Here is a 111,802-nt window from a genome sequence, read left to right as displayed (position 1 = left end):
CACGGTTCCCGTGCTTGTCCTGCCTGACGGGACGGTGATTGATGAGAGCCTTGACGTCATGCTCCACGCCCTGCGCACGAACGATCCTGAAAACTGGCTCAGTCCAGACTTGGGGACGCTCGAGGATATGCTCTCCCTGATTTCGGACAATGATTCTGGCTTCAAGCACCATCTCGACCGCTACAAATATGCAGCGCGCTATGAGGGGGCCGACTTCGAACACCACCGCGCGGAAGGCGGCGCCTTCCTTGAAGCGCTTGATACGCAGCTTGCCAGCCAGGCGCAGCTTTTTGGCGCCCGGATATCGCTCGCGGACGTTGCGATCATGCCCTTCGTGCGGCAGTTCGCGAATGCCGGCAGGGACTGGTTCGACGCCCAGCCGTGGCCACACCTGCAGCGCTGGCTCTCAGCGCACCTGGAGAGCCAACGCTTCAAGGCGATCATGCCAAAATTTCCTCAATGGAAACCGGGCGATGAGGAGCCTCTGTTCCCGAAAGCTGCCTGAATTCCGGCCTTAGCCTGCCAGCGCCTTGCGTACCGCATCCAGCGCGGCTTCGGCCTTGGCGCCGTCCGGGCCACCAGCCTGGGCCATGTCTGGCCGGCCGCCGCCGCCCTTGCCGCCGACTTCCGCAGCAGCCACGCGTACCAGGTCGACCGCCGACACCTTATCGGTCAGGTCTTCTGTCACGCCGACAGCCACAGCGGCCTTGCCGTCATTGACGCCGATAAACACGGCAATGCCGGACCCCATCTTTGCCTTGGCCTCATCGATGAGCCCGCGGAGGTCCTTGCCGCCAACGCCTTCAGCTACGCGCGCGATCAGTTTGTAGCCGCCGACCTCTTCAGGGCCAGCGGGCGCAGCTGATCCGCCGCCACCCATGGCGAGCTTGCGCTTGGCATCAGTCAGCTCCCGCTCCAGGGTGCGGCGCTCTTCGTTGAGCTGCGCGACCTTGCGGCCAACATCTTTCAGGGGAACCTTGAGCTGGTCGGCAAGGTCGAGCGCGACCTGCGCGCGTGCCTTCAGGAAGTCGAGCGCTTCGGCGCCCGTCGCCGCCTCTATCCGCCGGACACCAGCCGAGACACCGCCTTCGGAGGTGATCACGAAAGCGGCGATATCGCCGGTCCGGGCGACGTGCGTGCCGCCGCAGAGCTCGACCGAATATGGACGTGAACCATCTTCGAGCGGGCGTCCCATGGAAAGCACACGAACTTCGTCGCCATACTTCTCGCCGAACAGCGCCAGCGCCCCTGCCTCGATCGCCTCGTCCGGTGCCATCACCTCGATGCGCGCTTCGTCATTCTGACGGATTACGGCGTTGACCTGGTTTTCAATCGCCTCGAGTTCGGCCGGCGTGACCGGGCCGCCATGAGAGAAGTCGAAACGCAGCCGGTCCTCCTCGACGAGCGAGCCCTTCTGGGTAACGTGAGGACCGAGCACGCTACGCAGCGCGGCATGCAGCAGGTGCGTGGCCGAGTGGTTGGCGCGGATGCGCTGCCGGCGCTGTGCGGCGGCCTGCAAAGTTGCGCGGTCGCCGGGAGCAATCGAACCATCGGTCAGTTCGCCAACATGGACGTGCAGGTCGCCAGCGCGCTTCTGCACATCGCGGACAATGAAGCGGGCGCCGTTCTCAAAGTGGATTTCGCCATGGTCACCAGCCTGACCGCCACTTTCAGCATAGAAGGGGGTACGGTCGAAGACGAGTTCGCATTCGCCGCCGCTGCAGGAATCCTGCATGGCGCCAGCGCTGACGATGGCTTTCAGCGTACCCTGGCCTTCCGTGCCGGCATAGCCAAGGAATTCGGTCGGACCGGTCTTGTCACGCACGCGGAACCAGACGGCCTCGGAAGCTTTGTCGCCGGATCCGGACCAGGCTTCGCGCGCGGCCTTTTTCTGCTCGGCCATGGCGGCATCGAAGCCGGACTGGTCGACGCCCATGCCGCGGCCGCGCAGGATATCCTGCGTCAGGTCGAGCGGAAAACCGAACGTATCGTACAGCTTGAAGGCGGTTTCACCGGGCAGCTCGCTGCCTTCGCCGAGCCCCTCTGTCGCCTCTTCCAGCAGCGCCAGTCCGCGGCCGAGCGTGCGTTGAAAGCGGGCTTCTTCCTGTTCAAGAGCGGCTTCGATAGCCGGCTGGGCACGGTGCAGCTCAGGATAAGCATCGCCCATTTCGTCGGCCAGGGTCTGGACCAGCTTGTACATGGCCGGCTCGCGAGCGCCGAGAATGTGCCCGTGGCGCATGGCCCGGCGCATGATCCGGCGGAGCACATAGCCGCGGCCCTCATTCGATGGCGTCACGCCATCGGCGATCAGGAAGGCTGAGGTGCGAAGATGGTCGGCGATGACCCGGAAAGAGGCCAGGTGATCGCCTGCCGCCTTTGCCTTGTAGACATCCTCTTCCGCCGCAATCAGCTTCATGAAGAGGTCTGTCTCGTAATTGTTGTGCTTGCCCTGCAGGACGGCGGCCATCCGCTCCAGCCCCATACCAGTATCGATCGAGGGCTTGGGCAGGTCGACCCGCGAACCGCCTTGTTGCTGGTCGAACTGCATGAAGACCAGGTTCCATATCTCGATGAAACGGTCGCCATCCTCATCCGGCGATCCGGGCGGACCGCCGGGCACGCCGGGGCCGTGATCGAAAAAGATTTCCGAACATGGCCCGCAAGGACCGGTATCTCCCATCGACCAGAAATTATCCGAAGTGGGAATGCGGATGATGCGGTCGTCCGAGAGGCCGGCAACTTTCTTCCAGATCGCCGCAGCTTCATCGTCCTCAGCATAGACCGTGACGAGCAGCCGGTCTTTTGACAGGCCGAATTCCTTCGTCACCAGCTCCCAGGCGAAATCAATGGCGTCATCCTTGAAATAGTCACCGAAGGAGAAATTGCCGAGCATCTCGAAGAAAGTGTGATGGCGGGCGGTGTAACCGACATTGTCTAGATCGTTGTGCTTGCCGCCGGCTCGCACGCATTTCTGGGAACTGGTCGCACGCGGCGCGAACGGCGTTTCGGCGCCGGTGAAAATATTCTTGAACGGCACCATGCCGGCATTCACGAAAAGCAGGGTCGGATCATTGTCCGGCACGAGCGGCGCCGACGCCTTGCGCGTGTGGCCCTTGCTTTCGAAAAAGGAGAGGAAGGTTTCCCGAAGCTCGTTGACGCTTGTCATCCGTGTACCGTCTTTATCCGCCAGCGGGCCTGATTGCCCATGGGGCCTGCCATATCGTGGATGGCCAGCCCCCGCCTAAGGGCGATATAAAGGGTCACCTGCGGCGCGCCAAGCGTCTGGCCCGCCGCAAGGTCTGATCTACTGCAATTGATAAGAGAGCGGAAACGGGTTCTCAGCCTGTTTCGGCTTCGCCCGCATCGCCGTCGTCATCCTCATGTGCACCGTCCTCATTGAGAAGCACTTCGGACAACAGACCGGACTGCTTGCGGATCGCCGTTTCGATTTCGTCGGCAATATCGGGATTGTCTTTCAGGAACTGCCGTGTCTTCTCGCGACCCTGGCCGATCCGGTCATCCTTGTAGGAATACCAGGAACCGGATTTCTCTATGACCTCACACTTCACACCGAGATCGATGAGTTCGCCGGTCTTCGAAATGCCCTCACCGTAGATGATGTCGAACTCGACCTGCCGGAAAGGCGGAGCGACCTTGTTCTTGACCACCTTGACGCGCGTCTGGTTGCCGATCACTTCGTCACGATCCTTGATCGCGCCGATACGGCGGATATCCAGGCGGACCGAGGCATAGAATTTCAGCGCATTACCGCCGGTCGTGGTTTCCGGGCTGCCGAACATGACACCGATCTTCATGCGAATCTGGTTGATGAAGATCACCATGCATTTCGACTTTGAGATCGAGCCGGTCAGCTTGCGCAGCGCCTGGCTCATCAGGCGGGCCTGCAGACCAGGCAGAGAATCGCCCATCTCGCCTTCAATCTCGGCCCGCGGCGTCAGGGCCGCCACGGAGTCGATGACCAGCAGGTCGACAGCGCCCGAGCGCACCAGCGTGTCGGCGATCTCCAGCGCCTGCTCGCCAGTATCAGGCTGGGAAACGAGCAGATCGTCCAGGTCGACGCCAAGCTTGGCGGCATAGCTCGGATCAAGCGCGTGTTCCGCGTCAACGAAGGCGCAGACGCCGCCATCTTTCTGGGCTTCGGCAACCGCATGCAGCGACAGCGTCGTCTTGCCAGAGCTTTCAGGCCCGTAAATCTCGATGATGCGCCCGCGCGGCAGGCCGCCGATACCGAGCGCGATATCGAGCCCGAGCGATCCGGTCGACACCGACTCGATATCGGAGACTTTCTTGTCGCCGAGCCGCATGACCGATCCCTTGCCAAAGGAGCGTTCTATGTTCGACAGAGCGGTTTCGAGTGCTTTCTGCTTGTCCAAGCCGGACTCCTTGTCCACGAGTTGCAGTGCAGGTTTCGCCATGAGTCGTCTCCTTAGGTCCATATCTGACCCTGCAATGCAAGGCCGGCGTCACATCTGAGGAATGGTCTGTACCACAAATGTTCTCAAGAACAAAACAAAAACTTTTGCCCGTTCCTGCTGGCTTGCCCACAGCGTTGGCGAGGGCGTAGACTCCGGCTTCGAACCGCAGCAAGGAAACAAGATGATTGCGCCTGTCCGCTTCCCGTTTCTAGCAGCAGCAATGGCGATTGGCCAATTGCCAGCCCTTCCAGCCCTCGCGCAGGCAGCCCCGACCGACGAACAGGAAGCGCCGCCGACGACGCTCCCCTTCAGCCCGACAGTCCAGTCCGCACCACCCGAACGTCCGACCTATCCGCAAGTACGGCAACCCGCCCCGCCAGCAGACCCGCTATGCACAGAAATCGGGCAGATCATTCGCGCCGGCGTTGTTGCAAGCCGCTTTGCGTCGCTTTCGGCGGGCACCGCGCAAGGCAGCGTCATCGGCACTTATCCAGCCGGCAACGCGCTGCAATCGCTCGGCGCGGATTATTGCACCGTCGTGGTACCGGCGGCCGATCCCGCAACGGTCAGCTCCGCTTACAACCAGGTCACCTGCCAGCTCGGCATGGCCCATAGCGAAGTGCCTTATCTCAACGACTACCGTGACCAGCGGTCCGAAATCGCCGCTCGGCTCGGAGAATGCCCAGCCATGGCACAATGGACCGCGTCAGACCCTGGGGCGAGCCCTCTGGGCGCAGGCGCAGTCGATGAATCGCTGGTGTTCAGCCATCCGGACGTCGCTGTCGAGATCGTACTGCGTGCCACCCATCGCCAGCGTGTTGGCGAATGGCCGATGGACTACATGCGCAGCCTGTCACTGATTTTCCGCACGCCCAATCCCGACCGCCCGGCTGACGGCACGGCGCCAACCGCACCGGGGCCCCAGCCCTGAGTCTGGCCTCTTCCAAAAGCGGCGATTTGGACCCATTATGAGCCTCATGCTTACGCGTACCGGAAAAACCTCAGGCGAAGCCAAGATTCGCTATCTCGACGCCGATCTCGAAGTGATCAGCCCTGGCGATTACGTCACCTGTGCGGTCACGGGCCGAAAGATTCCGCTGCAGGCGCTGCGTTACTGGAGCGTGGATCACCAGGAAGCCTATGTCGACGCAGCGGCTGCCGCCAGCCGGATGATACCCGGCCAGAAATAGGCGGTGACCAGGCCGATGCGTTTTCCGCGCCTCTTGACCTTTCTTGCCCTGCTGCTGGCTACAGCTGCGCCTGCCGCCAATGGCGAGCCGATCACCACCGAAAGCCTGTCATGTTCGGGCATTGCCAAGCAGAGTGGCCTCATCCGCTGCAAGGGCCCTGCTGACCTGGAAATCGAGATTTCCGGACCGGACGGCGAACGCCTTCGCACCGTGCAGACCGACGAAGCCGGAGCTGTTCTGATCGGCCTGCGTCAGGATGAACCCTCGCCGCTGCGCCTAAAGCCGCTGGCGAGCGACATCCCCCCAATCAGCCTGACGATTGCCCCGCGCCAGGATGATTTCCGGCTGATCAATGGGTTCAATTGCGACAAGGTCGATGCACGTACAGACGCTCAGAAACAGCATGCCGCCGAAAGCTGGGTAAAGAAGCAGGCCGCCTTTGCAAGCTTCAACCCGGGCCCGCAATTGCGCGACGGCTTCGTCGAGCCGGTCGACGGTCCGGCCTCCTCGCCGTTCGGGCCGACGCGCAAATATATCGGCACCGGCGCCAATGGCGAGGCCTGTGAGAAGATCTCGGTGCATGAAGGGTACGACTTCGCCGTGCCAACCGGAACGCCGGTCTATGCACCAGCCGGCGGGCGCGTCGTGCTGGCCGATCCCGATCTCTATTATGAAGGCGGGACCGTCTTTCTGGACCATGGCGGCGGCCTTGTTTCGGTCTTCCTGCACCTCTCCGAAGTCACGGTGGAAGAAGGCCACGTGATCTCGCAGGGCGAACCGCTGGGGAAGACAGGCAATACCGGACGCACAACCGGGCCGCACCTCCACTGGGCCGTGAAGTGGCGCAATTCCGCCAGCGACAGCCGCGATGGAGACTTCTACATTGACCCGGCCCTGCTCCTGAACTGGGGACGGTAATCCGCCTCGCGGGCGACCGGCCCGGCAGATCCGATTCAGGTGACAGCTGGAACTTTCGGCCTAGTTCCCGGATTGAACGGGGTAATCCCTACCCCGCAAGACTGGAGGCAATTCATGTCCGCTGATACTTTCGCTGTAACCAAGATCGTCGGCACGTCGCCCACCTCGATCGAGGACGCCATTGACGGCGCGTTGACCACCGCCCGCAAGACGCTGCGCAATCTCGACTGGTTCGAAGTCGTCTCGACGCGCGGCTACATCAATGACGGCAAGGTGGCCTACTACCAGGTAACACTGGAGATCGGCTTTAAATACGAAGCGGCCAGCTAAGCGATCTCTTGCCCGCTGGGCCAGACGAGCGCAGTGTTCTGCCTCCTTGAGGAGGGAGAATACAATGAAAAACGTGATTGTCGGCCTGGGCGCCATCCTGGCGGCCGCCTGCGCTACAGCGCCCAGCCAGCAGGCTGAGACCACACCACCGCCCGGCTCTAACGAAATGCTCCGTGCGGGCATTTCAGGTCTGGACGGCTATGAGGTGATCATTTCCGACGTCGTCATCCCCGCTGGCGCTACGGTGCCACGCCACTACCACTCCGGCGAAGAGTTCGTGTATGTCATCTCGGGCTCGGCAATCCATGTCCAACAGGGCAAGCCGGACGTGGAGCTGAAGTCCGGTGATGCCTTCGTGATTGAACCCGAAGCCATTCACGCGCCGCGCGGCGGGCCAGACGGGGCGCGCGCCATCGTCTTTCGGCTCCATGTCGCTGACCAGCCAGAACGTATCCTTGTCGATGAAGCCGAGGCCCACCATCACGGCGAGGGTGCCGACCACCAGCACTGAACGAGGCTGATGACCCGCGCTGCAACCGGTAAGCAACAAGGCAAGCGCGTGGACGTTGGTTCAAATACGTAGCTTGCTAGGTGACTTCACCATGGGCGGTATCGATTTCAGTATAGACATGGCAGCGGCCGACATGCTGCTGCGCCTTGGGCTCGCGGCATTCTGTGGCCTGCTCATTGGCTTCGAGCGTGAGGCCCGAGACCGTCCGGCCGGGATGCGCACGCACATGCTGACCAGTCTGGCCGCTGCCCTTTTTGCCGTCATTGCGATTGAGATGATCGCGCGTTTCGGATCGGACTCCGCTGCAACGCAGCTTGATCCGGTCCGCGTGGTCGAAGCGGTGACGGCAGGCGTGGCCTTTCTCGCCGCCGGGACAATCATCCAGTCGCGCGGGTCCGTCAAAGGTCTGACGACGGGTGCCGGCATGTGGCTGGCGGGTGCCGTCGGACTTGCCAGCGGCGCGGGTTTCTACCTCGTCGCCGCGAGCGGGACTGTTCTCGCCCTGCTCATCCTGCTGCCCTTCAAATTCATGGAAGACCGGTTGTTTGATGAAGGGTCCGCAGACGACAGGCAACAGGACCGCCCTAAGGCTTGAGCAGCGTCGCGCCGACGGTCTTGCCACTTTCGATTGCCCGGTGCGCGTCGGCGGCACTCGCGAGATCGAAAGTCTGGCCGACCTGCGCCTTGATCGTTCCGGCGCGAAGGGCGCCAAACAAGGCCGCGGCCCCCTTTTTCAGACCTTCCTCGGTATTGACGAAATGGAACAGTCCGGGCCGGGTCATCACAAGAGACCCCCGCCTTGACAGTTCACCCGGCGCGATCGGATCGACGGCACCGGACGCGTTTCCGAAGGTCACGTACCAGCCGCGCGGCTTCAAACTGTCGAGAGACGCCTTGGCGGAGTCCTTGCCGACGCTGTCATAGCTGACATCAACGCCCTTGCCGCCGGTCAAGGCTCTCGCCCGGCCGGCAACATCCTCATGGGCGTATATAACATCCATCGCTCCGATTTCGCGGGCCTTTCCGGCCCTCTCTTCGGATGACGTCACGGCGATCACTCTCACCCCCAGAGACGTCGCCCAGGGTACCAGGATAGACCCCACGCCGCCGACGGGCGCCCAGACCAGCGCCGTTTCGCCCGGCTCAGGCCGGTAGACCTCGAACAGGAGCATCCACGCCGTGAGCCCCTTCAGGATCACCGCAGCGCCTTCTTCTTCGCTGACCCCGTCAGGCAGGACCAGCAGACGCGAGGCAGGACCGGTAAAGTGTGTCGCATAGGTGCCAGAACCAAGATAGGCGACCCTGTCGCCCGGCTTGACGTTTTCCACGCCCTCCCCGACGGCCTCGACCGTGCCGGCGGCTTCTGAACCGAGCGTGAATGGCATCTTCACCGGATAGAGGCCGGAGCGATGATACGTGTCGATGAAGTTGAGGCCGATCGCGCTCTGGCGTATCAGCGCCTCGCCCGGTCCGGGCTGGCGCGGCTCCATGGCAACCTTGGTCAAGACATCGGGGCCGCCGGTCTCGTTAATCTGAATGCAATATGCGTCGCTCATGGTTAATCACTCCCGGAATCATGATCTTGTAGCTGTGATGAGGAACATAGGGATGATCTGCGGAATAGACGAGGCCGGAAGAGGGCCGTGGGCCGGGCCGGTAACGGCCGCGGCGGTCATTCTTGATCCCGCGCAATCAGTTACAGGCCTTACAGATTCCAAGAAGCTGACCGAAGCGCGCCGCGAGGCACTCTATCCCGAAATAAAGGCCAAGGCCCTCGGCTATGGCATCGGCTGGGCAAGCCCTGACGAGATCGATGCCTTTAACATTCGCGAGGCGACTTTCCTCGCCATGCGCCGTGCCGTCGCCATTATGGGCCTGGTCCCTGAACTGATTCTTGTGGATGGAAACGCGCTGCCAGCGACACTGCCCTGCCCTGCCAAGGCCATCGTAAAGGGCGACCTCACGGAGCCGTCCATCTCTGCCGCCTCTATCCTGGCCAAGGTTGCGCGCGATCGCGCAATGGAAGAACTGGCAAACCGCTTTCCCGGCTACGGCCTTCGCCGCCACAAGGGATATGGCACCGCCGAGCATGCCGAAGCGCTGGAATCGCTCGGCCCCTGCAGCTGTCACCGCAAGAGCTTTGCGCCGGTCCAGAGAGTTCTGAAGGCCGCGTAGGCCTTGAATTGCCCCAGAAAATTCCGCGATTTCAACGAACGGCGTTAACGACTCATTAACCAAGTCAGCCGGACTCTCCGCCGATTGCCGGGAGGAGTTTGTCCGCAATGATCGTTTTCGGGGCCCACCCCTGGTTCGGAGAGACCGGACGCAAGTACAAGTTCAATGTGACGCTGACCGACAGAGGCATTCCGAACGGCGGCGGCATCTATATCTTTGTGCGCCGGCGTTTCGTCTTCTTCCTGGAGCCGCTCTATATTGGCAAGGCCACCAATCTGAAGAGCCGCATCATCGGACACGAACGCTGGGCCGAAGCCTGGTGGGACCGCGGCGCAACCGAGCGCCATATCCTAAAAATTTCCAATGCCCGTGAGCGGGCTCGTATAGAAGAAGACCTGATCCGCCACTACCAGCCGGTGATGAACGAAATGCTTGTCCCCCGAGGGCTCCATGACGCCCCGAATAACAAGCGCCTGGCAAAGGCGTGGCGGCGCAAGCGCTTCTGGAACAAATTCTGGTGGGGCAAGCCGCATATCGGCTAAATCAGGGGCGCCGGACGCCACGTAACCCCTCCACGGACGGTCTGTTTGTGCATACACTGCAAGAAACAGAACAATCCGGAGGAAGCTCAATATGGGCGACAGCATCTTCAATCTTGGAGACCTGCTCGATGCAGTCGGCGCAGTGCTCGGTCCAGACGATCCGGCGCTGATTCATGGTGACCGTGTGATCAGCTGGCCGCAGATGACGGCCCGCTCGAACAATGTCGCACGGAACCTGCGCGAACGCGGTGCCGAAACAGGCGACAAGGCCGGCTTCTACCTGCGCAACCAGCCCGAATACATGGAAGCGCTGGCCGCCTGCTTCAAAGGCCGTTTCACCCATGTGAACGTCAATTACCGCTATCTCGACGATGAGCTGCACTACATTTTCGACAATTCGGACGCAGCCATTGTCTTTTTCGACCGCGAGTTCCGCGAGAATGTCGAACGCGTGAAGGATCGCCTGCCGAAGGTAAAGTTCTGGGTCGAGATTGGCGGCGACGGGACCGACACACCAGACTTCGCGATCACCTACGAAACACTGGCGACAGAGGGCGATGGCGCGCCGCTTGAGATCGAGCGCTCCGATGACGACCTGATTTTCCTCTATACCGGCGGGACGACCGGCATGCCCAAGGGTGTCATGTGGTCCCACCGCATCTGGCGGGAATCTTCCCTTGAATCAATGCTCAAGATCTACGGATTCGCACCTGAATCCATGGAGCAGCACCTTGTTCTTGTCGACCAGATGGGCAAGCTGTCTCGCCAGCTTCCTGCCTGTCCGCTCATGCATGGGACCGGACTTTTCACGGCAATGGGCGCGATGATCGGCGGCGGCGCCATTGTGACCCTGGAAAACACAAAGCATTTCGACCCGGTCGAACTCTGGGAGACGGTTGACCGGCGCGGCGTCACCGCCATGGCGATTGTTGGCGATGCTTTCGCCAAGCCGATGTTACGCGTGCTCGACGAAGCCCCTGGAAAATATGATCTTTCTTCGGTCCAGACCATCACCAGCTCAGGCGTGATGTGGTCGATGGAAGTCAAGCGCGGCCTCATCCGACACATGCCACAGGTCGCCCTGATGGACAGTTTCGGCGCCTCCGAGGCTGTCGGATTCGGTATGTCGGTGACGACGGCGGACGGTGTCCAGCAGACCGCAAAGTTCGAGCTTGGCCAGAACTGCAAGGTTTTCACCGAAGACCGCAGAGAGGTGAAGCCCGGCTCCGGCGAGCCCGGTTTCATTGCACGAGGCGGGGCGGTACCGCTCGGCTACTACAAGGATCCGGAGAAGACCGCGAAGACTTTCTGGGAGGTCGATGGCGTGCGCTATGCGGTGCCCGGCGATTGGTGCACGGTCGAGGAAGACGGCACGATCACCCTACTTGGACGCGGCTCGAACTGTATCAATTCCGCCGGCGAGAAGATCTATCCGGAAGAGGTCGAGGAAGCGCTGAAGGGCCATGACGCGGTGCGCGACGCGCTTGTGGTGGGCCTGCCGGACGAGAAATGGGGCCAGGCGGTCACGGCGGTTGTGGAGCTGAATGACGGCGCCTCGGCCGATGAGGACACGCTGCGCGCCTTCGTGCAGACACAGCTTGCCCGTTACAAGGCGCCCAAGCGGATCCTGTTCAAGGACAGTCTCGGACGCGCGCCGAACGGCAAGGCGGACTACAAGGCGATCAAGGCCTATGCCGAAGAAAAGCTTGGTGTGTCCGCCTGAGCACGGGACGGATGTCTTTCCTCCGTCGGAAGTCTGCGCACCGATCGAGACGGATTCGGTATGATTTCCGTACAAAAACAGTACGAAAACAGTATGATTCCGGGCTGATTGCGGGCTGATTGCGGGCTGGCGCGCGTATGCTGGCCGAACCGCCTTGCAATCGCCCGGACGCTCGGCCAAAAAAAGCATCAGTTGCGAGGGGATGCAGAATGCGCCGTTTCCTTTTCTGGTTTCTGCTGCTTGTCCTGGTCGGCGGGACCGTCGGCAGCATCTTGTTCATGCTCCAGCCGCGGCCCTCGCTGCACCATCCGCAATTCGGCAATGACTGTCTCGACCTGCTGACCGACGAGACGGAATCGGCGGTCGATTGCGTGCGCGTCTTCTATGGCACTAATCGCGATGTCCGCTTCGATGGCGAAGGCCCGGCGCCGGATGGCGAGATCGATACGACCGACGTCATCGCCGCGGATTCACAGCAGCTGCATGTCGGGCGAGCCGATGTCTGGCTGCCCAAGCTGATCGAGGAAGGCGGCACGCGCGAGCGCGGCGAGACCCCGTTCCTGAAAGGCGAGCCGCCAGAGGAACAGGACGAGCTGGTCAAATATGTCTTCCTGACCCGGATCACCAAGGCCGGCGAGGAACGCTTCCTGATGGAGCTCGACGAGGCGCTGATCGACCAGAACTCCTATGCCGCCCTGCTCTTCGTTCACGGCTTCAACACGCCCTTCGAGGATGCGCTGATCCGCTCGGCGCAGCTCTCGGTCGACCTGTCCCAGCGCGGGCTGTTCGATGTCGGCGTGCCGCTGCTCTTCTCGTGGCCCTCGGCCGGCCAGGTCTCGCTCGGCCACTATAAGGGCGACCAGGACCGCTCGATCGCGGCGGCGCCCTACCTGGAACAGTTCCTCGACCTGATCATCGAGAACAGTGATATCGACCGCATCAACATCGTCGCGCATTCGATGGGCAACCGCATCCTGACCAAGGCGCTTGAGGACTATGCCGCCGACTATCTCGAGCGTCACGGCGAAGCCGAAATCGAGTTCCGCATCATCCTCGTGGCCGCCGATGTCGACCGCGAAATCTTCGACCAGGTCACCGGCGTGCTCGACAATCTGCAAGCCAATGTCACCATCTACACCTCCGATGCCGACCGCGCGCTGCACGTCTCCGAGATCGTCAACAAGGGCAAGCTGCGGCTTGGCGATACGGACGGCAACAAGCCCTATATCCGCCTCAACGAGTTTTACGAGACGGTCGACGCGACCGGCGTTGCAACCGAGCTGTTCGGCCTCGGCCACAACTATTATTCCGATAATCCCTTCATCCTGGGCGACATGCTGTGCGCCATGGCCGAGGCCAATCCCGAAGAGCGCGCCCTGGAGCGCCTGCGCTATGCCGACCTGGAAGATGGCGATGAGTATTACCGCGTCAACGCCGCCATCGAGCCTGGTTATGAGGAGTGCTCCCTGTTCCGGAATGCCTTCCCGCTCAACAATATCAGCCAGGCGCCGGAAGAACCGCGCTTCGAGCCCATGGCGCTGCCGCCGCCGCCTGAAATGGCACCGATGGAGCGCGAGATCGCCCCGGCCGCGATCCCGCCGCTGGACCTGACGCTCTACGTTGCCGACCGGGACAATTTCGACCCGCAGGCCCTCGCGCCGCAATTCATGCCGCAGCTGAACCGCGCGCCTGTCGCCTCGGTCCGGATCCAGGCGCATACCGACACGGTCGGCACGCCTGAAGAAAACCAGGCCCGGACCGAGCAATGGGCCGCAGCGATGCAGGCCTATATCGTCAACGCCACCGGCCTCGACCCTTCACAGGTCACTACCGAAGCCTATGGCGACACACGGCCTGCCGTGGCCACGGATGACGAAGTCGACGAGCCGCGCAACCGCCGCATCGAGCTGACGATCCAGTACCAGTAGGTTATGGCGCCGAAGAAGGAATCGTTGCCTGAAACGCCTAAGGCACGAGCCCTTAGGCTCACATTAAGCGGGCTGCTGGGAGCGACCTACCTAGCCGCATTTGCGTGTGTCTTCGGCATAGCCGATATCAGCACTCTTAGCGGGCGCAGCGAAGATCTGCCAATCTGGACGTTTGGTTTGGCAACCGCATATTGGGCCGGGAAGACCGCAATCGTGCTCGGCTGGGTAACACTCTTGCCAGCTTGGGCACTTGCACTCCGAGAGAAATCGCATCTGCGGCGAACCGCTATTCTGTTTGCCGGAATAGTCGCTTGCTTGATTCCAGTGTGGTCAGGCGCACTCGGATTATCATTCCAGCGACCGATGGAGCATGTCATTGCTGCTATGGGTCTTGCCGGTCTGCTCTCATGGATGATCGCGTTCCTGCCGTGGACGTCGAACCGTCAATGAACCGACAACCGCAAAGCACCACATGCCTTTCTCAACGTGAACCCCGCACTTCCCGCCGCTTGCCTGCCATGCCATACGGCCATCATGGCTGACGACATGATGACGGGCATGGTCCCGCCGCTCTTTGCCGATGTGCCGAAGAGCGTGACCTTCAAGAAACTGCGCAAGCGGATCGTGCGCAATGCGCTGCAGGCGATCGACCAGTTCGGCATGGTCGACCGCTCGCGCACCGGCCCGCCGCCGAAATGGCTGGTCTGCCTGTCGGGCGGCAAGGACAGCTATGGCCTGCTCGCCGCGCTCATTGACCTGAAATGGCAGGGCGCGCTGCCGGTCGATCTCATCGCCTGCAATCTCGACCAGGGCCAGCCGGGCTTTCCGAAACACGTCCTGCCGGAATGGCTGGACAGGGTGGGCGTCAAATACCGCATCGAGACCGAGGACACCTATTCCATCGTGACGGAGAAAGTGCCGGAGGGGCGGACCTTCTGTTCCATGTGTTCGCGCCTGCGCCGGGGCATTCTCTACCGCATCGCCCGCGAGGAAGGTTGCGAGGCCATCGTGCTCGGCCATCACCGCGACGACGCGCTCGAGACCTTCATGATGAACCTCGTGCATGGCGGACGGCTGGCGGCGATGCCGCCAAAGCTGCTCAATGATGCCGGCGACATGTTCGTGCTGCGCCCGCTGATCACCTGCGCCGAAGACGATCTCGCAAAGTTCGCGGACGCCATGGAGTTCCCGATCATTCCGTGCAATCTCTGCGGCAGCCAGGATGGCCTGCAGCGCCAGGCGATGAAGCAGATGCTCGACGAATGGGAAGCGAAGAAACCCGGCGTGCGGCAGGTCATGGCGCATGCGCTGGCCACGGTGCGGCCGAGCCATCTGCACGATCCGCGCGTGTTCGACTTTCTCGGCCTTGCCCTTGGCGGACAGGGCGAGAACGATCCGAACGTTCCGTTCTAAGCCTATTCCGGCGCAGCCTCTGACGGGTCTTCCTCAGCCTCGCTGATCACGCTGGCGACCCAGTCACCATAGGCACGGGTGCGGACGTAGACGCCGGGGCTCTCATTGCGCGCGCAGCCGAGCCCCCAGCTGATGATTCCGACCTGGACCGGGCCATCGTCGCCGCGATAGACCATCGGCCCGCCACTGTCGCCCTGACAGGCATCGACCTCGCCAATGCCCGCGCAGATCTGTGTCTCGTGATTGATCTCGAGGCCGGGATCCATGTCGATCTCCCATTCCTCGATCCGGGACTGGATGAAGTCAGTGCATTGCAGGGTATCGACGACTGGCACCAGGCCATCCTGCAAGATCATGCTCGGCGCGCTGACGAGGTGGCCGGTGCGCGAGATTTCCGCTTCGTCCTCAGCGGTCTCGCCCAGCTTGCCGAAGCCCGCCGCCCAGATGCGGTAGGCGCGGGCATCGCCCGGCCGCGCCGGCCAGAGATTGTCCGGGGACACATCGGCATTCAGCCCGTCCACCGGCATCACAGGCCCGAACCAGGGCCGGTCGAGCTTCAACAGGGCGATGTCATTCCCGTTCTCGGTGCGCCCGGATTCATAGCCTGGATGCACGATCACATCCTCGATGCCGTAGACCGCATCCGGCGGGACATCACCCAGGAACGGCTGGTTTACGGCCAGCTGCAACGGCCCGAAGCGGACCATGCTGCGCCCGGCTTCGTCGGGGAAGTATTGCACGGCCCGCGCCCCGTCCCCCTCCTCGATATAGACCCCTTCAGCGCAATGCGCCGCCGTCAGCGCCCATCGCGGCGAAATCATGGTCGCGCCGCAGGAATGGTAGACATTGCGGCCCTGATAGGCCTGCAGCGAGGACATGCCGGGCCAGTCCTCGATCCAGGCATCATTGCCCATCACCATCATCTGCGGCTGATTTTCTTCGAAGTCGTCCGGGTAGTGTGCTTCAGGCGCCTGTGCCCAGCCGCTTGCCGCTCCGAGCGCCAGCACGCAGGACGCTATGCTCAACAGTTTCATACTCAGTCCCCTCAGGCCGCGCCGTTGAGGCGTCGATTACATTCCCGGATACCGGAGCGCACATGGGCGGTTTCGTATAGCTCCAGCGCCTCGCGCCAGTATTCAACCGCTTCGGCATGTTCGTCGAGGACGTCGTAAAGGCGCGCCAGCGGGCGGATGGCATTGGCGAGGGTCGCCGGCGGCAGGTTCTCGATGTCGCGATAGAGGTCCAGCGCCTCTTCATAATGCGTCTTGGCGAGACCGAACCGGCCAAGCTCGGCGGTCACATCACCGAGATGCCGGATAACATGAGCGACGACGAGCGGATCGATCTCCTCGCGCCGGCAGAGATTGGCCGCTTCGACATAGAGCCGCTCAGCGTCTTCAAAGTCGCCTTCGTCGCGATGGCATTGTCCCTTGGCCATGAGGGCGCGCACCAGGAGTTCGGGATCGTGCGCACCGCGGGCAAGTTCGAGGGCGTCGGTGGCAAGCGCGTGGGCCTCGTCGGGGCTGTCGTCCCGGCGCGCTGCATAGACCCGGTCCACAAGCGCTCTGACATCCTGTTGCATGGCCTCCCGTGCATAGCAGATTTCCACCGGGCTGGCGACTGAAACCGGGTTAAGGACTGGTCGATTCCAGCTGCCAGCCCTGACAGGCTCGGAACGCATCGGCCCCCTTGGGCATTGCGTCTTCAGGCAACCAGGAGCGCGCACATTACCGTGAACGATTTTCTCAACACCTGGCACGAAGCCGCGATGACCACGGCCGGCCTGTTCTGGATGGCCCTCTGGGCGTTTGGTTTCGGCTATCTCATCTCGTCCATGATCCAGGTCTTTGTCACCCGCGAGCGGATGAAGCGGACGATGGGACAGGGCGGCCCCAAATCGGTCGGCCTCGGCACCTTTTTCGGTTTCATCTCAAGCTCCTGCTCCTTCGCCGCGCTCGCGACGACACGCTCGCTCTTTGCCAAGGGGGCGGGTTTTATGGCCTCGCTCGCCTTCCTGCTGGCCTCGACCAACCTCGTTATCGAGCTCGGCATCATCATCGCCGTCTTCCTCGGCTGGCAGTTTGTCGTGGGTGAATATGCCGGCGGCGTCCTGCTCATCCTGATCACCTGGGCGCTGGTGCGCCTGACCGGCGGCTTCGGCCTGATCGACAAGGCCCGCGCGCGCGCCCGCGAAGCCGAAGGGGCCGACGAGGACGGCGACGTGCCTGACTGGAAGGACCGCATGACCAGCCGCGAGGGCTGGCGCAAGGTCGCCCAGCGCTATGTCATGGAATGGGGCATGGTTTGGAAGGATGTGACGGTCGGTTTCACCGTCGCGGGCATCATCGCCGCCTTCGTGCCGCGTGCCTTTTTCGAGACGCTGTTCATTGGTGCAGGCGAGCAGGACCCGGCCTTCTGGCAGGTGCTGTTGCAGGCGATTGTCGGTCCCGTCGCGGCCTTCTTCACCTTCATCGGCTCGATGGGGAACATCCCGCTGGCGGCCGTGCTCTATTCGAACGGCGTCGCCTTTGCGGGCATCATGGCCTTCATCTTTTCCGACCTTGTCGTGCTGCCCGTGCTGCGCATCCAGGCGAAGTATTCTGGCTGGCCGATGGCCCTCTTCATTGCCGGGGTCTTCCTCGTCGCGCTCGTCGCGACGGCCCTGATCATGCACTACGCCTTTGCCGGGTTCGGCCTGTTGCCGGATGCCTCCGCCGTCCAGAGCGTGACCGACAGGGAGTTCTTCGCCGTTGATTACACGCTGTTCCTGAACCTTGCCTTCCTTGCGCTCTCAGCTGTCTTCCTGGTCTGGAAAGCGAAGACGGCAGGCTTTGGTGATCCGGTCGGCAAGGGCGCGACCGAGAAAGTGCTCTTCGGCCTTGCTTCCGCCGCCTATGCCTGGCTTGCAGGCGGGCTCATCATGGCACCGCTGCTGACCGGCTAGGCGTCAGCCGGTCACGGATTCGATCCAGTCGGCATAGGCTGAAATGCGCGTATAAACGCCCGGCATGTTTGGACGCGCGCAGCCAATGCCCCAGCTGACGATACCGACCTGCATGGGCGCAAGACTGGTCGAGAAAAGTCCGACCAGCGGCCCGCCACTATCCCCCTGACAGCTGTCGACAACGCCCCTCCCGGCGCAAATCTGCGTTTCCGCGTCTATGCTGAGATCTTCGGGCAGCCAGTCGATCTCCCATTGCCGGACCGCCCGGCGCAGCTGGCGCTGGCAATCGTCGGCATCCACCAGTGGCAAGTATCCCGATTGAAGCGTCATGCTCGGTGAAAACATGGTTTCGCCACTCCCCAGCAGCGCGCTGGCAAGGGCCCCTCTTTCCATCAATTGGCCGTACCCGGCCGTCATCACCAGACTCGCCTGTTCGGCATCCCAGCCGGCATTTTCAGCGTGCGCCAATCTCGTCGTCTCGCCGGCATAACGACCGTCTATTTTGACGAGCGCGATATCAGCGCCTCTTTCAGCAAAGCCCGGCTGATAGTCAGGATGCATCTCGATCCGCTCGATATGGACAGAGAGAGGCGTGTATAAATTCGACAGATCGGGACTGCCCGCAGCAAGGCGCAGCGCCCCGAATTGCTCGAGGTCGCCCGCGGCAGTCTCCTGGAAGTAAACGGCCTTGCCATCGATGATCTGAGAGGAATCCACGCAGTGTGCGGCGGTAATCGCCCAGCGGTCTGATATCAGCGTTGCACCGCAGACATGATGGTTCTCGCTGCCGCGGCTCACGAAAAGGGTCGCCATGCCCTTGAAGTACAATGAATTCGCATCCCGCCCGCCAACGATGCCGCGGGTCTCTTCATTGCCGATGACGGTCTCGGTGGTGCAGGCCGACAATGCAGAAACGCTCAACAGCGCCGCCATTGAAAAAGCTTTGTGCAATCGTTTCATTTGTCCCCATCCCGCCCCGTCCTTCCAAGCCTTCGCAAGGTTGCTCAGGATCGAGCCGGGTTGCAAGAAGGGATTTGGCGGACGGATCACGGCATCGCTGATGACGGGCTAGGTATCGGCGTCCTCCTCCCAGCCGAAGACATCCTCCACGCCGACGCCGAACAGGCGGGCGATGCGGAAGGCGCTCTCGAGCGAGGGCGAATAGCGCCCCTGCTCGATGGCGATGACGGTCTGGCGGGTCACCCCGATGGCCTTGCCGAGCGCGGCCTGGGACATGTTGCCATGCGCCTCGCGCAGCTCCTTCACGCGATTGGTAATGGGCGGGCGTTTGGCCATGGCTCAGACGCCCCGCCGGTACATCACGATGCGGGCGGCATACTCACCGAGCTGGGCCAGCATCAGCGCACCGAACGCCATGTGGAACAGGAGATTGCCGTCATAATAGAACAGGTAATGCCCGAGCGACGTGATGACGCCGATGCCCAGCAGGATACCGCTGAACGCGCCGGCGCGGCTGGAGATGATCCGGTCGCGCTCATCCATCGTGTCGTCCGCCTCTGACGGTTTCGAGACCGCGACGAGGATATGACCGAAGATGGACAGCAGGACGATCGCAACGACATAGACGATCACCACCGGCAGGACGGGCGGCGCGACGGCGCCAAGCTCGGCCGACATGGACGCAACCGTCCGGAAATAGAAGCCGGCCCCGGCCAGCAGCACGGTCGCCATCACCCAGGCGGATTTTTCATGGAAGGACATTGTTCTTGTTTCCTTGTGTCAAAGATATCTGACACACCAGATAGTCAAAGATTTTTGACTGTCAAGAATTTTGGACATTATGTATTTGACAAACCCAGCCTTTGAGGCTATGTTGAGGGCATAGGAGATTTCCCATGTCCATTCTGTCCAAGGCATATTTCCACGATGAAGCCGCAGCTTTCGAGCATGTCGAGAGCGCGCTTTGGCCTGATGGTCCGACCTGCCCGCACTGCGGCGTGATCGATAACGCCTACAAGCTCAAGGGCGTGCGCTCCAAGCCGTCCAAGAAGAACCCGGAAGGCAAGGAGCGGCACGGTCTATACAAGTGCGCCGACTGCCGCAAGCAGTTCACGGTTCGCATTGGCACGATCTTCGAGGAAAGCCACCTGCCGCTGACGAAGTGGCTTCAAGCCATCTACCTGATGTGCGCCAGCAAGAAGGGCATCAGTGCCCACCAGCTGCACCGCATTCTCGAAGTCCAGTACAAGACGGCGTGGTTCCTCACGCACCGTATCCGCGAAGCCATGAGCCAGGGCGCGCTCAACCCGTTCGGCGGTGGTGGCGGTGACGTTGAAGCAGACGAGACCTTTATCGGTACAGAGCCGGGCGTACCGAAGGGCCGCAACTTCCGTCACAAGATGAAGGTGCTGACGCTGGTAGACCGCGACTCCAAGCAAGCCCGCAGCTTTGTGCTGGACGATATGAAGCCGTCCTCCATCGCGGCGCTCGTGCAGGGTAACGTGTCCAAGGAAGCCCGCCTCCTGACGGACCAGGCTCGTCACTACATCTTCGCCCGCAGCGCCTTCGAGCGTGGTCATGGCGCTGTCCATCACGGCAAGGGCGAGTATGTCAGCTTCACCGATCCTGTGATCCACACGCAGACGGTTGAGAACTATTACAGCGTCTTCAAGCGGGGCATGAAAGGCACGTACCAGCACTGCGCCAAGCATCACCTGCACCGCTATCTCGCTGAGTTCGATTTCCGCTACAATCACCGTTCCGCGAACGGCATTGAAGATGGAGAACGAGCAGCCATTGCCCTGCGCGGCGTGACAGGCAAGAGGCTCACTTATCGGCGGACTCACTAAAATCGGGAGTCAGAACAAGGCACTAGCGCAGAGTCCTGATTCTAATGAAGATTCTTGATTTTAGCGAATCGTTGCAGTATGCTTTCAGAGGGTCGCCGGTGTCCGTGTTGAGGATCGCAACCTTGGCGCCTTATGGGACGCTCAGCGCTTTTTCCGAAAGCTGGGCTAGCAGCCTGTAGGGAACAACGGCCCGGGACCCGCCCTGCTTATTTCCTGTAACCGTAGTGGCGAAAGATTCGGAATTGATCTTCATCCAGATTGGCCTCAGCCACAGAGGGCATGAGCTTCACGCCATATCCCGCCGCGTTCACTGAACTCGATTTTGAGCTTTCCGGGTCGTCCCAGTCGCGCCATCGAGTGGCGATAAACCCAATCCGTGACCTTCTCCAAGAGGATGCGCGAAATCCAATAGTAGAACCATTGATAGCGCGGAAGATTGCCGATCAACGTAATCGCCACGGCCTCAGCAAAAGGATTCTTCCAACTTTTCATATTCTTCTTGTTGGAGCAGACGGCAAAAGCGCGAAGCGGCAGTTCTGCAAATCTGGCGCAAGTTGCGATCTGGGCGTTGTCATTGAGCTTGCGAAAATGGACCTGCTTAGTTTGCCTGCTTCCGCTCAGCTTCACAAAATCCCTACCCCACTGAACGACCTCGCGCTCACGCCTCGCATCGACTACCGTTGCGGCCAGAATTAGCCACTCGCTAGAGCCTTTCTCGTCGAGCGGTTTCACGCGCTTCAAGCCCGGATCGCCGGCCTCATCGATGTATGCTATGTAATCGTAATCCACATCAGCCATTGAGCAGAGTGTTATGAATCAATCACAATTAGACAAGTTCAAAGAAGCCGCCCGTGAAGCCGAGTGCGACATGGACGAAGCGAAGTTCGACCAGGCTTTGAAGAAGATCGCGAAGTCACCGCCAGATGGCGGTACACGCGAGATCAACGCGCCCGATGCTAAGAAGAAACCCGGCAAGTAGCCGGGTTTTTTAATGGAGGTCAGTCTTTTGTTCGCCAGTCTTTTAAATAGGCATCTGGATCAAATGGCTCTCCAAGCGCAAGGTATCGAGCGCGAAGAACGATCCGGATCAGGCTGTCCCGAAACTCCTGTGTCGCGAGATCGCTCAGTGCAGGATCAACGTCTGGAAACGTCGTCTTTTCAGCTAGAAGTTCGTATAAGTTTAGAAGGTCTCGGCTGTATGCATCCGCGCCTTTAGGAGAGCTTGCAAAAGCGCGCTCCAGTAAGTGCACAACCACAGTATGTAGCGCCATGGATTGTACATGGCTCAACATTCGATCTTTTTGATTATCGTCCATGATTCCCTCCTAAACCTAGGATGCATCATGACTCGGGTTTGTCAAATACACAATGTCCAGAATTTTTAACAACGCTTTTTCGCACGCCGTCATGTTGCCCCTCTCCCTGGGGAGAGGGGTTGGAGTGAGGGAGCGTGAGCGTTTGAATTGCGCAGCACCAGCGATTTCGCGCACTGGAAAAAATCTCTGACGGAGGATGGCGCGGTAAGCTGGTGTCCCCTCATCCCCGCCCCTTCTCCCCCAGGGAGAAGGGAGAAGTGGCTGCCCTACCCCTCAGCCTCCAACGGGCCGACCGTGTCCCTGATCCAGCCGGCATAGGCGCTGACGCGGGTATAGACGCCCGGGCTGCCGGCGCGCCCGCAGCCAAGCCCCCAGCTGACCACGCCGACCTGCATCGGCTCGCCCATGCCGCCGCCATAGGACACCAGCGGTCCGCCACTGTCGCCATAGCAGGAATCCTGTTCACCCGTACCCGCGCACAGCGTCCGGTCTCCGACCTGGAAGTCGCCATACTCGGCCTCGAAGCCATAATCCTCGATCAGGCCTTCCAGCATGGCCCGGCAGGCAGACGCCTCGACGATGGGAAGCTCGGCCTCCTGCAGGCGCAGGCTGGGCGCATAGACCGCGCGTCCCCGCGCATTCAGCGCGCCGCGCGCGGCATCGGTTTCGGTGGTGTTCCCATAGCCGGCCACGTAGACATACTGGGTCTCGTCCAGGAGCGGCACATCGCCCGCCAGCCCGGCCTGCGGCATGACCGGGCCGTCATAGCCGCCCTGGATGCGAACCAGCGCGATGTCGGCGCCACGGTCGAACTGGCCGAGACGATAGTCGGGATGAATCTGGATTTCGGTCACCGCATAGGTGCGGGTTTCCGCGTCGTCCGACAGGTGGGTGCGATTGGCCGCAACCCGCAGCGGGCCGAGCCGGCGCATGATGCCATCCTCGCCGCGCTGGAACTGCGCCGCCCGGCCGTCACGCTCTATCCGCGCCTCGTCGACACAGTGAGCCGCCGTCACCAGCCACTCCTTCGTGATCATTGTCCCGCCGCAGACATGCCAGGTATTGCGCCCCTGGCTGATCTGCAGCGACACGATGCCCGGCCAGTCCTCGGCATCGGCATCCTCGCCCGCGACCACGCATCCGCCGAGCGCGAGCGCCAATGCGGCCCCGGCCGCCATGGCAGATTGAAGCCTGGTGTATCTCATCTCCGTTTCCCTCCAACGAAGCCGTTCAATACCATGCCCAATAATTCTGGTGCTGGGAATCACCACTGAGAGGGAAATCGTCGCAGCTCTGCAGCTGAGCATTTGCCGTCACCGTGCCGATCATTGCAGGATAGCGCTATCTCACCGCCAACGGGCGTCGCGATGGGGAGGCAAGATAATGAGACAGTTCCTGACAGCAGGGCTTGGTGCAGTCATGCTGGCGGCGTGTGCCGCCAATCCACCGGCAGGCGAGCAGCTTGCCGAAACACAGCCGGACACCGAGCCGGCAGGCATCACAAAGAGCGAAACCCGCTACACGATCATGGTCAGCGGAACCGAGATCGGCGCGATGGACGTGCTGCGCTACGGCCCGGCCATCACCGTCGACTATGAGTACCGCAACAATGGCCGCGGGCCGACCCTGGAAGAAGCCATCGTCCTCGACGAGGACAATCTGCCAATCGCCTGGTCCATCTCGGGCAATACGACGTTCGGCAATGACGTGGACGAGGCGTTCGCCATCTCCGGCGACACAGCGACCTGGATGGACTCCACCGGCGAAGGCTCGGCAGATGTCAGCGAACCGGCCATGTACATCACCCAGTCCGGCACGCCCTATGACCTTGGCATCTATGCCCGCGCGCTGCTGGCCGACGAGGACCGGTCGCTGCCGGCCTTTCCGGCAGGCTCGCTGACGCTTCAGGACCTGGAGAGCTTCAAGATCCCCGGCCCGGAAAACCCGGAACTGGTGTCGACCTATGCCCTGATCGGGCCGGAACTCGACCCGACCTATTTCGTGCTCGACGCCGATGACGAATTCTTCGCGCTGATCTCGCCGGAATTCCTCGTCATCCGCGAAGGCTATGAAGATCTCGACGAGACGATGCGCGATCTTGCCGTGCGCTACTCGACCGAGCGCTTCGAACAGCTTCAGGCCGACACCGCGCATGAATTCGACGCGCCGGTCCGCATCACCAATGTCCGCATCTTCGATCCCGAGACCATGGCGCTGAGCGGCCTCTCATCGGTCCTTGTCGAAGGTGACACGATCACCGCCATCGAGCCGGGCGAGGCGGCCCGCGCAGAGGACGAATACGTCATTGACGGCGAAGGCGGCACGCTGGTGCCGGGCCTTGCCGACATGCACGGCCATATGGGCCAGGACGACGCCATGCTGAACATCGCGGCGGGGGTCACCTTCGTGCGCGACATGGGCAATGACAATGAGGTCCTCTCGGAGCTGATCTCGAAGATCGAAGCCGGCACGCTGGCCGGCCCGCGCATCGTCAAGTCCGGCTTCATCGAGGGCAAGAGCCCCTTCAATTCCAATAACGGGATCATCGTCACCAGCCAGGAAGAGGCCAATGAGGCCGTGCGCACCTATTGCGAGATGGGCGACTTCTTCCAGATCAAGATCTACAATTCGATGAAGGGCGAATGGGTGCCGGAAATGGTCGACCTGGCGCATGAATGCGGCCTGCGCGTTTCCGGACACGTGCCCGCCTTTTCGCGCGCCGACGCGATGATCGAGGCCGGCTATGACGAGATGACCCATATCAACCAGGTGATGCTGGGCTGGGTGCTCGACGCCGACGAGGATACGCGCACACTCCTGCGCCTGACCGCCCTGATGCGGCTGCCCCGGCTCGACCTGACGGCGGCGCCGGTGCAGCACACGCTGGACCTGATGGTCGAGAACGATGTCGCCATCGACCCGACCTATGCCATCCACGAAGCCCTGCTGCTCGGCCGCAATGGCGAATTCCGCCCCGGCGTGGAGGATTATATCGACCATATGCCCGTCGGCGTGCAGCGCTCGGCCAAGCAGGCCTGGTCGAAGGTCGAGACGCCCGAGGATGATGCGGCCTATCGCGGCGCCTTCAACCAGATCACGGACGTCCTCGCCATGATGCGCGAGCGTGGCATCCTGATCCTGTTCGGCACCGATATGGGCGGGTCCTTCAACCTTCACCGGGAGCTGGAACTCTACCAGAATATCGGCTTCACCCCCGGCGAGATCCTCAAACGGGCAACGCTCGACTCGGCGGAATACCTCGGCATGGGCGAGGAAATCGGCTCCATCGAGGAAGGCAACCTCGCCGACTTCTTCCTTGTGCCGGGCAATCCGGTCGAGGACCTGAAGGCGATCAAGACGATCCGCATGGTGATGAGCGACGGCGTCGCCTATTTCCCGAGCGAGATCTACCCCGCCTTCGGGATCGAGCCGTTCACCGACGCACCCGCCATCCTGCCGCCGGGAGAGTGAGCATGCCCATCCGCTCAAGCGTCGCCGCGCTTGCCCTGCTGGCGGTGACGCAGCACGCAGTCCCGCAGACGCTCGATTTCGAGGCCTCGCAATTCCAGCTCTTCGACCTGGAAGAACGCCTCAGCGCGGGTGTCGACCTCGCCGATGCCGATGGCGATGGCGATCTCGACGTCTTCCTCGCCAATGGCCGCCACTGGGCCCAGCCGGACTTCCTCTACCTCAATGTCGAGGATGGCTGGCTGCCGGTCTCGCGCCAGATCGGCAAGGATAACGGACCGAGCTACATCATTCGCGCGGGCGACCTCGATGGCGACGGCGATGCTGACGCGGTGGTGGTTCGCGATTCCGTACCCGCGCAGGTCTTCCTGAATGATGGCACGGCGCACTTCACCCTGGCTGGCAATATCGAGGGCAGTGACGGGCCGGCCCGCAACGCGTTGCTCACGGACCTGACCGGCGATGGCGTTCCCGATCTTGTTACCGTCCAGCGGCGCGGCGGGGTTCGCCTGTTTGCCGGGCTCGGCGATGGCAGCTTCGTCGCGCCCATCAGCCTGCCCGGAGACCTTAACGGATCGACCGGCATCGACATGGCGGATTTCAACCGCGATGGCCGGCCAGACCTTGCCATCGCCTGCCGCGATGGCGGGCCGAGCTATGTCCTGTTCAATATGGGGCCAGATGGCTGGGCCGCAGAACCCCTGCCGGAAAGCGCGGGCGACCACCGCCAGGCCGTCGCCGGAGACTTCAACCGCGACGGCAATGCCGACATCGTCCTGGGCTCCACCGGCGGTACGATGAAGATGAAGCTTGGCGATGGCGGTGGTAATTTCACGCCGGGCCGCACACTCGGGGAAGAAGGCCGGGCGATCCAGTCGCTCGCCGCGGACGATTTCGACGGCGATGGCGACCTCGACATTGTCGAGGGCACGCGCGAGCAGACCAACCGTGTCTATGTCAATGATGGCCATGCCCGCTTTGCGCCCATCGAACTCGATGACCTGGAAGCCGACACCTATGGCATAGCGACCGGCGACATGGACGGCGACGGCCTGCCGGACCTCGTCTTCGCCAATTCCGGTGCCCCAAACCTCGTCATGCTGTCGCGGGTCTCGCCCGCCACGGAAGGCTGAGCGTCCCGTGCCGGGCGAGTTGCACATCTATGTCGATGCCGATGCCTGCCCGGTAAAGGATGAGGTCTACAAGGTGGCGCTGCGCCATGAGGTGCCGGTCCATGTCGTGGCCAACAGCTTCATGCGCGTGCCCGCGCACCGCCTCCTCACCCGCATTACCGTCCCCGAAGGCCCGGATGTCGCCGATGACTGGATCGCGGAGCGGGCGGATGCGCAGTCCATCGTGATCACCTCGGACATCCTGCTCGCTCAGCGCTGTATCGAGAAAGGCGCGCGCGTCCTCTCGCCCAAGGGCAAGGCCTTTACCGAGAACTCGATCGGGCAGCAGGTCGCCACGCGCGCCATCATGGAAGACCTTCGCGGCATGGGCGAACAGACCAGCGGTCCGGCCGCCTTCAAGCCGGCCGACCGGTCGAATTTCCTCTCGGCGCTGGAGGTGGAGCTGCAGAAGCTGAAGCGCGGGCGCTAGGCTTCAGGCTTTCTTCGCCACGATGAATTCAGCCGAAAGCTTCTTCTCCGGCCTGAACCGTTCGACCACCTCGAAGCCCGCCGCCCCGATCATCCCGTCCAGGTCATCGCGCTTCAGGAATTTCACATGCGGCGCCCGGCCGGCAAGCTGCATGACCGGAATGATGAAAGGCGCGATCGGCATCGCATCCTTCAGGCAAACCGTGCTCTGGATGAAGTGCCCGTCCGGTTTCAGCAGCGCGTGGACCTTCTGCATCACGGCCAGCGGGTCGCGGCAGAGATGGATGATATTGAGGCCGAGCACCACGTCGAACTGGCGCCCTTGTGGCTCGAAATTCTCGACGTCGGTGCACTCGAAACTGACATTGGTGACGCCCGCTTCCGCCGCCCGTTCACGCCCGACGGCCAGCATTTTTTCGGCCACGTCGGTGGCCAGGATGTGCGCCGCATGAGGCGCGTGCAGGATGGCGGTCGAGCCGGTGCCGCAGCCGAACTCGAAGACCTCCGATTCAGGCGTCAGGTATTTGCGCGTGATGGCGAGCTTCTTCTCATACGTCTCCTCATCGGAAATCGGCTGCCGGGCATATTTGCTGGCAATCCGGTTCCAGAAACGCGTGTCTTTCGTGGTCGCCGTCATCGGCCCCTCCAAATGCTGTTGAAGGCAGCTCTTATTGAAATTCGATAAAAAGTAAAGCGATTTGTCCGGCCCTAGGTGTGCGGCGCCCGCACCAGGTCCGGGTCGAGTTCGGAGATCTTCGTTGCGCCGAGAAGCGCCATGGTGCGCACCAGCTCATCCTCCATGATCTGCAGCGCCCGGCGTACGCCCTGCTCACCGCCCGCGCCAAGACCGAAGAGCGAGGCCCGGCCCAGCGCGACACCCGTCGCCCCGCGCATCAGCAGCTTGGCGACATGACTGCCCCGGCGCACCCCGCCATCGGCGATGATCTCAGCGCGCCCGCGCACCGCCTCGGCGATCTCCGGCAGGAGATCGATGGTCGGAACGGAGGTGTCGAGCTGGCGTCCGCCATGGTTCGACACCCAGACCGCATCGGCGCCGAGTTCCACGGCCCGCTTTGCGTCCTCGGCGCGCGAGATACCCTTGATGGCAAAGCCGGGCCCCCAGAAATCACGCATCCATTCGACATCCTCCCAGGTCACCGCGCGGGAGAACTGGGCGTTCACGAAACCGATCAGCCCGCCCTGGTCGTTTTGTCCCTGCAGGTGGGTGAAATTGGCCGGCGCGATCTTCGGGCTCCGGATCAGGTCCCACAGCCAGCCCGGCCGCGCCAGCACCTGCGAGGCGACCTTGAGGTTCGGTGTTGGCGGGATGGCGAAATGGTTGCGCGGGTCGCGCTCGCGATTGCCCGCCACGGGCAGGTCGACCGTCAGGATGCAGCCGGTGAAGCCCGCCGCCTTCGCCCGCTCGAGGAAGCCCTTCACGACGTCCTTGTCGCGCCAGACATAGAGCTGCACCCATTTCGGGCCGGCGGTCGCCTTGGCGATATCCTCGACCGTCTGCGAGGCAAGCGTCGAGCAGGCATAGATCACCCCGGCCCTGTCGGCTGCCCGCGCCATGGCCAGCTCGCCCTCGGCCGGATGGAACAGCCGGGTCGTCGCCGTCGGAGAGATGAAGAAAGGCAGGCGTGTCTCCTGCCCCATGATGCGCGTCGAGGTGTCGATCTCGGTGACATCGCGCAGGGCGCGCCAGGTCAGCTCGTAATCATCGTAGCGGCTCACCGAGCGCGACAGCGTCACCTCATCATCGGCCCCGCCATCGATATAATCGAATATCATCCGCGGCAGCCTGCGCTTCGCCATACTGCGAAGGTCATCGATATTATGGGCCTGCATGAGCCTCATGACGCGCCCTCCTCCCGGCTCCGTCGTTTTCTCCTAGCCTTATCGGCTTGACTGACCGACCGTCAATTTGCGCGTCGTGGCCCAGGACCATGAGGAGGGAGACCATGGACATCAGCGGCATGGCACATGTCATCATCACGGCGGGCGATTTTGAAAAGTCTACCGCCTTCTATCGCGGCCTGCTACCGGCCATGGGGCTCAGCATCATCCAGGACGACGAGGACATCCTGTACTGCGTCGGTGCGCGCACCGCGCTCGGCATCCGCCGTCCTCCGCCGGACAAGGCCGGCGCGCGGGCCGACCAGTGGCGCTGCGGGCTGCACCATTACTGCTTCCGCGCAAAGAACCGCGAGACGGTCGATGAGGTTCATGCGCTGGTGAAGTCGCTTGGCGGGACGATTGTCCACGCCCCGGAGGATGGCCCCTGGGCGCCCGGCTATTATTCGGTCCTGTTCGAGGATCCGGACGGCATCCGCGGCGAGGTGAACCATGTACCCGGCAAGGGCGTGCTGGCCGAGGGCGCCGAATTCCGCAAGACGTGAGCCAGCCGGCGGCAGATTGCGCTGGCGCTGCAACCGTGTAGGCTTCGCTGCCCAGCCCGGAGACAGCCCCATGCGCCTTGCCATCCTTCCTGCCCTTGCCCTGTTCCTCGCCGCGTGCGGCGGCAGCGAGCCAGACCTGCCCGGCGAGGACACGGTTGCCCCCAACCCGCCGGCGGAAGACGCGCGCGTCGACTATGAGGCCGAGGGCGGCATGATCGTCGGCGGGCCGTGCAGCTATGAGACCGACATCATCGAGGTCACGGTCATCGAGTCCGATGAAGATGGCGCCATGGTCGAAGGACCCGGCGGCGAGGAGATGTACGTTCCCTCCGAATATGTCAGCCCGGTTCCAGCTACCGGCGAGACGCTGACGCTGAAGGTCGAACGGATCACCGAGGGCACCTGCACGCCGCTGATCTTCTCCCGGGTGGAATAAGGCGAAGGGCCCCACCCCGACCCTCCCCAGAGGGGAGGGGGCGCTCACATCACCGTTCCTAAGCCCGCCCATGGTTCGACTTCGCTCACCATGCGGGCTACGCGATGTTTCACCTGAATGCGACACAACTCCCTCCCCTCTGGGGAGGGTCGGGGTGGGGAGCCTAACGCCGCCCGAAGAGTTTTTCGATGTCGGCGAGTTTCAGCTCGACATAGGTCGGGCGGCCATGATTGCACTGGCCGGAATAGGGCGTGGCTTCCATCTGGCGCAGCAGGGCATTCATCTCGTCGGCATTGAGACGCCGGCCCGCGCGTACAGCGCCGCCGCGGCAGGCCATGTTGCCCATGACATCCTCGAACCGCTCCTTCAGGGCGAGGCCTTCCTCATATTCCGCAAAATCGTCGGCCAGGTCCTTGATGAGGCCGGCCGCATCCATGTTGCCGAACAGGGCCGGGGTCGCCCGCACGCAGACGGCCCCTGCCCCGAACGCCTCGATCTCGAGCCCCATTTCGGCGAGCTCGTCGGCGCGCTCCAGTACACGGGTTGCTTCATCCTCGGCCAGCTCGACCACTTCCGGGATCAGCAGTGCCTGGCGCTTCACGCCATCGGCGGCCATCTGCGCCTTCATCTGCTCATAGACGAGCCGCTCATGCGCGGCGTGCTGGTCGACAATGACGATGCCGTCCTTCGTCTGGGTGACGATATAGGTCGCGTGCAGCTGAGCGCGCGCCACGCCGAGCGGGAAATCGCCCTGCGGTGCCTCCGGCTCAGCCTCGATCCGCGCCGAGGGCGCATCGTAGCGCTCACCCTGTTCGGCAAAACCGGGCGCCGGCGGAGCAGGCTGCCAGTCGGCTGAGGGCTGCGGGCGCGGCGGCGCGGCACCATAGCTCTCCCGGAACAGGCTGGACCGGTCCCAGACCGATGGCTGGGGCAGCGGCTGATCCTTTGGGCGGGCCTCCTCGCCCTGCATCTTGCCGAGCGCGTAGCCTGCAACCGTCGTACTGGCGCGGTGTCCGGCCGCGGCCAGCGAATGGCGTAGCGCCCCGATGATGAGCCCGCGCACATTGCCGGCATCGCGAAAGCGCACCTCGGTCTTGGCCGGATGGACGTTCACATCGACAAGCTCCGGGTCGCAATCGACAAACAGCGCGGCCATCGGGTGGCGGTCACGCGCGAGGAAATCCTGGTAGGCGGCGCGGATCACACCCGTCAGCATACGATCTTTTACAGGCCGTCCGTTCACGAACAGAAACTGGTACTGCGCATTGCCGCGGTTGAGCGTCGGCAGGCCGGCAAACCCCGACAGGGTCACGCCATCGCGCTCGGCCTCGATGGCCAGCGCATTCTCACGGAACTCCCGGCCCATGATCGCCCCGAGACGTTCGAGATGACCCTCTGCTGTCGGCGCATGAGCGGCATAGCGGAAGACGGTGCGGCCATTGCTCTCAAGCGAGATGCTGACGCTCGCATTCGCCATGGCGAGGCGCTTGACGGCGTCGGTCACGGCCATGCTCTCGGCGCGCTCGGACTTCATGAATTTCAGCCGCGCGGGCGTGGCGTGGAAGAGGTCTCGCACTTCGATGCGCGTGCCGCTATCGCTGCGTCCGGTCCAGGCGGCCGGTTTCGGCCCTTCAATACGGCCCGCCTCGACGAAGACGTCAGAAGCATCCTCGCCATCCGCCTTCGAGGTCAGCGTCATGCGCGAGACGCTGGCGATGGAGGGCAGCGCCTCCCCGCGAAAGCCCATCGTGTGAATGTTGAGGAGGTCGATGCGGCCATCCTCGCCGGGCGCCAGCTTTGACGTGGCATGGCGTTCGAGCGCCATGAGCATGTCATCGGCGCTCATGCCGCAGCCATCATCCTCAACCAGGATACGCTTCAGGCCGCCATCCTCGATGGTGACCGCAATCCGGGTCGCCCCAGCGTCGAGCGCATTCTCGACCAGCTCCTTCACGGCGGCCGCCGGGCGCTCGACGACTTCGCCAGCCGCGATGCGGTTGACGGCGTCAGGCGGCAGCTGGCGGATCACAGGCCGGGAAGGAAGACGGGCAGAATCAGGCATAGGCGACCAGTCTATCAGGCTTGGCCGGGCATTGGCACTGCCTGGACCATCCGGCGCCTGCCCTTGCTGTGTATAGCTATAGGGTCCACGCTGGAGGACGCACCATTGGGAGGAGGTTGTCATGAAAACATTCCTTATCGTTGTCGTACTGCTGCTCGCGGCATTCCTTGGAGGCCACATGTTCGGAGACCGTGTCCTGTCCATGGCGGGGATGACCGCATCCGGGCCGGACTCCGGGGAGGCCGGGACCGACGGCCCTGTCGACCTGAGGCCGCCCGCAGAGGCAGATGAACCCGCCGACGCTGAGTCAGCCCCGCCGGAAGCCGATGAAGGCCCCTACACCGGCGATGTCATCGCTACCCTCTCCCGCTCACTCGGCGGATCCATGGGAAATGGCGAGTTCAAGGCGCAGGGCGGGCTGATCGCGACGCCCGCCAATGACGCCGAGGCGAGCTGTGACGTCGTGGGCTTCAACCTGGTCTACGTGCCAAGGCGCCAGGACCCGGTCGAAGTGCAGAACCCCGGCGCGCGCTATACCTCGCAAGCCAGCCAACTGGTCCAGCGGGCCAAGCCTGGCGACATCTATTACTTCGACAATGTGAGAGTGCGCTGCGAGGGCAATGATGTGAGCCGCCAGGCCAATACGCTGGTGTTCAAGATCAGGTAAGCCGGAACAAAAAAGGGCAGCCATATGGGGCTGCCCTTTTGAAGTTTCCGCCGTGAGCCGGTCAGCCGTGATCGGGGTCCGGGAAGGCTTCGGTCTCTTCGGAATTGTGCTCTTCCTGGTCACCCGCATCGTCGAGCGAGATTTCCTCGTCCTCCGGGTCCGGCAGGCTCGCCGTTTCCTCGATGCCTTCGGGCTGGCCGACCACAATGTAGGTGAAATTGTCCGGCTGCAGGTATTCCGCCGCAATCCGGTTCACATCCTCAAGCGTGACGGCCTCGACCAGCGCATTGCGGCGGTCGAGATAGTCGATGCCGAGGTCTTCCAGGCGCACGCTCATCAGATTGCCGGCGATCTTGGAGTTGCTGTCGAAGGAAAGCGGATAGGAGCCGGTGAGATAGGCCTTCGCGTCTTCAAGCTCCTGCTCGGTGACGCCGTTCTCGGCAATGTCGGTCATCTCGGTCCTCAGGCCCTCGATGAAGGCGCCGGCGCTCTCATTCTTGGTCGAGCCGCCGCCCTGCCAGAAATTGAGATGGTCGCCCGTGTCGAGCCCGGTATAGACGCCGTAGGTCAGGCCCTTTTCGACGCGCAGATCCTTCATCAGACGGCTTTCGAAACCGCCGCCGCCAAAGGTGTAGTTCAGCACATAAGCGGGGAAGAAGTCCGGATCGTCACGCGCAGGGCCCTTGCCGACGAAGATGACGAGGCTTTGCGGCTGCGGCAGGTCAACGACCAGCGGCGCCTCCAGCGGGTCGCGCAGGTCGACATCCTCGATCGGCGTTTCATCGGAAGTGGCCGGCAGGCCGGCGACGGCCTCGTCGATCAGCGGGGCGAGCTCCTGCGGAGACATCGCGCCGACCGCCGTGACGAACATGCCGTCCTTGACCATGACCTCATCCTTGCGGGCGAGCGCCAGCTCAGGGGTGAGGGCATTGATGCTCTCTTCGGAGGTCTCGCGGGCGAAGGGATGGTCCGGCATAAGCGCCTGTTCCAGCGCACGGCGGGCCAGGTATTGCTGGCTTGTCTCACGCGTCTTGAGCGAGATCAGCTGCTCACGGCGGAAGCGTTCGAACGGGCCTTCATCCATGCGCGGCTCATTCATGGCCAGCGCGACGAGGTCCATCGCCTCATCAGCATTGTCGGTGAGCATGCTGGCCGAGCAATAAACGGTCTCGCTGTCGGAGCCGCAGCCGAAGCTCATGTTCAGCTCTTCCATGCGGGTCGCGAAGGCGAGCGAATCGAGATCGCCGGCGCCTTCGTTCATCTGGTAGACGAGCGCCGACGTCAGCCCTTCCAGGCCTTCCGGATCGCTCGCCTCGCCCTGTTCCCAGGCCATGCGCAGCGACAGGATCGGGATGGACGGCTCCTCGACCAGCCATACCGACACACCGCCTGGCGTGACGAATTGCTGGATCGTGGCGAAGTCGCCTTCGTGAACCTCAACAACCATTTCGGCCGGCTCAGCAGGTGCGGCCTCGGCGGCGCCTGTGTCATCCAGGGCCGCATCGGTGGCCGGGACGGTCTCGCAGGCGGCCAGCAGCAGGGCCGCCGCAGCGGCTGCGCCGAAAAGCGGTTTCACAGTGATTCTCATTGATCACCCTCCTCTTCGGCCGGCAGCAAGTGGGCCTCGATATAGTTCCTGTCCTCGCCGAGCACGGTGCGCAGCGCGGCAATCGCGTCTTCGGCTGTCACCGCGCGAATGTCGTCCGGATAGGACAGGACATCCTCGACCGTGCCGCCAATCGCGAGCGTGCTGCCATAGGTGTTGGCCATGCTCTGCTGGCTGTCACGCTGGTAGATGGAGCTGGCCGCGAGCGAGTTGCGCGAACGCTCGACCTCTTCCTCGGTGAAGCCATTTTCCAGCACATCGGCGACGACCGCCATATAGGCGGTTTCCAGATCGTCCAGGCTGACGCCATCGGACGGCGACGCCGACAGGATGGCCGGGGCGGTGTCATGCAGCGACAGCCAGGCCCCGGCGGAGGCGCTGACAGCGATCTTCTGGTCCTCGACCAGCGCCTGGTAGAGTCGGCTGGTGCGCCCGCCGCCCAGCACGTCGAGTGCGACGTCCAGCGCGTAGGCCATCTCCTTGTCCTCCTGATAGGAGGTGGAGAGATACCAGCGCTGCCAGTTCGGCTGGCGGACCTTCGGGTCGCTATGGGTCAGAAGCTGCGTTTCGGCGAGCGGCTCGACCGGCCGCCAGCCGCGCGTTGGCGGCTCCGTTTCGGTGACCTCGATCTGGCCATAGGTGTTCTCGGCCATGATGCGCACGTCTTCCGGCGTCACATCGCCAGCGACGACCAGCACGGCTTCGGACGGGGTGTACCATTTGCGATAGAAGTTGAGGCCGTCTTCAGGGGTCAGCGCGCTGACCTCCTCCATCTTGCCGATCACGGTGATGTTGTAGGGGTGGTCCTGATAGAGCGCGCTCATCACCTGCTCCTGCAGGATCACGCCGGGATTGTTGTCGATGCGCTGGCGGCGCTCTTCCTTGACCACGTCGCGCTCGGAGATGAACGGGCCTTCCGGATCATCATTGATGATCAGGTCGGTCATCCGTTCGGCCTCAAGCTCCATCATCTTCTCGAGATGCTGCTTGGCGACCCGCTCGTAATAGGCGGTGTAGTCCCAGGAGGTGAAGGCGTTGTTCTGACCGCCAAGGCGCGAGACGATATTGTCGAACTCGCCAGGGCCGAGATCGTCGGTTTCCTTGAACATGATGTGTTCGAAAAGGTGCGCGATGCCGGACTTGCCCGGATCTTCATCGACGGCGCCGACCTTGTACCAGACCATGTGCGTGACAACCGGCGCGCGATGATCCGGCAGGACCACGACTTCCATCCCGTTGTCGAGTTCAAACGTGGCAGGCGCCCATTCGGCTTCAGCCGTGTCCGCAAAGGCGGGGCTGGCCGTGAAGGCGACCGCCGCCAGACCCCCCGCAAGATATGCTCTCATCATCATTCTCCGGTTTTCAGTCTGGTCAATGTCAGTGCGTGGTGCCTCGGCCTCAGGTCCCTGGCAGTTTCACCCGGTCCGGATTGCCGCTGCTGATCGAGACCTCGCCATCGCCTGTGGCACTGTCTGCCACGGGGCCGTCGCCGCTATAGGAAAGGATCTGGTCGGCATCCTCACGCGACTTGCGAACGGTACCGGCCTCCTCATAGTCGACCATCGCGCGGATGGTCGGGCTGACGGCATTGGCACCGGCCGCCGAAACAAGGGCGCGCTCGGCGGCGCTGGCATTCTGGCCGATGCTCGTCCCGAAGGCTGCGGCAACGGGTGCGCGGCTCGGATCGGCCTCGGCGGGAACGGACGTCCCGGCTGCTGGCGGACGCAGGCTGTATTCAGGCGGAATCGAAAGCGGGGCCTTGGTGACCACGCGGAACTCGTCAGGGCCAGTCGTGCCGCCACCGACACAACCGACCGCTGCAAGGATCGCCCCCATCGCCGACATCGTCACAAAAGCTCGTCTCATTGGCGTCCTCACTTAAAACCAGGCACTCAGGCCCCTTCTTTACCATCGGGGCTATGGCGCGACATTAAAAACTGATCGAGAAACAGCAAGACCGCGCCGACAGTTATTGCCGCATCCGCGATATTGAAAACCCATGGAAATCCGACCGGCCAGCTGGCGACATGCGCCCCGAACCACGGGCCGGAGAAATCCAGGAAATCGACCACGGCACCGAAGCGCACGCGGTCGATCAGATTGCCGATCGCCCCGCCGACGACCAGGGCCAGAGACAGCGCCGTCAGCCAGCGCTCGGCCCGCAGCAGCCAGTAAATGAAGGCGCTGGCAATGCCGCTCGTCGCGAGGACGAGCACCCAGCGCATCAGGCCGTCAGACTGGAACGTGCCGAAACTGATGCCCCGGTTCCAGAGCATGGTCAGGTCGAACACCGATGACAGTTCGATCTGCCCGCACGGCACCGTGACATCGAGGCAGTCGATCGCATTGAAGACAGGCGTCGAGAGGATCGCCAGCTTGGTCAGCTGGTCGGCGACGATCACGAAGACGATCAGCGCCAGCCAGAGCTTCCGGTCACCCGGCCCCGCCATCAGGCAGCCCCTCTCAGTTCGCGCACGGCGGCTGCATCCCGCGGTGTGATGTCCGGGAACTCAGGATCGGCGGTGGCCGGGTCGAAATACTTCCAGCTGCGCGCACATTTCACGCCGCTGGCCTTGGCCGGGACCACAGCAACACCGGGCGTATCCTCGAGCCGGTAGGCATCCGCCGGGCCTTCGCCATGGACCAGCTTCGCGCCTGACGTGATGAAGAGGTCAGCCGGGCTCTCGCCCTCGAAGGCGTCGATCAGCGTCTTGTCCTCGATATAGACCTCCGGGGAGGCCTCCAGCGAGGCGCCGATCCGCTTCTCGCGGCGCTCGACTTCCAGCGCGCCGGTGACGACACGGCGAACCTTGAAGATCTTCTCCCAACGCGCGGCGTGGGCCGCATCAAGCCAGCTCTTTGGCGTGTCCGGAAAGGTCAGCAGGTGGACGCTGTCGGCCCGGCCGGCAAACTGGCTCATCAGGAAGGCTTCCTCCGTGGTGAACGGCATGATCGGCGCGAGCCATGTGACCAGCCGCTCGAGCACGAGGCTCATCACCGTGCGGGCCGCCTTGCGGCGATTGTCCGACGGCGCGTCGCAATAGAGGCTGTCCTTGCGGATGTCGAAATAGATCGCCGACAGGTCCACGCCGCAGAAGTTGAGCATGGCGGACATGATGCGCTTGTAGTCGAACGTTTCATACGACTTGCGCACCAGCGCGTCGCTTTCTGCCAGCCGGTGCAGCACCCAGCGCTCAAGGCCCGGCATGTCCGCCGGATCAACCGCTTCGGCCTCGCTATAGCCATCCAGCGCGCCAAGCAGATAGCGCAGCGTGTTGCGCAGGCGGCGATAGGACTCCGCATTGGTCTTCAGGATATCGTCGGAGATACGCAGGTCTTCGGTGAAGTCCGAGCTGGCGGTCCACAGGCGCAGGATCTCGATGCCGAACTGGTTGGCGACCTGTTCGGGCTCGACCGTATTGCCGAGCGACTTCGACATCTTCTTGCCCTCGGAATCGACGATGAAGCCGTGGGTAACGACCTGCTTGTAGGGCGCCATGCCGCGCGTCGCGCAGCATTCGAGCAGCGAGGACTGGAACCAGCCGCGATGCTGGTCGGAGCCTTCAAGATAGACATCGGCCTGGCCGGAATTCTCATCGATGATGCCGCGGTCGCGCAGGGTGAAGGCATGCGTCGTACCGGAGTCGAACCAGACGTCGAGTACATCGGTCACCTTCTCCCAGCCGGCCGGGTCGGCGATGCCATCAAGGAATGTCGCGGCATCGGCAGAGAACCACGCCTCAACGCCTTCGGCGGCGATGGCGTCGAGGATGCGTTTGTTGACCTCATTGGCCTTGTCCTCGGGGAGCGCATAGGTGTGCGGCTGGCCGTCCGGGCTGACGAGCAGCGTGATCGGCACGCCCCAGTTGCGCTGGCGCGAGATCAGCCAGTCGGGCCGGTCGGCAACCATGGAGGTGATCCGGTTGCGCCCGGATGGCGGCGTGAAGCCCGTGTCCTCAAGCGCCTTCAGGGCAAGCTCGCGCAGCGGCGCGGCGCCATTGGCGCCCGGCTTGTCCATGCTGATGAACCATTGCGGCGTCGCCCGGCGGATGACCGGGGCTTTCGAGCGCCAGGAGTGCGCGTCGCGGATCGTCGTCACACCGCGCGAGAGGAGGTTTCCGGCCTCGGTCAGCAGGCGCATCACTTCCGGGTTCGCCTTGCCCTGCTCACCGCGCTTCTTGCCCGAGGTGCGGATGATGTCGAGGCCCTGCAGGGCGTCCGGCAGGTCCGGATGCTCATAGACGCCGTCCTCATTGACGATGTCGCGGATATCAGAGGCTTTATGGCCGCTGGCGATCCAGACGAGGAAGTCGTCCTCGCCATGGGCGGGCGCGGTGTGGACGAAACCGGTACCCGCATCGTCGGTGACATGGTCGCCGGCGAGCATGGGGATTGGGTGTTTGTAAAAGTCCGAGAGCGTGTGGAGCGGATGGGTTAGCGTCCAGCCTTCCGGATTCACATCTTGAAGCCGCTTGAAGCCGGACACCTTCGCACTGTCCATGACGCTCTGCGCCAGCGCATCAGCCAGCACATACTTGTCGCCTGGTTTCGCGAAGGGCGCGAAGCCAAGCTCTTCCTCATTCATCACGCTCTCGACCTCATAGAGGCCGTAGCTGATCGACGGGTTGAAGCTGACGGCTTGGTTGGCCGGGATCGTCCATGGGGTGGTCGTCCAGATGACGACCGAGAAATCCTCACCCTGAACAGGAAACTTCACCCAGATCACCGGCACCTTGCGGTCGTGATATTCGACTTCGGCTTCGGCGAGGGCCGTGCGCTCCACCGGCGACCACATGATCGGCTTGGAGCCGCGCACGAGCCGGCCGGACATCGCCACGCGAAGGAATTCGCGCACGGTCGCGGCCTCGGACTCGTAATTCATCGTCAGGTAGGGATGGTCCCAGTCGCCCTCGACGCCGCAGCGGCGGAAGCCCTGTTTCTGGACCTCGATCCACTTCTCGGCATAGGCGCGGCAGGCGCGGCGGAACTCGTCGCCGGGCACATCGTCCTTGGTGCGGCCCTTGGCGCGGAATTCCTCTTCAACTTTCCACTCGATGGGCAGGCCGTGGCAGTCCCAGCCGGGGATATAGGAGGCGTCATAGCCCAGCATCTGGTGGCCGCGCACGACAAGGTCCTTGAGGATTTTGTTCATCGCGGTGCCAAGGTGGATCGGGCCGTTCGCATAGGGCGGGCCATCATGCAGGATGAAGGGCTTGGCGCCGCGCTTCTTGGCATCCTCGCGCATGCGATCATACAGGCGCATCTCGTCCCAGCGGGCGATCCATTTCGGCTCCGCCTTGGGCAGGCCGCCGCGCATGGGAAATTCGGTTTTCGGCAGGAACAGCGTATCGCGATAGTCGTTGCCCGTGGCCGTCTTGGTGTCGTCGTTCATGGTGTGATCAGTCTCGAACCAGCAATGTCATCTAAAGGTGCAATGGGGTTTATCCCGGCTCCGCGTGACGGCTCGTGACCCGAGACCGCTCACCGCCAAGCCGGGCGGCTAATTCGAATGATGCAGATGCTTGCCTGATTCATCATGGCGTGAGGCTCTAGCAGAGGGCTTTGCGCCTGTCATCCTTCCGGCGCAAGCTGTCGCAGGCGCGAGGCTCAACCCGCGAGCAGGCGCTTTGCGTCCGCGCTATCCTTCTTCATCTGTTCGACCATCTCTTCAAGCGAAGGGAAATGCAGCTCCGGGCGCAGGAAATGGTGCAGCTCGACTTCCATGAAGTGGCCGTAAATATCGCGCTCGAAATCGAAGATGAACGTCTCCAGCAGCGGATCGCGAATGCCGGTGGTCGGCGTGCGGCCGAAATTGGCGACCCCGGGCAGCCAGTCGCCCGTCCGGTCGATCCGCGCGCGCACCGCATAGACGCCATGGCGCGGATGGATCAGCTCACCGAGATGCAGATTGGCTGTCGGAAAGCCGATGGTGCGTCCGCGCTGTTCGCCGCGCTCGACCGTGCCGTCCGCGATCCAGGCATGGCCCAGCATGGCCGCGGCCTTTTGCGGATCGCCGGCAATCAGCGCTTCTCGGATGCCGGTCGACGACGCCTTCGCGGCATCCGGGCCTTCGACCTTCTCGACAATGGTGACGTCGAAGCCCAGCGACCGGCCGAGCGATGACAGGCGCGCTGCATCGCCCATGCGCCCGCGGCCGAAACGGAAATCGAAGCCGACCGCGACATGCGCCACGCCTAGCCCCTCATGCAGGACACGGCGGCAGAATTCCTCATCCGTCATGCCCGCCATGTCGCTATTGAAGGGCAGCTCGAACACCGCATCGGCGCCGAGCTCGATCAGGCGCGCATTGCGCCGGGCCGGGCGATAAATCCGGAAAGGCGGGTCGTTCGGGCGGAAATAGGCGCGGGGCGGCGGTTCGAAGGTCGCCACACCCAGCGGATGCGCATCGATCCGGGCGGCATCGATGACGGCGCGGTGGCCCGGATGCACCCCATCGAAATTGCCGAGCGCGACCGAATAGCCGCGCGCGCTCTCAGGCATGTCCGAATAACCGGCGTGAACCGCCATCAGCGCTCCTAATCTTCCCGGCTCGGCACCATGACCTTGGCCTCGCCGCCGACGACGACCTTGTCATCCACCGAGCAGGTGATCTTCAGCGTCACGCGATTGCCCCGCTCGATCATTTCGGTGATCTCGGCGCGCGCGATGACCGTGCTGCCGATGAAGACCGGCCGGCGAAAGCGCATTTCCAGATGGGTGAAGATCGAGCCCGGGCCCGGCAGGTCATTGCCAAGAATGCCCGAAATGTAGGACGCGGTCAGCGCGCCATGCGCAATACGCTGGCCGAAGGGCGTCTTCTTTGCGAACTCTTCGTCCATGTGGATCGGATTGTGGTCGCCCGAGACCTTCGCGAAGAGGACGACGTCCTCCTCTGTGATCGTATGGGTCGTCTCATGCGCCATCCCGACGCTCAGATCCTCGAATTTGTAGCCGTCCTTGGCACTCATCTGCCCGTCTCCGAATCAAAAAGCCGCTGTCTGTTACAATGCCACAGCCGCTGCGTCACCACCTCAAGGCGGGCAATGCGTATCGCGCACTGGTTTCATATTGGTCAAGCAGGGTGGCGAGTTCTTCCTCGAAATCATCACCATGTTCGGCCAGCCCCGTCCCGACATAGAGCGCATCATAGCCTTGCCGGGCGGCGCCTCTCATGTCTGTGCCAGGACTGTCGCCGATGCACAGGACCCGTGCCGGTTTCTCGCCGCGTATCTCCGACGCGCGCTCGATGGCGAGGTTGTAGATCGTCGGATGCGGCTTGCCCGGATAGATGACGCGCCCGCCCTCTTCCTCATAGATGGCCGCGAGCGCGCCGGCGCACCAGACAAGCTGGTCCCCGATGCGCACCTTGATGTCGGGATTGGCGCAGATCATCGGCAGGTCCCGGTCGACACCCTGCTTTAGCAGCGCGCGATAGTCTTCCGGATCGTCATTCACCTGGTCGCGCAGGCCGATACAGAGCAGCGTGTCGGCTTCGTCCGGCTCGACGAAATCGAGGTCTAGGCCCTTGTAGAGAAACTGGTCGCGTTCCCAGCCGGCATCGACGCCGAGGCGCCAGATCTTTTCGTGGCGGCGCCGCGAGAGCTCCGCCCGCGTCGCATCGCCGGAGGAGACGCAATCGTCGAAGCAGTCGTCCGGCACACCGATGGGTTTGAAGTAGGAGACGACCTGCGCCTTGGGCACCGGCGCGTTGGTGATCAGAACGACCGTGCCGCCCCCCGCCCGGAATTTCGCCAGGGCCTCGCAGGCGTCGTCAAAGGCGCGCCGGCCATTGTGGATCACACCCCAGACATCACAGAGGATCGTGTCGTAATCATGCGCGATAGCGGCGAGGCCGGCGGGATGCTCAGGTCGTGTCATGGCCGCTCAGTACTGGGGCGCACCGGTGCGGTCAAACACCGCCTGCATCAGCCGAAAGCCCCCAGCTTGGCGATGAACTCGGCCGGCGGGGCTGTGGCTTCCATCAGGGAGGACTTGATCGGCTTCGGCGCGCCGAAGACATGTCCCTGACCATAGGGGATATCGAATTCAAGGATTTCGACGACGCTGACCTCTTCTTCCAGCTTCTCGGCGATGAGCGTTACGCCAAAGCGCGAGCACACAGCGGAGACCTCCTCGCCATCGACCGAGCGCTGCACGTTGGAGATCGGGCGCGGGCCGGACGGGTTACGCAGCTGGTCGATCAGCTCGCCGCCATTCATCTTGACGAAGCGGACCCCGGCATCCTGCAGCCGTGGCAGATCGAGACCGAGATCGGTGGCATGATCGATCGAGAAGCGGAAGCCGAGCGCGGTCAGCTTTTCCATGCCCTCGCGCATTTCCCGCGAGCGATTCTCGAAGCGGTCCGCCGGGATTTCGAAGATCAGCGCCCCGGCCAGGTCGCGGTTTTCCCGCATGAATTCGAGGAATTGCGGGAAGAAATGCGGGTCGGTCAGCGAGTTCGCCGAAATGTTGCAGAACACACCGACGCGGCGGTCCCGCTCCGACAGGCGGCGCACGATCTGCACGCAGCGGAAGAGGAGCATGTTGTCGATGACGCCCATCAGGCGGGCCCGGCGGGCCGCATCGAGGAATTCGGCTGGCAGGATCAGTGAGCCGTCCGGGCGGCGCAGGCGCGTGAAGCCTTCATAGAAGGCAACCCGGCGCTGGGGCAGCGACACGATGGGCTGCAGGTGCAGGTCGACGCGGCCATCCTGGAGGGCGGCTTTCACCGTGCGCAGCACCGCATCTTCCTGCGGGCGCATCTCGCTCTTGTCGACGGTTTCGTCGAGCTTCGATTCGAAACTCTTCGACAGGCGGTCGATCAGCCCTTCCAGCTGGCGCATCTCGCTGACCAGCGCATCGCGGCGCTCGGTCAGTTCATGCTTCAGGGTCGATTCGACGCTTTCGGTGCGCGCCTCGACCATGTCCATGCGCTCACGCGTGGCGGCATTGGCGCGCTCGATCCGTTCCAGCTTCTCATCAGTTTCCGCAGTCTTGGAGACGTGCGCGATCAGCAGGTGCAGCTGGCCGAGGACGACGGTCAGGACGGCGCCAAGGCCGACAGCCAGAGGGATCCCGACACCCAGATAGGTGTACAGGCCCAGGCCGAGCGCCGTACCAAGCGCCATATAGAAGATGAACAGTACGCCAATCATAATTCAGTCAGCCCCGTCATTCGCTGAACCTTAACAAATGCCTGCCAAGAGTTAACGAATTCGTAGCATTAGGCCTGATTTGGGCTCGTTGCCAATGTTGCAGGCAGTTGCATCCACAGCGTGACTTACATGACACACTTTCGCGAACGGGCGCAGATTGCCGGTACAACCCGTTTGACTTGGGCCCGATCACCGATAGAAATGGCGCAAGACCCGCCGCCTGGAAGTCCGCGGCCTACTTGGCCGGACGGGGGCGTCTCGGGGGAGACCGGGGTTCCGCTTCATTGCGGGACCCCGTTGCTTTTTTCAGCGGTCTGATCTTGTCGCAAAGATAACGCGATCCAGCGGCCAGGCATGGTCTGGCGCGCCGGCGTCTTCGTCTGTACAGCCAATCACGAGGCTATCCTGAACGCGTGCCCCACTCGCATCCTCGCCAGCCGGGCCACCGCCGCACGGGCGCAGCACGACATCGTGCCAGGCCTCATCCAGGTCGCGATAGCGGATACGGTAAGTGACCTGTCCGGTACCACTGGCGGTGGCGCGCACCTTCAGGTCTCCGCTGTCATAGATGAGCGCGTCCTGCGTGACGTCACCGCCATGCGACAGCAGCGCGGCGTCGAAACCGCCAGCCGGTGCACCATCCTCGATGAAGCTGATGGCATCGGGCTGCTCATAGGCTGCGTTGAGGCCATCAACCAGCGCGCCGGCACCCTCCGGCCCGGCGACGGCGAGCGCGTCTGCCCGCCCGGCCCGCCAGCCCCGATTACGGATCTCGTCGACGCCTTCAATATCGAGCGGGTGGACGGAAAACAGGAACAGCGCGTCGAGGCCAGCAAGATCATCCGGTTCAGCCTGGCTGCCTGCGCCGGCCGGCGCGCCAAACATCAGGCGCTTGCCACCCGCAAGGACCAGCGCGCAGGGGCGCCCACTCCCTGTACCGCAGGGTACCAGCGCAAAATCTGCCGGCGATATGGCCGGGCGCGGCGGCGGTTCGGACTCCAGCGGGTCCGGCCCAGTGCTGCCGGAGCAGGCCGCCAGCCAAAGCGCTACGGCCAGACCGGCCACGCCCCTAACCAAGACGCGCGGTCTCCGGTTCATCGACTACGGTGTTCTCAAGTATGCCGACATTTTCGATATCCACGCGCAGTCGGTCCCCGGCCTTCAGCCATTTTGGCGGTGTGTGCCCGGCGCCGACGCCCGCCGGCGTCCCGGTGAAGATCACATCGCCTGGCTCCAGTGTGAACGCCGTGGTCAGGTGGGCGATCTGCTCAGGCACCGAGGCGATCATGTCGCCGAGAACACCCTCCTGGCGAAGCTCGTCATTGACGTAGCCGCGAATGGCGAGCCCGGCGAGGTCACCAACTTCATCGGGAGTGACAAGACACGGGCCGAACGGGGCATGCGTGTCGAACCCCTTGCCCATCATCATGGTCTGGCTGGCGCGCTGCCAGTCCCGCACCGAGATATCGTTGCCGCAGGCGAACCCGGCGACGATCTCCATGGCCCGCTCCGCCGGGACATGCCGGCCGGTCTTGCCGATGATGACGACGAGTTCAGCCTCGTAATCGAGCTGTTCCGAAACGCGCGGCAGGTGGATCGCCCCGCCCGGCCCGTTCGCCGCCGTCGACTGCTTGTTGAACCAGATCTGGGCTTTCTGTTGGTCGCGGCGGATGATGCTGACGCTCTCGGCGGCATGCGCGGCGTAGTTGAGACCGATCCCGAGAATCTTGCCGGGCCGGATGACCGGCTGGCGAAGCGTCACATCCGAAATGGCAACGGCGTCTTCCGTGCGGACTGATGTTTTTTTGCTGTCCAGGTCCGGTAGAACCTGGCTCAGGCAGCCCTGCTGCAGAGGTGCAACCTGCCCGTTTTCCAACGCACCACAATGCAATACGCCGTCAATTTCAAAGTTCAGCCACTTCATGTTTGCGTTGCCCTCCTGACACACCTGCCTGAAATCATCCGAACAAAGAGTGTATTCGGCCGGTCAGCAGGTCTAGTGAATGGCGCATACGTCTAGAAAGTCCAACGAGGAATTCAATGGGATCGGAAACGCCAAGGTCGGACTCGGGTATCCGGGCGCGAGAATGCGCCCTGTCCGACATTCTCTCGCCCGGCAGCCAGCTGAAGATGCCGCCTTACCAGCGCAGCTATTCCTGGGAAGAGAATGAAGTCCGCGAACTGCTGGACGATCTTCTCAACGCGACCGAGAATGGCCGCTATCACTTCATCGGCGCGATCGTGCTCGTGCGCATGGAAGACAACACCTACCAGGTCGTCGACGGCCAGCAGCGCCTCACCACGCTGACCATGATCCTGGCCATGATGCGCGACCTGGAAACCGATCCCGTCCGCAAGGCCGAAATCCACGCCCTGATCGGCGATTCCGACCGCTCCATGCTGGGCGAAGGCGCCGCCTGGCGCCTGACGTTGAATGATGTCGACAACCCCTTCTTCCGTGAAGCCATTCAGGCCGAGGGCGCGACGCTGCGCCGCGACCTCATCGCCTCCGACGAGTCCAACCATGAGGTGATGCAGAAGAACCTCGCCTTCCTTCACGAGGAGCTGGAGGAGTTGGGCGAGGCCACCCGGCGGACGCTGTTCGAGACCATCCGCGACCGGGTCGTGCTGGTCCGCGTCGGCGTGCCGGACTGGGATGGCGGCTATGAGGTGTTCCGCGTGCTCAATACGCGCGGCAAGGCCCCCAACAGCCATGACATCGTGAAGACGGAAATCCTGCAGCACGCCAATTTCGACCAGGCCGAAGCGAGCCGCTATGCGCGCGAATGGCTGGAGCATGAAGCCAAGCTCGGCGGCGGCGGCCTGGACGACCTGCTCAACATCATCCGCCAGCTCTATGGCCGCAACACCAAAGGCAAGACGGCCAATGTCTTCGCCAAGGTCGTGCTGTCGAAGGTCGACTCACGAACTTTTGTCGATGACGAGCTGCCGCGCTATGTCGAGGCGTATCGCATCGTCCTGAAAGGCGATCCGGATTTCGGACCGCTCACTGAAGCCATCCGGGCGCCGCTCAACCATTTGCGGCTGCTCGACCACCGCCTGTGGCAGGTCCCGGCGGTTGCCTATCTCTACAAGCATCCCGACGATGGCGAGCAGGCGCTTAAATTCTTCCAGATGCTGGAGCGGCTGGCCTATGCGATGATGCTGCACTTCACCACCGCCAGTGCGCGCCAGAAGCGCTACCAGAAGCTCACCCAGCTGATCCAGGGTGACAAGCCACTCTTCGACCGGAGCAGCCCGCTGCGCTTTGCCAAGGATGAGCAGAAAAAGGTCCGCGAGCGCATGACCGGCCGCTTCGCCACTTTCGGGCAGCGCCGCGCCATGGCGCTCAGGACAAACGCCGCCCTTGAGAATGGCGAGATGATCACGCTGGAGGACGATGCCACCGTCGAGCATGTGCTCCCGCGCTCGGTGCCGGAAGAGTCCTACTGGCATGCCACCTGGCCTCGCACCCAGGTCCAGCGCGAGCTGTGCGAGACGCTCGGCAATTTCGTGATCGTGCCCCAGCGCATCAATCACCAGGCCGACCGGCTGGATTTCCGGGAAAAGAAACGGATTTTCTTCGAAAGCGGCGCCCGGGTCTTCGCGCTGACCGAAGACCTGCGCCATCGCAATACCTGGACGCCGGAAGACGTGCGGGCACGCACCGAGCAACTCGTCGACATCCTGATGGATGAATGGTTCTCAGCGCTGGATGACTAGGCCGCGGCGCGGCGGCCTTCCTGGCTAGCTGGCGGCAGCGTCCTCGGTTGGCTCGCTGTCGCTGGCATAGGCATCGGCCAGCTTGTCGGCCGTCTTGCGCGCAGTGTCGATTTCGGCCGCAAAGGCACTCAGCGCTGTCTCGGTCTCATCCAGGCCGCTGCGGTCGCGTGCGGCCACGAGACCGACGGCTTCGGAAAAGCCGCGATAGCATTTCTGCGCTGTAACCAGCGCGGTTTCGAAATTGATCAGATCACTGCGCGTCACATCACCCTCATCAAGCAGGGTCTGCGCGAGATCGCCGACTTCGGTGAAAGCCCGGCGCGCGGATGCGGTATCCGACGAAATCGTTTCGTACACTTCGGCCGGCTCACCTTCGGATGCGGAAATCCGGTCGGCATAGGTGCCGGACTTGGTATCGGTATCGCCATTCTCGCCGCCAAACAGGACTTTGGCGAAATCCATCAGGCCGCGTGGCTCGCCAATCCAGCCCTGCGCTTCGGCGCGCGTGTTGAACGCCTTTGCCGATTCGGCCAGCGCTGAGCTCTCGACTGTCTGCTCACTTTCGACCAGGGCATCCTGGGAAACCATCGATACGGTCGCGCACCCGGAAAGAGTGAGCATTGCTGCGCATGCGAGTGTTTTCATCATATGCGGTCGACTTGCCCCGTTTCGCTCCACCCTGTGGGTAGAAGGTTTACAGTAACTCACTAGCACGTTCATGACTATGACGGATATAGGAGCTGCAGAAAGTGAAGACGACATGAATAAGGTTAGTGAATGTTGAAGCTTTATCCGCCTTTGGAAGCCCGGAAAACAGGCAGAATGCGTGTTTCTGATATACATGAAATATATTGGGAGGAATCAGGCAATCCCAATGGTTTGCCTGTAATTGCCGTTCATGGCGGCCCTGGCGGCGGCTCAAGCCCGGAAATGCGGCGCTTCTTCGATCCCGACATTTTCCGGATTATCCTGTTCGACCAGCGCGGCTGCGGCCGATCGACCCCGCATTCGGAACTCGAGGAAAATGACACCTGGGCGCTGGTCAGCGACATGGAAGCGATCCGCGAGATGCTCGGCATCGACAAGTGGGTTGTCTTCGGCGGCTCATGGGGTTCGACGCTGGCCCTGTCCTATGCCGTCGAACATACAGACCGCGTCCACGGCCTGATCCTGCGCGGGATCTTCCTGATCACCGAAGCCGAGATCCAGTGGTTCTACCAGGACGGGGCAAGCCGCCTCTTCCCGGATGCCTATGACCGTTACATCGCCCCCATCCCCGAGGAAGAACGCGGCGACCTGCTGCACGCCTTCCACCGCCGCCTGACCGGTGAGGACCGCAAGGCCCGCACCGAAGCCGCCAAGGCCTGGGCCTGCTGGGAAGGTGAGACGATCTCGATCCAGGGGCCGTCCTCACGCCCGGCGCGTTTTGAGGAAGACAGTTTTGCCGACGCCTTTGCGCGCATCGAATGCCACTACTTCGTCAACAAGGGTTTCTTCCCGGAAGATGGCTGGCTGTTGAAGAAGGCAAAGGAGAAGCTGCAAGGCGTGCCCGGCATCATCGTGCATGGGCGCTATGACGTGGTCACGCCGCTGGCAACCGCCTGGGCGCTGACCAAGGTCTGGCCCGACGCCAGTTTGCACATCGTGCCCGATGCCGGCCATTCCAGCCTCGACAGCAGCATCGTCGACCAGCTCATCCGCGCGACGCGGACATTCGGCAAGCTGTTCGGGTAAGGCCGGCGCACCAGACGCAATCAAAAAGGGCGCCTCGCTGGGCGCCCTTTTTCATTTCTGCAAGACCGGCCTCGCCTATTCCGCCGGCAGCTCATTGTTCGGGCCCAGCAGCGCTGTCATGAAGCCCGGCAGCTGGACATTGTATTGCTGCTGGATCTTGTCGAAAAAGCCGAAGAACAGGATGAAGGCGAGGAAGAGCGGCACGGGCCAGCGCAGCAGGAAGCGCCAGACATTCATGATCGTGCCTTCGCCGATTTCGCTCGTCATCATGTCGCGCGACAGGATCCAGCCGGCAAAGATGACCGCGAGCAGTCCGCCGAGCGGCAGCAGGAGATTGCCTGTCAGGAAGTCGACAAAGTCGAGATAGTCGAGCGAGAAGACATAGGCTGCACCGACGACGAAGAGGATCACGCCCATGCCGAGCGCCGCGCCAAACCGGGTGACGCCCTGACGCTCCTCGAGCCATGACACCGAAACCTCCATCAGGGAAATGGACGAGGTGAATGCCGCAAACAGGGCGAGGCCGAAGAAGACGACCGCCATCAGCTCACCCCCCGGGATCGAGCCGAAGGCAACCGGCATCGAGACAAAGAACAGGCTCGGCCCGCCCGCCGGGTCGAGACCGGCGGCAAACACGATCGGGAAGATCGCAAAGCCTGCAATCAGCGCGACCGTCGTATCAGACCCCGCCACGATGCCGGAGGCGCGCGGAATGTTCGTGTCGCGAGAGAGATAGGCACCATAAGTGATCATCAGGCCGACACCGATACCGATGGAGAAGAAGGCCTGGCCGATGGCTTCGAGGAAGGTGTTGAAGCCGACATCTTCCCACTTTGGCGTCAGCAGGAATTCAGCCGCCGCAGCTGCATCACCATTCGCGATTGCGAAGCCGACCACCACGACCAGCATGATGAAGAAGGCGGGCATGAGGACAGTCGCTGCGCGCTCGATCCCGCCTTTGACACCTCTGCCGACGATCCAGACATTGGCGGCAAGGAACAGGGCGAGCAGCGCAAGGATGTACCATTTGGACGCCATCGGGTGGGCCCCGATGCCGATTAGATCTTCAAAATTCTGGCCAGACGCCTCAGCGTTCATGCCGGTAAATTTGCCCTGCATCGCCTGCAGCGTGAAAGCGATCAACCAGGATGAAATCACCACGTAGAAACTGAGGATGAAAGTCGCTGTGATCGTGCCGACCCAGCCGACAATGCCCCAGTTCAGCGACTTGCCTTCAGCGCGCGCCAGCGACTGGACACCTTCGATCGCGGACATGCCGGATTTCCGGCCCATCGAATACTCCGCCATCAGGAGCGGCAGGCCGATAAAGGCGACGCAGAGAAGATAGATAACGATGAACGCCCCGCCGCCATTCTCGCCAGCGGTATAGGGAAAGCGCCAGAAATTGCCGAGCCCCACCGAGGAGCCGACGGCCGCCATGATGAAGCCAAACTTCGAGCCCCAGGTCTCAGTCTTGCGGCCAATTTCCATACTTTGCTCCCCTTATGGAATGATTTTCGCGGGACAGTAGCTTTCGCGGGACAAAGGTCAACGTCGGCACCGCTGCAGAGGTCAAATCACCCCCTGCGAACTCAGCCGCTCATCGCGGCCGAGATGCACGGACATGATGATTCCGAAACAGGCCATCGTCGTGAACATCACCGTACCGCCATAGGAAATGAGCGGCAGCGGAACGCCCACCACGGGGACCAGCCCGAGTACCATGGCGACGTTGAAAAGGATGAAGAAGGCCACCGTCGCAACACAGCCGGCCGCCGCAAACCGGCCGAACAGGCTGGCGGAACTGCGCGCGATAATCAGCCCCCAGACCAGGATGATCACCCAGAGCAGCAGCAGCCCCGTCGCGCCGAGAAAGCCGAACTCCTCGGCGATCACGGTCAGGATGAAGTCGGTATGCTGTTCGGGGATGTAGTCGAGCTGCGCCTGGATGCCCTCCATGAAGCCGCGTCCCTGCCAGCCGCCAGAGCCGATGGCGATCTTGGCCTGCTCGATCTGGTAGCCATCGTCGAGCGTGTTGACCGCCTGCCCTGTCAGCTGGGCCAGGAAGGTGTCGACGCGCTCGCGCTGATAATCCTCCAGCACGAACTGGTAGACCGGCCAGATGCTGGCGAGCGCCGTCACGGCGACGGCGGCAATCACGCGATAGTAGAGGCCGGCAAGATAGATCAGCACGCCACCGGAGGCGAACAGGGCGAGCGTGGTGCCGAAATCCGGCTGCTTGAAGATCAGCGCCGCCGGGATGCAGATCATCAGGAGCGGCATGAGATGGATGAAGAACCGCCCGTTCGAATTGGGCAAATTGTTGTGATAGTAACGCGCCAGCGCCAGTGTCAGGGCGAGCTTCATGAACTCTGAGGGCTGCACATTGATCGGCCCCAGCGGCAGCCAGCGCGTTGCGCCGCCGCCAGTTACGCCGAAAAACTCGACCCCGAAGAGCATGGCCAATGTCACGAAATAGGCGGGCCAGGCCGCCTGCAGCCAGACCTTGAGCGGTACCAGCGCGATGACGAACATCAGGGCCAGCGCAACCGAGAAGCGGAAGGCGTGGCGTGCCGGAAGGGCGGCTTCTGCGGGGTTGGTATAGGTCGAGCTGTAGAGCGCCGCCGTGCCGATCAGCGCCATGCTGATCAGCATCAGGATCAGCCCCCAGGGCAGCGCGCCGAGCGTCTGGGCCAGCGTGCGGTCCTCAAACCGGATCCCTGAAGCACGCGCGGCCCGGGCCACTACTGGTTCCCCCGGCTGGTAATGATGGATGGCGCGCTGGCCGTCTGCCAGCGGGCGGCCCGGCGGGAGTCGCGGCGGATGGCCGTCGCCATGATATCGCGCGCGACCGGTGCTGCCGCACTCGAGCCGCCTTCGCCGTGCTCGACCACGACGGCGGCGGCATATTTCGGATCATCGGCCGGGGCGTAGCAGACAAACAGGGCATGGTCGCGCAGCTTGCGCGCGATCTGGTCGCCCTTGAGCACGCCGGTACGGCGCTCTTCCTCGGTGATGCGGCGCACCTGGGCCGTCCCGGTCTTGCCAGCAAGGCGCGGACCGCCCAGGCCGAGGTCGCCGGAACTCCAGGCCGTCCCGCCCGCTTCGGATGTCACGCCGTACATGCCGGCCTTCATCCGGTCCATCATCTCCGGGTCCAGCGGGGCGGCGTCAGGGATCGGCTTGTCGGGGCGTGGCCCCTCGCCAATGATGTAAGGCTCGATCAGCCGGCCGCGCGCGGCGATCCGGGCCGACATCAGCGCCAGCTGCAGCGGGCTTGTGGAAAGGTAACCCTGGCCGATGCCGTAGTTCAGCGTCTCGCCTTCATACCAGGGCTCGTCAAGCGCGCGGCGTTTCCACTCATCATTCGGCACCGTGCCCGAGCGCCCGCCTGTCATGCCCAGTTCCCAGGTCTGGCCGAAGCCGAACCGCTTGGACACGTCAGCGAGGTGCTCCACGCCAACGCGGCGCGCGATTTCGTAGAAATAGACGTCGCAGGAGCCCTTGATCGCCCAGTGCATGTTGACCGAGCCATGCCCGCCCTTCTTCCAGCAGTGCCAGGTGCGGTTGCCGAAATGGTAGTAGCGGTTGCAGTGCACCCGCATCTCCGGATTGATCCCGGCTTCGAGCGCTGCGGTTGCCACCACCATCTTGAAGGTCGAGCCCGGCGGATAGGTGCCGTCATAGGCCTTGTGGTAGAGCGGCGAGCGGTCATTCTCGCGCAGGGCATTATAGTCGGCGTGCGAGATGCCGTTCACGAAATCGTTCGGATCGAAGGCCGGCGTCGAGACGAAGGCGAGAATGGCACCGGTCTCGATGTCGAGCACGACAGCCGCGCCGCTCTCATCGCCGAAGCGTTCGATCGCTGCGCGCTGGAGTTCGGCATCGATGGTCAGGCCGATATCCTTGCCCGGCGTGGGCGCGAGATCATCACTGTCGAGTTCGCGGATAACCCGGCCCGCCGCATTGGTCTCCAGCCGGCGGAAGCCCGGTTCGCCGCGCAGCCACTCCTCGGCATAGCGCTCGACGCCGGAACGCCCGGTCCGCATGTCCGGGTGGCGGAAAAGCTTGCGCAGGAGCTCCGCTTCCTCCGGCGTTGCCCCCTCTGTCAGCCGCGACAGATCATCGGCGCTCGCCTTGGCGACATAACCCAGCACATGCGCGAGATCGCGCCCGCGCGGATAGGACCGCGTCGTTGCCATATCGACCTGGACACCGGGGATCTCGGCTGCCAGCAACGACATGCGCGCGAAGTCCTCATAGGACAGCTCATTCTTGACGATGGTCGACTGGAAGGAGGCCTGCTGGCGCGCCTGACGGGCGATGCGGGCCTGCTGCTCGGGCGGCAGGTCGATATGACGGGCCACCTCACGCAGCGAAGCGTCGAGATCGGGGGTCTGCTCGCGGACGATGGATACGCGCCCGGCTTGCCGGTGTGAGGCCAGCGGCTGGCCGAACCGGTCGACGATATTGCCACGCAGCGGCGGGGCCAGCTCCAGCTTGACGCCGTTCTCATCGGCAATCTTCTGGTATTTCTGGCCCTCCAGAAGCTGCAGCTGCGCCAGCCGTGCAATCAGGCCGGAGAACAGCACGCCGCCGGCAACACCTGCGGTGACGATCCGCCGGCTGAGGCGGACATCGGTATCGTGTTCTGACGGGAGGCTCATGCCCTGCTCCCCGGAATTGGACTCGCGCGGCGGCCGAGATCGAAGACCGGCGCGATGATGATATGAAGGATATAGGTTATGACAAAGGTCTGCATGATCGGCGCGATCTGGACGATGTGATTGCTGTTGAAGCTGGCAAACAGCCAGACCTGCGCAAACCCGATGGCATAAATCACGATCGGCGACAGCGTGGTGATGACGGGCGAGCGCTCCCTGTCAAAGGAACGGTGCACCAGTGCGCTGAGCCCGAAGGTCGTCAGGTTGATGAAACCGAAGCAGCCAAGCGGCGCATAAGCACTGACATCCTGTGCGAAGCCGACGATGACGAGAATGATCATAGGGCGGAAAGCAAGCCCGCTACGGCCCCAGCCGAAAGCCGCTACAAGCGCGGCATAAGGCCAGGTCAGTTCGGTGCCGAAGACGCTCTTGGGAGTCAGGCCGATCAGGCCGATGGCCAGCACAAGCAGGGTCCCGACCGACAGGCGCGTCGTCGGTCCGGCTTCCCGCCAGAGCCGGCCAACCCCGGCGAAACGGCTGTCAGGGGCGTTACGCGTCTTGGCCACCTACGGCGCTCCCGGATTGCTCGCGCCACTTTCAGTCTCATCCGAAGCGGCCGTTTCGGTCTCGTCAGCCGGTTCTTCCACGGGGAAGTCTTCCGGCCGGGGAATTTTCATCGACGGCATAAGACGGACGAACCCGCCGGGCGCGCGGTTCATGCTGAAGATGACGCGCTGGTCGCCGCCGCGGCGGACCACTTCGCCCACCACGATCCCACGCGGGAAAATGCCGCCCTCACCAGAGGTCAGGACCCGCTCGCCGAGGATGAAGTCACCCTTTTCCGGCAGGTCCGTCAGCGAGCCGAGATCGTCACGGTCACCATAGAGGATGGCGCGCATGCCACTCGCCTCACCCATGACCGGAACCCGGGAGTTGAAGTCCGTCACCAGCAGGACGCGGGCCGAGCGTTCGCCGAGCTGCACGACGCGGCCGACCAGGCCGCCCTCATTCTCTGCATAAGCGCCCTCTTCCACGCCCTGCATCGCGCCGGCATTGACGAGGATGGCTTCGCGGAAGGGACCGTTTGTTTCCGAGGTGATGCGCGCCGTCACGCCGCGCACGGGCGGCTCGCCCATGATGTTGAGCATGTCCTCATAGGCTTCGAGGCGGGCTGCCATCGAAATCGCGACCTGACGGTAGCGGGTGAGCTCTCGCACCTCGGCTTCGAGTTCGCGGATCCGCGCCTCACGGGCCGATGTGCCGGTAATCCTGTCCCAGAGGCCCGGCCGGGCAGAGCTTGCCAGCTGGTCGGCCGCAACGGTGCGGGCCGGATCGATCATGGATCTGAGTCGCGGAGAGGTCTGCAGCAGCAGGATGCCGAACAGGCCGGCGAGGGCAACAAAAAGGGCGTAGCGCCGCAGAGGGCGCCCCTTCAGTCGTTTTCCTCGCATACGGGCCATGGACGTCCCTTCTGGCCTCCGACCACTCTCCTAAGATTGAGGTGAACCGCCTGTTTCCGCAACTGCCATTTCAGTCAGGCTGCGGTGTCACACTTCCGGTGACAGCACGTTCTTCATGCGCACGAGGTTCTCGAGCACATAACCACACCCGTTTGCGACGCATTTCAGCGGATCGTCCGCGATCATGACAGGCAGCTGGGCCTGCTCGCGGATCACCACGTCCAGGTTGCGCAACAGGGCACCACCACCTGTGAGCACGATACCACGGTCGACAATGTCGGCCGCCAGTTCCGGCGCCATGGCTTCCAGCGCCAGCTTGATCGCCTCGACGATCTCGCCTACCGGATCGGCCAGCGCTTCGGCCATCATCGCTTCGGTGACTTCAACCTCGTTCGGCACGCCGTCCGTCGAACCCCGTCCGCGAACCGTCACGGTCAGCCCGTCGCCACTGTCTGGCGCCTTGGCCGAGCCGATTTCCTTCTTGATGCGTTCGGCCGACATCTCGCCGATCATGATCTGCTTGGCCTTGCGCAGATAGTTCATGATGGCGTGGTCCATCTTGTCGCCGCCCACACGGACCGAACGCGAATAGACGATACCGCCCAGCGACAGCACGGCGACCTCGGTCGTGCCGCCACCGATATCGACGACCATCGAACCGGCCGGCTCCTCGATCGGCAGGCCGGCCCCGATGGCGGCCGCCATCGGCTCTTCGATCAGCTGTACCTCGCGGGCACCGGCGGCCAGCGCGGACTGGTGGATCGCGCGGCGCTCGACGTTGGTGGCCGAACTCGGCACGCAGATGATGATCAGCGGTGAAACGAAGGCGCGGCGATTGTGCACTTTCCGGATGAAGTGCTTGATCATCTCCTCGGCGACTTCGAAGTCCGCGATCACACCATCGCGCATGGGCCGGATGGCTTCCATGTTCAGCGGCGTCTTGCCGAGCATCTGCTTGGCCTGGTTGCCGACCGCATAGACGACCTTGCGGCCGCCCTGGTTCATGTAGGCAACCACGGAGGGTTCATCGAGCTTGATGCCCTGGCCCTTGACGTAGACGAGCGTGTTCGCTGTCCCGAGGTCAATGGCCATGTCCGTGGAAAGCATGCCGAGAAGGCTACCGATCATGTTTATGCCGCTTTTTTGTCTGGTGCGGCGAGCCATCTCGCCACACGCATGTGTCCGATCATGATCAGCCCCTATACACCAATGCCGTTTCCACACTCTTAACGCAAGAGAAAGACTGTTGACAGAAGGAACGCTTCGTTCCTTTTCGCAAAACCATAGCAATGACGGGCGATCCGGGGCCGACCGTCCTGCAAGCCATTTTCATTTCGCAAACGAAACGTTTTCCCTGATTCGGGTGTTTTCACGCTTCGTAAAGAGATTGCCCGGCCGCGGGCCCTAATTGTCGGCGGATCCTGTCACGCCGGTTTTGCGCAGTTCGTCATCCAGATCGACCCGCGCCTTGTCGAGTGCCTTCTTCGCCTGCTGGACTTTCGTCTCCGCCTTGGTGACGTCGCCCTTGGCCTCAGCCAGGCGGTTCTCTGCCTTCTTCACGCGCTCGCGCGCTTCATCGACGTCCTTGCGTGCGGCAACGAGGTCTTTCTCCGCCTTCATCAGGCGCGCCTCCAATTCGTTCACCTTGAGTTCGGCGCGCTCGACGGGATCGGCCGGCACGACCGGCTCCGGCGCGCTGGCACACGCAGCCGACATTGCAAGCAGCGTCGCGAAGGCGGTGATACGAAGTGGGGTCATTTCAAATCCTTTCTTCAAGCCAGCAAAAGGCCTGAGGCACGGGGGACATGCATCACCCCGCGCCATATTCACTGTTCGTCACTCTGATATGAGCCATCAGCCCCGCATTGCGAACCGGACGGCCCGCGCTGTCAGGCGGCGAGCCGCTTCAGCCGGCGCGCTTCAAGCTTGTTCAGCGCGTGGATATAGGCCTTGGCGCTGGCGACCAGCGTATCGGGATCGGAGGCCCGCCCGACAGCCATCACGCCCTCGCCATTCAGCCGGACGCTGACTTCCGCCTGCGCATCGGTACCGCCGGTCACGGCGTGAACCTGGAACAGATCGAGCTTGGCCTTGTGATCCACAATCGCGCGGATGGCGTTGAAGACAGCATCCACCGGGCCGTTGCCCTGGCAGCTGGCGGTTTTTTCCTCGCCGTCGACCAGCACCTTGAGATCCGCGGTCTGCGGGCCTTCGGAGCCAGCGATCACACGCAGGCTGCGGAAAGCAACTCGCTCACCCATAGCCGAGAGCTGGTCATCAACCAGGGCCAGGATATCGTCGTCGAAGACGTGTTTCTTCTTGTCGGCAAGGTCCTTGAACCGGCGGAAAGCCTCATTCAGCGAATCGGGGTCGAGCTCATAGCCCAGCATCTTCAGCTTGTCGCGGAAGGCATTGCGGCCCGACAGCTTGCCCATGACCAGCGAGGACTTCGAGACGCCGACATCTTCCGGCTTCATGATCTCGTAGGTCTCGGTATTCTTCAGCATGCCATCCTGGTGGATGCCGCTTTCATGGGCGAAGGCGTTCTTGCCGACGATGGCCTTGTTGTACTGGACCGGGAAACCGGTGATGCGGCTGACCATCTGGCTGGCCCGGGCCAGGCGCGTCGTGTCGATGCCGGTCTCGAAGGGCAACGAGTCGCCGCGCACCTTGAACGCCATGACGACTTCCTCGAGCGCAGCATTGCCGGCCCGTTCGCCAAGGCCGTTGATCGTGCACTCGATCTGGCGCGCGCCATTCTGCGCCCCGGCAATCGAGTTGGCGACAGCCAGGCCAAGGTCATTGTGGCAGTGGGTCGACCAGATGACCTTGTCGGAATTCGGGATCGTTTCACGCAGGCTGCGGATCAGGGCACCATACTCTTCCGGGTGCATGTAGCCGACCGTGTCAGGCACGTTGATCGTCGTCGCGCCTGATGTGATGGCAGCGTCGATGCACTTGCACAGAAAGTCGAATTCGGTGCGCGTGGCATCCTCGGGCGACCATTCGACATCATCGACAAGGTTGCGGGCAAAGGAGACCGAATGGCCGACTGCTTCGAGGACGGCATTCGGGCCCATCTGGAGCTTGTGCTTCATGTGGACCGGGCTGGTCGAAATGAAGGTATGGATACGCGGACGCGCGGCATGGCGCACGGCATCGCCGCACCGCTGGATATCCTTTTCCGTCGCACGGGAGAGACCGCAGATCGTGGCCGACTTCGAGCGCCGCGCAATCTCGCTGACAGCCTCGAAATCACCCTGTGAGGAGTTCGGAAAGCCGGCCTCTATAATGTCGACGCCCATCGCCTCGAGAATTTCGGCGAGGTCGAGCTTTTCCTTGTGGGTCATGGACGCGCCGGGCGACTGCTCGCCATCGCGCATGGTTGTATCGAAAATCAGGATCCGGTCTTTATCACTCATCGGTCTGGCCTGTTGGAAACGCTTTGAACGGGTACGTGAGTACGTGGCTTGATGGGTTCCCCTGGCCAGGCGCCGGACATCAATCTCCGGCGGCAACCGGCCAGGGGCCGGTAAGCAGAAGGCTTGTTAGCCTGATGAGGGGCAAGTTCTTGCGCATAAGGGGACTAATCAGTCTTCTCCGCGCCGCTGTCAACCGGTTCGGACTGCGTTGCAGCAATAAAATTCCCATTCTGGCGCCGCCGGCGCGCATACAGCCAAAGCCCGCCAAAAACCGCCACCGCCGCAAGGGCGAGGGCCGCTGCGATCAGCGGAGAACCGCGCATGGCCGCCATCAAGCTCTGGCCGGCAAATGTCACGAGCAGGATCTTCGGAATGATCCCCACCGCCATGCCCGCGAGGTAACCGAGGAAATTGGCCCGCACGGCGCCGAACGCCATGTTCACGATCAGGAACGGGCCGGTGGGCACGTTTCGCACGATGGCGCTGGCCGCAAAGGCATTCCGGCTGACGAACTGGGTAAACCGCTTCGCCCGGTCGCCAGAGAACCGCGCCACAGCCGCCTGTCCGCTGAACCGGCCCAACCAAAAGGTGACCGTGCCGGATGCCAGCGTCGCAATCCATGAGTACAGCGCGCCATGGACGGGCCCGAACGCGACAACGGCTGCGCCGATCAGTCCGAATTGCGGCATGCCGATGAAAGCCGCGCCGACAAAGAGCGCAATCACAGCCGGCAGCGCCCAGGGCGTATCTGCCAGCTGCTGCATCTCGGCGATGAATGCTTCCAGCGAGCCGATCACTCCGGTCTTGCCGAGGATGAACAGGGCGATGACGGCCCCGCCAAAGGCGAGACCGAGCCAGAGCGCCTTGCGTGACCGCGTGGCAGGGATCTGTTCGACCGGTGTATTCATCGCCGTTCGTCTCCTCCAGCGCGCATGGGCCGTCAAGCGGAGACGGTCACTTGCCGCTGCCGGTAGGGCCGGGCGTGTGTTATTCCGGCGCCGCTTCCGGCTTCTCGAACTTCAGCAGGAACTGGTCGGTCATGCCGCGCACCTTGGGGTCGAAGACGTTGGCGTCGAGGTCATCGGCCGGGTTCACGAAGAGATCGCTTTCGGCCACAAACACGAAACCAGCCTCCTCGGCCATATCCTTGACGACCTGCGGGTCGATCCGGTGCGTGTCGCCGCCGGAAGTCGCAGGCGTCCCGGCCGAGGCACGGTGATCGAGAACGACAAAACTTCCGCCCGGCTTCAGCACGCGCAGGATTTCCGGGAAGGTCGCATCGATATTGCCGACCAGAGCCTCGCCGCTTTCGGGCGTGTACCAGAGCTCATGCGGCCCCTGGAACCAGGTCACGACATCAACGGCGCCATCGTCCAGCGGCAGCTCGTCGAAATCCGACTTCATGTATTCGACATTCGAAAGCCGGTCGGCGCGCATGGTCGCGGAATCGCCGAGGAAGGTGTCAAAAGCGGCCGGATTCTGCATGTAGAGCTTGCCGTCGGCGCCGAGGTAGCCGGACAGGATTTCCGTGAAATAGCCGCCACCCGCTTCCATTTCGAGGACGGTCTCGCCGGGTTGCAGTGCCATGAATTCGATCACTTCGGCCGGCTTGCGCATCTCGTCGCGCTCGACATCCGTCTCCGGCCGGTCGGGACTGGCAATGGCGGCGTCGATCGCGGCCATATCGGCCCCGCTCACGGCGGCTATCGGCGGCGGCGGCGCGACAGCAGGCGGCAGGCCTTCTGTCTTCTGGTTGGCACAGGCCGTCAGCAGCAACGCAGCTGTTCCAGCCGCAAGCCAATCGAACGTCTTCATGGAATCCTCCTGCATTCTCGATGCGTCCTGACGCATTCTGCGGCCTCTTGTTGCGCATTTTCCGCAACGTGTCAGCCATGGCGGAAAAAGTTTTGCGTCGCTGAACATGCAGCCTTTCCATGCGTCTCGTCAGAATGCAGCCTCATTTTTATGTGTTATTGTGTTGCATTATGCGGAGACAAAACATGACCCCACGACTTCTCATCCTCCTGTTGACGGTCATTGCCGCGATCTCGCTGGCCCCAGCCGCGTCTGCCCAGTTCGGGCGTGAACAGGTTGCCAGCCCGGATGCCGACGAGCTCTATGCCGACAGGGCGGTCAAGCGAGGCTGGTATGACGATGCCCGCGAACGCTACAAGGCCGCGTGCGAAGACGAGAGCCGCCAGACCGCCGTCTGGGCGCGCAACTGCCGCAAGCTGGCCGACCTGGATCGCAAGGGCCTTGGCGCCCAACAGGATTATGACGCTGCCCAGGCCCTTTATGACCGGGCCTGTTTCGAGGGCCGCGATGCCGACAGCTGCATGCAGCAGGCCTATACGAGCTTCAAGGGCCTCGATGGCAATGAAGACCTGCCTTATGCCCGCAAGCTGTACAAGCAGGCCTGCGACCTCGATCACGCTCGCGGCTGCGCAGGCTATGGGTCGATGCTGTATCGCGGACAGGGTGGCGACATGCGCCGCGATGAAGGCAAGCAGCTGATCCAGCAGGCCTGTGCCGATGGCGACACCTGGGCTTGCGAACGCGCCCGCGGTTACGGTTTCCCGGACCGCCGGGGGCTTTAGCCCCGATGACCTCGTCTGAAGTCCATCGCGGCATCAGCGCTTTGACCCTGTCGACGCGCGACATGGCCCGGGCTGTCGCGTTCTACCAGACGCTTGGCTTCCGGCTCGATTATGGCGGGCCGGAAGCCAGTTTCTCGACGCTCTGGGCCGGCCCGACCGCGCTGAACCTGACCACCGAAACCGGCCATGCACCGCCCGGATTCTGGGGCCGCGCCATTTTCGAAGTGGCTGACGTCGACGCCTTCCATGCCGCCATTACGGAGGCCGGAATCGAGACCGATTTCACCCCGCGCGATGCGCCATGGATGGAGCGCTACTTCCACCTCAAGGACCCGGACGGCCACGAACTGAGTTTCATGACGCCCATCGGCAATCCAAAAGAGGACTGAAAATGCCCCTCCGCCTTTCACTGACTGCGCTTGCTGCTGTCTGTGTGGCCTGCTCAGGGGAATCTCCCCCTTCCAGCAGCCCTGTCACGCCTTCGGATGAAACTGTGCGCGAACCAAGTCTTCCGGACGGCATGCAAATCGATGCGCCTGCCCCAAACGCCGAAATCAGGACCCCGCTCAAGCTGTCCGGATCTGTGCCCGGCCCTTGGTATTTCGAGGGCAGTTTTCCGATCGAGTTGCGCACAAACGATGGACGGGTCCTTGCTGAAAGCATCGCCCAGTCGACCGGAAACTGGATGACCACCGATCCGGTCGGTTTCACCGGCGCACTGGACTTTGAAGTCGACACGCCGACAGCCGCAGTACTCGTCCTGCACGAGGATAATACCAGCGGTCAAAAAGACGCCCGCCGGGCCCGCCTGCCCCTGCGCCTGATGCCATCCCGGCCAAATTAGATGAAATTTTCGAAACTGCCTTACGCAGATTTTCGCATTCGACTGCTAGAAAGGGCGCATGGAACGGGAATACAAACTTCTCGAAGCGGGATCTGGCGCGATGGTTCGCGCCATCACCTTTTTCGTGTTTGTGCTGACGGCGGCACTTTCGCTGGCGACGATTTTCGCTGTTCTCATCGCTGAATACGGCCATGTCCCTTCGGACAATCACGAGTTCATCTCCACGACCGTCCTGATTGCGACATGCGTCGCCGGACCGATGGGCGCGCTGGCAGCGCAAAACCAGTTCCGGTCCGACCGCTACCAGATGACGCTTCGAGCCATGGCGTCGACCGACCCGTTGACCGGGCTGCTCAATCGCCGCTCCTTCGAAAAGCTGGCGCATGAAGAACTGGCCCGCATGGAGCGCACCAAGCACACTGCAGCCATCGCGCTGTTCGACCTCGACCACTTCAAGCAGTTCAACGACATGTACGGCCATGCCTTCGGCGACAAGGTTCTGACCGAGATCGCCAGCATCAGCCATACCGAACTGCGCGGGCCCTTCGACAGGCTTGGCCGGTGGGGCGGCGAGGAGTTCGTGATCCTGTTGAGCAACCTGACCCTCGAGCAGGCCGAATCTGTCTGCGACAGGCTGCGCCGCCGCATCGAAAAGACGAAGATGTCCTATAAGGACCGTTCGGCCATTGTCACGGCAAGCTTCGGCGTCGCACCGCTGCAGGCCAATCGCAGCCTTGAAGCCTGCCTGGAAGAGGCTGATGCCATGCTGTACCAGGCGAAAAACACGGGCCGTAACAAGGTTGCCAGCGCCCGGAAGCCGAAGACCACCACAAAGAGCGCAGCCTGAAGTTTCGCCCAACCGGCCAGTTTCACGATTGAGAACCGGCCCGCGCGTGCATAGATAGACGCGCATGATACCCTTCTCCATTCTCGACCTCGCCCCCATTGTCGAAGGCAGCGATGCCCAGGACGCGCTGGCCCGCGCCCGCCGGCTTGCCACGCATGCAGACCGGACCGGCTACAATCGCTACTGGCTCGCTGAACACCACAACATGCCCGGCATCGCCAGTGCCGCGACGGCCGTGATGATCGCGCATGCCGGACAGGACACCGAGCGCATCCGCCTCGGCGCTGGCGGGATCATGCTGCCCAACCACGCGCCGATCATGGTGGCCGAACAGTTCGGGACCCTTGAAGCCATCTATCCGGGGCGCATCGATCTGGGGCTCGGACGCGCGCCGGGCGGGGACCAGGCCGTTGCGCACGCCCTGCGCCGGACACTGGTCGGCGGCGAGGACCGGTTCCCCAAGGAGGTTGTCGAGTTGCAGGCCTGGCTCGACGATGTCCAGCCCGGCCAGCGCGTAAAGGCCGTTCCGGGCGCCGGTACGAAAATCCCGCTCTGGATTCTCGGCTCGTCGACCTTTGGCGCCCAGCTCGCTGCGCATCTCGGCCTGCCCTATGCTTTTGCCTCGCACTTTGCGCCAGGCATGATGAAGCAGGCCGTCTCGATCTACCGGCAGACCTTCCAGCCATCAGAGCAGCTCAAGCAGCCCTATGTCATGCTCGGCTACAACATGATCGCCGCTGAAACGGACGCCGAGGCCGACCATATCGCCTCATCCCTGCGGCGGACTTTCGTAAACCTGCGGCGCGGCACGCCAACCCGGCTGGCCCCGCCCGATCCGTCTTTCGATGCAGAGATCCAGCCGCATGAGCGCGTGATGCTCGATCAGGTTCTGAGCTGCTCGGCCATCGGGTCGCCCGAGACGGTGAAGCGGAAGGTCCAGGCCTTCATCGACGAGACGGGTGCTGACGAGCTGATCCTTGCCTCCCACATCTTTGATGAGGACAAGCGTATGCGATCCTATGAGATTGCCGCTGAGGTCCGCGAAAGCCTGACGCCGGCCAAGGCTGCCAGCATCACCTCCTGAGGTTCGCGATAGGCGGGCCGTGCCGCTGATCGGCTCTTCCGCCCGTCCGGACTCGGCGCTATGTCCGCCGGATGTTCGCCCGCCTTCTCTCCGCGCCGCTCCTGATCGCCGTCATCGCCATTGCCATGGGCAGTGGCATCGACGCGCTGGTGAAGGGCGTCGCGCCGGGCGCAGGCCTGCACCATCTGCTGGCCTGGCGCTTCCTGTTCGGCGGCATTCTCGCCTTCGCCGTGTTCCGCGCCAAGCGCCGCCCGGCGCCATCGGGCGAGGCCATCCGGTTTCACACGATGCGGGGCCTCCTGCAGCTGTTCTGCGCCTTCACCTTCTTCTACGCGCTGACCCAGCTGAGACTGGCGGAAGCAACCGCGCTCGGCTTTACCGCTGCCCTGCTGGTCGCGCCTGTCGCGCGGGTCATGATCGGGGAGAAGATCAGCCTGATCACTGTCGGTGCCACACTGCTCGGCTTTGGTGGGGTGGCGCTCGCCGTCTGGGAGCCGGGCGGACTGGGCGTAACGCCGGGCGAGACCAATCGTACGCTTGGCCTTGTCGCACTGTTCTCATCCACCGTCGGCTATGCTTTCGTCCTCGTCCTGCTGCGCATGCGCGCCACGAAGGAAGACGCGACCACGATCGCCATGTTCACCAATGTCGTGCCCGCCATTGCAATGCTTCCGGTGACGGTCGGCCTGTTCGGATTCCCGGCGCTCGCCTCGATCCCGCTTTTCCTGGTGCTTGGCGTGCTCGGCTACTCGGTCTGGTTCCTGATGACGCTGGCCTATGCCCGCGCGCCGGCCCAGCAGCTCGCCCCTCTGGAATACACGGCCCTCATCTGGAGTGCGATTTTCGGCCTCGCCTTTTTCGACGAATGGCCGGGCTGGACGCTCTGGGCCGGCGCGGCGATCATCATTGCCAGCTGCCTGATTGTCGCGTTTCAGGGGCGGTTCCGCACGCGGCGGGAAACCGGACTGCCCGCCAGCGACCTTCCGGAATGATCAGGCCCCGCGGCCAATCCTGACCGCGTCTTTCGCCTTTTCAACGATCGCCGCCCAGTCGCCTTTCGCCATCTCGTCCTTGGTCGCAAGCCATGAACCGCCGACCGCTATGACATTGGGAAGCGAGAGATAGTCGCCAGCGTTGCGGGGCGTGATGCCACCGGTCGGCATGAAATCCATATGTGGCAGCGGGCCAGACAGCGACTTCAGGAAATTCGCGCCGCCAGCCGCTTCGGCCGGGAAGAATTTCATCACGCCATAGCCTTCATCGAACCGGGCCATGGCCTCACTGGTGGTGGAGACACCCGGCAGGATGACACCGTCATGATTGCCAAGCGCATCCAGAAGGAGGGGCGAGGTGCCCGGCGTGACGAGGAAGTCCGAGCCGGCTTTAAGCGCCGCATCGACATCGCCTTCGGAAATGATCGTACCGGCGCCGACCAGCAAGTCCGGCTGGGCCTCGCCCATGATCCGGATGACGTCCAGCGCGGCCGGCGTGCGCAACGTGACCTCGACAGCGGTCAGGCCGCCTTTGGCGAGGGCTTCGGCCAGCGGTTCGGCATGGTCGGCTTCGTACACGGTGAGAACCGGCACAATAGGCGCCTTCTCGATCGCGGCGCGAAAGGCGGTCATCGTTTTCATCCTGCAGCCCCTTCGTCGAAATGCAGCGCTGCTGCCCCCACTAACGCGGCCTCGCCAGAGAGCAAGAGCCGGATGGGTATGGGTGTCATGTATTTGCTCATCGGCCCGCGCGTATTGAAGCGCTCGAGCGCTTCAGGGGCGGCGATCCAGTCTGCCAGCCGCTCGGCAACGCCGCCGGTGATCACGACCCCGCCGCGCGTGCCGTTCATCAGTGCGGCATCGCCAACGAAATACAGCGTGCCGCGTGCGCGGATTTCGCAGATGTCGCGGCAGATGCGGTCGCCCTTCAGCGCGCGGTCCATGATCTCTTGCGGCGGAAGCTCTTCCCAGGCCACGCCGTCAATCTCGCACAGGGCCTTGTGAACCGCATTGAGCCCCGAGCCTGACAGGACGAGCTCGCGCGAGACATAGCCATGCGTTTCGTGCAGCTTCTTCGCAAGCGCCCATTCACGGTCGTCATAAGGGGCAAACGCTGCATGCCCGCCTTCGCCGGTCAGAACTTTCCAGCCCTGGTTGCCGACAGGGATCAGCGTGGCCATGCCGACGCCCGTTCCGGGGCCGCAGACGAGGATCGGGTCGCGGTCCTCTTCGTCGCAGTCGCCTTTCTGGAGCAGCTGGAAGTCACTTTCGGGCAATTCCGGGATCGCACGGGCCATGGCCGCATAGTCATTGACCAGCCGCACACGCTTCAGCCCGGTATTGGCCTCAAGCCGCCTGGCATCGACAATCCAGTCGCGATTGGTCAGCTGCACCTTGCCTTCATCGACCGGCCCGGCCAGCGCAATCAGCGCCTGTGGCGGCGTACGCGATCCAAGTTGCCGAATGTAGACATTCAGCGCCTCGTCGAAAGTCTCGAAATCATCACCCGGCATGACGGAGATATCCGAGACAGTGCAGTGTCCGGCAAAGCCGCGGCGCGCGAGCGCAAAGCGGACATTGGTGCCGCCGATATCGCCGACCAGTACGGGTTCAGACATGAGCCTCAGCCCCCGGCTGGCATGAAAAAGTCAAACAGGCTGCCACCCGACTCCGGGCGACCGGCATTATCCCGGAAGGCCGCGAACATCTCTCGGCCCAGCCCCTGCCCGAGGATGTTCGGCCGGTAGACAGCAGGTTCACGCGCCTTGAATTCGTCTTCAGGCACCTGAATGTCGAGACGGCCGGTTTCGGCATCGAGGCGGATGACATCACCATCCTGCACCCGCGCCAGGGCCCCGCCACGGGCCGCTTCCGGGCCGACATGGATCGCCGCCGGGATCTTGCCGCTTGCACCCGACATCCGCCCGTCGGTGACGAGTGCGACGCGGAAACCCTTGTCCTGCAGGGCGCCGAGCGCTGGCGACAGGGCGTGCAGTTCCGGCATGCCATTGGCGGCCGGTCCCTGGAAGCGGACGACGGCGACAACATCCCGGTCCAGCTCGCCATTCTTGAAGGCCTCCTTGAGGGCCTCCTGCGTGTCGAAGACGCGGGCCGGGGCTTCGATCACCATCCGGTCCGGCTTGACCGAGGAGACCTTGATAACGCCGCGTCCGAGCGGGCCGTCCAGCATGCGCAGGCCGCCTTCGGGCTGGAACGGGTCCGAGGCCGGGCGGACGATGTCGAGATCGCCGCTCTTCTCAGGCGCGTTACGGAAAGCCAGTTCGCCATCCTTCAGCCACGGCTCTTTCGCATGTTCGGAAAGCGGGCCCATGACGCCCTTCGCCTCCCCGTTGAGCAGGCCGGCCTCGAGCAGCTCCTTCATCACGAAGCTCATCCCGCCAGCGGCCTGGAAGTGGTTCACATCGGCCGGACCATTGGGATAGATGCGGCAAAGCAGCGGGGTCACCGCGCTGACATCCTCGAAATCCTCAAGCGTGATCTGGTAGCCCGAGGCCGCTGCCATGGCAGGAATGTGCAGGGCATGATTGGTCGATCCGCCGGTTGCCATCAGGCCGACCATGGCATTGACCCAGCTGCGGGCGTCGATCATCTCGCCCATCGGCGTGTAGTCGCGCTTGACGGTCAGCTCGACAACACGGCGAACCGCGGCGCGGGTCAGCGCTTCGCGCAGCGGCGTGCCCGGATTCTCGAAGGCGGCCCCCGGAATGTGCAGGCCCATCACTTCCATCAGCATCTGATTGGAATTGGCCGTCCCATAGAAGGTGCAGGTGCCGGGGCTGTGATAACTCTCGGACTCGGCCTTGAGCAGCGCATCGCGGCCAACCTTGCCGAGCGCATATTCCTGACGGATGCGCTGCTTTTCCGGGTTTGGCAGGCCGGACGGCATCGGTCCGCCGGGCACGAAGACATGCGGCAGCCAACCAAAGCGCAGCGCGGCGATCATCAGGCCCGGGACGATCTTGTCACAGATGCCGAGATGCAGCGCGCCATCGAACATGTCGTGGCTGAGCGACACACCGGAGGCGAGCGCGATCACGTCACGCGAGAAGAGCGACAGCTCCATGCCCTGCTGGCCCTGGGTCACGCCATCGCACATAGCCGGCACGCCGCCCGCGACCTGCGCGGTCGCATTCACCTTGCGGGCCTCGTCACGGAGAATCTCGGGATAGTGCTCATAAGGCGCATGCGCCGAGAGCATGTCATTATAGGCGGTGATGACCCCGATATTCGGCCAGCTCGCGCCAAGCAGCTGCGTCTTGTCCATCACCGCGCAGCCAGCCGAAGCGTGGGCAAGGTTGCCATCGGCGAGCTTCTGGCGGGCAAACCCGTCCGGTTTACGGCCCCGGATCAGCTCCAGATAGGCAGCGCGGGTCTCCTTCGAGCGCGCCTCGATCCGCTCGGTGACCTCTTTCAGTTTCGGGTGCAGTGTTGTCATTTTCCGTTGCTCCACCAGTCGCGGTCATCTTCCCTGAGCAGCATGCGGGCTTCGACCGGGCCATCTTCAAGACCGGCCGAATAGGTGTACATCGGCACCTTCGCATCGGCCCAGGCGTCCAGCAGGCCATCGACCCACTCCCACGCCTCCTCGACTTCCTCGCGGCGCATGAAGAGCGCGAGGTTGCCGCGCACCACATCCATGAGCAGGCGCTCATAGGCGTCAGGATACCTGACCTGGAAGGATTCAGCGAAGGAGAGGTTCAGGGGCAGCGACTGGACGCGCAGCCCGCCGGGGCCGGGCTCCTTGATCTGGACGTAGAGCTGCACGCCTTCGTCTGGCTGCAGGCGGATGATCAGCCGGTTGGAATGGGCCTGCTCCTCGCCGAACATGGCGTGCGGCGCTTCGCGGAACTGGACGACGATCTCCGAATGGCGCGAGCGCATCCGCTTGCCGGTGCGCAGGTAGAAAGGCACGCGCGCCCAGCGCCAATTGTCGACCCAGGCCTTGACGGCCACGAAGGTCTCGGTCTGGCTCTCGCCGCTTTCAAGCTCTTCCAGATAGCCCTTCACCTGTTTGCCATCGATCGTGCCCGGCCCGTACTGCGCGCGCACCGTGTCGCGGCCAACGCATTTGGCGTCCATCGGGCGCAGCGCGTTCAGCACCTTGATCTTCTCGGTGCGGATTTCGTCGGCCTCGATCGAGTTTGGCGGCTCCATCGCGATCAGGCAGAGGAGCTGCAGGAGGTGGTTCTGCACCATGTCGCGGATGGCGCCGGCCGTATCGTAATAGCCAGCCCGGTCACCGACGCCGACGCTTTCGGACACCGTGATCTGGATGTGGTCGATTGCCGTGCGGTTCCAGAGCGGCTCGAACAGTGTATTGCCGAAGCGCAGCACGAGCAGGTTCTGGACGGTTTCCTTGCCGAGATAATGGTCGATCCGGTAGATGCGGTCCTCGCTGAAGACCGCGCCGACACCGGCATTGATCGCCTTGGCCGATTCAAGGTCGGTCCCGATCGGCTTTTCCAGGACGACGCGGGCATCGCCGCCCGCCAGGCCGGCCTTGCCGATGGATTCGCAGATCGCGACATAGATTTTCGGCGTCACGGCGAGATAGAAGATCGACGGGCGCCCATCCTGGCCGAGCGCCGCCTTCAGCGTATCCCAGTCCGCGTCCGGATCGGTGGCATCCATCGCGATGTACTTCAGCAGCTTTTCAAACGCCTTCCACTGCTCGCTGTCGAAGTCCTTGCCAGTCGATTCCTGGCAGGCATCCTTTGCGAAGGCGCGGAATTCCTTGTCGCTCATTTCCGAGCGCGAGACACCGACGAGCCGGGAATCTTCTGGGATCTGACCATCGACGAAACGGTGGTAGAGCGCCGGGAGCAGCTTGCGCCGGGACAGGTCACCGGTGCCGCCGAAGATGATGATGTCGAACGTATCGACGGGAATAAATTTCGCCATGAGCCCCGATTGTGTATGGGCCGGGCTGAAAGCTGTCAAAGCCGCTGGCGCCCGACTTTCCGAAATGGTTGCGCAACCATCCCTTAAAGACCGGAGACCGAATCGTCCACCTCAGAGATTGGAAAATCTTGCGTTATTTTTGCAAATTTTTGCACTCGCCCCATCAGGCAGGGCTTGTCTAACCGCAGGACGGCGCAAGCTTTCTTGCAGAGGCTGACAGGAAGACGGGCACACGGCTGCCGCGGGCGCCTGTCCAGCCGGTCGCGTTGAGTGTGGCATCATCGGCATTGACGATAAGCCGGCCTTTCAGTTCTCCATCCGGTCCGCCCGAGCAGGCCAGGGTGAAGTGGTACCCGTCCGCAGCTTCGCGCCCGTTCGTAATCTGGCAATTGGGATTGATGTCGTTGAAGAGGCTCTCATAGGAGGCTTCCGACATGTCCGGATCAACGCAATGCGTACCCTGGTCCCGCATCGGGATCGGACCGAGCGCAGCCGACGCATCATAGGCCCAGAGGCCGGGCGCCATATTGGTCTCCGCCACAGCACCGAAGGCCAGGGTAGCAGACAGGCCGGCAAGGGCCGCAAGGGTTGGGAATTTCATATCGTCGGTCTCCTCTGGCGATGATGCGCCTGCTGGCAGCCCCGGCCCCATTGGCTTCAGCCTGTTTGTCACCTGCAAATGCGGCAGCAATGCAGCTGTCGCTGATCAAGGTAACCTTCCAGTCACGAAAGGCCGCCACATTGCGGCCGGGACACTTGTCAGAATGAGGAGCCCGTCATCATGATCATCCAGAAGTTTGGCTGGACAGCCGCAACACTTGCCCTTTTCGCAGCCGCCCCTTCCAGCGCCGATGTGGCTATCGGGCTTGGCGGCGGGACAACCGGCGGCACGGCAGAAGTGCAGGTCGAGGTGACGAGCTGGCTCGGCCTGCGCGGCAATGTGAACTATCTCTCCTTCGGCGTCGACGAGACCTATGACGATATCGACTACGACGCCGACCTCGATTTCAACAATGCCGGCGCCTTTGTCGACCTGCGTCCCTTATCGAACAGCTTCGTGATTACGGGCGGCGCCTATTTCGGTGACAAGCAGCTTGAAGGCACCGCCATGCCGACCGGCACCGTGGAGGTTGGCAACGGGACCTTCACAGGTGCCGAGACCGGCACGCTCAATCTCGGTGCGGACGCTGACAATGTCGCGCCGTTCGCCGGCCTTGGCTTCGACACGACGTTCCAGGGCGATGGCCGCTGGGGCTTCAAGATCCTGGCCGGCGCGATGATGTCCGGCTCGCCGGAGATCACGCTCACATCGACCGGCGGCACGCTGTCCGACGACCCGGACTTCCAGGCCGCCCTGGAGGAAGAGCGCCAGAACCTTCAGGACGAAGTCGATGATTTCGAGCTTTATCCGGTGGTGCAGGTCGGCCTGACCTACCGGTTCTGATCGGAACACTCGCCCATAAAGGGCACCAGGCGAACAAAAATTCGCGCCTGAGGGGAAATCCCCCTCAGGCGCTAACGTCTTGTTCACGAATTGCCCACAGGCTTCCCCAAGGACATGTTGTTATGTCGGGGAACAGTCATGACCGCGCTTGTCAGAAGACTCGCAGTGATCGCAGGCCTAGCGTGCACCGCCATCGGACAGGTTTCGGCGCAGTCTTCGGGAAGCGCGCCGCTGGCCCTGGTTCCGCAAGCGCTCGAAACCCAGGTCGAGATCAACGATTATGTCGAACTGCGCGCCACCGCGCAGGTCATCCGCCTCGAGCCGCAGCGCCCCGCCGCCGAACCGGACCCGGAAAGCCACGACCTGGAGTTCAAGAATCTCGGCACCTTTGTCGATGTCCGCCCCTTCAGGAACAGCTTCGTGATCTCCGGCGGGCTTTACACCGGCGACAAGACGCGCGGCGATCTCGCCTACTCTCACAATGCACCAGTTGTGACCCGCGAGAGTGCGGCGAGCCCGACCGGGACCCTGCAACTCGCCGTGAAGGGCGAGAAACTTGCCCCCTTTGTCGGCTTCGGATTTGATTCCACGCACCGCCAGGATCGCAGAGTCGGCATGAAGGTCATGGCTGGCGCCATTTTCTCCGGCACCCCGGACGTCACCATGATGTCGCCCGGCGGCCCGCTTTCAGGCGATGCCATCGTCCTCGAGCAGCTCGAACGCGAACGCCAGCGCTTCGAGGAAGGGATCGATACCGGCGATGTCCACCCGGTCGTCCAGCTGGGCCTGACCTACCGGTTCTAGCCCCCGGCCCTCCGTAGTTCACCGTATTCAAATTTTGCCACCACTGCCTAGCTTGGCGGTGGCGGCTGATATGTACGCCGCCCTTTGGACAACACTGAGCAAAGGGAGTGAAATCATGAGTTCTCGTTCATTGACAACGTCCAGGAATGGCGGCCAGCCGGCCACCAGCAGGAAAGGGATGCTCGATCCCTTCCGCACCCTTCGAATGGACTTCGACCAGTTGTGGGACGAGTTCTTCGACATGGGGCGCCCCGCCTTCTCGAAGGTGGCCGCGTTCAATCCGAGTGTGGATGTCACCGAAACCGGCAAGCACATCGTCATCAAGGCTGATCTGCCCGGCATGGAAGACAAGGACATCGACCTCGAAATCGACGGAGACCTTCTGACCCTGCGCGGCGAACGCACCGAAGAGAAGGAAGAAGGTGACGACCAGCACCGCCGGGTCGTCGAGCGCAGCTACGGCCGTTTCGAACGGTCCATGCGCCTGCCCTTCGCGCCGGGCGACAAGGATGTCGATACCAGCTTCCGGAAGGGCGTCCTCACCGTGAAGATCAAGAAGCCGAAAGAGCTGGAATCGAAAGCCCGCAAGATCGCCATCAACGGCGAGTAGACCCGGCTCTCCCCAGGAAAGCAAAGGGGCAGCGAGACCGCTCGCCGCCCCTTTTATTGTTCAACAGGCCTACAAAGCGTGCCTAGTTCCGCGACTTGTCCACCAGGCGGTCGTTCTGAGCCCAATGCATCATGCCGCGCAGTTTCTCGCCGACTTCCTCGATGAGGTGGTCGTTCATGCGGGCACGCTTGGCGTGGAAGCCGGGGGCGCCGGCCTGGTTCTCGAGAACCCAGTTGCGCGCGAAGGTACCGTCCTGGATATCGGTCAGGATCTTCTTCATCTCGGCCTTGGTCTTGCCTGTGATGACGCGCGGCCCGGAGACATACTCGCCGAACTCTGCCGTATTCGAGATCGAGTAGTTCATGTTCGCGATGCCGCCCTCATAGATTAGGTCGACGATGAGCTTGGTTTCGTGGAGGCATTCGAAATAGGCCATTTCCGGCGCATAGCCGGCCTCGACCAGCGTCTCGAAGCCCGCCTTGATCAGCTCGACAATACCGCCGCAGAGCACGGCCTGCTCGCCGAAGAGGTCGGTCTCGGTCTCTTCGCGGAAGCTCGTTTCAATCACGCCGGCGCGGGTGTTGCCGATCGCCTTGGAATAGGAGAGCGCGACATCCTTGGCGCTGCCAGTCGCGTCCTGATGGATGGCGACGAGGCCCGGCAGGCCGAAGCCCATCTGGTATTGCGCGCGCAGCGTGTGGCCGGGGCCTTTCGGCGCCGACAGCGACACGTCGACATTCGCGGACGGGCGGATCAGGTTGTAGTGGATGTTGAAGCCGTGCCCGAACATGATGTGCTGGCCATCGCGGACATTCGGCTCGATCTCATTGGCCCAGAGAACGGCCTGCTTCTCGTCCGGGATGAGGATCATCACGACATCAGCCCATTTGGTCGCTTCGGCCGGCGTCATGACCTTGAGGCCCTCGGCCTCGGCCTTCTTGCGCGAGCCGGAGCCCTCCTGCAGGCCGACAACAACCTCCTTCACGCCGCTGTCGCGCATGTTCAGCACATGCGCATGGCCCTGGCTGCCATAGCCGATGACGGCGACTTTCTTCTTCTGGATGAGGCTGAGGTCCGCATCCTGTTCGTAATAGACTTTCACTTCCTGTAACTCCGTTAGTTTTGTCGATGTCTGAGAGAATTCTTGATGGTGGCGACGAGCGTCGTGACAAATTCATCCGGCTTTGCTTCGTCCCACATGATTGTGGTGCGGTGGTTCACGTCGAAATGCGGGCGAGTTTTGGTGTCGTCCCAGACGGCTTGCTCGCAAAGATAGATGACTGGTTTTCCTAGACCTTCAGCAAGTCCTGCTTCCCAGTAGGCGCCTAGGTTGCCGTGACTAAGCTCGACTAACACGAATGAAGCATCCTCGATGGCTTCACGCATGTTGTTGTCTATGAGGCCGGCTTTCGTTTTTCCAGGACTATCAATTCGGTGGATCTGGATACCTAAGTGCTCTGCGACAGCAGACTGAATTGATTGTTCAACAAACTTGTCCAAGCGTTCATTGCCAAATTGCATTGCAATGAATCCGTCCTTTGACGCTGTAGCTCCTGAGTGGATGTCATCCCAGCGCTCCCAACCAAGTAGTGTAAGTTTGGCCGAAACAATTCTTGCAGCTCGGCTGCCAGAATCCATGGTTCGGGAAACCTTAAGTTGTGAATGCAGTAATCCAATGTCTCTCATCTCTTCCATCAAGTCGCCCAACGACGAGGGGGATGGACAGCCAACGGCAGCCCACGTCCCATCAGGCAAGACATCTGGAACGAAGCCGAGCTGAGACTCTGTATCACCCAAATATCGAATGACGTTGTTAACTTGGTTCTGCCTGGAAGGTAGTCGAAGTCCGTTCTCTTCTAATTCCGTCAGTATTGGATTGCTTACAAAAGGGTACGGAGTATCTCGGAAAAGCGGAACGCCTATTCGATTTCGAACATGGTAAGAAAGCGCAGCGCAAGTCACAGGCGTCCAAAAACGACCACTGCGTTCATCGGCAAGTGCTGATTGAGAAATGACGTACTTCGAACATGCCGGACAGTCTATCAACACGCTGTCGTACTGCGCCCACTCATTGAAAATCGCATCATCCTCAATTCTACATAGCGGACAAAGTTGGCCACTCATCCCGCATCCTTCCCGCGGCGGATGGAGAGGACGCCCGTCCGGCTCACCTCGACGAGGCCGAGCGGCTCCATCAGTTCGGTGAACTGGTCGATCTTGTCCGACGCGCCGGTGATCTCGAAGATGAAGCTCTCATTCGTCGTATCGATGACGCGCGCGCGGAAGATTTCCGCAATGCGCAGCGCCTCGACGCGCTTCTCGCCCTTGCCGGCCACCTTGACCAGCGCCAGCTCGCGCTCGATGCCGCGCTTCGATTTGGTGATATCGATGACGGCAGCGACGGGCACAAGCCGCAGGAGCTGCGCCTCGATCTGCTCGAGCATGTGCGGCGTACCAGTAGTCACGATGGTAATGCGCGAGCGGTGCTTGCCGCGATCCACCTCGGCGACGGTCAGGCTCTCGATATTGTAGCCGCGCGCAGAGAAAAGGCCGACGACCCTGCCTAGAACGCCCGGTTCATTGTCGACGAGGACCGCCAGGGTCCGGCGCTCTTCGGCCGATTCGACGTGGTCCATGTCATAGGCGCTTGCGGGGATCGGCTCCTGGCTCATGCGGCTTCCTGTTCGGGGTCTTCTTGCTGGGCTTCGATTTCGAGGTGCGGGCGGCGCGCCTTCAGACGGTTCTTGATGGAGGCGGCGTGGCCGAGCGCTTCCTCGCGGTGGCTGCGGCGCTGCTTGTCATAGCGGCCGAGGATCATGTCGCGCCGGCGCGGATCGGTATGGGCCTGTAGTTCGGAGACCAGAAGACGGCGGCACTCCTCTATGAAGGCCGCAGAGTTCTCGCCCGTCGGGCCGTCGTCCCGGGTCATCGCTTCCAGCTCGTAATACGCAAAGACGAGCGCATCGAGGATGGGCGGCCGCGAGCCGCGATAGGCCCCATGCTTCTCGGCGCCCTTCTTCTCCGGATCGATGTTCGGGAAGAACATCCGGCCCCGCTCAATCAACGAGGAAAGCTGCATCATCAGGTTGACCTTGTTGGTCTGGAAGGACTGCTCATTGGTCTGCTGGCGCCGCGTCTTGGCGAACATCACCATGCGCCCGAGCACGTCGATGGCGGCTGAGCCCCAGTCGAGGCTCGCCCCGTCGACATGCATGCGCAGCGTCTCGACGCGGATCTTCTCCTGGCGCCGCGTCTCGAGATGCGAGGCAATCGCCCCGATAATCGCAAATATCGCCGAAACAACGGTCACGACGAGTGACCAGTTGTTCTGCATCGTATCCATCACGCTACTTGCTTCCATGGCCTGAATTCCTAGTGCTGGAGGGTCAGACCAGCTTACGGCCTTCTTCGTCAATTTCATCCCCGGAAATGCTGCCGAGCAGCATCTCGTTATGGGCTGCACCGGAAGGGATCATCGGGAAGCAGTTTTCCGCCTTTGTGACCAGGCAGTCGAAGATCACCGGCCCGTCATGGTCGATCATCTCCTGGATCTTCTGGTCAAGCTCGTTTGGATCGGAGCACTGGATGCCGTGGGCGCCATAGGCCTCGGCCAGCTTCACGAAGTCCGGCAGGCTTTCCGAATAGGAGTGGGAATAGCGCTCACCGTGCAGCAGCTCCTGCCACTGGCGGACCATGCCCATCCATTCATTGTTGAGAATGAACACCTTGATCGGCAGCCTGTGCTGCACGGCTGTCGAGACTTCCTGCATCACCATCTGCACGGAGGCTTCACCCGCAATATCAATCACCAGGCTATCGGGGTGCGCGGCCTGGATGCCGACTGCTGCCGGCAGGCCATAGCCCATCGTGCCGAGCCCGCCCGAGGTCATCCAGCGGTTCGGCTCCTCGAAATGGTAGTGCTGGGCCGCCCACATCTGGTGCTGGCCAACCTCGGTCGAAATATAGGTGTCGCGGTCCTTGGTCAGCTCATAGAGGCGCTCAACGGCATATTGCGGGCGGATCGAGCCGTCATTGGCCGGATAGGAAAAGCAGTCGACTTCGCGCCAGCGCTCGATCTGGTCCTTCCACTCGGAGATATCAGGCGCTTTCGTGCGCGACTTCTTCCAGCCATCGAGCAGCGCCTGCAGCGCCGCCTTGCAGTCGGCCACGATCGGCACGTCGACGCGGATGATCTTGTTGATCGAGGACGGGTCGATATCGATGTGGATCTTCTTCGAGCCCGGCGAGAAAGCCGAAATCTTGCCCGTCACGCGGTCATCGAAGCGCGCGCCGACGCAGATCATCAGGTCGCAGTCATGCATGGCATGGTTGGCTTCATAGGCCCCGTGCATGCCGACCATGCCAAGCCAGTCCTTGTGGCTGGCCGGGAAGGCGCCGAGGCCCATCAGGGTCGAGGTGAGCGGGAAGCCGGTCGCCGCCTGCAGTTCGCGCAGCAGCTTCGAGGCTTCGGGGCCGGAGTTCACAACCCCGCCGCCCGTATAGAAGACAGGCCGGCGCGCCGCCTTCATCAGCGCCAGCGCATCGCGAATGGCGTGCTTGGACGGCTCGGTCTTCGGCTGGTAGGTCGGCTTGAAGACGCCTTCCTTGCCGATATAGGTGCCCGTCGAGAACTGCACATCCTTCGGAATGTCGATAACCACAGGGCCTGGACGGCCGGATGTGGCGATCAGGAAGGCCTCGTGGATCGTACGGGCGAGATCCTCGACATCGGTGACGAGGTAGTTGTGCTTGGCGCAGCAGCGCGTGATGCCCACCGTATCGCACTCCTGGAAAGCATCAGTGCCGATCAGGTGGGTCGGCACCTGGCCGGTGATCACCACCATGGGAATGGAATCCATCATCGCGTCGGCAATCGGGGTGACCATGTTGGTCGCGCCCGGGCCGGAGGTCACCAGCGCAACGCCAGGCTTGCCGGTCGAGCGCGCATAGCCCTCGGCCGCGTGGCCGGCACCCTGCTCATGGCGCACCAGAACGTGCCGGATCTCGTCCTGCGAGTAGAGCGCATCATAGATCGGAAGGACAGCGCCACCCGGATAGCCGAACATCGTGTCGACCCCCTGCTCTCTCAGCGCAGCAATGACGATCTCGGCACCCGTCATCTTGCGGGTCTTCGTCGCTTTCTCCGTGAGTGTCTGGGTATCCATGGTCTCTGCTCTTCTAAAATGTCCTGTCCGTTTGGACGTTTTCTGCGCCCTGAAATGAAAAAGGGCCTCAAGTGAGACCCTTCCATACGCACCCGCGCCAGCATGTGATGATGCCGGTCACGGGTGACTAAGTACGACGACCTTCTGCTTACGCAAGGCTGTTTCCTCCAAATCGCGATTGGGGCATAACCTGCCTCAGCCTAGCGGTCAACCTCCTTGTAAAGGGCAGAAACAACCCTTAGCCGCGTTGCCGGGTCTGGTGACGGAATTCTGGGCCAGAAGGGAAATTGCCGCCCGATCCAGGTGAACTGGCGCTTGGCATAACGGCGCGTATCGCGCTTGGCATTGTCTGCGGCTGTCGCAGCGTCAATTTCACCCCGGATGAAGGCGGACAGCCAGGGCATGCCGTGGGCTTTCATCGCCGGCAATTCCGGATCGATTCCGAGGCTGACAAGCGCGCGGGCTTCTTCCATCGCACCTTCCATGAGCATGCCTTCGAAGCGGCGGTCGATACGGGCATAGAGCTTCGCGCGCGGCGGCGTCAGCGCGATCCCGAGCCATTCGTCGGGGTTCAGCACCGGATTGGAACGCCGGTTCTGGAACCGCGAGAGCGGCGTACCGGTCGCCAGCCATACCTCATAGGCCCGGCCGAGGCGCTGGCGGTCATTATCGTCGATGCGCGCCGCCGCTTCAGGATCGACGACCTGCAAGCGGGTCTTCAGGCCGCGCACCCCGTCTGCCTTGGCGATTTCGAGCACTTCATGGCGCACATCTTCCGGAACAGGCGGGATTTCCGACAGGCCTTCGGTCAGCGCGAGCAGGTAAAGCCCCGTTCCACCGACCACGACAGCGGTCTTCCCCCGCTTCTGGATATCCTCGATGACAGGCCGGGCCTGCTCCAGCCACTGACCGGTCGAATAGCGCTCACCCGCCGGGACGTGGCCGAACAGGTGATGCGGAATACCATCCATCTCGGCCTCGTCGGGGCGCGCGGAAATCACCTTCAATTCCTGATAGACCTGCATGGAGTCGGCGTTGACGATCTCACCATCCAGCTTGCGGGCAACGTCGATGGACAGTTGCGTCTTTCCGCTGGCAGTTGGTCCATGGATCAGGATTGCAGGGCGCATCTCTTAGCAAGTAAGAGGTTTGAGCCCGAAGGTTAAGTGAGGACCGCCCGGATGGATGAAAAAACGTCAGATTACAGCCATGTCGCGACAGTTGTGGCACCTGGCGGGGAAAGCCTGCAGCTGGTCGCCGACCGCCTGGAGACCACGCTGCGGGAGGCGGGCGTCACGGACTTTGGGCCGGTCCGCATGCTGAGCGGCGATGGCGCCTTCACCGCGATCGAGCAGGCGGTCAGCCCGGCCGACGCGCCGGCGCTGCGCAATTCGCTCGAAGCGAGTTTCGCCGGCAAGGCCGATGTCTGCATCCTGCCTAGCACTGGCCGGCGCAAGAAGCTGCTTATCTCCGACATGGACTCGACCATCATCGAGCAGGAATGCCTCGACGAGCTGGCAGACTTTGCGGGCCTGAAAGCCGAGATCTCCGCCATCACCGAACGCGCCATGGCCGGCGAGCTGAATTTCGAGGAAGCCCTGCGCGAGCGCGTCGGCATGCTGGAAGGCCTTGGCATTGCCACGCTGGAGACCTGCTACCGCGAGCGGATCACGCTGATGCCGGGTGCGGAGACACTGGTTGCCACGATGAAGGCCGGCGGCGCGCGCTGCGTGCTGGTCTCGGGCGGCTTTACCTATTTCACCTCGCGCATTGCCGAGGCCGCCGGGTTCCATACCCATCAGGGCAATACGCTGCTCGATGACGGCAAGGCGCTGACCGGCAAGGTTCGCGAGCCCATTCTCGGGCGCGAAGCCAAGCTTGCCGCGCTGGAAAGCGAGCGCAAAGCGCTTGGTGTGGCGGCGGATGCGACGCTCGCCATGGGCGACGGCGCCAATGACCTTGCCATGATCGAAGCCTCAGGCCTCGGCGTTGCCTACCGCGCCAAGCCGGTTGTGGCTGCGGCGGCCGATTGCGGCGTGTCGGTCACCGATCTGACGGCGGTGCTGTATTTCCAGGGCTATTCCGACAGTGAGATTGTCTGGGCGGAGTAGGCGCGTCCGGTCCGGCGGCTCTCTCCCCCCAGGCCGACACGCAGGGCCTACCGCGCTGAGCGATACCGCTCCGGATGCGCCGGGAAGACACCGATGATCTTCAGCGAGGTCGAGAAGAAGCCGAGTTCTTCCAGCGCCAGCTGCACATGCCGGTCATCGGGGTGGCCCTCGATCTCGGCATAGAACTGGGTCGCGGTGAAGGAGCCGTCGATCTGGTAGCTTTCCAGCTTGGTCATGTTGACGCCATTGGTCGCAAACCCGCCCATCGCCTTGTATAGCGCGGCCGGGATGTTGCGCACCTGGAACAGGAAGGCCGTCACCGTGGGTCCGTCTTCAGCATCGTGTTCGACCGGCTCGCGCGCCATGATCACGAACCGCGTGGTATTGTGCTCGGCGTCCTCGATATTGCGCGCAAGGATGTCGAGGCCATAGACCTCTGCGGCCAGCTCCGGCGCAATGGCCGCGACAGACGGGTCACCGGTCTCGGCAACGATGCGCGCAGCCCCGGCTGTATCGGCAGCGATTACGGCCTGGATACCATGCTGGCGCAGGAAGTCCCGGCACTGGCCAAGCGCCATCATGTGCGAATGCGCCGTCTTCACCTGTTCGAGGGGCGTGCCGGGCAGCGCCATCAGCTGAAAGCGAATCGGCATGAAGTGCTCAGCGATCATGTGCAGGCTGGTGCCTGGCAGCAGGTGGTGAATGTCGCCCACACGACCGGCAATCGTGTTTTCCACCGGAATCATGGCGAGGTCGGCATCGCCGCGCTCGACCATGGACATGACGTCCTCAAACGTCTTGCAGGCGACGGGCTCAAGGTCGGGATAGGTGTCATTGCAGGCGATATGCGAGTTGGCGCCCGGTTCGCCCTGATAGGCGATCTTGCCTGTTTTGGTGTCGCTCATGGTCGTGCCGTCCTGCTGGAAGGGGCTTTGCGCCCGCAAATCAGCGCCTGCCATGCGCGAGGGCGCGGCGCATTTCAAGGGCCCATTCACCGAATCGGCTTTCCGGGCGATGTCAGGAAGTGCGCCGTTTCGCCGCTATATGCCCCCGCGCATCCTGTGTCGCATGCCGTTATATTGCCAGCGACTCGATAGCGTGCCAGAAGGCGCGCGTTGCAAGATAATCAAACAAGGATGATCCCGATGGGCGATCTCTTCTGGAACAAGGTCTTCGGCGCACTGCTCGCCGTCTTCCTCATCATCATGGGGCTCCAGACGCTGTCTGGCTCGCTTTTCTCGATGGGCGGCGAAGGCGGCCATCATGGCGATGAAGAGCAATCACTCAATGACTGGGCCCATAGCCGGTTTGCCTACTATACCGAGATCGCCGACAGCGGTGGATCCGGACCGGTCGAGGAAGAGGTCTATGACCTTGGCGCCCTTCTCGCGAGTGCCGATGCCAGCAGCGGTGAGCGTGCCTTCAAGGCGAAATGCTCGACCTGCCACACCATTGAGCAAGGCGGCTCGAACGGTACGGGCCCGAACCTGTTCGGCATCATGACAGGCACGCATGCTCACAAGGAAGACTTCGGCTACTCCTCCGCCATGATGGCAACGGCTGGCGAGCCGTGGAACTACGAGAATATCGACCACTGGCTGGAAAATCCGAGCTCCTATATCCGCGGCACGTCGATGGCCTTTGCAGGCCTGCGCCGTGACGATGAGCGTGCTGACGTGATCGCCTATCTGGCCTCCATGACGCCGAACGCACCGGCCTTCCCGGAGCCGCTTCCGGAAGAAGAGCCCGCTGCCGATGAAGGTGAAGCCGGCGAAGGCGAAGCCGTCGAAACGTCGCTGGACGCAGAAACCGTCGAGACCTCGCCAGCCGAAGCGACGGGCGTGATTGAAACGGTCGATTCTGTCGACGGTGCCGAAGGCGACGATGGCAATACCGGAGAAGTCGAACTCGCGCCGGAGGAAACCGTTCCAGCTGAAACGGACGGCGAGGAGTAAGCGCGCCTAGGCCGGCGGCTTTAGCCAGTCCGGCTCGACGCCTCTCATTGCAGACACATCGATACGGCGGGCTCCTATGGGCTCGCCGTATATTTTTGCGATCCGCTCGACCGCACCAGCCAGCGGCTCTTTCTCGGCGGCCATGTGATAGGCATTGTCGTGCAGCAGCGTCTCGCCATCGAGCATGATGCCGACATGGCCTTTCCAGAACACAAGGTCGCCGCGCTTCAGGGCGCCGGGCATCTTCCAGTCGTCAATCGCCGTGCCGCACCAGGCAAACTGCATATCGCTGTCGCGCGGCAGGATCACGCCGCAGGCCAGGAAGGCGGCCCGCGTCAGGCCGGTACAATCAAGACCAAGGCTCTCGCAGCCGCCCCAAAGGTAGGGTGTATGAAGGAAACGCTCTGCAACACCGGCCGGGTCATCCTCATAGACGTCGATGGGCGAGACATGCTGCACCGGCACCCAGCCGGCCCGGTCGACCCGGACGAACTTGCCTTCCTGTCCGGTGACAGGCAGGCGGCTACCCATGGAAACGAGGAAGCGCGGCGCCGATTTCAGGTCGGGCTCCGAATAGACATAGGTGCGCACCACCGACACCTTGTGCGTGGCTTTCAGGACGGGCGCCGAGATCGCCTCGCTGAGCACCCAGCCGACATAGCGGTCGCGGTCCAGCTGGACGAGCGCAAAGTCTCTCTCTTCATGGAAGACCCGCAGTGTTTCACCATGCAGGGCCTGCGTCGTCATCTCCGCGTCGGCGCGCGCTTCGGCCCGTACGGCCGCGACGCCGGCGCTCACCTGCATGGGCGTACCGCTTTCCCCCGCTGGGGGCGTCAGTCTTGAATCGTCATAGTCTGGCATGATGGCCGCGAGATAATCACGCAGCGGCAGACTTGGCCACAGGCGCAGGCTGGCCGATATCCTTGCCGGCAGCGGCCGCGGCGATCAGGCCGGCAAAATCGCGCAGCCAGTCGAGACCATCCGGCGTACGCTCGATGAAAACGCTGCGAAGATCATTCTCGTCGCGGCGGCGGCGGACAAAGCCCGCCTTCTCCAGCGTATCGATGGCGCGCGTGACGGCCGGTTTGGCGAGGTTGAGGTCAGCGGCCAGACCGCGGACTGTGTGCGGACCAGCCTGCAGCGCGACCGTCATGAAGATAGCCTGCTGACGGGCCGACAGGTCGAGTTCACAGGTGCGCACATAGGAGGATACGGCGCGACGCCAGAGGTCGAGGGACTGTCTCTCACTCATCGCCATTCGAGATTCTCCTGTCTTTGCGCAGATTCTGTTTGACTCAAGCGAATCAGAATCTGATTTGCGCAAAGCGTAAAGAGTCCCTTAATGCCAGCGATGTGGATAAGTTTTTAGCGCTTTGTTTCGATAGTAAAAAACATTGTCTGACCACCGCGCCAGACGCGTATGAGCAGATTCTCGCCGGGCGGTGTGGAGTCCGGTCCGAGGATTTCATAGGCGTCTTCGAGAGACGAAATCCGCTCAAAAGCCATCTCCGTGATGACGTCACCCTTGCGCAGTTTTCCAAAGCTCGGCCCGTTCGCGGCAACCGAGTTGACGAGCACCCCGGCGACATCGCGCGCTATGCCATAGCGCCGGCGCGCATCGTCATCGATCTCGCGAAGTTCGGCGCCAATCGGGTTCTGCGCCAGCGCATTCTCGGGCAGCGGCTCGCGCGCTTCCTCGGCCGTGTTCGACTCAAGCTCGCCAACGGTGAAGCTCACGGTTCGGCGCTTGCGGTCGCGGACGATGTCGACGCTGACCTCGCTGCCAATTTCCGTCTCGGCGACGACGCGTGACAGGCCGCGCACATTCTCGACCATCTTGCCATCGAAGCTCAGGACGAGGTCGCCGACTTCGAAGTCGGCCTTCGCAGCCGGACCGCCATCATCGATCGAGGTGATAATGACGCCCTTGGGCTCCTTCACGCCATAGGCGTCGGCAATGCCCTGGTCGATGCCCTGGACGTTGACGCCGAACCAGCCGCGCCGCGGATGGCCATATTCGAGAATCTGGCCGGCAACGGAGCTGACCAGATTTGACGGGATCGAGAAGCCGAGACCGACCGATCCGCCCGTCGGCGAAATGATCGCAGTGTTCACGCCGATAACCTCACCATTCAGGTTGAACAGCGGACCGCCGGAATTACCCCGATTGATCGCCGCGTCGGTCTGGATGAAATCGTCATAGCGCCCGGACTGGATGTCCCGGTTGCGCGCTGAAATGATACCGGCCGAGACCGACCCGCCAAAGCCGAACGGGTTGCCGATGGCCATCACCCAGTCGCCCACCTCGGCCGCATCGCTGTCAGCGAAATCGACAAAGGGCAGCGGGTCATCGCTGGTCACCTTGAGCACGGCGACATCGGTTTCAGGATCGGTGCCGACCAGTTCGGCCTTCAGCGTGCGGCCAGAATTGAAGACCACATTGATCTCGTCGGCATCCTCGATGACGTGATTGTTGGTGATGACGGTGCCATCGGCGGAAATAACGAAGCCGGAGCCAAGCGAGCCTTCACGGCGGAACCCTTCCGGATCGCGCCCGAAAAACTCGTTGAACCGCTCCAGCGGCGAGCCGTCCGGAAATTCCGGCAGGCCTTCAGGCGCAACAGTCTGGCTGGTCGTGATATTCACAACGGCCGGCATCAGCCGCTTGGCAAGCCTTGAGAAGGATTCCGGCGCCTGCTTCTGGTCGATGACCGAGGAGGTATCCGACAGCGAGCTATCCGCCTGCGACAGGCGTTCGGACTGGGCGCTCGCTGGCAACCCCATCAGGAGACACCCTGCAGCACCTGCCAGAATGCTTGCCGCGTAGCGTTTCATTATCGCTCTCCGATTGTCGATCACGGATGAAGGTTCACACACAACTATGGCGCTTCGCGGGCAAAGCGCAACGCGTCAGAAAAGGCGGATTGCAGCATAGAAAAGGACAAGACCGAGAATGGCCGACCAGATGCCCCCGCTTCTTACGCTTTCCGTCGGAAGGCGTGACAGCCACTCTGCCATGCGCCGCATCGTTTCCGGCGCGGCCGCGTAGAGGATGCCTTCCAGCGCGAACCAGAGGCCGATGGCGGCAAGGATGATCTGCCATGTCATGGCATGAGCTCCCTTGCCGCCAGAGGCTTACCGGTTCACCCGGCCATTCTCGCGCGCCTCGGTGATGAAGTCATTGCAGAGGCCCAGCTGGTCCGGGCCGACAACGATCCGCGTGCCTTCGGTGAAGGCCTGCTCGCAGGCGATCAGGGCCCGCTGGAAGCGGAAGAATTCCGGATCACGCTCATAGGCCTGGGCGTAGATCTCGTTCCGCTTGGCGTCGCCTTCACCCCGAATTTCTTCAGATTGCTGGCGCGCCTCGGCGAGGATAACGGTCCGCTCGCGTTCAGCGCGGGCACGAACCGCACGCGCGCGTTCATCGCCCTCGGCACGGATCTGCTCGGCTTCCTGGTTCCGGGTGGCTTCCATCCGGCGGAAGACGCGCTCGGACACATCGTCCGGCAGGTCGGCCCGGCGGATACGCACATCGATGATCTCGATGCCCCGGCCGGAGATGTTATTGGCCAGGTTGTCACGGATTTCGTCCATCAGCTCGGACCGCTGGCCGGAAATGATGTCTTCCGGCAGGCGAGAGGCGAGCGCGTTACGAATGGCCGCATCGGTGAAGTTCTGCATCTGCTCGCGCGCTTCGCGCTCGGTGCCGAGACGCTGGTAGAAGGCGAGCGGGTCATCGATCTGCCAGCGCACGAACGCATCGACGATCAGCTGTTCCTGGTTCGATGCATAGGCTTCGATGTCGCTGACATTGAGGCCCAGATTGCGCCGGTCATAGGTGACGACGTTCTGGATCAGCGGGATCTTGAACTTCAGGCCCGCTTCGTCGGTGCCCGGTTCATTATAGGCTTCAACCGCAGCACCCACCTGGAGCAGGAGAACCTGCTTGCGCTGGTCCACGATGAAGAACGAATTCAGCGCGACAATAACCGCGATGACGATGGCGACGAGGCCGAGAATACCAAGTGATCTCATGGTCTAGTTCCCCCCGGTTCTGCGGTTCATGGCATCCAGCGGCAGGTAGGGCACTGCGCCGGAATCGCTGTCGAGGATCAGCTTGTCGCTGCGATTGAGGACACGTTCCATGGTCTCCAGATACATGCGTTCGCGCGTCACCTGCGGTGCCTGGAGATACTCATCCAGGATCTGCGTGAAGCGGTTCGCCTGACCGGTCGCATCGGCAATCACCTGCTCGCGGTACGCTTCGGCATCCTGCAGGATCTGCTGGGCCGCACCACGGGCACGCGGGATGATGTCATTGGCGTACTTGTTGGCTTCCTGCACGGCGCGTTCGGCATCCTGACCGGCATTCACCACGTCGATAAAGGCCGGACGCACGGGCGCCGGCGCTTGGGCTTCCTGGATCTCGACGTTGAGGATCTGCACACCGGCGCGATAATCGTTAAGCAGGGCTTCGAGCTGCGAGCGCACCTCGTTCTGAAGCTCTGCACGGCCTGTGGTGATGATGTCGTCCAGGTTGGACTTGCCGACGACTTCACGCATCACCGACTCGGCTGCTGCCTTCACCAGCTCTCCGCCATCATCCACGTTGAGGATGAAGTTTTCCGGGTCTTCCTCATCGTAATACCAGAAGACGCGGAATTGGACGTCGACGATATTCTCGTCGCCGGTCAGCATCAGGCGCTCGTCACTGTCATTGCCGATCTGCGTGACCTGCTGGCGTTCGGACGGCATGATCTCATGCGTCTCGATCGGTGTCGGCAGGTGCACGTGCAGGCCTGGCGGGAAATTCTTCTGCCATTCGCCGAAGCGGAAGACAGCGGCGCGTTCGCCTTCGTCCACGACCACAACACCGGTAAAGAGCCAGGCGATGATGGCCGCGAAGCCAAGCACCGCAAAACCAAACGGGCCGAGGCCAGAGCCACCGCCACCACGGCCGCCGCCGCCACCGCCCGAACCGCGTCCTCGGCGGAAACGTTCCTGCATACGGCGCATCTGTTCTTCCAGGTCGGGGCGGTTACCACCGCCGCCGCCTCCACCGGAGCCGCCTTGGCCTCCCGAGCCGCCTGGCCGAGACCAGGGGGAATCGCTTCCCTTCTTGCCGGAACCCCACGGGCTTCCGTTGCCCTTGGACGAACCTTCGCCGTCCTTGTTTTCATTCCAGGGCATTGCCCCTCCTTCATGACTGTCCGTCTATGGCCATATAGGCATTGCGCAGATATGTGCATCCCCAGCGCTTCGCATCAAGGAGTAACGCTCATGTTTCGTGGCAAGCCGCGACAATCCGACAAGCTTGAGACCGCGATTCGCCGCGCACTCGGCGAGCCGGCATGGCTGCAGGGCCTGCGTATCAAGGAAGATGGCGCGGTCACGCTGATCATTGAGGCCGACCCTGCCAATATGGATGAGGCCGAGACCCGCCGGGTCGAGGCCGAGGCACGCGCAATGAATGTGAAGGGCGTAACCAGCGCGCAGGCCATGCTGACCGCCGAACGCCAACCCGGTCAGCCCTCCCCCGCGCATTCAGAGGCCCCGCCACGTCCCGGCAGCCAGCGCGTGCGCAAGGGCGCGCGCCTTTCTGACGAGGCAATTTCACAGGGCCAGCCCGGCCAGCCGGCAACCGGCAAGGTCCCGGGCATTTCGCGCATCCTGGTGGTCGCCAGCGCCAAGGGCGGGGTCGGCAAGTCGACCGTGGCGGTAAACCTTGCCGCCGCCTTCGCAAAGCTCGGCCTCAGGACAGGCCTTCTGGATGCCGACATCTATGGCCCGAGTGCGCCCACCATGCTGGGAACGGGCGATGCCCAGCCGGCTTCGAACGAGGCCGGAAAGCTCATTCCAGTGAAGGCGCACGGCATCCACTCACTCTCCATTGGCTATCTGTCGGACCCCGACTCCCCGATGATCTGGCGCGGGCCGATCGTCATGTCGGCGATCACGCAGATGCTGAATGATGCCGCCTGGGGCACGCCGGAAGATCCGCTCGACCTCCTCATCATCGACACGCCGCCGGGCACGGGCGATGCGCAGCTGACGATTGCCCAGCGCGTCCCGGTGACGGCCGCCGTGCTGGTGACGACGCCGCAGGAGGTCGCCCTCGCCGATGTGCGCCGCGGCGCGGCCATGTTCGCGAAGACGGCCGTGCCGGTGCTTGGCGTGATCGAGACGATGAGCTGGTTCGAGGACCCGGCCGGCAACCGCCACTACCTGATGGGTGAAGGCGGCGGGCAGAAAACCGCCGATGCGCTCGGCCTGCCTCTGCTTGGCCAGCTGCCGATCCTGAACGAGATCCGCGAGGGCGGCGACATCGGTCAGCCTGCCGCGATCGGTGACGGCGTCTCGGCGGGCCTCTTCCACGAGATCGCCCGCGCGGTCGCGCTCAATCTTGACAGCCTTCAGACCAAGGCCCCGCCGAAGATCATCTTCGAGGACTGATCAGGCGCGGCCCTCGCCGGCAGACGCCGGACTAGGCGTTGAAATTCAGCTTCAGACCCGGTTCCGGCCAGCGGCATTTGATGAGCTTGCCCGTGCCCGACAGGGTCACATAAGCGTCCATCATGTCCTCCCCGCCAAAGGCGATATTGGTCACGAAGGGGTCCGGAAAGGCGATGTGGCTGTGGCTGCCATCCGGCTTCACCGTGGTGATGCCGCCCTGCAGGATCGTGGCAACGCAGACATTGCCGGCTGCCGAGATGGCGAGGCTGTCGAAATAACGAAGGTCGGACATGCCCGTGACAAGCCGGCCCTTGGTGAAGGGTGTCGCCTGCTTTGCAACGCCCGGGCTTTCCAGGTCGTAGGCCCAGACGCGGGCCGTCATCGTGTCGGCGAAATAGACCGTCTTCTCATCCGGCGACAGGCCGATACCGTTTGGCGAGATGTGATTGTAGTCGAGCTCCTGCACCACGTCGGAGCCAGCCGCCATGAAGTAGATGCCGCCTGTATCGCGATGGGTGGAATAGGTCTTGCCGAGGTCGGTGAAATAGAGGTTCCCGGCCTTGTCGAAGACGAGATCGTTCGGCCCCATCAGCGGCCGGTCAGCGCAATGGGTCGCCACCACCTCGACCTTTCCGGAAGACAGGTCGATCCGCTCGATGCGTCCGCCGGAATAGTCGTCCGGGGCATGGCCCGGGATCAGCAGGCCATCGCGCTCATGATAGACGAAACCGCCGTTATTCGTGCACCAGAGCGCGCCATCCGGCCCGATCGCAAGGCCATTCGGCCCGCCGCCTGGCTCCGCGATCACCTCTTTCTTGCCGCCTGCCCAGCAACGCGTGATCTTCCTGCTCTCGATCTCGACCACGATAACCGAGCCGTCGGACATGACGACCGGCCCTTCCGGAAACCGCAACCCCTCGGCGATGACTTCGAATTCCATGGCGATCTTCCCTCCGCTCAGTCTTTTCTCGACTTAGCGTGCTGCGCGGCAGGCCGGCGTTCAAGCCGGTCCGTCGGGGAAAGTTACGAGCGTATTCGCTCAAGTACACGCAATTTGAAGGCGTGATCGTTCCGCTCACTTTTCTCGAAGGATTTCGTCGCGACTTCGCGGAACTGCGACTCGTCAAACTCGGGAAACGACACGTCGCCGTCCACATCGGCATCGATCTCGCTGATATACAGGATATCGGCCATGGGCAGCGCCCGCTCATAGAGCGACTGACCGCCAATGATGAAGACTTCCTGCTCGCCATTGCGGGCCGCAATGGCCTTGGCCGAGTTGATGGCGGCATTGAGATTGGAATAGACCCGCGCGCCCTCGGCGGCATATTCCCAGTCACGCGTGATGATGATGTTCTGCCGCCCGGGTAGCGGCCGCTTTGGCAAGCTTTCCCAGGTGTGGCGCCCCATGATGATCGGCTTGCCGATTGTGGTCTGCTTGAACAGGGCGAGATCGTCGGACAGCTTCCATGGAAGACCTCCATTCTTGCCAATGATCCCATTGCGCGCCCGCGCGACAATCATTGACAGTTTGACCGGTTCTTCCATCTAAATTCCTCGTGCGTTGCGTCGGCTTCTGCCGCGCTTTAACCTGGATCAAGCGCAAGACTTTAAGCTGGTCTTCAAGGCCCAATCAACAGCAACTATTACAGTCAAACAAAGATTCAACCCATGATGGATGCCTGGAACAGCCTGCTTAACGCCATAACAAATAGTCAGCCGGAAAACCTTTTCCCAGTACTATTGGGACTTACCGCAACGTTTTCCCTGATATACTACTTCCGCGGCAGGTTTTGGGCCTTCCTGTACTTCGCAACCATCCCCTTTCTGAACTGGTCTTTCGGCGTCGTGGACAGCTTTACTTTGGCGCCGCCCGGCGAGATGTTCGAGCGTGGGATCGAGCTTCACCCGCTAACGGTCGTGACGGGCCTGGTTTTTGTCTTCCGCGACTTTGTCCAACGCCAGATGGGTCACCGGGTCCTCATTGTGATGGCCCTCGCGATTGCCTGGTCGTTCTACTACGCCTGGCCTGTCATCGCGCTGGCGTCCGGAATTGCCTTCGCCATTTCCGAGATCACGGACTGGTTGATCTTCACCTTCACCCGATACCGGCTTTCGACCCGGATCATCCTGTCGAGCGCCGTTGCCGCGCCGGTGGATACGACGATTTTCCTCTATGGCGCCGACCTCGCCCGCCAGATGAAACTCGGCGACGAGCCGGGCAACATGCTTCACCTGGCCAACTGGATCGTCTTCGTCGTCGGCAAGATGATCGGGGCGGTCATCATCTCCTACATGATCCGCCAGCGCGAGAAAGCCGGCGATATCGACCCCTACGACGATGATGGCTTCACGCCAGAGCCGAAACCGGCCGTCGCCGATTAACGCGGCGACAGTGCTTCCGTCCTGCACGGCCGACGCCTAATCATGGACAAAGCCATACAGGGAGGACACTTCATGAAACTCGGATCAGACACACCTGCCATCGTGACCGGCGGCGCATCCGGCCTCGGCCGGGCAACGGCCGAAGCGCTCGCCGCCAAGGGCGTCAAGGTCGCCATTTTCGACATCCAGGAAGACAAGGGCGAAGAGGTCGCCAAATCCATCGGCGGCATCTTCTGCAATGTGAACATTCTCGACGAGGACTCCTGCGAGGCCGGGTTCGAGAAAGCCCGGGCAGCGCATGGCCAGGAGCGGGTCACCGTTCATTGCGCGATGACATCCGGGCGCGGCAAGACGCTGTCCTTCGACAAGGAGACGATGAAGTACAAGCGCACGCCGACCGAGATGTATGACCGCGGCGCGCAAGGCATTCTTGTCTCGTCCTACCGCATCGCGTCCATGTCGGCGCTCGGCATGGCGAACTCCGAACCGCTTAATGATGATGGCGAACGCGGCTGCATCACGCTGACGGCGTCTGTTGCGGCCCAGGACGCGCAGATCGGCCAGGTCATCTACGGCTCGTGCAAGGCGGGCGTGAACGGGCTGGTGCTGCCCATGGCGCGGGACCTCATGGATATCGGCATCCGCGTCAACTCGATCATGCCAGGCATTTTCGCCACCCCGCTGATGCTCGGCGCCCCGCAGAAGGTGCTGGACAGTCTCGCCGCGTCGGTGCCGTTCCCCAAACGCCTCGGCAAGCCGGACGAGTTCGGTTCGCTGGCCGTGGAGATCGCCAGCAACACCTATCTCAACGGTCACAATTTCCGTCTCGATGGCGCGATCCGGATGGCCCCACGCTAGGCCCTGCCAGCCGCCCGCCACCTGCCGGGCCCCGTAATGTCCCTTATGGTCAGCCGCATGGTCTCCCGGTGAGATCGGCGGCAGACCAGATGGAAGAAAGGGACTCGGCTGATGGCAACGGGTAAAAAGGACTTCAAGGCAATCACCGACGGCGTCAATGAGGGCCTTGCCGGCCTGCGCGACATGGCCGGCGATACGCTTTCCGCCTTCAGCGGGCTATCGAAAGCGGCCAATGCCGACGGCGCGATCGATCACAAGACCAAGGAACTCATTGCGCTTGCCATCGGCGTCGCCAAGCAGTGCGATGCCTGTATCGGCTTTCACACGAAAGCGCTGAAAAAGCTTGGCGCGAGCGATCAGGAAGTCGCCGATACACTTGGCGTGTGCGTTTACATGGGTGGCGGCCCGTCGCTGATGTATGCCGCCGATGCCTGGACGGCCTGGACGCAGCTGAAGGACTAAATGGTGAATCAGACCGCCACGGGCGCCTTGATGTGCTTGTGGGCCTGATAGCCAACGAGTTCGAAATCCTCATACGTCCATGAGAAGAGATCGGTCTTCTCCGGGTTGAGGATCATTTTCGGCGGCGAAAACGGCTCCCGCGTGAGCTGCAGTTTGGCCTGCTCGATATGGTTTGAGTAAAGGTGCGCGTCGCCGAGCGTATGAACGAACTCGCCCGGCTGGAGACCTGTGGCGCGGGCCATCATCATCGTCAGCAGCGCATAAGACGCAATATTGAACGGCACGCCGAGGAAGATGTCCGCCGAGCGCTGGTAGAGCTGGCAGGAGAGCTTTCCGTCAGCGACAAAGAACTGGAACAGGCAGTGGCAGGGCGGCAGCGCCATCTCGTTGACGTCAGCCGGATTCCAGGCCGAGACGACGAGGCGGCGCGAATTCGGGTTGGTCTTTATTTCGTTCAGCACCCATTCGATCTGGTCGATCGTGCGCCCGTCCGGGGCCGCCCATGAGCGCCATTGCTTGCCATAGACCGGGCCAAGGTCGCCATTCTCGTCGGCCCACTCATCCCAGATGGAGACGCCGTTCTCTTTCAGATAGGCGATATTGGTGTCGCCCCTCAGGAACCAGAGCAGCTCGTGGATGATGGAGCGAAGATGAAGCTTCTTCGTCGTGAGCAGCGGAAAACCATCGGACAGGTCGAACCGCATCTGGCGGCCGAACACGCCGAGCGTGCCGGTCCCCGTCCGGTCGCCGCGCGCGACGCCGTTGTCGAGGACGTCCTGAAGGAGATCGTGATATTGGCGCATGTCGGGTTGAAGATTTGCCGAGTCTTGCGCGTGTGTCCAGCACCCCCGGCAAGCATTGCACAGCTTCCGACATCTTAACGCACTCTAAACCAAAACCGCGAACTTACCGGCCCCGCTCAAATTCGGCCTAAACCCCGTTGCTGTATTGACACGACATCGAACATACGCCGTGGCCGGAGCCAAAAAAATGCCGAAACTGTTGCCAGTCACCACCTCTTTCCGCCGAAATGAGCGCGGAAACGTCGCCATGATCTTCGCGCTCGCCCTGATCCCAATGCTGATCGTGGCCGGCTTCGCTATCGACGCTCAGCTCGCCTTCTCGAAAAAGGACAAGATCCAGTATGCTGTCGACTCTGCCGTCCTGGCGGGTGCGCGGATGATGCAGTCCACCAGCGACCAGAAAGCCGTCACCAAGCATTCCCGCGATTATTTCGCGGCCATCATGTCGAACGAGAACGAGGATTTGACCTGCGATACGCTCGTGATCGACTTTTCGGCGCCGGAAGAAATCACAGGCAATGTCACCTGCTACCAGCCAACCACGCTGATGAACCTGATCGGCCGCACCAAGGTCCAGATCAACACGACGAGCGTTGCGACCTACGGCACGGGCCGGGTCGATGTCTCGTTCGTCTTTGACGTGTCAGGTTCAATGAACTCCTGGGGCCGCATCTACGACCTCAAGGAAGCTGCCAAGGCCGCCGCAGAGACGCTCCTGCCGGAACCGGGCTCCTCCAGCGATGGCGACGTACGCATCGCCATGGTCGCCTATAACAGCATGGTCAATGCCGGTCCCTATTTCGAGGAAGTCACCGGCCTGAAAAAGAACCGCTGGCACTCCGAAGACGTCACGACGACCGAATGGGAAAAACAGGAAGTCGAAAAGGAAGGCTGGTACCGCGAATGCGACTATGTTTGCACGCGCTATGCAGGCCGCAGCGGCAACTGCAAGGACTGGGATTACCAGTGCGAATGGGAGTACGGGACCTATACCGAAGAGGATTGGGTCCAGGTCGAGACCACCAAGAACGAGCGCAAGAAGATCAGCTCGACCTGTGTCTACGAACGCGGTGGCGACCACGCCTTCGACAATGCGCAGCCCGAACAAATCGACAATAAGGACCGCGTGTCCGAACTCGGGTCGGGCGAATACAATGCCCAGTCGAGCAGCGCCAACACCAGCGCCTTCCTGGCCGCAAGCCACCTCTACTGGAATAAAAATCGTGAGCGCTGGTACGATAATGGCGATGGCGACTGCCTTAACATTGAACCCTTTCCGCTCAGCCACAACGCCACGCAGATCGAAAAATATATCGATAATCTTTATGCGAGCGGCGGCACGGCCGGTCACCAGGGCGTTGCCTGGGGCTGGTACCTGATCAGCGAGGAATGGGGCGACATCTTCACCGGCAATGGCGAGCCGCTCAGCCAGAGCGAGCCCGACGTGACCAAGGCGATGATCGTCATGACTGACGGGGAGTTCAACTCGCAATTCTTCGGCGGACAGGGCAACTCGACCAAGCAGGCCAAGAATTTGTGCGACGCGATCAAGGAAGACGATGTCATCATCTACACGGTCGCGTTCCAGGCCCCTCAGGCTGGCAAGGACGTGCTGAGCTACTGCGCCTCGGGCCCCGAATTCTACTTCAACGCCGAAAACGGCCAGGAACTGATGGAAAGCTACAACGCCATCGCAACCTCCATTTCGGACCTGCGCATCTCCTTCTAAGCATACAAGAACGATGCAGGAGCCGGTCAGGGTTAATCAGCCCCTGCCCGGCTCTTCGCAATTTGCGTGCCCGGTTCAATGCAGTGTCAAGGCGCGATCAGCCAAGATGATCCTGTCCTCGGAAGAGGGAAGAAGGGGTCTTGCAATGTCCGTCCGGATAAGGACCAAGCCAGAAATGTCACGCTTCGCCGGCATGCTCAGCCGTGGCGGTCAGCGGCTGCGCAGTCTCCCGTCGGTGGATCGCGGGCAGATGGCGATCCTGCTGGCCCTGTCGGTGATCCCGATTGCGCTCGTCACCGGCTTTGCCATCGACTTCCAGATGCTCACCACCAAGAAGAACAAGGCGCAGTACAATCTCGATTCTGCCGTCATCGCGGGCACGCGGGCCCTGCGCGAAGGGACCGGCCAGGCAGAGGTCAAATCGCTGGTACAAAACTACTTCCTGGCCGCCCTGGCCAACACCGATTCATTCCTGACCTGCGAAAGCCCTGAAGTCGTTATCGACCAGACCGATGTGGTAGGAACAACCAGCTGCTCGATGAGCACGACCCTTTCGGCGATTGCCGGGGTCGAGCAGATGAGCTTCGAAATCACCACCGCGACGACCTATGGCATCGGCAAGGTGGACGTTGCTTTCGTGTTTGACGTATCCGGATCCATGGGGGGCTCGCGGATCGAAGACCTGAAGGCCGCTGCCCACGATGCGGTCGACACGCTGCTACCGGACAATCCTCCGGCGGGACAGGAAGACGATATCCGGCTGTCCATGGTCGCCTATAATGGCGCCTTCAATGCCGGCAGCTACTTCGAGGCCGTGACGGGCGAGTCGCCGAACCGGACCGATACCTATTGGAGCCATTACTGGAACACCTGGCGCACGCGTAACTACACCACAACGTGCGTCTTCGAACGCGGCGGCGACGAAGCCTTCACCGATGCGCTGCCCGGCTCAGGACAGTACCTGATGGCCGCGGGATACAATCAGCGCAATGATTGCAGCGGCGCCGCGCCGCTGGAGCTGACCAGCGATGAACAGCCCCTGGACGATTATATCGACGCCCTCAGCGCTGGCGGCTACACGGCAGGCCATCTCGGTGTGGCCTGGGGCTGGTACATGATCTCACCGAACTGGACCTCGCTGCTGCCAACGGACTCCGCGCCGCTGCCCTATGACGAGCCCGACAGCGCCAAGGCGCTGATCCTGATGACGGATGGTGATTTCAACACGGTCGGCGACTATGACAACGGCTCGTCCAGCTGGCAGGCCAAACAGCTCTGCGACGAGATCAAGCGCCAGGACATCGTCATCTATTCTGTCGCCTTCCAGGCACCGTCGGGCGGACGCGAGGTGCTGAAATATTGCGCGAGCGGCGAAGAGAACTTCTTCACCCCGGAAGACGGCCAGCAACTGATCGATGCCTACCAGTCGATCGCCACGTCGATTTCCGATCTGCGCCTGACAAGCTGACCCCCCTTTATGAGGCGGACCAAAGCGCCTATATCCATGATGTCCCCTCGGGGACTATGGCGATAAACGCGCGTGTAATAAGCGGTTCGGACCCGGGGGCGGTACCCGGCGGCTCCACCAAACATCCTCCGGTCATTGGGCGGACTGGTATGGGGCCGAAACAGGATCGACGGACGTGTAAAGACGATGCTTTCGCCCGGCCGAGCTCCGTTAGAAGCTCATCTCAACATAGTTGCCAATGACAACTTTGCTGAAGGTGAACTGATGGCCGCGTAAGCGGTCGGTAAGTGAACCGAACTTAACTCCTGGGGCTTCAGCGCCTCAGGCGGGGCCCGGAGGCGCCTGGCAACAGAAGCCTCCACCTTATTTCCCGCATCGGACAATCATTTGCCGCCGGAACAGCCCGCCCGGCCCGGCGTTCTCCTGCCAAACCAGGAGAAAGACCATGTCATCCTTCACAATTTTCGCCATCGGCTATGCCATCCTGATCGCCGGACTGGCCTGGGGCGCCTTTGCGCTCGGCGTTTCCGGGCAATGGATTGCCATAGGATCGGTCATCCTTGCCGGAATTGGCATCATCACAGGGGTAACATCGACCCGCAGGCGGGATAAAACCGATGCATCCATGAAAGAAGGCTAGGCGAGCCAGCGCCCCTACTGTAATATGGCAGGCGTTGCCAATGGGACGCGGCAACGAACAATTTGGCCATACACGCAGTGGCGCGAACGTGGTCCGCGGGGATCGCTTGATGAATGAAGCGTGTTGAATGCTGACGCGCAGGCCTTAAAAGGGTCTCGGGAAAGGGAATGGGCTGAATGACAGACTACATTGGCTATGAAGCTTTGACCCAGGCGGCCATGCGCGGCGTCGTGCGTGAAGCACTGCGCGAGACTGCGCGCAACAAGACGGCACCGGGCGAACACCACTTCTATATCACGTTCCGGACGAAGGCGCCGGGCGTGAAGATGGCCGAGCATCTGGTCGAGCGATTCCCCGACGAGATGACAATTGTCATCCAGCACCAGTTCTGGGATCTCGAAATCTTCGACGGCCACTTCGAGGTGATTCTGAAATTCAACGGCGTGCCACAGCACCTGTCCATTCCGTTCGCGGCCATGACCCGTTTCGTTGATCCGTCCGTCAATTTCGGCCTGTCCTTCGAGCGTAGCGACAAGGCGACCGGCCAGGACGTGGTGGCGCCGGCCGCCGCCGATGAGCCCGCGCATCAGCCGGAAGAGGCCAAGCGTGCATCGGGTGACCAGGGCGCCGGGACGGTGGTCAATATCGACGCGTTCCGCCGGAAATAGTCTTGGCAGAGACCCGTCAGGAAAAGCCGCGCCTCAGCGACGCCGAGATGCTGGCGCGTTTCCAGAACTCAAAGAAGCGTCCGGCCTGTTCGGATACGCTTGGCATGCACCTTGTCGAGGTGAACCAGGACGAGCAGCGTATCGTCGTCGATTTCGTGGCCGATGAGAGCTTCGCCAATCCGACCGGCGCCATCCAGGGTGGCTTTATCGCAGCGATGCTCGACGAAGCGATTTCGACCGCCATCATCATTGCCTCCAACGTTACCATGACGGCCCCGACGCTGGAGATGAAAGTCTCCTACCTCGCCCCGCTCTTCGTCGGGCCGGCGCGGGTCGAGGCGCAAATCCTGAAATTCGGCAAGACCGTCTGCTTTTCCGAAGCCCGCTGCCTGAACCCGGACGGCAAGCTCGTCGCCACCGCCACCGCGACGGCGGCCCCGAAACCGTTCAGGCGGTTCTGAACGCGACCAGCCCGTTTGCTCTCCCACCGAAGGCCAAGCCGCAGGAACGCGGTGCATTTTTCCTGAAGCGGCCCTCTCCAAACATTTAACTTGAATATTCCTGAATAGAGAGCATCTAGCTCAATTGCGCGACGCCAGCGCGGGCAAAACCCTGATCCACTTCCGGGCGGCGACCCGGCCTTTCAGGAGCCTGCCCGGCCATGATGCTGGTGCCCTGCTACCTCGCCGCCTCCGAAATCGAAGGCCTCGGCGTTTACGCCCGTGAATCCATCAAACGCGGCCAGCTCATCTGGCGCTTCGACCCGCGCATCGACCGGATGATCTCGCTCGACAGCTTTTCCGATTCCGATGAGCGGCTGTCGGATTTCCTGAAGCGCTACACCTACATCCCGCCCTATGACACCTCCGTCTGCATCCTGGACGGCGATGAAGGGCGCTACATGAACCATAGCGAGACGCCGAATACCGACTTCTCCGGCATTGATGCTGGCTATGCCCTGATGGACATCCCGGCGGGTGTCGAGCTGACCTGCGACTATCGCGAATTCGACACCACGGCGCATGTGATGATGGCCTCGATCAGCCCGCTCGGCCGCCAGCTGCCTGCCGACATGATCGCACCGTCAAACACGAATGGCGCAGGCCCGCTCCAGACCCGCATCCGCCTTTCCTAAAGGCCCGTTGCTGCGATCACATAGAGCTCGATCAGGATACCGACGAGCGAGACGGCCCAGATCAGGGTGCGGACGGTTGGAATGCCGAGAAGGTAGGCCGGCGCATAGGCGAGGCGTGCCCAGAAGAACAGCGCTGCGCCGGTTTTGCTAAGGTCGGAGTTCAGGCCGCTCATCTCAATGATGAGGATGGCAAACCCGAACAGGGCGAGCCCTTCCATATGGTTCTGCACGGTCCGCTTGGCCCGGCCGGCAAAAAGATCGTCCTTGGCGGGCACGTCGCGCGGGCCGAGCCCCCATCGCAATCCGTTGGCAAGAACCGTCGTTACCGACTGCACGAACAGGACAACCAGCAGGATCACGACCGATCCGAACAGGTACATCATTTCCTGAGAGATCATAACTGGCTCTGTCGACGACATGGCGAAAGCCCTCCCCTTATTTGTCGTAACGCAGGATAGTCTTTCGCAGCCGCCTTTCCAGAACTTTCAGAAAGAGCCGTAAATTCAATCCATTGCTTCGACGCGCATATAGATGCCCTCGCGATCGCCGACGCGGCGCTCGACCAGCAGGCGGGCAACCTGGTGGTCGTCGGCAAAGGCATTGCCCGTCACGCTGTCGAGCAGCGCCTTGGCGAGATTGTCCAGATCCATCCAGGGCGGATCGCCGGTATATTCCATGACGATGTGGACGGCATAGTCGCCATAGCCCGGGCGCAGCGGGGTGAAGTCCTTACGGAAGAACTCCTTCAGCAGCGGCTTGTAGTATTTCGCCTGCGTCGTCAGGCCGAAACAGCGCACCTCCAGCGCGCCATCCTCAGTGATGCGCGCGCGAACCTTGCCGTTCTTGATCCAGCCGTCCAAATCCGCCTCAGGCCTTGTCTGTCAGGTCGCGTTCGCGGATACGGGCGTCCACGGCTTCCTTGGACTGCTTGAGGCCGAGGCCGGTGGCCCCTCGCATGATGCGGATCGCCTCGATTTTCCTGCGCGCATCGATCGCCGCGTCGATCTGCATCTTCTGGTTTGCTGTCAGCGATCGGGTGGCCCGGGCGATGTCAGCCTGCTCCTGCGCCCTGTCCGGCGCAGGCCCGCCCGAAGCTTTGCCGAACCAGTAGGCGACCAGCGCCACGGCGGCGAGCGTGATCAGGACCGGCGTCTGCGCGATGGTTTCGAAATAGGCGTCCATGCTGTCATCCTAGCGCAAGGCGCGTTGTGCCGGAACCTCCCGCGCCGTTCAGGCCTGGTCGATCCACCCGGCCAGCTGCTGCTTGACCAGCGTTTCCAGCAAGTCGATCGCCCGCTCGCTGTCATTCAGGCACGGCACGATCGAATAGTGCGTCCCGCCAGCCTCCATGAACTGGTCGCGGCCTTCCATGGCGATCTCTTCGAGCGTTTCCAGGCAGTCCGAAATGAAGGCCGGAGAGACTACGACGAGTTTCTTCACGCCCTCTTCCGGCAGCGCTTCCAGCGTCTTGTCGGTATAGGGCTGGAGCCAGGCCTGCGGGCCGAACCGGCTCTGGAAGGTTGTCATCGCGAACCCGTCTTCCCAGCCCAGCGCCTCGGCGACCAGGCGCGTCGTCTTGTGGCAGTGGCAATGATACGGGTCGCCCTTGTCGAAATAGGATTTCGGGATGCCATGATAGCTCATCAGCACCCGGTCTGGCGTAAAGTCGAGCCCGTCCAGGTGATCCTTGATCGAGCCAGCCAGCGCCTTGATGTAAGCCGGATGGTCATGGAACGCGTCGGCTGTGCGCAGGGCCGGCTGCCAGCGCAGTTTCTTCAAGGCATCGAAGGTGCGGTCATAGACACTGGCCGTCGTCGTGGCCGAGTATTGCGGATAGAGCGCCAGCACCATGATCCGCGTACAGCCCTCGCGCACCAGCCGGTCGACCTTGGAGGCGATGGAGGGATTGCCGTAATTCATGGCGAAGTCGACAAGCAGCTGCTCGCTGCCGATCCGCTCGGCAAGCTTCTTCGCCTGAGCGCGGGTATAGACCAGCAGCGGCGAGCCATCCTCCATCCAGATCTTCTTGTAGGCTGCACCCGATTTGGATGGGCGAAAGGTCAGGATCGGGCCTTGCAGGATCGGCTGCCAGAGAAGCGGGTTGAGTTCGATCACGCGGCGGTCGGACAGGAATTCCGACAGGTAGCGGCGCATCGACGCGTAATCGGTGCCATCCGGCGTGCCGAGATTGACAAGCAGCACGCCCGTCTTGCCTCCGGATACGGCCGGGTGACCATTCGGGGCATGAACGGGCACGCTTCCGCCCATATTGTCGCTCGCGTCCGGCATAGTATCTGTCATCCTGTCGGCTGGTTCCGCCCAATAGATAGAGCGTGCGGGCACGAGACAAGGGAGAAGGGCTGCGGCTCTTGCACATGGCGGCGAATTGCTGCGACAAGCGGAAGCCAGCAAACCCCGGAGGCGGTATGTATCCTTTGCGCGCAGCAGCGCTCACACTTGCCATGGCAGCCTGGCTGGGTGCCTGCGGGCCGTCCGGTGACATCACGGGCTACGAGACGGGCGACACCGTCATGGAGACCTGCGCCGAGGCCGATCTCGCCTTTGCCCCGGACAGCGCGATGCTAACCGAAGAGGCCGAACAGGCCCTGTTCAGCGTGGTCGACCGGATCGGGACCGATTGCGATGGCGCGAGCCTCGAGATCATCGCCTTTGCGCAGCAGGCCGGGGACCAGATCGCCTATGCCCGCACCTCGACGGTCGAGCACGCCATTGTCAGCAATTACGACATTTACGACAGCCGCATCGCCAAGGAAACGCGCGAAGCGCCGAACCTGGCGCTTGCCGACCATGTGCGCGTACTGGTCCGGGTGGAAGTGCCTGTCGTCGACGAATAGGCGACCGCGCAAAGGCCGCATTTGCGCTGCTCTGCCCGCATGCTAAAGCGCGCACAAGAAACGAATTCTACCGAACATGAAGGAGCCGACCAATGGGCATTTTTGGCGACAAGGAGCCGAAGCCTCGCATTGAAACCGACACGATGGGCGAGATCGAGGTCGCGGGCGACAAGTATTGGGGTGCGCAGGCTGAGCGCTCGCTTGGCAACTTCAAGATCGGCTGGGAAAAGCAGCCCGAGCCCGTCGTCCGCGCGCTCGGCATCGTCAAGAAGGCCGCCGCCCAGGCGAACATGGAACTCGGCAAGCTCGACCCGAAGCTTGGCGAAGCGATCATCCAGGCCGCCGAGGAAGTTATCGAAGGCAAGCTGACCGACCACTTCCCGCTGGTGGTCTGGCAGACGGGCTCGGGCACCCAGTCGAACATGAACGCCAATGAGGTGATCTCCAATCGCGCCATCGAGATCCTCGGCGGAGAGCTTGGCACCAAGAAGCCGGTGCACCCGAACGATCACTGCAACATGTCGCAAAGCTCGAACGATACGTTCCCGACCGCGATGCACATTGCCTGCGCCGAAGAGGTCACCCACCGGCTGGTTCCGGCCCTGAAGAAGCTGCACGGCGCGCTCGACCAGAAGGCGAAGGCATGGGCCGACATCATCAAGATCGGCCGCACCCACACCCAGGACGCAACGCCGGTCACGCTCGGCCAGGAATTCTCCGGCTATGCCCAGCAGCTCGCCAATGGCATCGAGCGGATCGAACTGACCCTGCCGAAGCTGATGGAGCTGGCCCAGGGCGGCACGGCGGTCGGCACGGGCCTCGCCTCGCCGGTCGGCTTCGACGACCTGGTGGCGAAGAAGATTGCCGCGATCACGGGCCTCGATTTCAAGACCGCGCCGAACAAGTTCGAGGCGCTGGCCGCCCATGACGCCATGGTCTTCACGCATGGCGCCATCGCGACGGTCGCCATGTCCTGCTTCAAGATCGCGAACGATATCCGTTTCCTCGGCTCCGGCCCGCGCTCCGGACTTGGAGAGCTGGCCCTGCCGGAAAACGAGCCAGGCAGCTCGATCATGCCGGGCAAGGTCAACCCGACCCAGTGCGAGGCGCTCACGCAGGTCTGCGCCCACATCCACGGCAACAATGCCGCTATTGGGTTTGCAGGCTCACAGGGCCATTTCGAGCTCAACGTCTTCAACCCGATGATGGCCTACAATTTCCTGCAGTCGGTCCGCCTGCTCGCAGACGCTGCCGTCAGCTTCACCGACAATTGCGTCGTCGGCATCGAACCGCGCCTCGACAATATCGAGCGAGGCCTCAAGAACTCACTGATGCTGGTCACGCCGCTGAAGGAAAAGTACGGCTATGACCGCGCCGCCAAGATCGCCAAGACCGCCCACAAGAACGGCACAACGCTGAAGGAAGAAGCCATCAAGGACGGCATCCCCGAAGAGGATTTCGACGCGATTGTCGACCCGTCGAAGATGATCTCGCCGGGGTGATTTCAGTTTGACATCATCTACGAGATTACGTAATTTCCGTAGATGATGTCTCCGGAGAACCTTCGCGACGCCATTAGGGCCTCGAAACAGCCGGTTTCGGGAATCGCAGAGAGCGCCGGCCTTGCACCGACAACGCTATATAGTTTCATGTCGGGAGCGACAGGCAGTCTGCGGGCATCAGCGCATGCTGCTGTCGAAAAGGTCCTGTCGAGCCGAGCTCGGGGAATGGCGGAAGATCGCGCCACCTTTGGGCGGGATACGCTAGATCTCCATCCCGCCCTCCTCGAAGAAGCCGCGTCCTACGGCCTCGACCCCGCCGAAATCGCCCGCGCCGCGGTCGAGCGGGCGGTCAAAACCGAGCGCATGAAACGCTTCTCCGAAGAAAATCGGGAAGCGATCGAGAGCTGGAATGACCTCGTGGACCGCGAAGGGCTCTGGTCCGATGGGCTGCGGGCCTTTTGAGCCACCTGGCCGTTTTCCATATCGGTGAGGGGCGCCCGCCCGTCGTGGTCCTTCAATACCCCGGAATCGACACAGGCGACTTTGTCCTCGCCGCGCCGCTTTATCCAGCCTCAGCCGCCAAGCCGATCGAGGTCATAACGCCTCGCGTCAATCTGAACGGCGAGGCCTTCCTTGTTGGCATCCATCTGATGGCAAGCATCAGGGCAAGGGCGCTCGAAACACAGATTGGCTCATTGCTCGATGATGAGTACGCCATTCAGCGCGCGCTCTCCCGACTCTTCTTCGGGACCTAGGGCCCGGATGAAGCAGCTTGCCGCATTCGCCAAGAAATTTCGAAACAAACGTCAGAGCGCGGTCAGCTGCTGGCTGGGCGATATCGGCGCCGTAGGCCCGTCAGAGCGTGTGGTGGAAATCGCCCGCAAGGCTGGCTACTCGCCGCAGTCCATTGAGGATTTCTTCCAGATCAGCCGCCGGACAGCCGCGCGCGTTCTGGCCTATGTGCAGAAGGAGTCGCTGGCCTATGGCGAGCGCCGCTACCGCGAAGGCCTTGCCCGCGAAATGGATGCCATGCTCGGCGAGCTGGGACCGGACGCGCAGTTCTGGTCCAATTCGCGCCACAGCGATTTCGAGGCGCACACGCCTGCCTTCACGCCCGATAATGCCTGGATGTGGATCGGGCTAACGGACTCCACATTCGATACCGGCATCATCGCCTTCAATGAAACAACCGGCTTCATCTTCTGGATCGAGGAGAAGGATTAGCCGTCCCTTGAACCTCAGTCCTGCTGATCGTCCGCGAAAATTTTTTGGGTTGCCCATGCGTCACCGCACCGCCTAAACGCTTCACCAGTGAAACAAAAGCGGAGGACGCGCCATGAGCAATGATTTCAGCAATCTCTTCTCGGTGAGGGGCAAGACAGTCGTCATCACGGGCGGATCGCGGGGGATCGGTGAGATGCTCGCGGCCGGATACCTCGCCAATGGTGCGAAGGTGATCATCTCCTCGCGAAAGGAGAAGGCCTGCGAGGAAACCGTCGAACGTCTCAAGGGCGAGTATGGCGGCGAGATCTATGCGATCCCGTCAGATGTCGGGCAAATGGTCGGCATCCAGCACCTGGCCGACGAGATCGCCAAGCGCGAGGACAAGGTCGATGTCCTGATCAACAATGCAGGCGTCGCCTGGGGCGCGACGCTGGAAGAGTTCCCGGAAAGCGGCTGGGACAAGGTGATGGACGTGAATGTCAAAGGCATCTTCTTCCTGTTCCAGAAACTGGTCCCGCTCCTGCGCAAATCCGCCAGCGCAGACGACCCGGCCCGCGTGATCAACATCGCCTCGATCGACGGCATGCACACCTCGCCCTTCAGCGGCTATGCCTATGGCACGTCCAAGGCGGCGGTGATCCACCTCACCCGCTTCATGGCGGCCCAGCATGTCGGCGAGCATATCCTCGTCAACGGCATTGCGCCCGGTCCCTTCCCGACCTGGATGCTGTCGACCGGGGTCGGCTTTGGCGGCAAGACCGAAGGCGTCGACTGGGATTCCGTCGCAGAGCGCAATCCCTCGGGACGCGTGGGCACACCGCAGGATATTGCCGGCCTTGCCATGTTCCTGTCGTCCCGTGCCGGCGCCTACATTTCCGGCCACACCATTCCGTGTGACGGCGGCATCGTCGCCTCTAGTTAGGCGGCACCAGAAAGAAAATTCAGTCATTTTGGCGGTCCTCGTGTTGCACCGCAGCATGAAGACCGCCATAGCGGCTCAATCAATTATCCTCTCAGCAGACTGAAGCCCTCCCCGTGACAAGCAAATCCTCATTCGCTGCTTTTGCAGATCGCCTTGGCGCGCAGAATTTTTCGCAGGCGAACCTCGCCAAGTTCACGCCCGGCCGGATCAAGACCGAGCTGCTGGCGGGTCTCACCGTGGCGCTGGCGCTCGTGCCGGAAGCGGTGGCCTTCGCCTTCGTGGCTGGCGTGCACCCGCTTGTCGGGCTCTATGCGGCCTTCATTGTCGGGCTGATCACGGCGGCCATCGGCGGACGGCCCGGCATGATCTCCGGGGCAACCGGAGCGCTGGCCGTCGTCATGGTGTCGCTGGTCGCCCAGCATGGCGTGGAATACCTGTTCGCAACGGTCGTTCTGATGGGCATCCTCCAGCTGGGCGCTGGCATCTTCAAGCTCGGCAAGTTCATCCGGCTTGTGCCACACCCGGTGATGCTCGGTTTCGTGAATGGCCTCGCCATCGTGATCTTCCTGGCCCAGCTGAGCCAGTTCCAGGTGCCCGGCACGGCCGAAGCCTCCGGCCATGGCATGGCGGGCGGGGAATGGATGACGGGCCTGCCGCTTATCCTGATGCTCGGCCTCGTCGCGCTGACCATGGCAATCATCTGGGGCATGCCGAAGCTCACCAAAGCCGTACCCGCTCCGCTGGCCGGCATCGCGATCGTGGCCGGCATCGTCATCGCTTTCGGCCTCGAAGTGCCACGCGTGGGTGACCTGGCGTCCATCGAGGGCGGATTGCCGGCCTTCCACATTCCGATGGTGCCGCTCAATCTCGAAACGCTGGAAATCATCTTCCCCTACGCGCTGATCCTGGCCGCCATCGGCCTCATCGAAAGCCTTCTGACGCTGAACCTGGTCGGCGAGATGACCAACAGGCGCGGCGGCGCGAGCCAGGAATGCATCGCGCAGGGCACCGCCAACCTCGTCACCGGCTTCTTCGGCGGCATGGGCGGCTGCGCGATGATCGGCCAGTCGATGATCAATGTGAAATCGGGCGGGCGCACACGCCTGTCCGGCCTGTCGGCGGCGCTTTTCCTGCTTGCCTTCATCATGGTCGGCTCCAGCCTCATCGAGCAGATTCCGCTGGCGGCGCTGGTCGGGGTCATGTTCATGGTCGTGATCGGCACCTTCGCATGGAACAGCCTGCGCATCATGACGCGCATTCCGCTGACCGATGCGCTCGTCATCGTTCTGGTGACCGGCGTGACGGTCGCCTACGACCTCGCCACCGCCGTCGTCGTCGGCGTGATCGTCTCGGCGCTCGCCTATGCCTGGAGCAATGCGCGGCGCATCCGCATCATCGAGCGCGACTCGATCCGCACGCCCGGCGCGCATGTCTACGAGATCGAGGGCCCGCTCTTCTTCGGCTCGACCGACGGCTTTGCCGAGCTGTTCCACCCGGAGACCGACCCGGACATTGTCATCGTCGACTTCATGCGCTCGCGCGTGGTCGACCAGTCGGCCCTGCAGGCCATCGAGGACCTGGCCGCGAAGTACGAAGCGCTCGGCAAGACGCTGCGCCTGCGTCACCTCTCGCGCGACTGCCACAAGCTGCTCAACCGGGCCGGCCAGCTCATGGTCGATAGCGACGATGACCCGGACTATGGTCTCGCCGTGGATTATTCGGTCCGCACCGGCGCCTTCGGCAGCGGGCACTAAGTGATCCCCCTCAGGTGACGCCGCGCGCGAGTCTATCTAGGCTTTCGGTCAGCAAACATCCTGATTCGAAAGGCTGATCCCCATGTCCAAGGCGCCCATCGGCTCGAAAGCCAATCCGTCCGAATTCGACGTCATCGAGAAACTGGCAGAAGACGAACCATACTTCGTGATCCGAGCGCATGACCCGCTCTCCTCCGCACTGGTCGAGCTGCATGCCTATATCGGCGCCGGACAGGCCGGTGCTGCGCACAACAAGCTGGCCGAGATCATGGCGCTGACATCGGCCCGTGCCCCGAGGCCGGCCTCCAGCCCGAAATACCGTGAGACCTTCGCCATTTCGCTCGCCATGGAGCAGTGGCGCGACACGCACGAGGACTGAGGGTCCAGCGTGAGCGACCAGCCGATCAATCTCAACAAGGCCCGCAAGGCAAAGGCCAAAGCCCGCAAGGAGCAGCAGGCCGTCGAGAACCGGGCAAAATTCGGCCGCACCAAGGCGGAGCGGCAGGCCGAGACGGCGCGTCTGGAAAAGCTGCGCAAGGAAATAGACGCGGCGAAGCGGGAAACCTGATCGGGTCTGCCGCGTTCAACTCCTGATCATGACCGGCGCCAACGCGGACCGGTCCTGCCCAGGAGGACAATCGACATAACCAGGATTGCTGTCCGCGCCGGTATCGTCACAGCCTGTTTTTTCGCGGCCGCCTGTGCCGGCTATGCGATGGCCGTGACCGGGCTCAGCGGCTAGGCCGCCCGAACGACTAGCTGCCGGCCTCGTCGTCGGCCGGGGCGCCGTCCAACTCGCCCTCCGGCAGCTCGCCCCCCGGCAGGCTCTCGCCGCCCGGCACAGGCTGCCAGCCACGGTCGGGCTCGGTCAGCCGGTCGATGAGCTGCAGGCCGGTGCGGTAGTAGGACATACGCGACAGCGCCTTGCGGAACGGTTCGTCCGGCTGGCCCGTACCGGATATCGCTGCCGACTGCTCGGCCGCCTCGGCATACATGCCGTGAGCCGCGACAAAGTCGCCCCGCGCCTCAAGACAGGCGCCGAGATTGTGCGACACGGCTGGCGAGTCGGGATATTCAGCCTTCATGTCCTCCCAGACATAACAGGAGAAATCCGGTGATTTCGGCCCGGCTTTCACGGCCTGCTCGAAGCGCGGATCGGCCCGCACGACCGGGTCGATCGCTTCTTCGACGAACACGGCGCGCCGTGTCGTATTGCTGGGCGCAATGTCACCGCGCACTTCGTAAATCGTGTCGGCCAGCGCATCGAGGACCATGCCGCGAGGCGGCGACACACCGCCCAGCAGACCGTAGAGATACCCGCCGCCGCCAGCATGGCTGCCGCGCCGCCCATGCCAGTAGCCTTCATCGCAGCTCTCATTCGACGCGTCGCCAAAATAGGTTTCCTGGAACAGGATCTGCCCGGTGCCATACTCGATCAGACGCGGGGTGACGGAGACCTGCAGGTCCTCGCGAAGGCAGATTTCCTCGACCTCCGCACGATGTTCGCAGTCGAACAGCCCGTCCCACTCGACGCATTTCGTGACCCATTGGGAGTATTCCTCGGCGCGATAATCGACAATGTCGATGCGCCCTTCATAGATCCCCGCCCGCTGGCCATCGGGGACATAGCCATCGCTATAACGCGCCATGCGGAACCAGGGCTTGCCGTCAAAGGTCGCGCTGGCCAGCATTTCCTCGAAGCGTCCAGCATACCAGTTTCCGCCCGGTCCATCGAAGCGGCCGACATCCACCGTGCGCGTCTCGACAGCAGCGGTGTTCGGCGGGACGACGCGCGCGGCGTAATCGATCCCCGGCGTCGAACAGGCCGCAAGGCCAGCCAGTGCCAGAAGCCCCGTAATGCGAATCATAAGCGTCCTCCCGGAAACCTGCATGGATGACAGGGAGTTTAGGAACACTCAAGTGAATGCGTACTGAACACATCGCGCGGGTTTTGGTCATTGAACCGGCGCGGGCTTTGACCCAGATACTTGCCTGGTGAAATAAATCTCTGGAGGGATCCGATGTCCGCTGCTGCCCCGCTCTTCGAACCGTTCAAGCTGAAAGGCCTTGAGCTGCCCAACCGTATCGTCATGGCGCCGATGACGCGCGGGTTCAGCCCGAACGGCATTCCGACCGACGATGTCGCCGCTTACTACGCCCGACGGGCGGGCGCCGATGTCGGTCTGATCCTGTCGGAAGGCACGCTCATCCCGCGCAAGGGCGCTTCCGACAATCCGAACTATCCCCTCTTCCATACCGACGCCGCGCTCGCCGGCTGGAAAAAGGTCATCGATGCGGTGCATGACGAAGGCGGCAAGATGGGCCCGCAGATCTGGCACCAGGGCATGATGCGCAAGGCCGGCACCGGGCACTATCCCGATGCGCCGACCGACAGCCCCTCCGGCGTGACCCACAAGGGCAAGCAGATCTTCGAGGAACCCTCCGAGGAAGATGTCGCCGATATGGTCTCGGCCTATGCCGCGGCTGCAGCCAGCGCAAAGGACCTCGGCTTCGACACGGTCGAGATCCACGGCGCGCATGGCTATCTGATCGACGAATTCTTCTGGGACGTGATGAACAAGCGCGAGGACAAGTATGGCGGCAGCCTGGTCGACCGCGCGACCTTTGCCGGCGAGATCATCTCCGAAGTGAAGAAGGCCGTTGGGCCCGACATGCCGGTCATCCTGCGCTTCTCGCAGTGGAAGCAACAGGACTACAGCGCGAAGCTCGCGCAGACGCCGCAGGAATTCGAAGCCTTCCTCAAGGTCTTTGCCGATGCCGGTGTCGACATGCTGCACGCCAGCCAGCGCCGCTTCTGGGAAGCCGAATTCCCTGAGGTCGATGGCGAGAACGGCCTCAACTGCGCAGGCTGGGCCAAGAAGCTCACCGGCCTGCCGACGATCACGGTCGGCTCGGTTGGCCTGTCGGGTGAGTTCATCGGCGGCATGCGCGGCGAAGCCTCCAAGACCCGCCCGCTCACCGATGTCATCGAACGTCTCGAGAAAGGCGAATTCGACCTCGTCGCCGTCGGCCGCGCCCTGCTGCAGGATCCGTTCTGGGCGCAGAAGGTCAAGGAAGGGCGCACCGACGAGCTGGAAGGCTACGACGCAAAGGCCATGGCAACGCTTTACTAGGGCCTTGCTTGACGGCCGGCGGCAAACATGTGCCCACTCCACATTCCATTATGGGGGGAGTGATCATGAAACGCATATTTGCCGTCGCCGTCATCGGCCTTGCCGTCGCCTGCAGCGCGCCAGCCTCTACAGACGAGACCGCTGAAACACCGCCAACACCGGCGGAGTCCGAAACGGACGCCGTTGAAACGCCAGACGCGCCGACCTCTCCGGTCAACCTTGTCATGGGCGTCTACAATGCGTTCGAATATGGCGACATTGAAGGCGTGACGGCGAACTTCGCCCTTGGCATCGTCTGGAACGAGGCCGAAAACAGCCCCTATGCCGACCAGAACCCGTATGAGGGTGCAGACGAGATCGTAAATGGTGTCTTCGCCCGGATCGGCGGCGAATGGGATTACTTCTCTGCCACACCGAGCGAATACATCGCGGACGGCGACAAGGTCGCCGCGATAGGCCGCTACAGGGCGAAGCATACGGCCACGGGCAAGGAGATGGACATTCCCTTCGTCCATGTCTGGACCGTCGAAGACGGCGCTATCACAGCTTTCCAGCAATACACCGACACGCTGACCCACACTGAAGTGATGAAGGCGGACTAGCCTGTTCCCATTTTCCCCGTGACTGCCGCTGCGGCACGGGGATCATCCTCCCGGAAAACAGCCTTGGGAGGCCAGCTTGTCCTACGAACAGATTCGCGTCGAGAAGCAGAATTCTGTCTGCGTCATCACCCTCAACCGGCCCGAAAAGCTGAATGCCTGGACACCGCAGATGAGCCGCGAGCTCGGTCAGGCCATCACGGCCGCAAATGAGGATGACGACATCGGCGCCATCGTCATGACCGGCGAAGGCCGCGGTTTCTGCGCCGGCGCCGACATGAGTTACTTCCAGAACAATATCGACGCCTCCGATAACAAGGCGCACAAGCGCGATGGCGGGATCGACTGGATCACTTTGATCCGCTCGTCAAAGCCCTGCATCGCCGCCGTGAACGGACCCGCCTTCGGAATCGGCGTGACCCAGATCCTGCCCTTCGACATGATCGTCGCCTCCAGGGACGCGAAGTTCGGCTTCGTTTTCGTGAAGGTGGGCATCGTGCCGGAGCTTGCCAGTTCGCACTACCTGATGCAGCGCGTCGGCTGGGGCACGGCGCATGAGCTGATGCTGACGGCCCGGCCCGTTTCAGGCGAGGAAGCCGTGCGGATAAAGCTCGCTGACCGCCTGGCAGAGCCGGACACGCTGCTCGCCGATGCGGTGGAACTCGCCACCCAAATCGCCGAGAACCCGTCGCCCATGCTGCGCATGACGAAGGAATTGCTCACCGCCAATGCCTGCGAGACCGACCACGGGATGATGCAGCAGCGCGAGCATGAAAAGCTCGAACTATGCTACACCCTGCCCGAACACAAGGAAGCGGTCTCGGCCTTCATCGAGAAACGCAAGCCCAACTTCAAGGCGGCCCGTCACAAGGCGCAGGCACGGATCGACTAGAGAAGGTCCGGGTCGGTAATCACTTCAACGAGGCTCGGGCCATCATGCGCCAGGGCCTCGGCGAGATGCCGCTCCAGATCCTCGCGCGTCTTCACGATATGCCCCATGCCGCCGCAGGCGCGCGCGAAACCCGCAAAGGGTGGATTGACGAGCCCCGTCTGCCAGACCGGGAACTCACCGGCGCGTTGCTCTTTCGAGATCTTGCCGAGCTCCGAATTGTTCATCAGCACGTGGGTGATGTTCATCCCGTATTTGACCGCGGTGGTGAACTCCATGGCGTACTGGCCGAAGCCGCCATCGCCGCTCA

119 protein-coding genes and 1 other RNA gene (2 of these 120 only partly in view) are annotated in these 111,802 nt (G+C 62.5%); 57 read left to right on the top strand and 63 right to left on the bottom strand.

The features are described from left to right. A protein-coding gene (locus D1227_RS06120; protein WP_119404208.1) for a glutathione S-transferase crosses the window boundary here: on the top strand, window positions 1–505 show its 3' portion. The gene continues 149 nt to the left of window position 1, outside the view; the window shows 505 of its 654 coding nt (coding positions 150–654); its start codon lies beyond the left edge, outside the window; the stop codon is at window positions 503–505. Window positions 506–514: 9 nt separating this feature from the next. Here the strand turns inward: D1227_RS06120 and alaS are convergent, their stop codons facing one another. Together alaS and recA are read right to left on the bottom strand one after the other, a co-directional pair. Further along, the gene (gene alaS, locus D1227_RS06115) at window positions 515–3,166 is read right to left on the bottom strand and encodes an alanine--tRNA ligase (RefSeq protein ID WP_119404207.1); all 2,652 of its coding nucleotides are present in this window, start codon (window positions 3,164–3,166) and stop codon (window positions 515–517) included. A gap of 172 nt (window positions 3,167–3,338) precedes the next feature. Continuing rightward, window positions 3,339–4,436 carry a recombinase RecA gene (gene recA, locus D1227_RS06110; RefSeq protein ID WP_119374691.1) on the bottom strand — a complete coding sequence of 366 codons (1,098 nt, stop codon included), beginning with the start codon at window positions 4,434–4,436 and terminating at the stop codon, window positions 3,339–3,341. Window positions 4,437–4,617: 181 nt separating this feature from the next. Between recA and D1227_RS06105 the strand changes: the two genes are divergently transcribed. The 6 genes from D1227_RS06105 to D1227_RS06080 all read left to right on the top strand — a co-directional run bounded on the left by D1227_RS06105 (window position 4,618) and on the right by D1227_RS06080 (window position 7,980). Further along, entirely contained in the window at window positions 4,618–5,367 is a 750-nt protein-coding gene (locus D1227_RS06105) for a hypothetical protein (protein ID WP_147373268.1), read from the top strand. 37 nt (window positions 5,368–5,404) lie between these two features. After that, complete coding sequence (locus tag D1227_RS06100) at window positions 5,405–5,626, top strand: DUF2093 domain-containing protein (protein ID WP_119374689.1); 222 nt, start codon at window positions 5,405–5,407, stop codon at window positions 5,624–5,626. 3 nt (window positions 5,627–5,629) lie between these two features. Beyond that, window positions 5,630–6,544 (top strand): M23 family metallopeptidase, encoded by a 915-nt coding sequence (locus D1227_RS06095; RefSeq protein ID WP_233352886.1) that lies wholly within the window; start codon window positions 5,630–5,632, stop codon window positions 6,542–6,544. A gap of 114 nt (window positions 6,545–6,658) precedes the next feature. Continuing rightward, window positions 6,659–6,874, top strand: coding sequence for a dodecin (locus D1227_RS06090; protein WP_119374687.1), 216 nt, complete (start codon window positions 6,659–6,661; stop codon window positions 6,872–6,874). Window positions 6,875–6,938: 64 nt separating this feature from the next. After that, entirely contained in the window at window positions 6,939–7,385 is a 447-nt protein-coding gene (locus D1227_RS06085) for a cupin domain-containing protein (protein ID WP_119404204.1), read from the top strand. A 91-nt stretch (window positions 7,386–7,476) separates the two neighbouring features. Continuing rightward, window positions 7,477–7,980, top strand: coding sequence for an MgtC/SapB family protein (locus tag D1227_RS06080; RefSeq protein ID WP_119404203.1), 504 nt, complete (start codon window positions 7,477–7,479; stop codon window positions 7,978–7,980). On the opposite strand, the gene D1227_RS06075 is transcribed toward D1227_RS06080, so the two are convergent. Then, the gene (locus D1227_RS06075) at window positions 7,970–8,941 is read right to left on the bottom strand and encodes a quinone oxidoreductase family protein (protein WP_119404202.1); all 972 of its coding nucleotides are present in this window, start codon (window positions 8,939–8,941) and stop codon (window positions 7,970–7,972) included. The genes D1227_RS06080 and D1227_RS06075 overlap by 11 nt on opposite strands. A gap of 52 nt (window positions 8,942–8,993) precedes the next feature. Here D1227_RS06075 and rnhB point away from each other — a divergent pair, with 52 nt between their 5' ends. The 5 genes from rnhB to ttcA all read left to right on the top strand — a co-directional run bounded on the left by rnhB (window position 8,994) and on the right by ttcA (window position 15,166). Then, window positions 8,994–9,560, top strand: coding sequence for a ribonuclease HII (gene rnhB / locus D1227_RS06070; RefSeq protein WP_119404201.1), 567 nt, complete (start codon window positions 8,994–8,996; stop codon window positions 9,558–9,560). Window positions 9,561–9,667: 107 nt separating this feature from the next. Continuing rightward, window positions 9,668–10,102, top strand: a complete 435-nt coding sequence (locus D1227_RS06065) for a GIY-YIG nuclease family protein (protein ID WP_119374682.1) — start codon at window positions 9,668–9,670, stop codon at window positions 10,100–10,102. A gap of 91 nt (window positions 10,103–10,193) precedes the next feature. Beyond that, window positions 10,194–11,825, top strand: coding sequence for an acyl-CoA synthetase (locus D1227_RS06060; protein WP_119404200.1), 1,632 nt, complete (start codon window positions 10,194–10,196; stop codon window positions 11,823–11,825). 209 nt (window positions 11,826–12,034) lie between these two features. Beyond that, window positions 12,035–13,753 carry an alpha/beta hydrolase gene (locus D1227_RS06055; RefSeq protein WP_158586582.1) on the top strand — a complete coding sequence of 573 codons (1,719 nt, stop codon included), beginning with the start codon at window positions 12,035–12,037 and terminating at the stop codon, window positions 13,751–13,753. Window positions 13,754–14,287: 534 nt separating this feature from the next. After that, the gene (ttcA, locus tag D1227_RS06045; protein WP_119404197.1) at window positions 14,288–15,166 is read left to right on the top strand and encodes a tRNA 2-thiocytidine(32) synthetase TtcA; all 879 of its coding nucleotides are present in this window, start codon (window positions 14,288–14,290) and stop codon (window positions 15,164–15,166) included. Between the two features lie 2 nt (window positions 15,167–15,168). Here the strand turns inward: ttcA and D1227_RS06040 are convergent, their stop codons facing one another. After that, the gene (locus tag D1227_RS06040) at window positions 15,169–16,200 is read right to left on the bottom strand and encodes a S1 family peptidase (RefSeq protein WP_119404196.1); all 1,032 of its coding nucleotides are present in this window, start codon (window positions 16,198–16,200) and stop codon (window positions 15,169–15,171) included. Between the two features lie 11 nt (window positions 16,201–16,211). After that, window positions 16,212–16,748: a tetratricopeptide repeat protein gene (locus D1227_RS06035; protein ID WP_158586581.1), complete on the bottom strand. Its 537-nt coding sequence runs from the start codon at window positions 16,746–16,748 to the stop codon at window positions 16,212–16,214. 144 nt (window positions 16,749–16,892) lie between these two features. Between D1227_RS06035 and D1227_RS06030 the strand changes: the two genes are divergently transcribed. Further along, window positions 16,893–18,110: a permease gene (locus D1227_RS06030; RefSeq protein WP_119404306.1), complete on the top strand. Its 1,218-nt coding sequence runs from the start codon at window positions 16,893–16,895 to the stop codon at window positions 18,108–18,110. A 3-nt stretch (window positions 18,111–18,113) separates the two neighbouring features. Here D1227_RS06030 and D1227_RS06025 read toward each other — a convergent pair whose 3' ends face one another. The 3 genes from D1227_RS06025 to D1227_RS06015 form a co-directional block, all read right to left on the bottom strand. Next, a complete protein-coding gene (locus tag D1227_RS06025) occupies window positions 18,114–19,070 on the bottom strand; it encodes a serine protease (protein WP_119404195.1) in 957 nt (318 codons plus the stop codon). A 108-nt stretch (window positions 19,071–19,178) separates the two neighbouring features. Further along, complete coding sequence (locus D1227_RS06020) at window positions 19,179–19,406, bottom strand: helix-turn-helix transcriptional regulator (RefSeq protein ID WP_119374674.1); 228 nt, start codon at window positions 19,404–19,406, stop codon at window positions 19,179–19,181. 3 nt (window positions 19,407–19,409) lie between these two features. Then, window positions 19,410–19,832, bottom strand: coding sequence for a hypothetical protein (locus tag D1227_RS06015; protein ID WP_119404194.1), 423 nt, complete (start codon window positions 19,830–19,832; stop codon window positions 19,410–19,412). Window positions 19,833–19,966: 134 nt separating this feature from the next. On the opposite strand from D1227_RS06015, the gene D1227_RS06010 reads away from it, so the two are divergent. Continuing rightward, window positions 19,967–20,920, top strand: a complete 954-nt coding sequence (locus D1227_RS06010) for an IS1595 family transposase (protein WP_119404193.1) — start codon at window positions 19,967–19,969, stop codon at window positions 20,918–20,920. Window positions 20,921–21,184: 264 nt separating this feature from the next. Here D1227_RS06010 and D1227_RS06005 read toward each other — a convergent pair whose 3' ends face one another. Continuing rightward, on the bottom strand, window positions 21,185–21,718 hold the full coding sequence (locus D1227_RS06005) for a DUF3800 domain-containing protein (protein ID WP_119404192.1): 534 nt from the start codon (window positions 21,716–21,718) through the stop codon (window positions 21,185–21,187). A gap of 13 nt (window positions 21,719–21,731) precedes the next feature. Here D1227_RS06005 and D1227_RS20025 point away from each other — a divergent pair, with 13 nt between their 5' ends. Then, window positions 21,732–21,899, top strand: a complete 168-nt coding sequence (locus tag D1227_RS20025) for a hypothetical protein (protein ID WP_199288311.1) — start codon at window positions 21,732–21,734, stop codon at window positions 21,897–21,899. Between the two features lie 19 nt (window positions 21,900–21,918). Here D1227_RS20025 and D1227_RS06000 read toward each other — a convergent pair whose 3' ends face one another. Then, entirely contained in the window at window positions 21,919–22,236 is a 318-nt protein-coding gene (locus D1227_RS06000; RefSeq protein WP_119455254.1) for a hypothetical protein, read from the bottom strand. Between the two features lie 266 nt (window positions 22,237–22,502). Further along, window positions 22,503–23,441, bottom strand: a complete 939-nt coding sequence (locus tag D1227_RS05995; RefSeq protein ID WP_158586580.1) for a serine protease — start codon at window positions 23,439–23,441, stop codon at window positions 22,503–22,505. Window positions 23,442–23,619: 178 nt separating this feature from the next. Between D1227_RS05995 and D1227_RS05990 the strand changes: the two genes are divergently transcribed. Genes D1227_RS05990 through D1227_RS05980 form a run of 3 tightly spaced genes read left to right on the top strand, consistent with a single transcriptional unit; the run spans window position 23,620 to window position 27,306 of the window. Beyond that, the gene (locus tag D1227_RS05990; protein ID WP_119404189.1) at window positions 23,620–25,707 is read left to right on the top strand and encodes an amidohydrolase family protein; all 2,088 of its coding nucleotides are present in this window, start codon (window positions 23,620–23,622) and stop codon (window positions 25,705–25,707) included. A 2-nt stretch (window positions 25,708–25,709) separates the two neighbouring features. Further along, complete coding sequence (locus D1227_RS05985; RefSeq protein WP_119404188.1) at window positions 25,710–26,837, top strand: FG-GAP repeat domain-containing protein; 1,128 nt, start codon at window positions 25,710–25,712, stop codon at window positions 26,835–26,837. Between the two features lie 7 nt (window positions 26,838–26,844). After that, window positions 26,845–27,306 carry a YaiI/YqxD family protein gene (locus D1227_RS05980; RefSeq protein ID WP_233349782.1) on the top strand — a complete coding sequence of 154 codons (462 nt, stop codon included), beginning with the start codon at window positions 26,845–26,847 and terminating at the stop codon, window positions 27,304–27,306. Between the two features lie 3 nt (window positions 27,307–27,309). On the opposite strand, the gene D1227_RS05975 is transcribed toward D1227_RS05980, so the two are convergent. Together D1227_RS05975 and D1227_RS05970 are read right to left on the bottom strand one after the other, a co-directional pair. Then, on the bottom strand, window positions 27,310–27,942 hold the full coding sequence (locus D1227_RS05975) for a class I SAM-dependent methyltransferase (protein ID WP_119404187.1): 633 nt from the start codon (window positions 27,940–27,942) through the stop codon (window positions 27,310–27,312). A gap of 71 nt (window positions 27,943–28,013) precedes the next feature. Beyond that, window positions 28,014–29,165 (bottom strand): alpha-hydroxy acid oxidase, encoded by a 1,152-nt coding sequence (locus tag D1227_RS05970; RefSeq protein ID WP_119404186.1) that lies wholly within the window; start codon window positions 29,163–29,165, stop codon window positions 28,014–28,016. A 104-nt stretch (window positions 29,166–29,269) separates the two neighbouring features. Between D1227_RS05970 and D1227_RS05965 the strand changes: the two genes are divergently transcribed. Further along, window positions 29,270–29,707 (top strand): VOC family protein, encoded by a 438-nt coding sequence (locus D1227_RS05965; RefSeq protein WP_119404185.1) that lies wholly within the window; start codon window positions 29,270–29,272, stop codon window positions 29,705–29,707. Between the two features lie 70 nt (window positions 29,708–29,777). Next, window positions 29,778–30,143 (top strand): SH3 domain-containing protein, encoded by a 366-nt coding sequence (locus D1227_RS05960; RefSeq protein WP_119374666.1) that lies wholly within the window; start codon window positions 29,778–29,780, stop codon window positions 30,141–30,143. A gap of 163 nt (window positions 30,144–30,306) precedes the next feature. On the opposite strand, the gene mutL is transcribed toward D1227_RS05960, so the two are convergent. Next, on the bottom strand, window positions 30,307–32,205 hold the full coding sequence (gene mutL / locus D1227_RS05955; protein WP_119404184.1) for a DNA mismatch repair endonuclease MutL: 1,899 nt from the start codon (window positions 32,203–32,205) through the stop codon (window positions 30,307–30,309). Window positions 32,206–32,326: 121 nt separating this feature from the next. On the opposite strand from mutL, the gene D1227_RS05950 reads away from it, so the two are divergent. Continuing rightward, window positions 32,327–32,872, top strand: coding sequence for a GldM family protein (locus tag D1227_RS05950; protein ID WP_119404183.1), 546 nt, complete (start codon window positions 32,327–32,329; stop codon window positions 32,870–32,872). A 61-nt stretch (window positions 32,873–32,933) separates the two neighbouring features. Here D1227_RS05950 and D1227_RS05945 read toward each other — a convergent pair whose 3' ends face one another. The 11 genes from D1227_RS05945 to D1227_RS05895 all read right to left on the bottom strand — a co-directional run bounded on the left by D1227_RS05945 (window position 32,934) and on the right by D1227_RS05895 (window position 45,557). Beyond that, window positions 32,934–34,460, bottom strand: a complete 1,527-nt coding sequence (locus tag D1227_RS05945) for a M16 family metallopeptidase (protein WP_119404182.1) — start codon at window positions 34,458–34,460, stop codon at window positions 32,934–32,936. Continuing rightward, window positions 34,457–35,824: a M16 family metallopeptidase gene (locus tag D1227_RS05940; protein WP_119404304.1), complete on the bottom strand. Its 1,368-nt coding sequence runs from the start codon at window positions 35,822–35,824 to the stop codon at window positions 34,457–34,459. Before D1227_RS05940 ends, D1227_RS05945 begins: the two co-directional genes overlap by 4 nt. 52 nt (window positions 35,825–35,876) lie before the next feature. After that, window positions 35,877–36,344 carry a DUF3035 domain-containing protein gene (locus D1227_RS05935; RefSeq protein WP_119374662.1) on the bottom strand — a complete coding sequence of 156 codons (468 nt, stop codon included), beginning with the start codon at window positions 36,342–36,344 and terminating at the stop codon, window positions 35,877–35,879. Window positions 36,345–36,370: 26 nt separating this feature from the next. Next, window positions 36,371–36,928, bottom strand: a complete 558-nt coding sequence (gene lspA, locus D1227_RS05930) for a signal peptidase II (RefSeq protein WP_119404181.1) — start codon at window positions 36,926–36,928, stop codon at window positions 36,371–36,373. After that, window positions 36,928–39,870: an isoleucine--tRNA ligase gene (ileS, locus tag D1227_RS05925; protein WP_119404180.1), complete on the bottom strand. Its 2,943-nt coding sequence runs from the start codon at window positions 39,868–39,870 to the stop codon at window positions 36,928–36,930. Before ileS ends, lspA begins: the two co-directional genes overlap by 1 nt. Window positions 39,871–40,085: 215 nt before the next feature. Then, entirely contained in the window at window positions 40,086–41,006 is a 921-nt protein-coding gene (gene ribF / locus D1227_RS05920) for a riboflavin biosynthesis protein RibF (RefSeq protein ID WP_119374659.1), read from the bottom strand. A gap of 8 nt (window positions 41,007–41,014) precedes the next feature. Next, on the bottom strand, window positions 41,015–41,446 hold the full coding sequence (locus D1227_RS05915; protein ID WP_119374658.1) for a MaoC family dehydratase: 432 nt from the start codon (window positions 41,444–41,446) through the stop codon (window positions 41,015–41,017). Window positions 41,447–41,501: 55 nt separating this feature from the next. Then, the gene (locus tag D1227_RS05910; RefSeq protein WP_119374657.1) at window positions 41,502–42,356 is read right to left on the bottom strand and encodes a TIGR01459 family HAD-type hydrolase; all 855 of its coding nucleotides are present in this window, start codon (window positions 42,354–42,356) and stop codon (window positions 41,502–41,504) included. 47 nt (window positions 42,357–42,403) lie between these two features. Further along, window positions 42,404–43,633 carry an EAL domain-containing protein gene (locus D1227_RS05905; RefSeq protein ID WP_119404179.1) on the bottom strand — a complete coding sequence of 410 codons (1,230 nt, stop codon included), beginning with the start codon at window positions 43,631–43,633 and terminating at the stop codon, window positions 42,404–42,406. A gap of 306 nt (window positions 43,634–43,939) precedes the next feature. After that, the gene (locus tag D1227_RS05900; protein WP_158586579.1) at window positions 43,940–44,710 is read right to left on the bottom strand and encodes a hypothetical protein; all 771 of its coding nucleotides are present in this window, start codon (window positions 44,708–44,710) and stop codon (window positions 43,940–43,942) included. Then, entirely contained in the window at window positions 44,703–45,557 is an 855-nt protein-coding gene (locus D1227_RS05895) for a fumarylacetoacetate hydrolase family protein (RefSeq protein WP_119404177.1), read from the bottom strand. The genes D1227_RS05900 and D1227_RS05895 overlap by 8 nt, the downstream gene beginning before the upstream one ends. 116 nt (window positions 45,558–45,673) lie before the next feature. On the opposite strand from D1227_RS05895, the gene D1227_RS05890 reads away from it, so the two are divergent. Continuing rightward, on the top strand, window positions 45,674–47,356 hold the full coding sequence (locus D1227_RS05890) for a DUF262 domain-containing protein (protein WP_119404176.1): 1,683 nt from the start codon (window positions 45,674–45,676) through the stop codon (window positions 47,354–47,356). A 24-nt stretch (window positions 47,357–47,380) separates the two neighbouring features. Here D1227_RS05890 and D1227_RS05885 read toward each other — a convergent pair whose 3' ends face one another. Further along, window positions 47,381–47,944 carry a hypothetical protein gene (locus tag D1227_RS05885; RefSeq protein WP_119374652.1) on the bottom strand — a complete coding sequence of 188 codons (564 nt, stop codon included), beginning with the start codon at window positions 47,942–47,944 and terminating at the stop codon, window positions 47,381–47,383. Window positions 47,945–48,178: 234 nt separating this feature from the next. Here D1227_RS05885 and pip point away from each other — a divergent pair, with 234 nt between their 5' ends. Next, window positions 48,179–49,090, top strand: a complete 912-nt coding sequence (gene pip / locus D1227_RS05880; RefSeq protein WP_233349786.1) for a prolyl aminopeptidase — start codon at window positions 48,179–48,181, stop codon at window positions 49,088–49,090. Between the two features lie 75 nt (window positions 49,091–49,165). Here the strand turns inward: pip and D1227_RS05875 are convergent, their stop codons facing one another. The 10 genes from D1227_RS05875 to D1227_RS05830 all read right to left on the bottom strand — a co-directional run bounded on the left by D1227_RS05875 (window position 49,166) and on the right by D1227_RS05830 (window position 60,451). Then, the gene (locus D1227_RS05875) at window positions 49,166–50,581 is read right to left on the bottom strand and encodes a sodium-dependent transporter (RefSeq protein ID WP_119404174.1); all 1,416 of its coding nucleotides are present in this window, start codon (window positions 50,579–50,581) and stop codon (window positions 49,166–49,168) included. Between the two features lie 81 nt (window positions 50,582–50,662). Then, a complete protein-coding gene (rodA, locus tag D1227_RS05870; RefSeq protein ID WP_119374649.1) occupies window positions 50,663–51,835 on the bottom strand; it encodes a rod shape-determining protein RodA in 1,173 nt (390 codons plus the stop codon). After that, complete coding sequence (gene mrdA / locus D1227_RS05865) at window positions 51,835–53,757, bottom strand: penicillin-binding protein 2 (RefSeq protein ID WP_119404173.1); 1,923 nt, start codon at window positions 53,755–53,757, stop codon at window positions 51,835–51,837. The genes rodA and mrdA overlap by 1 nt, the downstream gene beginning before the upstream one ends. Next, window positions 53,754–54,320, bottom strand: a complete 567-nt coding sequence (locus D1227_RS05860; RefSeq protein ID WP_119404172.1) for a hypothetical protein — start codon at window positions 54,318–54,320, stop codon at window positions 53,754–53,756. The genes mrdA and D1227_RS05860 overlap by 4 nt, the downstream gene beginning before the upstream one ends. Further along, complete coding sequence (mreC, locus tag D1227_RS05855) at window positions 54,321–55,214, bottom strand: rod shape-determining protein MreC (RefSeq protein ID WP_119374646.1); 894 nt, start codon at window positions 55,212–55,214, stop codon at window positions 54,321–54,323. Between the two features lie 87 nt (window positions 55,215–55,301). After that, window positions 55,302–56,342, bottom strand: coding sequence for a rod shape-determining protein (locus tag D1227_RS05850; RefSeq protein ID WP_119374645.1), 1,041 nt, complete (start codon window positions 56,340–56,342; stop codon window positions 55,302–55,304). A 276-nt stretch (window positions 56,343–56,618) separates the two neighbouring features. Continuing rightward, entirely contained in the window at window positions 56,619–56,972 is a 354-nt protein-coding gene (locus D1227_RS05845; protein WP_158586578.1) for a hypothetical protein, read from the bottom strand. A gap of 131 nt (window positions 56,973–57,103) precedes the next feature. Continuing rightward, window positions 57,104–58,636 carry a 2-isopropylmalate synthase gene (locus D1227_RS05840; protein WP_119374643.1) on the bottom strand — a complete coding sequence of 511 codons (1,533 nt, stop codon included), beginning with the start codon at window positions 58,634–58,636 and terminating at the stop codon, window positions 57,104–57,106. A 164-nt stretch (window positions 58,637–58,800) separates the two neighbouring features. Beyond that, window positions 58,801–59,544 carry a TVP38/TMEM64 family protein gene (locus D1227_RS05835; protein ID WP_119404170.1) on the bottom strand — a complete coding sequence of 248 codons (744 nt, stop codon included), beginning with the start codon at window positions 59,542–59,544 and terminating at the stop codon, window positions 58,801–58,803. A gap of 79 nt (window positions 59,545–59,623) precedes the next feature. Then, entirely contained in the window at window positions 59,624–60,451 is an 828-nt protein-coding gene (locus D1227_RS05830; protein ID WP_158586577.1) for a class I SAM-dependent methyltransferase, read from the bottom strand. 185 nt (window positions 60,452–60,636) lie between these two features. On the opposite strand from D1227_RS05830, the gene D1227_RS05825 reads away from it, so the two are divergent. The 6 genes from D1227_RS05825 to D1227_RS05800 all read left to right on the top strand — a co-directional run bounded on the left by D1227_RS05825 (window position 60,637) and on the right by D1227_RS05800 (window position 65,000). Continuing rightward, complete coding sequence (locus D1227_RS05825; RefSeq protein WP_119404168.1) at window positions 60,637–61,233, top strand: tetratricopeptide repeat protein; 597 nt, start codon at window positions 60,637–60,639, stop codon at window positions 61,231–61,233. A 5-nt stretch (window positions 61,234–61,238) separates the two neighbouring features. Beyond that, on the top strand, window positions 61,239–61,622 hold the full coding sequence (locus D1227_RS05820) for a VOC family protein (protein ID WP_119404167.1): 384 nt from the start codon (window positions 61,239–61,241) through the stop codon (window positions 61,620–61,622). A 104-nt stretch (window positions 61,623–61,726) separates the two neighbouring features. Then, window positions 61,727–62,077, top strand: a complete 351-nt coding sequence (locus D1227_RS19900; protein WP_158586576.1) for a Gmad2 immunoglobulin-like domain-containing protein — start codon at window positions 61,727–61,729, stop codon at window positions 62,075–62,077. Window positions 62,078–62,135: 58 nt separating this feature from the next. Continuing rightward, entirely contained in the window at window positions 62,136–62,924 is a 789-nt protein-coding gene (locus D1227_RS05810; RefSeq protein WP_119374638.1) for a GGDEF domain-containing protein, read from the top strand. A gap of 64 nt (window positions 62,925–62,988) precedes the next feature. Then, window positions 62,989–64,008, top strand: a complete 1,020-nt coding sequence (locus tag D1227_RS05805) for an LLM class flavin-dependent oxidoreductase (protein WP_119404165.1) — start codon at window positions 62,989–62,991, stop codon at window positions 64,006–64,008. A gap of 71 nt (window positions 64,009–64,079) precedes the next feature. Then, a complete protein-coding gene (locus D1227_RS05800) occupies window positions 64,080–65,000 on the top strand; it encodes a DMT family transporter (protein WP_119404164.1) in 921 nt (306 codons plus the stop codon). Here the strand turns inward: D1227_RS05800 and eda are convergent, their stop codons facing one another. From eda to D1227_RS05775, 5 genes are all read right to left on the bottom strand, one after another. After that, on the bottom strand, window positions 65,001–65,642 hold the full coding sequence (eda, locus tag D1227_RS05795) for a bifunctional 4-hydroxy-2-oxoglutarate aldolase/2-dehydro-3-deoxy-phosphogluconate aldolase (protein WP_119404163.1): 642 nt from the start codon (window positions 65,640–65,642) through the stop codon (window positions 65,001–65,003). Beyond that, window positions 65,639–66,619, bottom strand: coding sequence for a glucokinase (locus tag D1227_RS05790; protein WP_119404162.1), 981 nt, complete (start codon window positions 66,617–66,619; stop codon window positions 65,639–65,641). Before D1227_RS05790 ends, eda begins: the two co-directional genes overlap by 4 nt. A gap of 5 nt (window positions 66,620–66,624) precedes the next feature. Continuing rightward, entirely contained in the window at window positions 66,625–68,457 is a 1,833-nt protein-coding gene (gene edd / locus D1227_RS05785) for a phosphogluconate dehydratase (protein ID WP_119404161.1), read from the bottom strand. Further along, complete coding sequence (gene zwf / locus D1227_RS05780; RefSeq protein WP_119404160.1) at window positions 68,454–69,923, bottom strand: glucose-6-phosphate dehydrogenase; 1,470 nt, start codon at window positions 69,921–69,923, stop codon at window positions 68,454–68,456. Before zwf ends, edd begins: the two co-directional genes overlap by 4 nt. Before the next feature lie 178 nt (window positions 69,924–70,101). Continuing rightward, the gene (locus D1227_RS05775) at window positions 70,102–70,524 is read right to left on the bottom strand and encodes a DUF3617 domain-containing protein (protein ID WP_158586575.1); all 423 of its coding nucleotides are present in this window, start codon (window positions 70,522–70,524) and stop codon (window positions 70,102–70,104) included. Between the two features lie 180 nt (window positions 70,525–70,704). On the opposite strand from D1227_RS05775, the gene D1227_RS05770 reads away from it, so the two are divergent. From D1227_RS05770 to D1227_RS05760, 3 genes are all read left to right on the top strand, one after another. Next, complete coding sequence (locus D1227_RS05770; RefSeq protein WP_119404158.1) at window positions 70,705–71,367, top strand: hypothetical protein; 663 nt, start codon at window positions 70,705–70,707, stop codon at window positions 71,365–71,367. A gap of 165 nt (window positions 71,368–71,532) precedes the next feature. Continuing rightward, window positions 71,533–72,171 (top strand): hypothetical protein, encoded by a 639-nt coding sequence (locus D1227_RS05765; RefSeq protein ID WP_158586574.1) that lies wholly within the window; start codon window positions 71,533–71,535, stop codon window positions 72,169–72,171. Between the two features lie 178 nt (window positions 72,172–72,349). Continuing rightward, a complete protein-coding gene (locus D1227_RS05760) occupies window positions 72,350–72,781 on the top strand; it encodes an Hsp20/alpha crystallin family protein (RefSeq protein ID WP_158586573.1) in 432 nt (143 codons plus the stop codon). A gap of 82 nt (window positions 72,782–72,863) precedes the next feature. Here the strand turns inward: D1227_RS05760 and ilvC are convergent, their stop codons facing one another. The 6 genes from ilvC to miaA all read right to left on the bottom strand — a co-directional run bounded on the left by ilvC (window position 72,864) and on the right by miaA (window position 79,076). Beyond that, window positions 72,864–73,883, bottom strand: a complete 1,020-nt coding sequence (gene ilvC / locus D1227_RS05755) for a ketol-acid reductoisomerase (protein WP_119374626.1) — start codon at window positions 73,881–73,883, stop codon at window positions 72,864–72,866. A 14-nt stretch (window positions 73,884–73,897) separates the two neighbouring features. Next, entirely contained in the window at window positions 73,898–74,905 is a 1,008-nt protein-coding gene (locus D1227_RS19765; RefSeq protein WP_147373265.1) for a hypothetical protein, read from the bottom strand. After that, complete coding sequence (ilvN, locus tag D1227_RS05745; RefSeq protein ID WP_119374625.1) at window positions 74,902–75,453, bottom strand: acetolactate synthase small subunit; 552 nt, start codon at window positions 75,451–75,453, stop codon at window positions 74,902–74,904. Before ilvN ends, D1227_RS19765 begins: the two co-directional genes overlap by 4 nt. Continuing rightward, window positions 75,450–76,142, bottom strand: coding sequence for a hypothetical protein (locus D1227_RS05740; protein WP_147372637.1), 693 nt, complete (start codon window positions 76,140–76,142; stop codon window positions 75,450–75,452). Before D1227_RS05740 ends, ilvN begins: the two co-directional genes overlap by 4 nt. 25 nt (window positions 76,143–76,167) lie before the next feature. Beyond that, a complete protein-coding gene (locus D1227_RS05735; RefSeq protein ID WP_119404155.1) occupies window positions 76,168–77,946 on the bottom strand; it encodes an acetolactate synthase 3 large subunit in 1,779 nt (592 codons plus the stop codon). Window positions 77,947–78,146: 200 nt separating this feature from the next. Then, window positions 78,147–79,076, bottom strand: a complete 930-nt coding sequence (gene miaA, locus D1227_RS05730) for a tRNA (adenosine(37)-N6)-dimethylallyltransferase MiaA (RefSeq protein WP_119374622.1) — start codon at window positions 79,074–79,076, stop codon at window positions 78,147–78,149. Window positions 79,077–79,127: 51 nt separating this feature from the next. Here miaA and serB point away from each other — a divergent pair, with 51 nt between their 5' ends. Continuing rightward, window positions 79,128–80,057, top strand: coding sequence for a phosphoserine phosphatase SerB (gene serB / locus D1227_RS05725; RefSeq protein ID WP_119404154.1), 930 nt, complete (start codon window positions 79,128–79,130; stop codon window positions 80,055–80,057). A 47-nt stretch (window positions 80,058–80,104) separates the two neighbouring features. Here serB and D1227_RS05720 read toward each other — a convergent pair whose 3' ends face one another. Continuing rightward, a complete protein-coding gene (locus tag D1227_RS05720; RefSeq protein WP_119404303.1) occupies window positions 80,105–80,962 on the bottom strand; it encodes a prephenate dehydratase in 858 nt (285 codons plus the stop codon). A 240-nt stretch (window positions 80,963–81,202) separates the two neighbouring features. Between D1227_RS05720 and D1227_RS05715 the strand changes: the two genes are divergently transcribed. Continuing rightward, window positions 81,203–82,012, top strand: a complete 810-nt coding sequence (locus D1227_RS05715; protein WP_158586572.1) for a c-type cytochrome — start codon at window positions 81,203–81,205, stop codon at window positions 82,010–82,012. Window positions 82,013–82,018: 6 nt separating this feature from the next. Here the strand turns inward: D1227_RS05715 and D1227_RS05710 are convergent, their stop codons facing one another. From D1227_RS05710 to hflK, 6 genes are all read right to left on the bottom strand, one after another. After that, complete coding sequence (locus D1227_RS05710; protein ID WP_233349793.1) at window positions 82,019–82,816, bottom strand: C40 family peptidase; 798 nt, start codon at window positions 82,814–82,816, stop codon at window positions 82,019–82,021. 73 nt (window positions 82,817–82,889) lie between these two features. Next, entirely contained in the window at window positions 82,890–83,264 is a 375-nt protein-coding gene (locus D1227_RS05705) for a MarR family transcriptional regulator (protein ID WP_233349795.1), read from the bottom strand. A gap of 113 nt (window positions 83,265–83,377) precedes the next feature. Beyond that, the gene (locus D1227_RS05700) at window positions 83,378–84,847 is read right to left on the bottom strand and encodes a Do family serine endopeptidase (protein WP_119374617.1); all 1,470 of its coding nucleotides are present in this window, start codon (window positions 84,845–84,847) and stop codon (window positions 83,378–83,380) included. A 75-nt stretch (window positions 84,848–84,922) separates the two neighbouring features. Then, window positions 84,923–85,120: a DUF2065 domain-containing protein gene (locus D1227_RS05695; RefSeq protein WP_119374616.1), complete on the bottom strand. Its 198-nt coding sequence runs from the start codon at window positions 85,118–85,120 to the stop codon at window positions 84,923–84,925. Window positions 85,121–85,147: 27 nt separating this feature from the next. Beyond that, entirely contained in the window at window positions 85,148–86,047 is a 900-nt protein-coding gene (gene hflC, locus D1227_RS05690) for a protease modulator HflC (RefSeq protein WP_119374615.1), read from the bottom strand. 3 nt (window positions 86,048–86,050) lie between these two features. Then, window positions 86,051–87,202 carry an FtsH protease activity modulator HflK gene (gene hflK, locus D1227_RS05685; protein WP_119404151.1) on the bottom strand — a complete coding sequence of 384 codons (1,152 nt, stop codon included), beginning with the start codon at window positions 87,200–87,202 and terminating at the stop codon, window positions 86,051–86,053. A 90-nt stretch (window positions 87,203–87,292) separates the two neighbouring features. Here hflK and D1227_RS05680 point away from each other — a divergent pair, with 90 nt between their 5' ends. Then, window positions 87,293–88,465, top strand: coding sequence for an Mrp/NBP35 family ATP-binding protein (locus D1227_RS05680; protein WP_119404150.1), 1,173 nt, complete (start codon window positions 87,293–87,295; stop codon window positions 88,463–88,465). Between the two features lie 31 nt (window positions 88,466–88,496). Here the strand turns inward: D1227_RS05680 and D1227_RS05675 are convergent, their stop codons facing one another. Beyond that, window positions 88,497–89,405 (bottom strand): SMP-30/gluconolactonase/LRE family protein, encoded by a 909-nt coding sequence (locus tag D1227_RS05675; protein ID WP_119404149.1) that lies wholly within the window; start codon window positions 89,403–89,405, stop codon window positions 88,497–88,499. Between the two features lie 83 nt (window positions 89,406–89,488). Beyond that, window positions 89,489–90,013: a dihydrofolate reductase gene (locus D1227_RS05670; RefSeq protein ID WP_119404148.1), complete on the bottom strand. Its 525-nt coding sequence runs from the start codon at window positions 90,011–90,013 to the stop codon at window positions 89,489–89,491. 123 nt (window positions 90,014–90,136) lie between these two features. Here D1227_RS05670 and D1227_RS05665 point away from each other — a divergent pair, with 123 nt between their 5' ends. The 3 genes from D1227_RS05665 (at window position 90,137) to D1227_RS05655 (ending at window position 92,170) form a co-directional block, all read left to right on the top strand. Then, window positions 90,137–90,850, top strand: coding sequence for a VUT family protein (locus D1227_RS05665; protein ID WP_119374610.1), 714 nt, complete (start codon window positions 90,137–90,139; stop codon window positions 90,848–90,850). 72 nt (window positions 90,851–90,922) lie between these two features. Beyond that, window positions 90,923–91,708, top strand: a complete 786-nt coding sequence (locus D1227_RS05660) for an SDR family oxidoreductase (protein ID WP_119374609.1) — start codon at window positions 90,923–90,925, stop codon at window positions 91,706–91,708. Window positions 91,709–91,819: 111 nt separating this feature from the next. Further along, window positions 91,820–92,170 (top strand): carboxymuconolactone decarboxylase family protein, encoded by a 351-nt coding sequence (locus D1227_RS05655; RefSeq protein WP_119404147.1) that lies wholly within the window; start codon window positions 91,820–91,822, stop codon window positions 92,168–92,170. Between the two features lie 8 nt (window positions 92,171–92,178). On the opposite strand, the gene D1227_RS05650 is transcribed toward D1227_RS05655, so the two are convergent. After that, window positions 92,179–92,973, bottom strand: coding sequence for a thymidylate synthase (locus D1227_RS05650; RefSeq protein ID WP_119404146.1), 795 nt, complete (start codon window positions 92,971–92,973; stop codon window positions 92,179–92,181). A 187-nt stretch (window positions 92,974–93,160) separates the two neighbouring features. On the opposite strand from D1227_RS05650, the gene D1227_RS05645 reads away from it, so the two are divergent. The 7 genes from D1227_RS05645 (at window position 93,161) to D1227_RS05615 (ending at window position 98,613) form a co-directional block, all read left to right on the top strand. Then, the gene (locus D1227_RS05645) at window positions 93,161–94,702 is read left to right on the top strand and encodes a Tad domain-containing protein (RefSeq protein ID WP_119374607.1); all 1,542 of its coding nucleotides are present in this window, start codon (window positions 93,161–93,163) and stop codon (window positions 94,700–94,702) included. Window positions 94,703–94,877: 175 nt separating this feature from the next. Continuing rightward, on the top strand, window positions 94,878–96,170 hold the full coding sequence (locus D1227_RS05640) for a vWA domain-containing protein (RefSeq protein ID WP_158586571.1): 1,293 nt from the start codon (window positions 94,878–94,880) through the stop codon (window positions 96,168–96,170). 2 nt (window positions 96,171–96,172) lie between these two features. Beyond that, window positions 96,173–96,533, top strand: a transfer-messenger RNA (tmRNA) gene (ssrA, locus tag D1227_RS05635). A gap of 82 nt (window positions 96,534–96,615) precedes the next feature. Beyond that, the gene (locus D1227_RS05630; protein WP_119404144.1) at window positions 96,616–96,810 is read left to right on the top strand and encodes a hypothetical protein; all 195 of its coding nucleotides are present in this window, start codon (window positions 96,616–96,618) and stop codon (window positions 96,808–96,810) included. A gap of 176 nt (window positions 96,811–96,986) precedes the next feature. Further along, a complete protein-coding gene (locus D1227_RS05625) occupies window positions 96,987–97,478 on the top strand; it encodes an SspB family protein (protein ID WP_119404143.1) in 492 nt (163 codons plus the stop codon). A 2-nt stretch (window positions 97,479–97,480) separates the two neighbouring features. Beyond that, window positions 97,481–97,939: a PaaI family thioesterase gene (locus tag D1227_RS05620; RefSeq protein WP_119374603.1), complete on the top strand. Its 459-nt coding sequence runs from the start codon at window positions 97,481–97,483 to the stop codon at window positions 97,937–97,939. A 200-nt stretch (window positions 97,940–98,139) separates the two neighbouring features. After that, window positions 98,140–98,613, top strand: a complete 474-nt coding sequence (locus D1227_RS05615; protein WP_119404142.1) for an SET domain-containing protein — start codon at window positions 98,140–98,142, stop codon at window positions 98,611–98,613. Here D1227_RS05615 and D1227_RS05610 read toward each other — a convergent pair. From D1227_RS05610 to hemH, 4 genes are all read right to left on the bottom strand, one after another. Continuing rightward, window positions 98,610–99,032 carry an MAPEG family protein gene (locus tag D1227_RS05610; RefSeq protein WP_119374601.1) on the bottom strand — a complete coding sequence of 141 codons (423 nt, stop codon included), beginning with the start codon at window positions 99,030–99,032 and terminating at the stop codon, window positions 98,610–98,612. The two genes, D1227_RS05615 and D1227_RS05610, sit on opposite strands and share 4 nt — an antisense overlap. Window positions 99,033–99,116: 84 nt before the next feature. Further along, window positions 99,117–99,473 (bottom strand): RusA family crossover junction endodeoxyribonuclease, encoded by a 357-nt coding sequence (locus D1227_RS05605; protein WP_119404141.1) that lies wholly within the window; start codon window positions 99,471–99,473, stop codon window positions 99,117–99,119. Window positions 99,474–99,480: 7 nt separating this feature from the next. Continuing rightward, window positions 99,481–99,795: a hypothetical protein gene (locus D1227_RS05600; RefSeq protein ID WP_119404140.1), complete on the bottom strand. Its 315-nt coding sequence runs from the start codon at window positions 99,793–99,795 to the stop codon at window positions 99,481–99,483. A gap of 48 nt (window positions 99,796–99,843) precedes the next feature. Beyond that, window positions 99,844–100,914 carry a ferrochelatase gene (gene hemH, locus D1227_RS05595; RefSeq protein ID WP_233349799.1) on the bottom strand — a complete coding sequence of 357 codons (1,071 nt, stop codon included), beginning with the start codon at window positions 100,912–100,914 and terminating at the stop codon, window positions 99,844–99,846. A gap of 125 nt (window positions 100,915–101,039) precedes the next feature. On the opposite strand from hemH, the gene D1227_RS05590 reads away from it, so the two are divergent. From D1227_RS05590 to D1227_RS05550, 9 genes are all read left to right on the top strand, one after another. After that, window positions 101,040–101,468 (top strand): hypothetical protein, encoded by a 429-nt coding sequence (locus D1227_RS05590; protein ID WP_119404139.1) that lies wholly within the window; start codon window positions 101,040–101,042, stop codon window positions 101,466–101,468. A gap of 92 nt (window positions 101,469–101,560) precedes the next feature. Next, window positions 101,561–102,970, top strand: coding sequence for a class II fumarate hydratase (gene fumC, locus D1227_RS05585; RefSeq protein ID WP_119404138.1), 1,410 nt, complete (start codon window positions 101,561–101,563; stop codon window positions 102,968–102,970). Window positions 102,971–103,195: 225 nt separating this feature from the next. After that, a complete protein-coding gene (locus D1227_RS05580; protein ID WP_119404137.1) occupies window positions 103,196–103,432 on the top strand; it encodes a type II toxin-antitoxin system CcdA family antitoxin in 237 nt (78 codons plus the stop codon). Continuing rightward, window positions 103,429–103,725 (top strand): CcdB family protein, encoded by a 297-nt coding sequence (locus D1227_RS05575; RefSeq protein WP_158586570.1) that lies wholly within the window; start codon window positions 103,429–103,431, stop codon window positions 103,723–103,725. The genes D1227_RS05580 and D1227_RS05575 overlap by 4 nt, the downstream gene beginning before the upstream one ends. A 7-nt stretch (window positions 103,726–103,732) precedes the next feature. After that, window positions 103,733–104,194 carry a hypothetical protein gene (locus tag D1227_RS05570; RefSeq protein ID WP_119404135.1) on the top strand — a complete coding sequence of 154 codons (462 nt, stop codon included), beginning with the start codon at window positions 103,733–103,735 and terminating at the stop codon, window positions 104,192–104,194. 112 nt (window positions 104,195–104,306) lie between these two features. After that, complete coding sequence (locus D1227_RS05565) at window positions 104,307–105,116, top strand: SDR family oxidoreductase (protein ID WP_119404134.1); 810 nt, start codon at window positions 104,307–104,309, stop codon at window positions 105,114–105,116. A 113-nt stretch (window positions 105,117–105,229) separates the two neighbouring features. Then, a complete protein-coding gene (locus tag D1227_RS05560; protein ID WP_119404133.1) occupies window positions 105,230–106,870 on the top strand; it encodes a SulP family inorganic anion transporter in 1,641 nt (546 codons plus the stop codon). Window positions 106,871–106,952: 82 nt separating this feature from the next. Continuing rightward, window positions 106,953–107,249, top strand: coding sequence for an aspartate decarboxylase (locus tag D1227_RS05555; protein ID WP_119374593.1), 297 nt, complete (start codon window positions 106,953–106,955; stop codon window positions 107,247–107,249). 9 nt (window positions 107,250–107,258) lie between these two features. After that, window positions 107,259–107,438, top strand: a complete 180-nt coding sequence (locus D1227_RS05550; protein ID WP_119374592.1) for a DUF4169 family protein — start codon at window positions 107,259–107,261, stop codon at window positions 107,436–107,438. A 187-nt stretch (window positions 107,439–107,625) separates the two neighbouring features. Here D1227_RS05550 and D1227_RS05545 read toward each other — a convergent pair whose 3' ends face one another. Further along, window positions 107,626–108,738, bottom strand: coding sequence for a hypothetical protein (locus D1227_RS05545; RefSeq protein ID WP_119374591.1), 1,113 nt, complete (start codon window positions 108,736–108,738; stop codon window positions 107,626–107,628). Window positions 108,739–108,891: 153 nt separating this feature from the next. Between D1227_RS05545 and D1227_RS05540 the strand changes: the two genes are divergently transcribed. The 3 genes from D1227_RS05540 (at window position 108,892) to D1227_RS05530 (ending at window position 111,495) form a co-directional block, all read left to right on the top strand. Next, window positions 108,892–110,004: an NADH:flavin oxidoreductase gene (locus D1227_RS05540; protein ID WP_119404132.1), complete on the top strand. Its 1,113-nt coding sequence runs from the start codon at window positions 108,892–108,894 to the stop codon at window positions 110,002–110,004. Between the two features lie 65 nt (window positions 110,005–110,069). Beyond that, entirely contained in the window at window positions 110,070–110,606 is a 537-nt protein-coding gene (locus D1227_RS05535; RefSeq protein ID WP_158586569.1) for a nuclear transport factor 2 family protein, read from the top strand. 76 nt (window positions 110,607–110,682) lie between these two features. After that, on the top strand, window positions 110,683–111,495 hold the full coding sequence (locus tag D1227_RS05530; protein ID WP_119404130.1) for an enoyl-CoA hydratase/isomerase family protein: 813 nt from the start codon (window positions 110,683–110,685) through the stop codon (window positions 111,493–111,495). Here D1227_RS05530 and D1227_RS05525 read toward each other — a convergent pair. Then, window positions 111,492–111,802 carry the 3' portion of a thiamine pyrophosphate-dependent enzyme gene (locus D1227_RS05525; protein ID WP_119404129.1) on the bottom strand. It continues 1,678 nt past the right edge of the window, so 311 of the gene's 1,989 nt are visible here — the last part of the coding sequence; the start codon falls outside the window, past its right edge; it ends in the stop codon at window positions 111,492–111,494. The genes D1227_RS05530 and D1227_RS05525 overlap by 4 nt on opposite strands.

It is taken from the genome of Henriciella mobilis (assembly GCF_003576315.1).
Classification (GTDB): domain Bacteria; phylum Pseudomonadota; class Alphaproteobacteria; order Caulobacterales; family Hyphomonadaceae; genus Henriciella; species Henriciella mobilis.
The sequence above is the reverse complement of the archived record's forward strand: the minus strand, read 5'-3'. Positions and strand labels throughout refer to the sequence as shown.

Bases quoted from the DNA above. Each gene is read 5' to 3' on its own strand.
- alaS (WP_119404207.1), bottom strand. From the start codon at position 3,166: ATGACAAGCGTCAACGAGCTTCGGGAAACCTTCCTCTCCTTTTTCGAA.
- recA (WP_119374691.1), bottom strand. From the start codon at position 4,436: ATGGCGAAACCTGCACTGCAACTCGTGGACAAGGAGTCCGGCTTGGAC.
- D1227_RS06105 (WP_147373268.1), top strand. From the start codon at position 4,618: ATGATTGCGCCTGTCCGCTTCCCGTTTCTAGCAGCAGCAATGGCGATT.
- D1227_RS06100 (WP_119374689.1), top strand. From the start codon at position 5,405: ATGAGCCTCATGCTTACGCGTACCGGAAAAACCTCAGGCGAAGCCAAG.
- D1227_RS06090 (WP_119374687.1), top strand. From the start codon at position 6,659: ATGTCCGCTGATACTTTCGCTGTAACCAAGATCGTCGGCACGTCGCCC.
- D1227_RS06085 (WP_119404204.1), top strand. From the start codon at position 6,939: ATGAAAAACGTGATTGTCGGCCTGGGCGCCATCCTGGCGGCCGCCTGC.
- D1227_RS06080 (WP_119404203.1), top strand. From the start codon at position 7,477: ATGGGCGGTATCGATTTCAGTATAGACATGGCAGCGGCCGACATGCTG.
- D1227_RS06075 (WP_119404202.1), bottom strand. From the start codon at position 8,941: ATGAGCGACGCATATTGCATTCAGATTAACGAGACCGGCGGCCCCGAT.
- rnhB (WP_119404201.1), top strand. From the start codon at position 8,994: ATGATCTGCGGAATAGACGAGGCCGGAAGAGGGCCGTGGGCCGGGCCG.
- D1227_RS06065 (WP_119374682.1), top strand. From the start codon at position 9,668: ATGATCGTTTTCGGGGCCCACCCCTGGTTCGGAGAGACCGGACGCAAG.
- D1227_RS06060 (WP_119404200.1), top strand. From the start codon at position 10,194: ATGGGCGACAGCATCTTCAATCTTGGAGACCTGCTCGATGCAGTCGGC.
- D1227_RS06055 (WP_158586582.1), top strand. From the start codon at position 12,035: ATGCGCCGTTTCCTTTTCTGGTTTCTGCTGCTTGTCCTGGTCGGCGGG.
- ttcA (WP_119404197.1), top strand. From the start codon at position 14,288: ATGGCTGACGACATGATGACGGGCATGGTCCCGCCGCTCTTTGCCGAT.
- D1227_RS06040 (WP_119404196.1), bottom strand. From the start codon at position 16,200: ATGAAACTGTTGAGCATAGCGTCCTGCGTGCTGGCGCTCGGAGCGGCA.
- D1227_RS06035 (WP_158586581.1), bottom strand. From the start codon at position 16,748: ATGCAACAGGATGTCAGAGCGCTTGTGGACCGGGTCTATGCAGCGCGC.
- D1227_RS06025 (WP_119404195.1), bottom strand. From the start codon at position 19,070: ATGAAACGATTGCACAAAGCTTTTTCAATGGCGGCGCTGTTGAGCGTT.
- D1227_RS06020 (WP_119374674.1), bottom strand. From the start codon at position 19,406: ATGGCCAAACGCCCGCCCATTACCAATCGCGTGAAGGAGCTGCGCGAG.
- D1227_RS06015 (WP_119404194.1), bottom strand. From the start codon at position 19,832: ATGTCCTTCCATGAAAAATCCGCCTGGGTGATGGCGACCGTGCTGCTG.
- D1227_RS06010 (WP_119404193.1), top strand. From the start codon at position 19,967: ATGTCCATTCTGTCCAAGGCATATTTCCACGATGAAGCCGCAGCTTTC.
- D1227_RS06005 (WP_119404192.1), bottom strand. From the start codon at position 21,718: ATGGCTGATGTGGATTACGATTACATAGCATACATCGATGAGGCCGGC.
- D1227_RS20025 (WP_199288311.1), top strand. From the start codon at position 21,732: ATGAATCAATCACAATTAGACAAGTTCAAAGAAGCCGCCCGTGAAGCC.
- D1227_RS06000 (WP_119455254.1), bottom strand. From the start codon at position 22,236: ATGGACGATAATCAAAAAGATCGAATGTTGAGCCATGTACAATCCATG.
- D1227_RS05995 (WP_158586580.1), bottom strand. From the start codon at position 23,441: ATGAGATACACCAGGCTTCAATCTGCCATGGCGGCCGGGGCCGCATTG.
- D1227_RS05990 (WP_119404189.1), top strand. From the start codon at position 23,620: ATGAGACAGTTCCTGACAGCAGGGCTTGGTGCAGTCATGCTGGCGGCG.
- D1227_RS05985 (WP_119404188.1), top strand. From the start codon at position 25,710: ATGCCCATCCGCTCAAGCGTCGCCGCGCTTGCCCTGCTGGCGGTGACG.
- D1227_RS05975 (WP_119404187.1), bottom strand. From the start codon at position 27,942: ATGACGGCGACCACGAAAGACACGCGTTTCTGGAACCGGATTGCCAGC.
- D1227_RS05970 (WP_119404186.1), bottom strand. From the start codon at position 29,165: ATGAGGCTCATGCAGGCCCATAATATCGATGACCTTCGCAGTATGGCG.
- D1227_RS05965 (WP_119404185.1), top strand. From the start codon at position 29,270: ATGGACATCAGCGGCATGGCACATGTCATCATCACGGCGGGCGATTTT.
- D1227_RS05960 (WP_119374666.1), top strand. From the start codon at position 29,778: ATGCGCCTTGCCATCCTTCCTGCCCTTGCCCTGTTCCTCGCCGCGTGC.
- mutL (WP_119404184.1), bottom strand. From the start codon at position 32,205: ATGCCTGATTCTGCCCGTCTTCCTTCCCGGCCTGTGATCCGCCAGCTG.
- D1227_RS05950 (WP_119404183.1), top strand. From the start codon at position 32,327: ATGAAAACATTCCTTATCGTTGTCGTACTGCTGCTCGCGGCATTCCTT.
- D1227_RS05945 (WP_119404182.1), bottom strand. From the start codon at position 34,460: ATGAGAATCACTGTGAAACCGCTTTTCGGCGCAGCCGCTGCGGCGGCC.
- D1227_RS05940 (WP_119404304.1), bottom strand. From the start codon at position 35,824: ATGAGAGCATATCTTGCGGGGGGTCTGGCGGCGGTCGCCTTCACGGCC.
- D1227_RS05935 (WP_119374662.1), bottom strand. From the start codon at position 36,344: ATGAGACGAGCTTTTGTGACGATGTCGGCGATGGGGGCGATCCTTGCA.
- lspA (WP_119404181.1), bottom strand. From the start codon at position 36,928: ATGGCGGGGCCGGGTGACCGGAAGCTCTGGCTGGCGCTGATCGTCTTC.
- ileS (WP_119404180.1), bottom strand. From the start codon at position 39,870: ATGAACGACGACACCAAGACGGCCACGGGCAACGACTATCGCGATACG.
- ribF (WP_119374659.1), bottom strand. From the start codon at position 41,006: ATGGCGGTTCACGCCGGTTATTCGGACATGCCTGAGAGCGCGCGCGGC.
- D1227_RS05915 (WP_119374658.1), bottom strand. From the start codon at position 41,446: ATGAGTGCCAAGGACGGCTACAAATTCGAGGATCTGAGCGTCGGGATG.
- D1227_RS05910 (WP_119374657.1), bottom strand. From the start codon at position 42,356: ATGACACGACCTGAGCATCCCGCCGGCCTCGCCGCTATCGCGCATGAT.
- D1227_RS05905 (WP_119404179.1), bottom strand. From the start codon at position 43,633: ATGATTGGCGTACTGTTCATCTTCTATATGGCGCTTGGTACGGCGCTC.
- D1227_RS05895 (WP_119404177.1), bottom strand. From the start codon at position 45,557: ATGAAGTGGCTGAACTTTGAAATTGACGGCGTATTGCATTGTGGTGCG.
- D1227_RS05890 (WP_119404176.1), top strand. From the start codon at position 45,674: ATGGGATCGGAAACGCCAAGGTCGGACTCGGGTATCCGGGCGCGAGAA.
- D1227_RS05885 (WP_119374652.1), bottom strand. From the start codon at position 47,944: ATGGTTTCCCAGGATGCCCTGGTCGAAAGTGAGCAGACAGTCGAGAGC.
- pip (WP_233349786.1), top strand. From the start codon at position 48,179: ATGCGTGTTTCTGATATACATGAAATATATTGGGAGGAATCAGGCAAT.
- D1227_RS05875 (WP_119404174.1), bottom strand. From the start codon at position 50,581: ATGGAAATTGGCCGCAAGACTGAGACCTGGGGCTCGAAGTTTGGCTTC.
- mrdA (WP_119404173.1), bottom strand. From the start codon at position 53,757: ATGAGCCTCCCGTCAGAACACGATACCGATGTCCGCCTCAGCCGGCGG.
- mreC (WP_119374646.1), bottom strand. From the start codon at position 55,214: ATGGCCCGTATGCGAGGAAAACGACTGAAGGGGCGCCCTCTGCGGCGC.
- D1227_RS05850 (WP_119374645.1), bottom strand. From the start codon at position 56,342: ATGATCGGTAGCCTTCTCGGCATGCTTTCCACGGACATGGCCATTGAC.
- D1227_RS05845 (WP_158586578.1), bottom strand. From the start codon at position 56,972: ATGACCCCACTTCGTATCACCGCCTTCGCGACGCTGCTTGCAATGTCG.
- D1227_RS05840 (WP_119374643.1), bottom strand. From the start codon at position 58,636: ATGAGTGATAAAGACCGGATCCTGATTTTCGATACAACCATGCGCGAT.
- D1227_RS05835 (WP_119404170.1), bottom strand. From the start codon at position 59,544: ATGAATACACCGGTCGAACAGATCCCTGCCACGCGGTCACGCAAGGCG.
- D1227_RS05830 (WP_158586577.1), bottom strand. From the start codon at position 60,451: ATGAAGACGTTCGATTGGCTTGCGGCTGGAACAGCTGCGTTGCTGCTG.
- D1227_RS05825 (WP_119404168.1), top strand. From the start codon at position 60,637: ATGACCCCACGACTTCTCATCCTCCTGTTGACGGTCATTGCCGCGATC.
- D1227_RS05820 (WP_119404167.1), top strand. From the start codon at position 61,239: ATGACCTCGTCTGAAGTCCATCGCGGCATCAGCGCTTTGACCCTGTCG.
- D1227_RS05810 (WP_119374638.1), top strand. From the start codon at position 62,136: ATGGAACGGGAATACAAACTTCTCGAAGCGGGATCTGGCGCGATGGTT.
- D1227_RS05805 (WP_119404165.1), top strand. From the start codon at position 62,989: ATGATACCCTTCTCCATTCTCGACCTCGCCCCCATTGTCGAAGGCAGC.
- D1227_RS05800 (WP_119404164.1), top strand. From the start codon at position 64,080: ATGTTCGCCCGCCTTCTCTCCGCGCCGCTCCTGATCGCCGTCATCGCC.
- eda (WP_119404163.1), bottom strand. From the start codon at position 65,642: ATGAAAACGATGACCGCCTTTCGCGCCGCGATCGAGAAGGCGCCTATT.
- D1227_RS05790 (WP_119404162.1), bottom strand. From the start codon at position 66,619: ATGTCTGAACCCGTACTGGTCGGCGATATCGGCGGCACCAATGTCCGC.
- edd (WP_119404161.1), bottom strand. From the start codon at position 68,457: ATGACAACACTGCACCCGAAACTGAAAGAGGTCACCGAGCGGATCGAG.
- zwf (WP_119404160.1), bottom strand. From the start codon at position 69,923: ATGGCGAAATTTATTCCCGTCGATACGTTCGACATCATCATCTTCGGC.
- D1227_RS05775 (WP_158586575.1), bottom strand. From the start codon at position 70,524: ATGAAATTCCCAACCCTTGCGGCCCTTGCCGGCCTGTCTGCTACCCTG.
- D1227_RS05770 (WP_119404158.1), top strand. From the start codon at position 70,705: ATGATCATCCAGAAGTTTGGCTGGACAGCCGCAACACTTGCCCTTTTC.
- D1227_RS05760 (WP_158586573.1), top strand. From the start codon at position 72,350: ATGCTCGATCCCTTCCGCACCCTTCGAATGGACTTCGACCAGTTGTGG.
- D1227_RS19765 (WP_147373265.1), bottom strand. From the start codon at position 74,905: ATGAGTGGCCAACTTTGTCCGCTATGTAGAATTGAGGATGATGCGATT.
- ilvN (WP_119374625.1), bottom strand. From the start codon at position 75,453: ATGAGCCAGGAGCCGATCCCCGCAAGCGCCTATGACATGGACCACGTC.
- D1227_RS05740 (WP_147372637.1), bottom strand. From the start codon at position 76,142: ATGGAAGCAAGTAGCGTGATGGATACGATGCAGAACAACTGGTCACTC.
- D1227_RS05735 (WP_119404155.1), bottom strand. From the start codon at position 77,946: ATGGATACCCAGACACTCACGGAGAAAGCGACGAAGACCCGCAAGATG.
- miaA (WP_119374622.1), bottom strand. From the start codon at position 79,076: ATGCGCCCTGCAATCCTGATCCATGGACCAACTGCCAGCGGAAAGACG.
- serB (WP_119404154.1), top strand. From the start codon at position 79,128: ATGGATGAAAAAACGTCAGATTACAGCCATGTCGCGACAGTTGTGGCA.
- D1227_RS05720 (WP_119404303.1), bottom strand. From the start codon at position 80,962: ATGAGCGACACCAAAACAGGCAAGATCGCCTATCAGGGCGAACCGGGC.
- D1227_RS05715 (WP_158586572.1), top strand. From the start codon at position 81,203: ATGGGCGATCTCTTCTGGAACAAGGTCTTCGGCGCACTGCTCGCCGTC.
- D1227_RS05710 (WP_233349793.1), bottom strand. From the start codon at position 82,816: ATGCAGGTGAGCGCCGGCGTCGCGGCCGTACGGGCCGAAGCGCGCGCC.
- D1227_RS05705 (WP_233349795.1), bottom strand. From the start codon at position 83,264: ATGAGTGAGAGACAGTCCCTCGACCTCTGGCGTCGCGCCGTATCCTCC.
- D1227_RS05700 (WP_119374617.1), bottom strand. From the start codon at position 84,847: ATGAAACGCTACGCGGCAAGCATTCTGGCAGGTGCTGCAGGGTGTCTC.
- D1227_RS05695 (WP_119374616.1), bottom strand. From the start codon at position 85,120: ATGACATGGCAGATCATCCTTGCCGCCATCGGCCTCTGGTTCGCGCTG.
- hflC (WP_119374615.1), bottom strand. From the start codon at position 86,047: ATGAGATCACTTGGTATTCTCGGCCTCGTCGCCATCGTCATCGCGGTT.
- hflK (WP_119404151.1), bottom strand. From the start codon at position 87,202: ATGCCCTGGAATGAAAACAAGGACGGCGAAGGTTCGTCCAAGGGCAAC.
- D1227_RS05680 (WP_119404150.1), top strand. From the start codon at position 87,293: ATGTTTCGTGGCAAGCCGCGACAATCCGACAAGCTTGAGACCGCGATT.
- D1227_RS05675 (WP_119404149.1), bottom strand. From the start codon at position 89,405: ATGGAATTCGAAGTCATCGCCGAGGGGTTGCGGTTTCCGGAAGGGCCG.
- D1227_RS05670 (WP_119404148.1), bottom strand. From the start codon at position 90,013: ATGGAAGAACCGGTCAAACTGTCAATGATTGTCGCGCGGGCGCGCAAT.
- D1227_RS05665 (WP_119374610.1), top strand. From the start codon at position 90,137: ATGATGGATGCCTGGAACAGCCTGCTTAACGCCATAACAAATAGTCAG.
- D1227_RS05660 (WP_119374609.1), top strand. From the start codon at position 90,923: ATGAAACTCGGATCAGACACACCTGCCATCGTGACCGGCGGCGCATCC.
- D1227_RS05655 (WP_119404147.1), top strand. From the start codon at position 91,820: ATGGCAACGGGTAAAAAGGACTTCAAGGCAATCACCGACGGCGTCAAT.
- D1227_RS05650 (WP_119404146.1), bottom strand. From the start codon at position 92,973: ATGCGCCAATATCACGATCTCCTTCAGGACGTCCTCGACAACGGCGTC.
- D1227_RS05645 (WP_119374607.1), top strand. From the start codon at position 93,161: ATGCCGAAACTGTTGCCAGTCACCACCTCTTTCCGCCGAAATGAGCGC.
- D1227_RS05640 (WP_158586571.1), top strand. From the start codon at position 94,878: ATGTCACGCTTCGCCGGCATGCTCAGCCGTGGCGGTCAGCGGCTGCGC.
- D1227_RS05630 (WP_119404144.1), top strand. From the start codon at position 96,616: ATGTCATCCTTCACAATTTTCGCCATCGGCTATGCCATCCTGATCGCC.
- D1227_RS05625 (WP_119404143.1), top strand. From the start codon at position 96,987: ATGACAGACTACATTGGCTATGAAGCTTTGACCCAGGCGGCCATGCGC.
- D1227_RS05615 (WP_119404142.1), top strand. From the start codon at position 98,140: ATGATGCTGGTGCCCTGCTACCTCGCCGCCTCCGAAATCGAAGGCCTC.
- D1227_RS05610 (WP_119374601.1), bottom strand. From the start codon at position 99,032: ATGTCGTCGACAGAGCCAGTTATGATCTCTCAGGAAATGATGTACCTG.
- D1227_RS05600 (WP_119404140.1), bottom strand. From the start codon at position 99,795: ATGGACGCCTATTTCGAAACCATCGCGCAGACGCCGGTCCTGATCACG.
- hemH (WP_233349799.1), bottom strand. From the start codon at position 100,914: ATGACAGATACTATGCCGGACGCGAGCGACAATATGGGCGGAAGCGTG.
- D1227_RS05590 (WP_119404139.1), top strand. From the start codon at position 101,040: ATGTATCCTTTGCGCGCAGCAGCGCTCACACTTGCCATGGCAGCCTGG.
- fumC (WP_119404138.1), top strand. From the start codon at position 101,561: ATGGGCATTTTTGGCGACAAGGAGCCGAAGCCTCGCATTGAAACCGAC.
- D1227_RS05580 (WP_119404137.1), top strand. From the start codon at position 103,196: ATGGCGGAAGATCGCGCCACCTTTGGGCGGGATACGCTAGATCTCCAT.
- D1227_RS05570 (WP_119404135.1), top strand. From the start codon at position 103,733: ATGAAGCAGCTTGCCGCATTCGCCAAGAAATTTCGAAACAAACGTCAG.
- D1227_RS05565 (WP_119404134.1), top strand. From the start codon at position 104,307: ATGAGCAATGATTTCAGCAATCTCTTCTCGGTGAGGGGCAAGACAGTC.
- D1227_RS05555 (WP_119374593.1), top strand. From the start codon at position 106,953: ATGTCCAAGGCGCCCATCGGCTCGAAAGCCAATCCGTCCGAATTCGAC.
- D1227_RS05545 (WP_119374591.1), bottom strand. From the start codon at position 108,738: ATGATTCGCATTACGGGGCTTCTGGCACTGGCTGGCCTTGCGGCCTGT.
- D1227_RS05540 (WP_119404132.1), top strand. From the start codon at position 108,892: ATGTCCGCTGCTGCCCCGCTCTTCGAACCGTTCAAGCTGAAAGGCCTT.
- D1227_RS05535 (WP_158586569.1), top strand. From the start codon at position 110,070: ATGAAACGCATATTTGCCGTCGCCGTCATCGGCCTTGCCGTCGCCTGC.